General features: G+C 29.6%; 112 protein-coding genes, 2 tRNA genes, 3 pseudogenes and 3 other annotated features (1 of these 120 running past the window's edge). Of the genes and pseudogenes, 93 read left to right on the top strand and 24 right to left on the bottom strand.

Annotated features, from left to right (window positions below; translation table 11 throughout):
* The 3 genes from KIB46_RS01220 to KIB46_RS01210 all read left to right on the top strand — a co-directional run.
* Positions 1-227, top strand: partial view of a PH domain-containing protein gene (locus tag KIB46_RS01220; RefSeq protein WP_156559330.1) — the 3' portion only. The gene continues 181 nt to the left of window position 1, outside the view; 227 of the gene's 408 nt are visible here — the last part of the coding sequence; the start codon falls outside the window, past its left edge; the stop codon is at positions 225-227.
* Between the two features lie 80 nt (positions 228-307).
* Positions 308-730, top strand: a complete 423-nt coding sequence (locus KIB46_RS01215; RefSeq protein WP_156559328.1) for a PPC domain-containing DNA-binding protein — start codon at positions 308-310, stop codon at positions 728-730.
* 88 nt (positions 731-818) lie between these two features.
* The gene (locus KIB46_RS01210; protein ID WP_027097917.1) at positions 819-1049 is read left to right on the top strand and encodes a hypothetical protein; all 231 of its coding nucleotides are present in this window, start codon (positions 819-821) and stop codon (positions 1047-1049) included.
* Between the two features lie 43 nt (positions 1050-1092).
* On the opposite strand, the gene KIB46_RS01205 is transcribed toward KIB46_RS01210, so the two are convergent.
* Together KIB46_RS01205 and KIB46_RS01200 are read right to left on the bottom strand one after the other, a co-directional pair.
* A complete protein-coding gene (locus tag KIB46_RS01205) occupies positions 1093-1680 on the bottom strand; it encodes a hypothetical protein (protein ID WP_291670146.1) in 588 nt (195 codons plus the stop codon).
* Positions 1681-1740: 60 nt separating this feature from the next.
* Positions 1741-2019: a hypothetical protein gene (locus KIB46_RS01200; RefSeq protein ID WP_156559324.1), complete on the bottom strand. Its 279-nt coding sequence runs from the start codon at positions 2017-2019 to the stop codon at positions 1741-1743.
* Positions 2020-2192: 173 nt separating this feature from the next.
* Here KIB46_RS01200 and KIB46_RS01195 point away from each other — a divergent pair, with 173 nt between their 5' ends.
* From KIB46_RS01195 to KIB46_RS01150, 10 genes are all read left to right on the top strand, one after another.
* On the top strand, positions 2193-2423 hold the full coding sequence (locus tag KIB46_RS01195; RefSeq protein WP_156559322.1) for a DUF1653 domain-containing protein: 231 nt from the start codon (positions 2193-2195) through the stop codon (positions 2421-2423).
* Between the two features lie 3 nt (positions 2424-2426).
* Entirely contained in the window at positions 2427-2693 is a 267-nt protein-coding gene (locus tag KIB46_RS01190) for an iron-sulfur cluster biosynthesis family protein (RefSeq protein ID WP_156559320.1), read from the top strand.
* A 12-nt stretch (positions 2694-2705) separates the two neighbouring features.
* Positions 2706-3668: an aromatic acid exporter family protein gene (locus KIB46_RS01185; RefSeq protein ID WP_291670142.1), complete on the top strand. Its 963-nt coding sequence runs from the start codon at positions 2706-2708 to the stop codon at positions 3666-3668.
* A 126-nt stretch (positions 3669-3794) separates the two neighbouring features.
* Complete coding sequence (locus KIB46_RS01180; protein ID WP_291670140.1) at positions 3795-4934, top strand: hypothetical protein; 1140 nt, start codon at positions 3795-3797, stop codon at positions 4932-4934.
* Between the two features lie 39 nt (positions 4935-4973).
* Positions 4974-6446: a hypothetical protein gene (locus KIB46_RS01175; RefSeq protein WP_291670139.1), complete on the top strand. Its 1473-nt coding sequence runs from the start codon at positions 4974-4976 to the stop codon at positions 6444-6446.
* Entirely contained in the window at positions 6443-7291 is an 849-nt protein-coding gene (locus KIB46_RS01170) for a diguanylate cyclase (protein ID WP_156559312.1), read from the top strand. Before KIB46_RS01175 ends, KIB46_RS01170 begins: the two co-directional genes overlap by 4 nt.
* On the top strand, positions 7281-8573 hold the full coding sequence (locus KIB46_RS01165; RefSeq protein WP_291670133.1) for a hypothetical protein: 1293 nt from the start codon (positions 7281-7283) through the stop codon (positions 8571-8573). The genes KIB46_RS01170 and KIB46_RS01165 overlap by 11 nt, the downstream gene beginning before the upstream one ends.
* A 14-nt stretch (positions 8574-8587) precedes the next feature.
* Positions 8588-9841 carry a glycosyltransferase family 2 protein gene (locus KIB46_RS01160; RefSeq protein WP_156559308.1) on the top strand — a complete coding sequence of 418 codons (1254 nt, stop codon included), beginning with the start codon at positions 8588-8590 and terminating at the stop codon, positions 9839-9841.
* Positions 9842-9857: 16 nt separating this feature from the next.
* Positions 9858-11972, top strand: a complete 2115-nt coding sequence (locus KIB46_RS01155) for a cellulose biosynthesis cyclic di-GMP-binding regulatory protein BcsB (protein WP_291670130.1) — start codon at positions 9858-9860, stop codon at positions 11970-11972.
* A 123-nt stretch (positions 11973-12095) separates the two neighbouring features.
* Positions 12096-12971, top strand: coding sequence for a DMT family transporter (locus KIB46_RS01150; RefSeq protein WP_291670128.1), 876 nt, complete (start codon positions 12096-12098; stop codon positions 12969-12971).
* Positions 12972-13175: 204 nt separating this feature from the next.
* On the opposite strand, the gene KIB46_RS01145 is transcribed toward KIB46_RS01150, so the two are convergent.
* Positions 13176-14204 (bottom strand): glycoside hydrolase family 18 protein, encoded by a 1029-nt coding sequence (locus KIB46_RS01145; RefSeq protein WP_291670127.1) that lies wholly within the window; start codon positions 14202-14204, stop codon positions 13176-13178.
* A gap of 131 nt (positions 14205-14335) precedes the next feature.
* Positions 14336-14411: transfer RNA gene (locus KIB46_RS01140), tRNA-Met, on the bottom strand.
* Between the two features lie 279 nt (positions 14412-14690).
* On the opposite strand from KIB46_RS01140, the gene KIB46_RS01135 reads away from it, so the two are divergent.
* From KIB46_RS01135 to KIB46_RS01095, 10 genes are all read left to right on the top strand, one after another.
* On the top strand, positions 14691-14900 hold the full coding sequence (locus tag KIB46_RS01135; RefSeq protein WP_156559300.1) for a hypothetical protein: 210 nt from the start codon (positions 14691-14693) through the stop codon (positions 14898-14900).
* Between the two features lie 179 nt (positions 14901-15079).
* A complete protein-coding gene (locus KIB46_RS01130) occupies positions 15080-15886 on the top strand; it encodes a hypothetical protein (RefSeq protein ID WP_156559298.1) in 807 nt (268 codons plus the stop codon).
* A 52-nt stretch (positions 15887-15938) separates the two neighbouring features.
* Positions 15939-16847 carry a ribonuclease Z gene (locus KIB46_RS01125; protein WP_291670123.1) on the top strand — a complete coding sequence of 303 codons (909 nt, stop codon included), beginning with the start codon at positions 15939-15941 and terminating at the stop codon, positions 16845-16847.
* Positions 16848-16891: 44 nt separating this feature from the next.
* Positions 16892-17044 carry an ANTAR domain-containing protein gene (locus KIB46_RS16350; RefSeq protein WP_156559096.1) on the top strand — a complete coding sequence of 51 codons (153 nt, stop codon included), beginning with the start codon at positions 16892-16894 and terminating at the stop codon, positions 17042-17044.
* Positions 17045-17049: 5 nt separating this feature from the next.
* Positions 17050-17892, top strand: a complete 843-nt coding sequence (dapF, locus tag KIB46_RS01120) for a diaminopimelate epimerase (RefSeq protein WP_156559054.1) — start codon at positions 17050-17052, stop codon at positions 17890-17892.
* 185 nt (positions 17893-18077) lie between these two features.
* Positions 18078-19271 (top strand): LL-diaminopimelate aminotransferase, encoded by a 1194-nt coding sequence (locus tag KIB46_RS01115; RefSeq protein ID WP_291670119.1) that lies wholly within the window; start codon positions 18078-18080, stop codon positions 19269-19271.
* A gap of 212 nt (positions 19272-19483) precedes the next feature.
* Entirely contained in the window at positions 19484-19756 is a 273-nt protein-coding gene (locus KIB46_RS01110; protein ID WP_049179222.1) for a metal-sensitive transcriptional regulator, read from the top strand.
* Positions 19757-19974: 218 nt separating this feature from the next.
* Entirely contained in the window at positions 19975-20832 is an 858-nt protein-coding gene (locus KIB46_RS01105) for a hypothetical protein (RefSeq protein WP_291670116.1), read from the top strand.
* Complete coding sequence (locus KIB46_RS01100; protein WP_291670114.1) at positions 20832-21434, top strand: hypothetical protein; 603 nt, start codon at positions 20832-20834, stop codon at positions 21432-21434. Before KIB46_RS01105 ends, KIB46_RS01100 begins: the two co-directional genes overlap by 1 nt.
* A gap of 43 nt (positions 21435-21477) precedes the next feature.
* Positions 21478-22431: a calcium/sodium antiporter gene (locus KIB46_RS01095; protein ID WP_291670112.1), complete on the top strand. Its 954-nt coding sequence runs from the start codon at positions 21478-21480 to the stop codon at positions 22429-22431.
* A 78-nt stretch (positions 22432-22509) separates the two neighbouring features.
* Here KIB46_RS01095 and KIB46_RS01090 read toward each other — a convergent pair whose 3' ends face one another.
* Entirely contained in the window at positions 22510-22908 is a 399-nt protein-coding gene (locus tag KIB46_RS01090) for a DUF2871 domain-containing protein (protein ID WP_291670110.1), read from the bottom strand.
* Positions 22909-22993: 85 nt separating this feature from the next.
* Between KIB46_RS01090 and KIB46_RS01085 the strand changes: the two genes are divergently transcribed.
* Positions 22994-23395: a hypothetical protein gene (locus tag KIB46_RS01085; protein WP_291670108.1), complete on the top strand. Its 402-nt coding sequence runs from the start codon at positions 22994-22996 to the stop codon at positions 23393-23395.
* 49 nt (positions 23396-23444) lie between these two features.
* Here the strand turns inward: KIB46_RS01085 and KIB46_RS01080 are convergent.
* The 4 genes and pseudogenes from KIB46_RS01080 to KIB46_RS01065 all read right to left on the bottom strand — a co-directional run.
* Positions 23445-23768 (bottom strand): annotated as a pseudogene (locus KIB46_RS01080) (L,D-transpeptidase); the annotation flags it as partial.
* A 70-nt stretch (positions 23769-23838) separates the two neighbouring features.
* Positions 23839-24714, bottom strand: a complete 876-nt coding sequence (locus KIB46_RS01075) for a cation diffusion facilitator family transporter (protein WP_156559072.1) — start codon at positions 24712-24714, stop codon at positions 23839-23841.
* A 389-nt stretch (positions 24715-25103) separates the two neighbouring features.
* Entirely contained in the window at positions 25104-25568 is a 465-nt protein-coding gene (locus tag KIB46_RS01070; RefSeq protein WP_156559074.1) for a threonine/serine exporter family protein, read from the bottom strand.
* Positions 25568-26335: a threonine/serine exporter family protein gene (locus KIB46_RS01065; RefSeq protein ID WP_156559076.1), complete on the bottom strand. Its 768-nt coding sequence runs from the start codon at positions 26333-26335 to the stop codon at positions 25568-25570. The genes KIB46_RS01070 and KIB46_RS01065 overlap by 1 nt, the downstream gene beginning before the upstream one ends.
* A 129-nt stretch (positions 26336-26464) precedes the next feature.
* Between KIB46_RS01065 and glyA the strand changes: the two genes are divergently transcribed.
* The 11 genes and pseudogenes from glyA (at position 26465) to KIB46_RS01015 (ending at position 40562) form a co-directional block, all read left to right on the top strand.
* Positions 26465-27697: a serine hydroxymethyltransferase gene (glyA, locus tag KIB46_RS01060; protein WP_156559078.1), complete on the top strand. Its 1233-nt coding sequence runs from the start codon at positions 26465-26467 to the stop codon at positions 27695-27697.
* 237 nt (positions 27698-27934) lie between these two features.
* Complete coding sequence (locus KIB46_RS01055) at positions 27935-28060, top strand: CPC_1213 family protein (RefSeq protein ID WP_271805043.1); 126 nt, start codon at positions 27935-27937, stop codon at positions 28058-28060.
* Positions 28061-28090: 30 nt separating this feature from the next.
* Positions 28091-28336: a hypothetical protein gene (locus KIB46_RS01050; RefSeq protein ID WP_291670099.1), complete on the top strand. Its 246-nt coding sequence runs from the start codon at positions 28091-28093 to the stop codon at positions 28334-28336.
* Positions 28337-28432: 96 nt separating this feature from the next.
* On the top strand, positions 28433-28942 hold the full coding sequence (locus tag KIB46_RS01045; RefSeq protein WP_291670098.1) for a DUF1648 domain-containing protein: 510 nt from the start codon (positions 28433-28435) through the stop codon (positions 28940-28942).
* 50 nt (positions 28943-28992) lie between these two features.
* Positions 28993-29200: a binding site (T-box leader), on the top strand.
* 65 nt (positions 29201-29265) lie between these two features.
* Positions 29266-31908, top strand: a complete 2643-nt coding sequence (locus KIB46_RS01040; RefSeq protein ID WP_291670096.1) for a valine--tRNA ligase — start codon at positions 29266-29268, stop codon at positions 31906-31908.
* 204 nt (positions 31909-32112) lie between these two features.
* Positions 32113-33909, top strand: a pseudogene (locus KIB46_RS01035) (glycosyl hydrolase family 18 protein); the annotation flags it as partial.
* The gene (locus tag KIB46_RS16345; protein WP_363289997.1) at positions 33895-34542 is read left to right on the top strand and encodes an immunoglobulin-like domain-containing protein; all 648 of its coding nucleotides are present in this window, start codon (positions 33895-33897) and stop codon (positions 34540-34542) included. The pseudogene KIB46_RS01035 and the gene KIB46_RS16345, both read left to right, overlap by 15 nt.
* Before the next feature lie 17 nt (positions 34543-34559).
* Positions 34560-37055 carry a glycosyl hydrolase family 18 protein gene (locus KIB46_RS01030; RefSeq protein ID WP_291670092.1) on the top strand — a complete coding sequence of 832 codons (2496 nt, stop codon included), beginning with the start codon at positions 34560-34562 and terminating at the stop codon, positions 37053-37055.
* A 162-nt stretch (positions 37056-37217) separates the two neighbouring features.
* Positions 37218-38489, top strand: coding sequence for a dicarboxylate/amino acid:cation symporter (locus KIB46_RS01025; RefSeq protein WP_291670090.1), 1272 nt, complete (start codon positions 37218-37220; stop codon positions 38487-38489).
* Positions 38490-38647: 158 nt separating this feature from the next.
* Complete coding sequence (locus tag KIB46_RS01020) at positions 38648-39379, top strand: ATP-binding cassette domain-containing protein (protein ID WP_291670089.1); 732 nt, start codon at positions 38648-38650, stop codon at positions 39377-39379.
* Complete coding sequence (locus KIB46_RS01015; protein WP_291670088.1) at positions 39372-40562, top strand: ABC transporter permease; 1191 nt, start codon at positions 39372-39374, stop codon at positions 40560-40562. The genes KIB46_RS01020 and KIB46_RS01015 overlap by 8 nt, the downstream gene beginning before the upstream one ends.
* Positions 40563-40647: 85 nt before the next feature.
* Here KIB46_RS01015 and KIB46_RS01010 read toward each other — a convergent pair whose 3' ends face one another.
* The gene (locus tag KIB46_RS01010) at positions 40648-41130 is read right to left on the bottom strand and encodes a hypothetical protein (protein WP_156559034.1); all 483 of its coding nucleotides are present in this window, start codon (positions 41128-41130) and stop codon (positions 40648-40650) included.
* 52 nt (positions 41131-41182) lie between these two features.
* The gene (locus KIB46_RS01005; RefSeq protein ID WP_156559032.1) at positions 41183-41593 is read right to left on the bottom strand and encodes a DUF3944 domain-containing protein; all 411 of its coding nucleotides are present in this window, start codon (positions 41591-41593) and stop codon (positions 41183-41185) included.
* A gap of 126 nt (positions 41594-41719) precedes the next feature.
* On the opposite strand from KIB46_RS01005, the gene KIB46_RS01000 reads away from it, so the two are divergent.
* From KIB46_RS01000 to KIB46_RS00985, 4 genes are all read left to right on the top strand, one after another.
* Entirely contained in the window at positions 41720-43162 is a 1443-nt protein-coding gene (locus KIB46_RS01000) for a deoxyguanosinetriphosphate triphosphohydrolase (RefSeq protein ID WP_291670084.1), read from the top strand.
* Positions 43163-43309: 147 nt separating this feature from the next.
* Positions 43310-45082 carry a M3 family oligoendopeptidase gene (locus KIB46_RS00995; protein WP_156559028.1) on the top strand — a complete coding sequence of 591 codons (1773 nt, stop codon included), beginning with the start codon at positions 43310-43312 and terminating at the stop codon, positions 45080-45082.
* Between the two features lie 147 nt (positions 45083-45229).
* Entirely contained in the window at positions 45230-46537 is a 1308-nt protein-coding gene (locus KIB46_RS00990) for a folylpolyglutamate synthase/dihydrofolate synthase family protein (RefSeq protein WP_291670082.1), read from the top strand.
* Between the two features lie 25 nt (positions 46538-46562).
* Entirely contained in the window at positions 46563-48449 is a 1887-nt protein-coding gene (locus tag KIB46_RS00985; RefSeq protein WP_291670080.1) for a hypothetical protein, read from the top strand.
* 51 nt (positions 48450-48500) lie between these two features.
* On the opposite strand, the gene KIB46_RS00980 is transcribed toward KIB46_RS00985, so the two are convergent.
* A complete protein-coding gene (locus tag KIB46_RS00980; protein WP_156559022.1) occupies positions 48501-48749 on the bottom strand; it encodes a TIGR03905 family TSCPD domain-containing protein in 249 nt (82 codons plus the stop codon).
* A 154-nt stretch (positions 48750-48903) separates the two neighbouring features.
* On the opposite strand from KIB46_RS00980, the gene KIB46_RS00975 reads away from it, so the two are divergent.
* Positions 48904-49785 (top strand): YncE family protein, encoded by an 882-nt coding sequence (locus KIB46_RS00975; protein WP_291670077.1) that lies wholly within the window; start codon positions 48904-48906, stop codon positions 49783-49785.
* On the opposite strand, the gene KIB46_RS00970 is transcribed toward KIB46_RS00975, so the two are convergent.
* Positions 49778-50311 (bottom strand): DUF4364 family protein, encoded by a 534-nt coding sequence (locus KIB46_RS00970; protein WP_049177614.1) that lies wholly within the window; start codon positions 50309-50311, stop codon positions 49778-49780. The genes KIB46_RS00975 and KIB46_RS00970 overlap by 8 nt on opposite strands.
* Positions 50312-50411: 100 nt before the next feature.
* Here KIB46_RS00970 and pdaB point away from each other — a divergent pair, with 100 nt between their 5' ends.
* On the top strand, positions 50412-51170 hold the full coding sequence (gene pdaB, locus KIB46_RS00965; protein ID WP_156559036.1) for a polysaccharide deacetylase family sporulation protein PdaB: 759 nt from the start codon (positions 50412-50414) through the stop codon (positions 51168-51170).
* Positions 51171-51277: 107 nt separating this feature from the next.
* Positions 51278-51934 (top strand): single-stranded DNA-binding protein, encoded by a 657-nt coding sequence (locus tag KIB46_RS00960; protein WP_156559018.1) that lies wholly within the window; start codon positions 51278-51280, stop codon positions 51932-51934.
* A gap of 171 nt (positions 51935-52105) precedes the next feature.
* Here KIB46_RS00960 and dapD read toward each other — a convergent pair whose 3' ends face one another.
* Positions 52106-52816: a 2,3,4,5-tetrahydropyridine-2,6-dicarboxylate N-acetyltransferase gene (gene dapD / locus KIB46_RS00955; protein WP_291670071.1), complete on the bottom strand. Its 711-nt coding sequence runs from the start codon at positions 52814-52816 to the stop codon at positions 52106-52108.
* Between the two features lie 116 nt (positions 52817-52932).
* Here dapD and KIB46_RS00950 point away from each other — a divergent pair, with 116 nt between their 5' ends.
* Positions 52933-53448, top strand: a complete 516-nt coding sequence (locus KIB46_RS00950; protein WP_156562273.1) for a cob(I)yrinic acid a,c-diamide adenosyltransferase — start codon at positions 52933-52935, stop codon at positions 53446-53448.
* 112 nt (positions 53449-53560) lie between these two features.
* Here the strand turns inward: KIB46_RS00950 and KIB46_RS00945 are convergent, their stop codons facing one another.
* The 4 genes from KIB46_RS00945 to KIB46_RS00930 all read right to left on the bottom strand — a co-directional run bounded on the left by KIB46_RS00945 (position 53561) and on the right by KIB46_RS00930 (position 56513).
* Positions 53561-53716 carry a hypothetical protein gene (locus KIB46_RS00945; protein WP_165438808.1) on the bottom strand — a complete coding sequence of 52 codons (156 nt, stop codon included), beginning with the start codon at positions 53714-53716 and terminating at the stop codon, positions 53561-53563.
* A 145-nt stretch (positions 53717-53861) separates the two neighbouring features.
* Positions 53862-54617 carry a 4-hydroxy-tetrahydrodipicolinate reductase gene (gene dapB / locus KIB46_RS00940; protein ID WP_291670067.1) on the bottom strand — a complete coding sequence of 252 codons (756 nt, stop codon included), beginning with the start codon at positions 54615-54617 and terminating at the stop codon, positions 53862-53864.
* A gap of 11 nt (positions 54618-54628) precedes the next feature.
* The gene (gene dapA, locus KIB46_RS00935) at positions 54629-55507 is read right to left on the bottom strand and encodes a 4-hydroxy-tetrahydrodipicolinate synthase (RefSeq protein ID WP_156562277.1); all 879 of its coding nucleotides are present in this window, start codon (positions 55505-55507) and stop codon (positions 54629-54631) included.
* Between the two features lie 16 nt (positions 55508-55523).
* Entirely contained in the window at positions 55524-56513 is a 990-nt protein-coding gene (locus KIB46_RS00930) for an aspartate-semialdehyde dehydrogenase (protein WP_291670064.1), read from the bottom strand.
* 177 nt (positions 56514-56690) lie between these two features.
* On the opposite strand from KIB46_RS00930, the gene KIB46_RS00925 reads away from it, so the two are divergent.
* The 3 genes from KIB46_RS00925 (at position 56691) to hslO (ending at position 58647) form a co-directional block, all read left to right on the top strand.
* Complete coding sequence (locus KIB46_RS00925) at positions 56691-56942, top strand: small, acid-soluble spore protein, alpha/beta type (RefSeq protein ID WP_156562282.1); 252 nt, start codon at positions 56691-56693, stop codon at positions 56940-56942.
* A 66-nt stretch (positions 56943-57008) separates the two neighbouring features.
* Positions 57009-57758: a class I SAM-dependent methyltransferase gene (locus KIB46_RS00920; RefSeq protein ID WP_156562284.1), complete on the top strand. Its 750-nt coding sequence runs from the start codon at positions 57009-57011 to the stop codon at positions 57756-57758.
* A 1-nt stretch (position 57759) separates the two neighbouring features.
* Positions 57760-58647, top strand: a complete 888-nt coding sequence (hslO, locus tag KIB46_RS00915; RefSeq protein ID WP_291670062.1) for an Hsp33 family molecular chaperone HslO — start codon at positions 57760-57762, stop codon at positions 58645-58647.
* Between the two features lie 225 nt (positions 58648-58872).
* Here hslO and KIB46_RS00910 read toward each other — a convergent pair.
* Positions 58873-58947: transfer RNA gene (locus KIB46_RS00910), tRNA-Cys, on the bottom strand.
* A 115-nt stretch (positions 58948-59062) separates the two neighbouring features.
* On the opposite strand from KIB46_RS00910, the gene KIB46_RS00905 reads away from it, so the two are divergent.
* A complete protein-coding gene (locus KIB46_RS00905) occupies positions 59063-59677 on the top strand; it encodes an HD domain-containing protein (protein WP_291670061.1) in 615 nt (204 codons plus the stop codon).
* Between the two features lie 131 nt (positions 59678-59808).
* Here the strand turns inward: KIB46_RS00905 and KIB46_RS00900 are convergent, their stop codons facing one another.
* Positions 59809-60510: a DUF6873 family GME fold protein gene (locus KIB46_RS00900; protein WP_156562290.1), complete on the bottom strand. Its 702-nt coding sequence runs from the start codon at positions 60508-60510 to the stop codon at positions 59809-59811.
* A gap of 142 nt (positions 60511-60652) precedes the next feature.
* Here KIB46_RS00900 and ytxC point away from each other — a divergent pair, with 142 nt between their 5' ends.
* From ytxC to pheT, 9 genes are all read left to right on the top strand, one after another.
* Positions 60653-61543 (top strand): putative sporulation protein YtxC, encoded by an 891-nt coding sequence (gene ytxC / locus KIB46_RS00895; protein WP_156562292.1) that lies wholly within the window; start codon positions 60653-60655, stop codon positions 61541-61543.
* 40 nt (positions 61544-61583) lie between these two features.
* Positions 61584-61711, top strand: a sequence feature (ribosomal protein L20 leader region).
* A gap of 25 nt (positions 61712-61736) precedes the next feature.
* The gene (gene infC, locus KIB46_RS00890; RefSeq protein WP_291670339.1) at positions 61737-62258 is read left to right on the top strand and encodes a translation initiation factor IF-3; all 522 of its coding nucleotides are present in this window, start codon (positions 61737-61739) and stop codon (positions 62256-62258) included.
* A 21-nt stretch (positions 62259-62279) separates the two neighbouring features.
* The gene (rpmI, locus tag KIB46_RS00885) at positions 62280-62477 is read left to right on the top strand and encodes a 50S ribosomal protein L35 (RefSeq protein ID WP_027097618.1); all 198 of its coding nucleotides are present in this window, start codon (positions 62280-62282) and stop codon (positions 62475-62477) included.
* A 24-nt stretch (positions 62478-62501) separates the two neighbouring features.
* Positions 62502-62861 (top strand): 50S ribosomal protein L20, encoded by a 360-nt coding sequence (gene rplT / locus KIB46_RS00880; protein ID WP_027097619.1) that lies wholly within the window; start codon positions 62502-62504, stop codon positions 62859-62861.
* Between the two features lie 229 nt (positions 62862-63090).
* Entirely contained in the window at positions 63091-64446 is a 1356-nt protein-coding gene (locus tag KIB46_RS00875) for a TrkH family potassium uptake protein (RefSeq protein WP_291670060.1), read from the top strand.
* An 11-nt stretch (positions 64447-64457) separates the two neighbouring features.
* Complete coding sequence (locus tag KIB46_RS00870; RefSeq protein ID WP_156562297.1) at positions 64458-65126, top strand: TrkA family potassium uptake protein; 669 nt, start codon at positions 64458-64460, stop codon at positions 65124-65126.
* 14 nt (positions 65127-65140) lie between these two features.
* On the top strand, positions 65141-65932 hold the full coding sequence (locus tag KIB46_RS00865) for an RNA methyltransferase (protein ID WP_291670059.1): 792 nt from the start codon (positions 65141-65143) through the stop codon (positions 65930-65932).
* A 36-nt stretch (positions 65933-65968) separates the two neighbouring features.
* Positions 65969-66188, top strand: a binding site (T-box leader).
* Positions 66189-66272: 84 nt separating this feature from the next.
* A complete protein-coding gene (gene pheS / locus KIB46_RS00860) occupies positions 66273-67292 on the top strand; it encodes a phenylalanine--tRNA ligase subunit alpha (RefSeq protein ID WP_156562302.1) in 1020 nt (339 codons plus the stop codon).
* Positions 67293-67306: 14 nt separating this feature from the next.
* A complete protein-coding gene (gene pheT / locus KIB46_RS00855) occupies positions 67307-69682 on the top strand; it encodes a phenylalanine--tRNA ligase subunit beta (protein WP_291670058.1) in 2376 nt (791 codons plus the stop codon).
* Between the two features lie 80 nt (positions 69683-69762).
* On the opposite strand, the gene KIB46_RS00850 is transcribed toward pheT, so the two are convergent.
* Positions 69763-70956, bottom strand: a complete 1194-nt coding sequence (locus tag KIB46_RS00850; protein WP_291670057.1) for a CapA family protein — start codon at positions 70954-70956, stop codon at positions 69763-69765.
* A 253-nt stretch (positions 70957-71209) separates the two neighbouring features.
* Between KIB46_RS00850 and zapA the strand changes: the two genes are divergently transcribed.
* The 6 genes and pseudogenes from zapA to KIB46_RS00820 all read left to right on the top strand — a co-directional run bounded on the left by zapA (position 71210) and on the right by KIB46_RS00820 (position 80406).
* Positions 71210-72433 (top strand): cell division protein ZapA, encoded by a 1224-nt coding sequence (gene zapA, locus KIB46_RS00845; RefSeq protein ID WP_291670056.1) that lies wholly within the window; start codon positions 71210-71212, stop codon positions 72431-72433.
* A gap of 139 nt (positions 72434-72572) precedes the next feature.
* A complete protein-coding gene (locus tag KIB46_RS00840; protein ID WP_291670055.1) occupies positions 72573-74918 on the top strand; it encodes a U32 family peptidase in 2346 nt (781 codons plus the stop codon).
* A gap of 3 nt (positions 74919-74921) precedes the next feature.
* On the top strand, positions 74922-77279 hold the full coding sequence (locus KIB46_RS00835) for an endonuclease MutS2 (protein ID WP_156562314.1): 2358 nt from the start codon (positions 74922-74924) through the stop codon (positions 77277-77279).
* Between the two features lie 97 nt (positions 77280-77376).
* On the top strand, positions 77377-78327 hold the full coding sequence (locus KIB46_RS00830; protein WP_291670054.1) for a carbohydrate kinase family protein: 951 nt from the start codon (positions 77377-77379) through the stop codon (positions 78325-78327).
* A 126-nt stretch (positions 78328-78453) separates the two neighbouring features.
* Positions 78454-78891: pseudogene (locus tag KIB46_RS00825) on the top strand (DUF523 domain-containing protein); the annotation flags it as partial.
* A gap of 30 nt (positions 78892-78921) precedes the next feature.
* On the top strand, positions 78922-80406 hold the full coding sequence (locus KIB46_RS00820; protein WP_291670053.1) for a glycosyltransferase family 39 protein: 1485 nt from the start codon (positions 78922-78924) through the stop codon (positions 80404-80406).
* Between the two features lie 11 nt (positions 80407-80417).
* Here KIB46_RS00820 and KIB46_RS00815 read toward each other — a convergent pair whose 3' ends face one another.
* A complete protein-coding gene (locus KIB46_RS00815) occupies positions 80418-81881 on the bottom strand; it encodes an aminotransferase class I/II-fold pyridoxal phosphate-dependent enzyme (RefSeq protein WP_291670052.1) in 1464 nt (487 codons plus the stop codon).
* A 227-nt stretch (positions 81882-82108) separates the two neighbouring features.
* On the opposite strand from KIB46_RS00815, the gene KIB46_RS00810 reads away from it, so the two are divergent.
* The 9 genes from KIB46_RS00810 to KIB46_RS00770 all read left to right on the top strand — a co-directional run bounded on the left by KIB46_RS00810 (position 82109) and on the right by KIB46_RS00770 (position 91634).
* Positions 82109-82696 carry a 50S ribosomal protein L25 gene (locus tag KIB46_RS00810; protein ID WP_291670051.1) on the top strand — a complete coding sequence of 196 codons (588 nt, stop codon included), beginning with the start codon at positions 82109-82111 and terminating at the stop codon, positions 82694-82696.
* Positions 82697-82824: 128 nt separating this feature from the next.
* Positions 82825-84543, top strand: coding sequence for a phospho-sugar mutase (locus KIB46_RS00805; RefSeq protein ID WP_291670050.1), 1719 nt, complete (start codon positions 82825-82827; stop codon positions 84541-84543).
* A gap of 91 nt (positions 84544-84634) precedes the next feature.
* A complete protein-coding gene (locus KIB46_RS00800; RefSeq protein WP_156561179.1) occupies positions 84635-85723 on the top strand; it encodes a tetratricopeptide repeat protein in 1089 nt (362 codons plus the stop codon).
* Positions 85724-85734: 11 nt separating this feature from the next.
* Entirely contained in the window at positions 85735-86442 is a 708-nt protein-coding gene (locus KIB46_RS00795; RefSeq protein WP_156561180.1) for a WecB/TagA/CpsF family glycosyltransferase, read from the top strand.
* A gap of 22 nt (positions 86443-86464) precedes the next feature.
* Positions 86465-87682: an O-antigen ligase family protein gene (locus tag KIB46_RS00790; RefSeq protein ID WP_291670047.1), complete on the top strand. Its 1218-nt coding sequence runs from the start codon at positions 86465-86467 to the stop codon at positions 87680-87682.
* A gap of 63 nt (positions 87683-87745) precedes the next feature.
* Positions 87746-89152, top strand: a complete 1407-nt coding sequence (locus KIB46_RS00785) for a flippase (protein WP_291670045.1) — start codon at positions 87746-87748, stop codon at positions 89150-89152.
* Between the two features lie 5 nt (positions 89153-89157).
* Positions 89158-90276, top strand: coding sequence for a glycosyltransferase family 4 protein (locus tag KIB46_RS00780; RefSeq protein ID WP_291670043.1), 1119 nt, complete (start codon positions 89158-89160; stop codon positions 90274-90276).
* Between the two features lie 101 nt (positions 90277-90377).
* Complete coding sequence (locus KIB46_RS00775; protein ID WP_156561184.1) at positions 90378-90914, top strand: nitroreductase family protein; 537 nt, start codon at positions 90378-90380, stop codon at positions 90912-90914.
* Positions 90915-90986: 72 nt separating this feature from the next.
* Positions 90987-91634, top strand: a complete 648-nt coding sequence (locus KIB46_RS00770; RefSeq protein WP_291670041.1) for a cyclodeaminase/cyclohydrolase family protein — start codon at positions 90987-90989, stop codon at positions 91632-91634.
* A gap of 265 nt (positions 91635-91899) precedes the next feature.
* Here KIB46_RS00770 and pdaA read toward each other — a convergent pair whose 3' ends face one another.
* A complete protein-coding gene (pdaA, locus tag KIB46_RS00765; RefSeq protein ID WP_291670337.1) occupies positions 91900-92622 on the bottom strand; it encodes a delta-lactam-biosynthetic de-N-acetylase in 723 nt (240 codons plus the stop codon).
* Between the two features lie 485 nt (positions 92623-93107).
* On the opposite strand from pdaA, the gene ychF reads away from it, so the two are divergent.
* The 21 genes from ychF (at position 93108) to KIB46_RS00660 (ending at position 112200) form a co-directional block, all read left to right on the top strand.
* Complete coding sequence (gene ychF, locus KIB46_RS00760) at positions 93108-94205, top strand: redox-regulated ATPase YchF (protein WP_156561253.1); 1098 nt, start codon at positions 93108-93110, stop codon at positions 94203-94205.
* 196 nt (positions 94206-94401) lie between these two features.
* Entirely contained in the window at positions 94402-94830 is a 429-nt protein-coding gene (gene mraZ, locus KIB46_RS00755; RefSeq protein WP_027097648.1) for a division/cell wall cluster transcriptional repressor MraZ, read from the top strand.
* A 12-nt stretch (positions 94831-94842) separates the two neighbouring features.
* The gene (rsmH, locus tag KIB46_RS00750) at positions 94843-95775 is read left to right on the top strand and encodes a 16S rRNA (cytosine(1402)-N(4))-methyltransferase RsmH (RefSeq protein ID WP_156561187.1); all 933 of its coding nucleotides are present in this window, start codon (positions 94843-94845) and stop codon (positions 95773-95775) included.
* Between the two features lie 34 nt (positions 95776-95809).
* Positions 95810-96310 (top strand): cell division protein FtsL, encoded by a 501-nt coding sequence (locus KIB46_RS00745; RefSeq protein ID WP_156561188.1) that lies wholly within the window; start codon positions 95810-95812, stop codon positions 96308-96310.
* A gap of 64 nt (positions 96311-96374) precedes the next feature.
* Complete coding sequence (locus KIB46_RS00740; RefSeq protein ID WP_291670037.1) at positions 96375-98594, top strand: stage V sporulation protein D; 2220 nt, start codon at positions 96375-96377, stop codon at positions 98592-98594.
* A gap of 39 nt (positions 98595-98633) precedes the next feature.
* A complete protein-coding gene (locus tag KIB46_RS00735; protein ID WP_291670035.1) occupies positions 98634-100091 on the top strand; it encodes a UDP-N-acetylmuramoyl-L-alanyl-D-glutamate--2,6-diaminopimelate ligase in 1458 nt (485 codons plus the stop codon).
* A 92-nt stretch (positions 100092-100183) separates the two neighbouring features.
* Positions 100184-101548, top strand: coding sequence for a UDP-N-acetylmuramoyl-tripeptide--D-alanyl-D-alanine ligase (murF, locus tag KIB46_RS00730; RefSeq protein ID WP_156561191.1), 1365 nt, complete (start codon positions 100184-100186; stop codon positions 101546-101548).
* Between the two features lie 36 nt (positions 101549-101584).
* On the top strand, positions 101585-102559 hold the full coding sequence (gene mraY, locus KIB46_RS00725; RefSeq protein WP_156561192.1) for a phospho-N-acetylmuramoyl-pentapeptide-transferase: 975 nt from the start codon (positions 101585-101587) through the stop codon (positions 102557-102559).
* A gap of 25 nt (positions 102560-102584) precedes the next feature.
* Entirely contained in the window at positions 102585-103706 is a 1122-nt protein-coding gene (spoVE, locus tag KIB46_RS00720; RefSeq protein ID WP_291670031.1) for a stage V sporulation protein E, read from the top strand.
* A gap of 347 nt (positions 103707-104053) precedes the next feature.
* Entirely contained in the window at positions 104054-104719 is a 666-nt protein-coding gene (locus tag KIB46_RS00715; RefSeq protein WP_291670333.1) for an FtsQ-type POTRA domain-containing protein, read from the top strand.
* An 11-nt stretch (positions 104720-104730) separates the two neighbouring features.
* Positions 104731-105459 carry a DUF881 domain-containing protein gene (locus KIB46_RS00710; RefSeq protein ID WP_156561195.1) on the top strand — a complete coding sequence of 243 codons (729 nt, stop codon included), beginning with the start codon at positions 104731-104733 and terminating at the stop codon, positions 105457-105459.
* A 13-nt stretch (positions 105460-105472) separates the two neighbouring features.
* Positions 105473-105814: a DUF1290 domain-containing protein gene (locus tag KIB46_RS00705; protein ID WP_027097658.1), complete on the top strand. Its 342-nt coding sequence runs from the start codon at positions 105473-105475 to the stop codon at positions 105812-105814.
* Between the two features lie 9 nt (positions 105815-105823).
* Entirely contained in the window at positions 105824-106552 is a 729-nt protein-coding gene (locus KIB46_RS00700; protein ID WP_291670025.1) for a DUF881 domain-containing protein, read from the top strand.
* A gap of 91 nt (positions 106553-106643) precedes the next feature.
* Entirely contained in the window at positions 106644-107318 is a 675-nt protein-coding gene (locus tag KIB46_RS00695; protein ID WP_156561197.1) for a YggS family pyridoxal phosphate-dependent enzyme, read from the top strand.
* Positions 107319-107777, top strand: a complete 459-nt coding sequence (gene sepF / locus KIB46_RS00690; RefSeq protein WP_156561198.1) for a cell division protein SepF — start codon at positions 107319-107321, stop codon at positions 107775-107777.
* Positions 107778-107786: 9 nt separating this feature from the next.
* Positions 107787-108047: a YggT family protein gene (locus KIB46_RS00685; RefSeq protein WP_156561199.1), complete on the top strand. Its 261-nt coding sequence runs from the start codon at positions 107787-107789 to the stop codon at positions 108045-108047.
* A gap of 2 nt (positions 108048-108049) precedes the next feature.
* A complete protein-coding gene (locus KIB46_RS00680; RefSeq protein WP_156561200.1) occupies positions 108050-108817 on the top strand; it encodes a YlmH/Sll1252 family protein in 768 nt (255 codons plus the stop codon).
* A gap of 15 nt (positions 108818-108832) precedes the next feature.
* Complete coding sequence (locus KIB46_RS00675) at positions 108833-109438, top strand: DivIVA domain-containing protein (protein WP_156561201.1); 606 nt, start codon at positions 108833-108835, stop codon at positions 109436-109438.
* Positions 109439-109551: 113 nt separating this feature from the next.
* Complete coding sequence (locus KIB46_RS00670) at positions 109552-110469, top strand: RluA family pseudouridine synthase (RefSeq protein WP_156561202.1); 918 nt, start codon at positions 109552-109554, stop codon at positions 110467-110469.
* Positions 110470-110481: 12 nt separating this feature from the next.
* Positions 110482-111018, top strand: a complete 537-nt coding sequence (pyrR, locus tag KIB46_RS00665) for a bifunctional pyr operon transcriptional regulator/uracil phosphoribosyltransferase PyrR (protein ID WP_156561203.1) — start codon at positions 110482-110484, stop codon at positions 111016-111018.
* A 12-nt stretch (positions 111019-111030) separates the two neighbouring features.
* Positions 111031-112200, top strand: coding sequence for a class I SAM-dependent RNA methyltransferase (locus tag KIB46_RS00660; protein ID WP_291670016.1), 1170 nt, complete (start codon positions 111031-111033; stop codon positions 112198-112200).
* Positions 112201-112233: 33 nt separating this feature from the next.
* Here KIB46_RS00660 and KIB46_RS00655 read toward each other — a convergent pair whose 3' ends face one another.
* Positions 112234-113976, bottom strand: coding sequence for an NFACT RNA binding domain-containing protein (locus KIB46_RS00655; RefSeq protein ID WP_291670014.1), 1743 nt, complete (start codon positions 113974-113976; stop codon positions 112234-112236).
* Between the two features lie 247 nt (positions 113977-114223).
* Between KIB46_RS00655 and KIB46_RS00650 the strand changes: the two genes are divergently transcribed.
* Entirely contained in the window at positions 114224-115228 is a 1005-nt protein-coding gene (locus tag KIB46_RS00650; RefSeq protein ID WP_291670012.1) for a hypothetical protein, read from the top strand.
* The last annotated feature ends 115 nt before the right edge of the window (positions 115229-115343 follow it).

Here is a 115343-nt window from a genome sequence, read left to right as displayed (position 1 = left end):
TAGAGGTTAAATTTTTCCCAGGGAAGAATATAAAAAGTGTTACTTATGAAACAGCAGGTAATTTTGATCTTGATGTTGATGTTAAAATTGGTGTTGATGGAAATACAGTAATGGCTACAAGTGGAGCTTTTTATAGTGCGCCTATTTCTTTTAAAGTGCCTAAAAAGCAAGCAAATGAAGTTAAAGAAATAATTAAATTAATAAAAAAGCATTATTTATGTAAATAAAAATTAGAATCCTTTACCGTAATAGGCAGAGGATTCTTTTACATATTTATAACTTTATATCTAGAAAGGGAATGAGTATAATGATTTACAAAGTATTTGGAGACACAATTGTAATGAGATTAGAAAAGGGAGAAGAAATAATTTCAGCAGTTACAGAGTTATGCAAAGAAAAAGCTATAAGTGCAGGTTCTGTATCAGCTATAGGTGCAGTAGATAATGTGGTTTTAGGCTTGTATAAAGTAAAGGAAAAGAAATATTATTCTAGTGAGTATAAAGAGGAAATGGAAATGACAAGCCTTACAGGTAATATATCAGTAAAAGATAATGAGCCTTATTTACACTTTCATGCAAACTTTGGTAGGGAAGATGGAAGTGTAGTTGGTGGTCATTTAAATAAGGCTGTAATTAGTGCTACTTGTGAAATAATAATACATAGAATAAATGGAGTTATTGGTAGAAAATTTGATGATGAAATAGGATTAAATGTAATAGAGTTTAATTAGAAAGTGTGTGAAGAGCAAAAATTAAGAACCTTTAAAGTAAAAATGAATAAGATAAAATATGATTTAAATAATTTATGGGGGGATTAGGATGAATCCTTATGAACTAATAGTAAAGGTTCAACAAAGAATGCAGCAAGACCCTGCTTTCGCACAAAAATTTGCTCAACTTACTCAAGATCTAAATAACATACCTGGACTTCAACAGGAAGTTATGAGAATAATGCAATTAGATGAAAAGAAGAGAAAAAAGGCGTTAGATAAGTTACCTGATAATGTAAAGAGAACAGTAAAGGAAATGTTCGATCTTTTAAATAATTAATTGAAATAAAAATCACAGAGGGTTATGCTCTGTGATTTTTATTTTATTTTTTTAATTCTTGTACACCTGAAACTGAAGCATCTCCATCTAATTTAAATGTGTCTTTAGCTTCTTGGTTTTGGAAGTATATGTTTCCTTGTACCTTTGTATTTGAGATTTTAAAGTTCTTTCCTTGAACGTATATATCTCCAACAAAAGTACCACGTTTTAATTCAACATCATCAGCAGCAATTGTTAATCTAGGTGCAGTTAGTGTAAATTCTTTAACTACATTTTGATTTTCATCAGTTGCATAAAGTGAAATATTACGTCCTACTTTTCCTTCTGGAATAGTTGTAAGTTTTGAAACAACTATGTCCTTATCAGTTTTGATATCGTTTTGAGGTATTACTATCCAAGGACCAGTTTCATTTAAAGCTTCAACTAAAGTAACATCATCTGTAACCTTAGATGGGGAAGTAATTATATCAGGTTTTTCTGTACCTGTTGAATTCCCAGGATTTTGACTTTGTTCAGTAGTTGGTGGAGTGCTGTTATTACCGTTATTGGTGTCATTATTTTTATCATTACTACATCCAATTAGAAGTGTAGATCCCATAAGAACTGCTGCTAATATTTTTCCGTACTTCATTATATATTCCTCCTTGTTATAGAATTCACATCTAGTATGTGGAGAAACATATAGAATTATTTATAGTAAACCAAGTTTATATTTGCTAAATGAAATTCTGGCTGTTTCTATCATATCGTTCCAAGATCCAAACTTAGTATTTTTTTGCACATAGGTATTAAACTCATCAATATTAATATTTTTTAAATCTTCCTCTGTTGTAATTTTAAAATTACTAGAGTTAAAAAAATCATCTATAGAGTCAAATTTACTAAACTTACTCATGAAATCATCCGATAAGATGATTTTATATAAATCTATGTCTTCACTAAAGTCGTTATCACTACTGGATAATGTCATATCTTTCACCTCCTATATATTATAATACCATCAAGTAGGAATAGATAAATACTATAATAGTAAATATTAATAAATTTTTAAAAATTATAAATAATAGGGTCATGACTAAATAAAGCGAAAAAGGTATTTAATTATATTAAAAAGTTTGTATAATTGTATGTGAGGTGAAATAAATGAATAAAATAGTACCTGGAATCTACAGACACTTTAAGGGAAATGAATATAAAGTAATTGACATAGCAGAGCATACAGAAACTGGTGAAATGCTTGTTGTATATAAGGCTCTATATGGAGAGTTTAGAACCTTTGTAAGACCTTTAGATATGTTTTCAAGTGAAGTAGACCATGAAAAATATCCAGAAGTTAAACAAAAATATAGATTTGAATATGTAAGGGAGAGTTAAGATATGAATATAACATTCGATGAAAAAACTAAAGAAGCTTTAAAAGATATACTAAATAATAGTAGTGAAAATTACATAAGAATAAAGGTTTTTAGAGGCTGTGGAAGACCTGCATATGAAATTTATCCAAGTTATAAAGGTGAAGAGGATATGTTAGCAGAAATTAATGATATTCCTTTTGTATATAACAAGGAGGATGAAAAGATGGTGGATGGAATAGAAATAAAGTATGATAAAGAAACTTACATAAATGGATTTTATATAAAATAGGGGAAAAAGCTTATGAAGAAAACACTATACTCTAACACAGTGAAAATTGTACTATCAGCTACAATTTCAATTATAATAGCAACAAGGTTAGGTTTAGAATTTAGTGTTACTGCAGGAATTATATCAATATTAAGCATACAAAGTACTAGGGTTGAATCTATATCAGTTGCTATAAAAAGATTTACTGCAGTATCTATAGCAATATTATTATCTTATTTTCTATATTTACTTCTTGGTACTAATCCAATAGTTTTTGGACTATTTCTTTTAATATTTGTTCCAATAACAAAAAGATTTTCCCTGCAAGAGGGGATGGTAGTTGGCTCTGTTTTATCTACCCATTTACTAGTTAGTAATCCAATAGATATTTATTGGGTTATAAATGAGTTTGTACTAACCTTAATTGGCATAGGAGTAGCTCTTATATTTAATTTATTTACTGAGTCTTTAGATCATAAGTTTGAAGAGAATAAAGAAAATATTGAAGAGGTATATAGAAAAATACTTTATTCTATGGGGGAAACTTTAATTACTCATGCTGTACCAATAGATGAACAGAGGGTTTTAGAAGAGATAGAAGAAAATATTGCTTCTACAAAAGCATTAGCTTTAGAGATTAATAATAATTATCTATTTAAGGAAAAGACACAATTTATTAAGTACATAGATATGAGAATTATGCAGATGGACACAATAAAAAGAATGAAGAAGCATTTTCAAAGATTTTATATGAAGTATGAGCAAACTAAAATGCTTTCTGACTTAACTAAAGAGGTAGCAAATAATTTGTCTGAAGAAAATGACTGTCTTGAGCTAATTAATAAGGTTAATTTTTTAAGAGATATATACAAACAAATGGATTTGCCAAAGAGTAGGGATGAATTTGAAAATAGGGCATTATTATTTCAATTCCTAAATGATTTAGAGGAGTTTTTGCAAATTAAAAGAGAGTATTACCTATCAATGCACAAATAGCTACTCTAGTATAAGTATTTTATGGCTAGTTTTTACCATAATCGATATAAGTTTACAAAATATAGAAGAATGATGTAAAATAATACTTAATATGATATAAAATATTATGGGCTAAAAGGGGATGAGATGGTGCCAATAAATACTATGGATTTATTAGGAATTACTTTTAATGAAGAAATAATAGGCAATATGATTGTAGGGTTAATTAATAATTCTAATAATTTTAAAAATGCATTTGGTAAGCATATATTAGAGATACCAAATATATGTGATTTTGAAGTAAAAGCTTATACAAAAAATGCTACATCAAGAGGTATACCAGATATTATTGTAACTGCTGAAAATGCAGATGAAATTATTATATCTGTTGTTGAGGAAAAATTAAAAGCAAATAGTGGTCATAATCAAACCTTTATTTATACTGAAGATGTAGTTAAAGAAGAACTTATTCAAGGATATGATAATAAGGAAGTTAAATTCAAATGTATCTATTTAACGTTGATTGAAGACGAGCTTAAGGGAAATGGTGGGTATATTAGTAAAACTTTTAAGGATTTAATAAATGATGTATGGGTAGAAATAGAGGATGAAGGGCTAAATAGGTTATATAAAGATTTTGGTGCTAATATGATTAGATATTATAGTATTAAAGAGCTTCCAAGCAATACACAGTCTATAAATATTCTACTTGATAGTAATGAAAAGGAAAAGATGTTTATACACTTTAGGACAATGCTGCTTTCATTAGATTACCCAGATAATTTATTTGTAAAGTTCTTTGGAAAAGGATCAGGGGGAGATGAACTAAGCTTTATATCTAACTTTGTAAAGAATAGGTGGATAGGTGAAGAAGCAAAGTGGGAACATGGATTGTATGAAGTTGGAGAAGAAACTTATGAAATTCATATTGAAGCAAAATTCCATGTTACTAGTGAGAAATTGGTATTATATGTACATTATGAGCCTAATCCATATGTTACAAGATATAAACTTAAAAATGTTGCAAATAGTATAAATGTTGATGCCTTTGAAAAAAGAAGAAATTTAGTATTAGAAGCTGTACATAATGAAATTGATAAACTAGGAGATACTCACGTTAGAAAGTATAAAGGTATAAATACTATAGCTTATGTTGAATTCTATTTTAAACAAGATACAACTATTGGTGCTTTTAAAGAAGTATTTATGAAATATATATATATGCTGTCTCGTATTATTGATAAATCTTTAGATATTGTTGATGATAATAGGGCAAATATAAAATAAGATATAATTAAAGAACTAAAGATAAATAGGTGATTACAAATGAATAAAAGAATTAGAAGAGCTTTATTTCTTCTTAGGCAGAGAATAAGTCCGCAATTATTGACATTTTTTCTGATATTGATTATTGGAGGTATTACACTTTTTATTAGACCTATAATTGGTGTTGCCGATAATGGAGATTATTTTAGAATAATGAGTAGTAACGATTTATATCATTTGCCAGTAGAAGAAGAGGATAAGATTTTAGGATATTTTAATAAGGATTATGGCATTTATGAGTATCATAATGAATCAGAAACTTTATTGATATCTACTCAATCATTTTTTATAAAACTTGCTTTAGGAATAAATAAAATATTCTATAGTAATAAAATATTTGATATAAGATTTTTAGGGGGATTACTACTCTTTATACACTCCATAGCAGGATATTTATTAGTAAAAGTATTTACATCATATTTAAAAAAAGAAAGATTAAAATATCTAATTTCTTTATTATATGTTGTAATATTTTGTGATACTGGATATATATCCTACTTCAATTCTTTCTATGGAGAAGGAGTAGTAGTCCCTACGTTTTTATTAAGTGTAGGAATAATTCTATATATTATAAGATTTAATAAAATAAATCTGTTAAATATTATTTTATTTTCATGTATTTCATTATTGTTTTTTGGGGCTAAACAGCAATTAGCACCTATTGGTATATTAATAGCAATACTTATTTTAAAAGTAGCATTTTCTACTAAAGATAAAATCATAAGAACAGGTTCTATAGTATTATCCATTATATTTGTAGTATCTGCAGTGTTCTTTTACAAATCTATTAAGGGAGATTTTGATTATATAAATAGGTTTCATGCAATGAATAGAGGAGTATTATTATATGAGAATGATTCTGAAAAAATATTAGAGTACTTTGGAATAGAGGGAAGTTATTCCTTATTAGAGGGGGAAATATTTTATGAGGAAACACCATCAATCTCTCCATATGATGAAAGGTTATTAGAAAACTTCTATAATAAATACTCTATTGGATCAATTATAAAATATTACGTAACCCACCCATCTGCTTTTAAAAAAGTATTAGATATGGGATTTAGTAAGGCTTATGAAATAAGACCAGAGGCAATGGGAAACTTTGAAAAGATGGAAGGGAAAGAATTTGGAGCAAAAAGTAATTTCTTTGTATTATGGAGCACATTAAAGAAGTTTATAATGCCTAAAGGACTTTTATTTGCAATATTGTATTCAGGAGTATATTTTGTTTATTCTTTTAAAAGATATAAAAAAGCTCTTAATAACCTAGATAATAAATCAATTCTCATTGAAGATTGTTTTATATATGTATATTTGGCAGGATTATCTCAAATATTTATATCTGTAATAGGGGCAGGAGATGCAGATTTATCAAAGCATGAATTTCTATTTAATTTAAGCTTTGATTTGATTTTAATAAATTTTATTGTACAAATGATAAAAAATAGAGGAAAGGAAGTTAACAAAGGATGAATGATTATAAAGTAAGCAACAAAATAGATATATGTATGAGTTTACTTATAGCATATTTTTTAATATTGTCCATTTCTTTTAGTTACTTAAACTTAGGTTCTGAAATTGAGAATTATATAATGGTTACACTTGTAATGATTGTAGCTTTAGCAAGTTATTATTTAAGTAGAACTTTTGTTTTAGTGATAATCTTAATAATAGACTTTGTTTATACCTCATATAACTTTTTAATTTCAGTTGTTTCAGATGTAAAAATAGGAGAAGGAGTTTTTTTCTGGATAGTTATAATACCTGTAACTGCTCTGGTTGTATCTTTTTTATCAGAAGAAATTAAAAATCTTGAAAATAATTATACAAAGATAATTTCATATAATGAAAAGTATATAAAGGTAGATATATCAACTGGACTAAGAAATATAAGTGCTTTTATGGAAGAAATGCCTGTATATATTAATCTTTATAAAAGATATAATGTGCATGTAAGTTTAATTCTTGTGAGAATTAAGCATGGAAATAGGCTTGCAAAGATTGTAGGAAAAGAATATTTTAATAAGGTTTTAGTTAAGTGTTCAGAGGAATTAAGTGATTCTTTAAGATTTGAGGATAGAAAATATATTCTAGATGATGACACATTTGCTTTTATTATAATTTCAGATAAGGATGGAACTAGTATTGTAAAAAATAGATTGAAAAGGTCTATAGGTGAATTAAGTATAGGAAAAGAAGAATTATATAATGATTTAAATATAGAAGTTCAAGTAGGTTCTTACACTATAAATGAAACAATAGAAGATTCTATGGAATTTATTGAAAGAGCTGAGAAGGAATTAGAATATGATGTTTAAAAAAAAGAGTTTAGTATTCTTTTTAAGTATAATGCTATTTACTATTTTTTCTGTTAGAACTATAAAAGCAGATACTGAAAACAAATATTTTCTTATTATATTTGATAGTTACAAGGAGTTTACAGTTAATGATAATTTGTTAAATAAATTAGTAAGAGTGATGTTAACAAGTGGCTCTGACTTAAAAATAAAGAGGTGGGATGAATATACTAATGATGATGTGGCTAATGCCTCAGGGATTGTAGTTTTGGCCATTGAAGATGAGCTGAATAATAAGGTTAATAGTATAAAAGAGAATAATTCAAATGTAGTTACATTTAATAAAAGTAATTTTAACATGATACATAGTGGTAATGAGCTTATTTTAAAAAGATATATAGAGAGGGAATTTAATATAGATAATTCTAAAAAAGGTACTTATCTTGTTTTGAAAAATGTTTATCCATATGATAATTTAGAAGACCTGGTTAAAAAAGTAGAGTATTTAAAAGAAAGAGGAGTTAACTTTATTATAGATGCCATGCCAGTGTTTAATAATCAAAATTTTGATTCAATGAAAAGATACACTGAAGCCTTAAGGTTTTGTGCTGCAAATGGAGGAACAATATTTATATCATCCCCATTGATATATCAATCTAAATATATTAATGAAAATGAACTTATTAATAAAATGACCTTAGCATATGAAGGGTTTGTTAATTATTGGGTCTATCCAATGGGGCTTACAGTACCCAATGAGTGGATATATAGTTATGATAAAGAAAACTTTATAAACAGAAGCAATACAATTTTTCTTTGGAATAATAGAGATATAGGAAATTTAAATATAAGAAGTCATAATATTAAAGGAATAAAGAATGTTCTTGTAGAAGAGGAATGGAAAAAACTAAATAAGGAATATTACCATGGAGTAGCTTTATCTATTGATGGAAACACCGAAAATGATTTGTTTCAAAAAACAGTAGAAGAAATGTTATCATCAGGAATTGTTTTTTCAAATCCTACTAAAAGAATGGATACGGAGATTTCTTTTGGTAACTATAAAACTGAAGGGAATTATAAAGGGACATTTCTAAATGGAAAAAGTGTATGTACTGAAAGGTTTATATGTAATAAAGAATATAGTAAGGCCTTTATTAATGAAGAAATAGAAGAAAAAGATAAGGTGAGTTTAAGTGCCTTCAATAAAGGGATATTTGCTATTACATTAATAGCAATATGTATTTTTATAATTTTCTTTTTTAATAGCAGAAGAATTGATAAAAAGAAATATTTCAAGTAGGTGGGAAAAGGAATATGAATATTTTTGACTATCTTTTATTATACTCCCTAGGGACTATATGGATTGTTATAACTGTAAACATTGTCTTAGTAATTGGAGGGTATATTTACTATACAAAAACAAATGATAAAAAAATGAAAGAAGAATTGGAGCATTATCCATTTGTAAGTATTATGGTACCTGCGCATAATGAAGGAATTGTAATAGAGAAGACTGCAGTATCATTGTTGAATTTAGATTATCCAGAGGATAGATATGAAGTCATAATTATAAATGATAATTCATCAGATAATTCAGCTGAAATATTAGAAAACGTAAAAAAGAGGTATCCAAATAGAAACTTTATTGTAATAAATACAGATAATATAACAGGTGGTAAGGGAAAATCTAATGCATTAAATATTGCCTTAGATTTAAGTAAGGGTGAATATTTAGCTATATATGATGCTGATAATACGCCAGAGTCTAAAGCATTAAAATACCTAGTTCAAACCATAGAAGAAGATAAACAATTAGGTGCTGTTATAGGGAAGTTTAGATGTAGAAATAAGAAAGTAAATATGCTAACAGCTTTTATAAATATTGAAACCTTAGCTTTCCAGTGGATGTCACAGGCTGGAAGGTGGCAGTTCTTTAATTTATGCACCATTCCTGGCACAAACTTTATTATAAGAAGATCTTTAATAGAAGAAATGGGTGGCTGGGATACTAAAGCAGTTACAGAAGATACTGAAATAAGTTTTAGATTATATAGAATGGGGTATAAAATCAAATTTATGCCACTTGCTGTAACTTGGGAGCAAGAACCTCAAACCTTAAAGGTTTGGTTTAAGCAAAGGACAAGATGGGCAAAGGGAAACATATATGTGGTTTTAAAGAATGTTAAATATATTTTTGCAAGGGATTCAGGAGCAACACGATTTGATATTGGTTATTATGTTATGGTATATTTCTTCTTTTTAAGTGCAAATATTATTTCAGATTTATTATTTTTGTTATCTATGATGGAGCTTATTACATTAAATATTGAAGGGTATGGTATTACACTATGGGTTATGGCAGTATCTGTTTTTATATTATCATTGCTGGTGTGTATATCTACAGAAAAAGGAGAATTGACTTTAAAGAATTTCTTTACTATAGCCATAATGTATTTTACATATTGTAAGCTTTGGGGTATAGTAGCTGGATTTGGTTTTTATAGTTTTATGAAGGACACAATTTTAAAGCAAGAGGTTAAATGGTATAAAACTGAAAGGTTTGAATAAGGACTAGGAGGTACTAATGAAGAAGAAGATAAAAGAACTTTTAAAGATAATTAGTTTGATTTTAGTTGTAAGTTTTATTATACCAGTAAATATTGTTACAGCTTTTCCTAAAAATAGTTATACATATACAAATGAAACTTATATAAGTAAGATTGAGTTAAATAGTAATATTACCTTTCATGGAGTATTTGATAGTTATAGATGGATTTTTAATACTAAGAGTAAAGAAGGAACTGAAAGAGTAACTTTAAACTTAGAGATAGAATCAACAGATGTGTTAGCTGATAAAGTAAAGAGCTACTTAACATTTTCACTTAATGGTTCAGAATTTTATTCTATGGAAATAAATAAGAGAAATGGAGAGCCAGAAACTATCACTATAAATTTACCTGGCTATTTATTGAAAGATGGATCTAATGAAGTTAAAGTAGAAGGATATTTAAGATGCAGTGATGAACCCTGCACTGATGATTATAATACTGCAAACTGGTTAGTCTTGGGAGGAAAATCAAATATAGAATTAGTAGAAAAGGCTAAAGTATATGGAAATAAAATTATAGAATTCCCTTATGGATTATCAGAAAGCTATGATTCTAATAATAAAATAATAATTCCTGATAAGTATACAGATGGTGAATTATCATCTGCTCTAAAATTCCAAACTCTTTTAGGAGGGATTAATGGTAATGGGGAAATTGTAAAATGGAGCCATAGAGGGGATTTATCTAAAAGTAATGTTATATTTATAGGTTCTAAAGAAGAGGGGGAAAGTAATCTTCCAATAATAAGTAATGATATAAAAGATTTGCCCTTAGATAATGAAGCTTATATAGGAGTAAATAATTCACCTTTTTCTACAAGAAGTGATTTAAAGCTAATTTCTATAATTTCAAATAGTGAAACTGAATTAGAGAGTGCTATTAAGTTTTTGATGAATAAGGATATATATGGTCAAGTTTCATCAAGTTCAACCTTTGTAAATAGTAAGCTTGATTTAGATAAAGAGATAAAGCCAATTAGCTCTATAATTACCCTAGATGAATTAGGGATAAGTGAAATGAAAGTGGAAGGACTTTTTAGAAAAGAAGTTAATATTGGATATGCCTTACCTAAGAATAAAAAGTTATCTCCAGGAGATAAGCTTGAATTAAATTTAAGATATTCTGAAAATCTTGATTTTGATAGGTCTTTATTTACTGTATATATAAATTATACTCCAATAGGTAGTAAAAAGTTAGAGAGGGAAAAAGCTAATAATGATAATATATCAATAGTTATTCCTAAAGATGTTTTAAATACATCATACCTAGAAATAAAATTAGCCTATGATTTAAATTTAAAAGGTGTAGAGTGTGAGAAGAATCAGCATGAACAACCATGGGGATTAGTAACTGGAGATTCATATATACAAATTAATAGTAGAAATACAAATGAGTTTTATTTTAATAATTATCCTGCACCATTTGTTCAGGATTGGGATATAAATGATACCATGTTTATTGTTCCAGATAACCTTCCATCTAAGGATTTAACTGCTTTAGGAAATATGGCTAACCTTATGGGAAAAGGCATGAGATACAACCTTGGTAAAATAGGAGCTGTAAGTATAGGTAATTTAAAGGATGAACATAAGGATAATAATATTATAGTTTATGGTACCCCTAATAATAATAAACTTATAAAGGAACTAAATAATTCATTATGGTTTAAGTATGATAAGGATTGGAGTAAATTCTTATCTAATGAAAAATTATATTTAATGGATGACTATGCTAAAAACATTGCAACCTTTCAGTTAGATTACTCTAGCTATAGCAATGGAAAGTTTATGTTAGTTCTAACATCTCCAAATGAGGAACTATTAACTAAAAGTTTGGTGTATCTAGGAAAAGAAACAGAGGTATATAAGTTATATGGAGATGGAGTTGTTGTTGATATAGATGGTAATGTAAGAAACTTTAAGTATAAAGAGTCAGAAGAGTCACCTATATATGAACAATTAAAAGGGCTAGAAGATGGAGAAAAAACATTATTAATTATATTAGGATTAATCTTTGGTTTTATAATTGTAGCTACAGTATTGTACTTAAATAAGAACAGAGATACTTTAAAAGGTAAGAAGAATAAATAGATATATGAAAAAGTGCTTGGATTTCTCCAAGTGCTTTTTCTACTTTTAGTATGGTGCAGTGGGTAATATATAAGTATAATGTATATTGAATTTTAATTTGAAAAGTCATATGAGGAGGAGCAAATGAATTTTAATAATTTAAGTGATAGAACAAAAGGAATAATATTTATAATACTATCAGCCTTTGGCTTTGCTATGATGTCTGCCTTTGTTAAGTTAGCTGGGGATTTACCATCCTTCCAAAAAACCTTTTTTAGAAATCTAGTATCTGCAATAGTTGCTTTGATTTTAATCCTAAAACATAAGGAAAGTTTGTTTGGAAAAAAAGAAAACCAAAAGACTTTAATAATGAGATCAACCTTTGGTACATTAGGAATAGTTCTAAATTATTATGCTATAGATAGACTTATTCTATCAGATGCAAATATGTTAAACAAATTAAGTCCATTCTTTGTAATAATATTTTCTGCTTTGTTTTTAAAAGAGAAGATTAATTTTAAACAGGGGTTAGCCCTAGTTATAGCTTTCTCTGGAGCCTTATTTATTATAAAACCAAGTTTTAATTTTGAAATGATTCCTGCTTTAGCTGGTATTGGTGGAGCAATTTTTGCAGCAGCAGCTTACACTTGCCTTAGAGTATTGGGAGGAAAAGAAAAACATTACACAGTAGTATTTTATTTCTCTGCCTTTTCATTAGTGGCAATATTCCCATTTATGATGGCAGTATATAAATCTATGACAATGACTCAGCTTATATATTTATTATTGGCTGGTGTTTTTGCAAGCGTTGGACAGTTTGGAATAACATTAGCATATAAATATGCTCCTGCTAAAGAGATTTCTATTTTTGATTATTCAAATATAATTTTCTCAGCGCTAATTAGTTTTGTTATCTTTGGAGCATTACCAGATTACTTAAGTGTTATTGGATATTTAATAATCTTTGCATCATCATTGTTTATGTTTATCTATAATAAGAAACTAGATAAAAAGATATAAATATAAGAATATATAAATATGTATTTATATAAATATAAGAATTTTTAGTAGAAGTAGGGTAATTAGAAAAGAGAAAATCCTTTAGAATAAAAGAAAAAAACACTTTGGGTTATCAAAGTGTTTTTTTATTCTTTAGGAAATTATAGCTTCAATTAGCTATAAATCAAAGGTATTATTACACCCCCACCTTTTTTATGTATTAGTTTATTTTAATCCTTCATGAATTGCATTTAAAAGTTTACCAGTTTTATCAGCATCATAAAGCCAGAACATAATTCCTTTTAAATTGTTATCCTTAACATATTTGGATTTATGAGAAATAGATTCTTCATCATCATAGGATATAAAATTATCACCATTAAATAGGTAAGGAGCCTTTGCTTCATCATCCCAATATCTTGTGTAACCATTTTTATTAATATAATCTCTATCTAAATCAGTAAAGTCTTGAGATATACCACCTGTTGATTGAGCCATTTGAAGATATCCATTATTTACATTAGGAACTCCTGTCCAAGATCTAGAGTAGAAGGCAGAACCTATTAATAATTTTTCTGATGGTACCCCAGCATCTTTAAATAGTTTAACTGAATTCATAATACTGCTTGGGAATATATCTCCTGATGTTGGACCAAGGTTAGTATGATGACCAGTTAGTATTTGAAAACCTCCTCTAAAATCGTAAGTCATAAGCATAACGTAATCTAAGTATTTTTGAGCTTTTTTCATATTAGTAAATCTAATAAAATATTCATCAGCACCAGCTGCTATAGTTAACAGATAGTGTTTGTTATCTTTATTTCCCTCTTTATCTAAAGCTTCTCTTAAATCTTTTAGTAGAAGAGTGAAGTTCTCTTTATCTTTAGGACTAGATGTAATTCCAGAGATTGATGAAGTAGGATATTCCCAATCTATATCAATACCGTCTAACTTATGTTCTTTCATAAATTTTATAGCTTCTTCATTAAAGAATTTTCTACTTTCTTCTGTCATAGCAGCTTCAGAGAAACCACCATTTCCCCATCCTCCTAGAGAAATAAGAAATTTAATTTTAGGATTATATTTTCTTATTCTTTCTAATTCATTAAAGTTCTTTAATTTAGTATAAATTTTTCCTTCAGAATCAATTTTACCAAAGGCTAAATTAATATGAGTAAGTTTCTTAGCATCTTCTTCAGTAATTGTTTCAAGTCCACCATCTCTCATATAAGCTATTACATATTTTTTCTTCATATTGAATCCTCTCCCCATTTATAGAATATGTAATTATTATAACAGTTATGGAGAATAATAGGGAAGATTGTACATACATATTATGTATAAATGAAAAAAGAACTTCCAGATATTCTAGAAGTTCTTTTATATGGTTGCGGGAGCAGGACTTGAACCTACGACCTTTGGGTTATGAGCCCAACGAGCTACCAACTGCTCCATCCCGCGATATTAAGTATGTATTTATATTAATGCAATTATTTAAGTTAGTCAAATACAGCATTGCCTAGATATATTCAGTATATAAGAGGAAAGGGTGACTTTTATATATGAAATAGTTTAAAACCATATATTAGCAAGAAAAAAATATAGATTAACCTTTAAGAGGTACAAATTTATTGGAAAAAGTATAATTTATATAAAAAAATAAATGTTAAATATTTACAAATGTGTATGCTGGTGCGATAATGGTTCATATAAGTAAAGGGAAAAGGGGTAGAATAAAGGATGAGTTTATATTATGTCAGTAATAAGGTTAACATAGATGGTATGCATATAGTTCATGAAGAGGGATGCAAGAATATGGCTGAAGAAGTAAATATAACTTATATGGGTGAATATTATAGCGACATTGAAGCAGTAGAAGCCTGCAAAAAGAACTATTACCATAATAGTGATGGATGTTATATATGTTGTCCCGATGCAAACTGTAGATAGAAAAAATAAATATCCTCTCACTACATTTATCGCAAGAGGAACTTATATTTGTTTTTATGTGACTTGGAGCTTGCGACGGAACAATAAAAATAAATATAAGTTCCGATTTTCTTGGCTATTATTATATTATGTGGTAGAATTTATATTAAACAAAATATGAGATAAAGGGGAGTTTGCTTTTGAATTGGATAAATAAACTTGATAGAAAATTTGGAAGACATTATATTCATAATTTAATGGGAATAATTATAGCTGGTAGTGCAGCCTTATTTATAATAGATTATGTTTTAAAGACAAATATAAGAGGTATGCTTTATTTAGAACCAGATTTAGTATTACAAGGTCAAATATGGAGACTTGTAACCTTTGTTTTTGTAATGAATCCAGGAAGTATAGTATTTGCAGTTTTTGCTTTCTACTTTTATTATATAGCTGGGAACGCTTTAGAATATGAGTGGGGCGGGTTTAAATTTAACCTTTATTATTTGGTAGGTATGATATCAGCAATTGTTATATCTTTTATAACAATGAATTCTGTTACTGCTGATATAATAAATTTATCTTTATTTTTAGCTTATGCTAAGCTATATCCTAATGCAGAATTTTTACTATTTTTCATTTTGCCTATTAAAGCAAAGTATTTAGGATATTTTAACTGGGCAATAATAATATTAGGAGTTTTACAAAGCATTATTAATTTTAGTATACAAGGAATTTTAATTAATCTAGTTCCTGTGATTAATTACCTTTTATTCTTTGGAGCAAGTAATTATAGGGAAAAGAAAATGAGAAATAGTTCTGTTATAAGAATGAAGGACTACAAGAGAAAAATTAATTCTGTTAAAAAGTCATATACGCATAAGTGCACTGTTTGTGGAATTACTGATGTAGATGACCCAGATATGGAATTTAGATATTGTAGCAGATGTAATGGAAAGCACGCTTATTGTGAAAAGCACATTTTAGATCATGAACATATAAAATAATCTAAGGGGCAGCAAGTAAATGCTGTCCCTTTTTACATCTAGGAGTGATAATATGGTTGATTTATGTTTCTTAGGAACATTAGGAAATATACCTTTACCTAATAGGCATTTAGCAGCTTTAATGGTTGCTTATAATGGAAGAAAGATATTAGTTGATTGTGGAGAAGGAACACAAGTAGCTATTAGGAAGGGTGGATTAGGATTTAAGAATATTGATTGTATATGTATAACACATGTACATGGTGATCATATAATAGGTCTGCCAGGGTTATTATCTACCATGGGGAATAGTGATAGAAGAGAGAAGGTAAAGATAATAGGTCCTGAAGGGTTAAAAAAAGTAGTAGATGGATTAAATGTTATTAACCCCTATTTACCCTATGAATTAGAGGTGATTGAGGTAAAAACAGAAGAAATAGTGCTAAGTGATGAAATTATTATTTCTTCATTAGAATTAGAGCATTCAACTAATTGTGTTGGATATAGCTTCTATTTTAAGAGAAGAAGAAAGTTTGATAGGGAAAAGGCAGAAGGAAATAATGTCCCTAAGATTTTATGGTCAAAGCTTCAAAAGAATGAAGAGGAAATTGAATATGAGGGGAATACATATACAAAAGAAATGGTGTTAGGTGATGAAAGAAGGGGAATAAAATTATCCTATATTACAGACACAAGGCCTATAGAAGAAATACCTGAATTTATTAAAGATAGTGATCTGTTTATTTGTGAGGGCAACTATGGTGATGATAATGATTTGGATAAAGCTTTAAAAAATAAGCATATGACCTTTAGGGAAAGTGCAACTCTTGCAAAGCTAGGGGAATGTATGGAGCTTAAAATAACTCATTTTAGTCCATCACTTCCTAATCCTGAGGATTTTATCCATAATGCTAAAGAGGTTTTTGAAAATTCATCTATTGCTTATGATGGTGAATTAAAAAGTATTAGTTATAGAGAATAATAAAGGCGTAATTCTGTTTAGAATTACGCCTTTATTAAAAAGATATAAATAGAATAGATAGAGCAAAATCCTTACTAATTAAATATAATAACATAACGGAGGAAGAATATCATAGGATTATAGAGAAGGATGCTATGAACAAAAGAGTAACTTCTAGAGAGGTGGTAGATAAAATTATTGAAAGATATGGGGTATAGATATTATGAAATTTACAAAGATGCATGGTATAGGAAATGATTATATATATTTTAATTGCTTTGAAGAAACAATTAAAAATCCAGGGAAATTATCAGTTAAGTTAAGTGATAGACACTTTGGAGTTGGTGGGGATGGTATTGTACTAATATTACCATCAGATAGGGCAGATTTTAGAATGAGAATGTTTAATGCAGATGGATCAGAAGGAAAGATGTGTGGTAATGCATCAAGATGTGTTGGGAAATATCTATATGAGAAGGGGCTAACTAAAAAAAGAAGTATTAAACTAGAAACCCTATCAGGAATTAAGAGATTAGATTTAAATGTAGTAAATGAAAAAGTAGTATCTGTAAAAGTAAACATGGACAAACCTATTTGGGAGGCAAAAAAGATTCCAGTTATATCAGATAAAGAAGAGGTTATAGATAGAGAGTTAATTATTAATAAAGAGAAATATAATATTACATGCATATCAATGGGAAATCCTCATTGTGTAGTATTTATGGACAATATTCATAAATTAGACTTAGAAAAATTAGGACCATACTTTGAGAATAATGAAATTTTTCCAGATAGAATTAATACAGAATTTGTGGAAATTATTAATGACAATCATATAAAAATGAGGGTTTGGGAAAGAGGAAGTGGTGAAACTCTTGCCTGTGGTACAGGGGCCTGTGCTTCTGTTGTAGCTTCTGTTATAAACGGATATTGTAAGAGGGATAGTGATATAAAGGTTCAGCTTTTAGGTGGAGAATTAATTATAAATTACACTTCACAGGGAGATGTATATATGGAGGGCCCTGCAAAATTTGTATACCAGGGAATGATAGAAGAGAATGAGTAAGATGTATATTTTTTTGCAGAAAGGGATTTAGGCTTAGTTAACTATGAAATCTTTATTGATGAAAGGATAAAGTAAAAATAAAGATAAAAACTTAATTTATTTTCTGGGAAATAATGTAAATAAGATATGGTTATTACTGAGGTTAAAGCATGCTAGATTAGCAAAAGCATCCAAGGAGGGGGAATATGGTAAAAATAAATAGTAACTATTTAAATTTAAAAGAGGGCTATTTATTTTCAACAATAGCTAAAAAGGTTAAAGGGTATAAAGAAAGTCATCCAGAAAAAAGGGTTATATCTCTTGGAATAGGAGATGTAGTTTTGCCCTTGTCAGAGCCAGTAATTAATTCATTAAAAGCTGGTGTTGAAGAAATGGCAAACAAGGATTCCTTTAAAGGATATGGTCCAGAACAAGGTTATGATTTTCTAAGAGAAGGTATTAGGGAATATTACAGTGAATTTGGTGTTCAACTAGATGAGAAAGCCATATTTGTAAGTGATGGAGCTAAAAGTGATTTGGGAAATTTATTAGATATTTTCTCAAAGGAAAATACAGTTTTAATACCAGATCCAGTGTATCCTGTGTATGTAGATACTAATATTATGGATGGAAGAAAAATAGAATATATGAACTGTACTGCAGAAAATAACTATCTTCCATTACCAGATTTTAATGTTAAAGGAGATATAATATATTTATGTTCACCTAATAATCCAACAGGTGCAGCATACAATAGGGAACAATTAGAAAAGTGGGTTCAATATGCAAAGGAAGTTGGAGCAATAATTCTTTTTGATGCAGCATATGAAGCCTTTATATCTGATTTGGAAATTCCAAGAAGCATATATGAAATAGAAGGGGCAAAAGAATGTGCAATTGAAGTATGTTCCCTTTCTAAAACAGCTGGTTTTACAGGAATGAGATGTGGCTATACAATAGTTCCTTTAGAATTAGAATATGAAGGAGTTAAGTTAAATAAGTTATGGCTTAGAAGACAAACTACTAAATTTAATGGAGTATCTTATGTTGTTCAAAGGGCAGCTTCAGGAGTATTCTCTAAAGAGGGAAGAGAGAAGGTAAAGGAAGCAATAGATTATTATAAAGAAAATGCTAAGATAATATCTAAAGTCTTTGATGAATTAGGAATTTCTTATACTGGAGGAGTAAACTCACCATATATATGGATTGAATGTCCAAACAAAATGTCATCTTGGGAGTTTTTTGATTATCTCTTAACAGAAGCAAATGTTGTTGGAACTCCAGGAGCAGGCTTTGGTAAAAATGGTGAAGGGCGTTTTAGATTTAGTTGCTTTGGAGATAGAGAAGATATAAAAGAAGCTTCACAAAGGGTACTTAAGGCGGTAGATAATTTAAATTAGTATCTAAAGAGAAAAAGGTTATGAACATAGTAATAAAAGTAAAGAGAAAAATTAATTATTATATATTAAAGATTTTTAAGTAAACTTAGAAACTATATTTTTAGCTAATACTATGAAAGCTAAGAATTAAAAAATCTAGTTAGGTATTTATCATTTTTTAATTTTAGGTTAAACTATAAATATACCGATATAGGGTATAAGGAGGAATAATAATGAGTGACGACAAAGATAAATTAAATAAGGATATTTTAAATAGATTAAAAAGAATAGAAGGTCAAGTAAAAGGGATTCAAGGAATGGTGGATAAGAATGTTTGCTGTAAGGATGTTCTTATACAAATTTCTGCCATTAGATCAGCTATTAATAAAGTGGGAGCATTAATGCTAGAAAACTATGCAATGAATTGCTTGTCTCTTGATGAAAACTCTGAGGATAAAGAAAAATTACAAGAGTTAATTAAAACAATGAATACATTTATGAAATAATATAATCTAAGATATAAAAGAGAAGTTCTAATAGAGCTTCTCTTTTACTGTCTAGGAAATTAGAAAATTTTAATTTCCTTACCTTTAGTATGTGGGGGAATAGATATCCACTCCATCTTTTTTAAAGAAATATTTAAATATTGTTATAAATATATAAACATACAAATATGTGGTAAAAGAAAGTTGGATAAGTTAAAATTATACTAGGGGTGATAATAATGAAGTTTAATAAAAAAATACTTTTTGGAGTAATAGCTTTAATTATTTTTGCATGGGGAGCAAATATGATTTATTTTATGAATACTCGTATCAATGAACCTTTGTTTGGTTATACCTATGGAGATAATGAACTAGCTCTTATTTCTTATTTTATAAGTGATGAAGAAGATAATATAGAAAGAGTTGTATTTCCTGAATTAGGAGAGGAAGAATTTAATATTCTTAATATGCACAGTTATCCTGGAATTTCAACTAGTCTTTTTTATAATGAATTAAATCATGAGATAGGTGAGAAGTATAAAGTAAATTATTTTTATATTCCAATAAGGGAATTTTCTCATGAGTATAAAAAGAAATTATTTGGTGGTACCAAAGTAACAAACTTAAATTATACTACAGCTAAAGGAAAAGAAGGTACCATAGAATTTGGTGAAATTAAGTTTAAAAATAAAGATTTAACTTTAGTAGATAATAATATACTTAGTTTTAGTGGTTCATTTTATGATAGTGGATACCAGCACACTGATTTTATAGTAGAAGATGATATTGAAGTTACAGGAACTGAAGATGAGTTATTTAACTTGTATTTAGAAAATGGTTTAATTCAAATTAATAATAAGAAAATAGATAGCAAAAGCTTTCCTATTAAATTGAAAAAGGGTGAGATACTGCAAGTTCAAGTAGACCTTGATAATAATATTCCTCCTTATTATATGATTAATGGAAGTATAACATTTATAGCTAAAAATAAAGAAGGTAAGGAAGAAAAATTAAACATAGCTGTTATGGATGCTACCAATAAAGAGTTTACTAAAAAACAAGTTGGAGACTTGAAAAAATTAAGGGGGATAAAATAATGACTAGAGATGGATTTAAAAAGATATTTATTGGGTTAATATTTGTTTTCCTTGATATTTTTATATTTATAAATTGGTTACCTGATTTTATAGGATATATTTTAATCCTTGAAGGATGTGTCATACTATCATCAAAAGAGAAATCATTTCAAAAAACAATAAAGCCTTTGATGATTCTTACTGGAATATCAATTATAAAATTATTAATATTTATCTTTCCGCACCTTATAATGAATCTTTCTGATGCTGTAATGATGGAAGATAGTATTTATTTTTTTATTGCAAAAGAAAGTCTTAATATTGTTTCTGTTGTACTTTGGATTTATGTAGTTTTTTACTTGTTAAAAGGGGTTTATGCAATGGTGGCAGAAAGGGGAGATAATGTAATTTTAAGGCATATTAAATTTACTATGGTGTGTTATTTAACACTATTTGCCATAGATCACATTATGACCCCTCTTTTATATAACATAGATTTTGCAGGAGTAATAAGAACAATTGCTATATTTGTTGTAGGGGCACAAGCGGTATGTAATATATTGATTTTGGTTATTATAAATAGAAGTAAAAAACTTCTTGAGGATAAGAGTGATTTAGTATAAAATTTAGAAGGAAATTTACAAAGGAAAGTAGAGGAATTAACTCATGGACTTTATTATTTTAATTATAGGATTCTTTTTACTAATTAAGGGGGCCGATATATTTGTAGATGGGGCTTCTTCAATAGCTAAAAAGATAGGAATCCCTTCTGTAATAGTTGGACTAACGATTGTATCATTAGGAACAAGTGCACCTGAGCTTGCAGTAAGTTTAATTTCTTCTTTTAATGGAAACAACGGAATTGCAGTAGGAAATGTTTTAGGATCTAATTTGTTTAATACACTAGTAGTTTTAGGGGGAACAGCTATAGTAGCGCCACTTATAATAAAAAAATGTACTATAAAAAGAGATTACGTAACTACATTATTAGTAACTATTTTAACTTGTTTTCTTATTTTTGGATTAGTACCTAAGAGTGAAAATATGCTTTCACGTATAAGTGGTATTATTTTATTAGTAGTATGCATTATTTATATGTTTATATTAGTTAAGGCTGCTAAAAAAGATAGTGTTAAAGATGAAGAGAGTACATCTGAAATAAAAATGTCAAAGAATATATTATTATCACTAATAGGTGTTGTAGGAATAGTCTTTGGAGGAAATTTAGTTGTAGATTCAGCTACAAATATTGCTTATGCTCTAGGAATGAGTGAAAAGCTAGTTGGATTAACTATAGTGGCTGTTGGAACTTCATTGCCAGAATTGGTAACATCAATTGTTGCTGCTTTAAAGGGTGAAAATGATATTGCGTTAGGGAATGTTTTAGGTTCTAATATATTCAATTTAGTACTTATACTTGGAGCCTCAGCAGCTATTAGTCCTATTACAGTTTCAGGAGTAATGGTAATAGACTTTATAATTTTAATTGCAGTAACATTATTTATTGGAGCTTTAATATTATTTAATAAAAAGGAAGAGAAAAGGCTTGGCAGACTAGAAGGAATAATCCTAGTTGGAATGTATGTAGCATATTTAGTTTATATAATTTTTAGAAACTAAAAGAAGAGAGCTATAGATTATATTATCTGTAGCTCTCTTCTTTATTAGAAAAAAATTTGATATACTAAAATTAAAGATTTATTTCTTAATTTTTTTGTTTAATATAATCATAAACCAAACTAGTGAAGCACCTAATATAGCATGTCCTAAGCCTGCCATATGAGGAAGCCCAGCAAAATCTTTAGAAAGTACTTCAAGTACTCCACGGAATACTATTGTTCCAATTAATGATAATAAACCTATGTTGTATGATATTAACCATTTGTTAAAGTGCTTGTAAGATGAAATATCAAAGTTTTTATCAAGTAATAATATTATTAGGAAAAATAAAAATCCTAATACTAAAGTATGTGTGTGTGCAGTTCCAAGAACTGTTTCACCAGAGAAATTATTGAACTTAGTAAATTCTCTGTGGAAAACACCAAGGATTAGTCCAAGTCCAAGATAGATAAATGATAAATTAAATAACTTTTTCATTTGTTTAACTCCTTAAAATAATAAGTATTAATTAAGATTAATTATACATTAAATAATAAAAAAGTAAAGAGGGGGGAATTAATATATGGGTACAATAATAGCTTTACTTATGTTAGCAGCAGCTTTGTTTGTAATAGGCTTTGTAGCATATAAAACAGCCATAGGTATAGGAGGTAGTACAGCATTAATAGGTGTTGCAGTTAAGAAGGAAAATAAGGGCTCAATATTCTTTAAGGAATGTAGGGATCTAACTGGAGAAAAAAACAAAAGCTTTTTACTTGAACCAAATAAAAAAGTGAAGGTATCACTTAATGTAGAAGAAGAAAAGGGAGAGGTACTTGTAACTATTAAAGATAAGAGTGGCAATTTAATTCTTAATGATAGAAAAAGTGAAGAGTTTGAATATACTGCTGATGTAAAAACTAGAATAAATGCAAGCATTAAATTTACTAACTTTTATGGAGAAGTAAAATTAGATATTATATAAAAAAGTTGTACTGTAGAGAATAAAAAATATTTTCTACAGTACAACTTTTTTAGCTTATTATAACCTTTGTTTTTTCTGGAATATTGTCATATATCCATTTAGCGTTTACTTTTGTAAGTCTTACACATCCATCTGAAAGAGCCATTCCTAATCTTCCATCTCTTATTGAACCATCTAAATTATAAATTATTGAATGAAATAGATAGTTTCCTTTAAATTGAGTATAGTACCAGCATTTATAGCCTTTTTCTACTCCAAAATATAACCCTTTAATACCAACTGTATATGTTCCTTTAGGTGTTGGAGTAGAGGCTTTACCTATTGTACATAAATAACTGTGTACTAGTGTCCAGCTATTAGTTTTGCCTTTAAATCAGTATAATTTGGAGAAGCTCTATAAAACTTTTTTGATATATAATTAATTATTTTCAATTTACACCTCATTAATTGTTTTTATAGTAAGGATTTACATGAACCATACAATGCTTTATTCTTGAATCTTCTTCTATTAAGTTATGAACATGTGAAGCAATGTTATGACCTTCCTCAACAGTTAGTGTAGCATCCACAGATATATCAACATCAACATAAAGTTTATTGCTATGCTGTCTTGTTTTTAAATTTTTTATTTCATAAATTCCATCTATTGAGTTGATTTTATCAATTATAGCTTGGACATCTTCTTCAGAAGCAGCTTCGTCTATTAATTGTGCAATGCTTTGTTTACAAATATCAAAAGCAACTTTAATTATTACTAAGGCTATAATTATTGCAACTAGGGGATCTAAAAAAGGATAACCTATTCTAGCGCCCAATATACCTATTAAAGCTCCAACTGATGATAATGCATCAGATCTATGATGCCATGCATCAGCCTTTAAAGAAGGACTATTTATTTTATTAGCATATTTTATTGTATACCAATACATTAATTCCTTTACAATAATTGAAGTAATAGCTGCAATTATAGCTGAAAATCCAGGAGTAACATAGCTATGGTTAATTATTTTGATTATTCCAGAATATCCTATGCTAATTGCTACAAGAAAGAGAACTGTAGCGAGAAATAATGAAGTTATACTTTCTATTTTTTCATGACCATAAGGGTGAGTCTTATCAGCTTCCTTATGAGATAGCTTTAAACCAATAATAACTCCTATTGTTGTTACTACATCAGAAAGAGAGTGCATTCCATCTGCAACCATAGCAGTGCTTCTAGCTATAAAACCTATTAGTATTTTTATAAATGCTAAGATAAAGTTTCCTATAATAGTGTTTTTACTTACACGTACCCCAATATTTAATCCTTCATCTTTCATAAATTCATCTCCTAGTTCTCAATTGATAAGTAAAAAATATTTATCTTTATATAATATTAATAAATATAGTGAGTGTTACAAAAGTAGAGTGTGATAGTAGTTATCAATTGAAAAAATGGAAGTAGATATTTATTTTTCTCGTTCCGTCGCAAGCTCCAAGTCACAGAAAAATAAATATCTATTTCCTTGGTACTAAAGGTAAGGAAACTATAAAATTATTATCTTTGACCTTATAATTTTTTTTATTTCAAAATGTCATTATAATTCTCAACTGAAATATATAAGAATTTTACATTTTCCTTTTTTATAGTAAGCTCCAAGTCACAGAAAAATAAATATGGATTTCCTAGACGTAAAAATAGAAGAGAAATTTTTATGAAATTTCTCTTCTATTGGTTGTTCTTATTTAATAAATTTTTTTTACTCTTCCTTCTATTTATTAACCTTGTAATTGTAGAAACAAAAATAATACCAAGAACTAGAGTGCCTGATGAGGCTAGTGTATTTAATCCAAGTTCTAAAGAGCCAGTTACATTTCCAGTAATTGCTTCATACATTGTGTAATACATTCCTGCTCCAGGAACAAGTGGAATAAGACAACATATTACTAAGGTGGTAACTGGAGTTTTTAATATTCTAGCAAATATTTCTGAATATATGCTAAAGCATATAGATGAAATAAATAAAGAGCTAATAGTAGAAATATTTAAATGAAGACCTAATGCATATACAAACCAACTAAGACCTCCACCAATAGCTGCAAAAAACAGCTTTTTCCCCTTTATATTAAATATAATTCCAAAACCACAGGAAGCAATAAAGGATGCCATAGTTTGAATAAAAACCATTGTCATTATATACTACCTCCTAAAGTATTAATCCAGAAACTTAATATTGCACCTGAGCCAACAGCAATTGATATAGCTATAAGAAAAGCTTCAGCTGCTTTAGTTAACCCTGCTAAGAAATCACCAGCTATGGTATCTCTAATTGCATTTGTAATTGCAAGTCCAGGTACAAGAAGCATTATAGCGCCAATTATGGTTTTATCTATATTAATGTTAAATCCTAGTATAACTAAAAGTAATGTAAGTGAAGCAGCAATAGCCCCTCCAATACAATTAATAAAGAATTCATTTATAGATAGTTTTTGGAACTTTATAGCCACTATTTTTATTATTAAACCTATAAAAGTAGCAGCTAAAAGGTCATTAAAGCCTCCTCCAAAAAGAATGGAGAATGTACCTGCTGCAAGTGCAGAAAAGGCTAAAGTAAGAGGGACAGAATATCTTTCACCATTATCTATTTCTTTTAGTAGTTTTAAAATATGGCTTAAATCCATAGGTTCACTTTGTAAAGCTCTTGAAAGTTCATTAATTCTATCTATTTTATTTAAGTCTACGCTTCTTGATTTAACTCTATTTATTAAAGAATATGTTTTATTGTCATGGCAAATTGAAACCATTATTCCAGTAGGAGTTACAAAACTATCAGCTTCATCAACCCCAAAGGAATAGCATATTCTACATACTGTTTCTTCAACTCTATATGTTTCAGCACCGCTTTCAAGCATTATTCTACCAGCATATGTAGAAACATGTAGGAGCTTGTTCATATCCATATATATCACTCCTAAAGTAAAAATTACTTAAGTATTATAGCATATAAGAAGAAAATATTATATAAATTTTGGTTGATAATTGCTATAATAAAGACTATAATTTATTAAAAACTAGATTGGGGTGGAAAAATGAATTTTGATAATGTAAAAAAGGTAGATGAAGAAGTTTACGCTCTTATGGAAAAAGAGTTAAACAGACAACAAAAAGGTATAGAGCTTATTGCATCTGAAAACTTTGCTAGTGAAGCTGTTATGGAAGCAATGGGGTCATACTTAACAAATAAGTATGCAGAAGGATATCCAGGAAAGAGATATTATGGGGGCTGCTACGTTGTTGATGAAATTGAAGATATAGCTAGAAATAGAGCTAAGGAACTTTTTGGTGCTGAGCATGCAAATGTTCAACCTCATGCAGGTTCACAAGCTAATATGGCTGTATATTTCACAATTTTAAAACCAGGGGACACTGTTTTAGGGATGGACTTAAGTCATGGTGGACATTTAACTCATGGATCACCAGTTAATTTTTCAGGAAGATTATTTAACTTTGTATCATATGGAGTTGATAAAGAAACTGAAAGAATTAATTATGATGAAGTAAGAAAAATTGCATTAGAATGTAAGCCAAAGCTAATTGTAGCTGGTGCAAGTGCTTATGCAAGAATAATTGATTTTAAAAAGTTTAGAGAAATTGCAGATGAAGTTGGTGCATATTTCATGGTTGATATGGCTCATATTGCAGGGCTAGTTGCTGCTGGGTTACATCCATCACCAGTACCATATGCTGACTTTGTAACATCTACAACTCATAAAACTTTAAGAGGACCAAGGGGAGGATTAATCCTTTGCAAAGAAAAGTATGCTAAGGATTTAGATAAAAATATATTCCCAGGTATGCAAGGTGGCCCTTTAATGCATGTTATTGCTGGTAAAGCAGTATGCTTTAAGGAAGCCTTAGATCCTAGCTTTAAGGAATATATGACAAAGGTAGTAAATAACTGTAGAGTTTTAGGGGAAGAACTTGTAAATAGAGGATTTAAATTAGTTTCTGATGGAACTGACAACCACTTAATCCTTGTTGATTTAAATAATAAGGATGTAACAGGAAAAGAAGTTGAAAATCTTTTAGATACAATTGGAGTTACTGTTAATAAAAATACAGTGCCAAATGAAACTAGAAGCCCATTTGTAACATCAGGTATTAGAATTGGTACTGCAGCAGTTACTACTAGAGGCTTTGAAGAAGAAGATATGAAAGTTATTGCTGAAATAATAGATGAAGCAATACAAAATAGAGAAGGAGATCTGTCTACTTTAAGAGAAAAGGTTGAAGCTCTTTGTGACAAACATCCATTGTACTAGAATAGAGGAGGTTCATATATATATGAGCCTCTTTTATGATTTCCTTACCTTTAGTACGCGTGGGGTGGATATTTGTTTTGATGTGACTTGGAGCGTAGCGACGGAACAAACAAAATAAATATCTACTCTACCTTTTTTGTTCATAAAATAAAATTATGAGAGGTAATAAAATAGTTATTCATAATTTAAGTAGAATAAATCTTACTAAAAAGAACAACCTATAATTGAGGTGATATTATGGGAAAAAAGAAAACAAATAATAAAGTACACATAAATCATGATCCACAAGCAGAAAGCTCTAGAGCTGTTTTTGGAGAACCTAAAGCTAAAGGTGATGAATTTACTCCAAGAACTTTTAAGTAATATCTACATTTAAGTATAAGGAGATATAAAATGACTAAGGAAGAAAGAATTAATAAATTACTTGAATGGATGAAAACTGCCACAAAGAGTGAAAGGCATATACCTGAAATAGAGGAATTTGCAAAGAATAATTCTAAAGTTTTTGGTGAATTTCACAGACTTGCTGGAGGAATAATAAGTGGTGAAGATTTAAGTGCAAAAGAAAAGTTAGTTGAATTAATAAATAATAATGAAGAAGAATTTAATGCCATATTTAATGCATTAAATATAAAGTGATTTTAGTATGAAGGAGTGTATATTTGTTCTACCTAGAACCAATATACACTCCCTTTTCTTTTTAGTTAGTAATATAATAATTATAGGGGTGATGGAATGAAGGATTATGATTCAATAAGACCTGAGATAAAAGTTGAATATAAGTTATGGGAAAAGGTTGTTATAGCCATAGGAGTACTGGGAATTTTATTTTCAATTGTATACTTAGTTATCACTTGGGGAGACTTACCAAAAGAAATTCCAGTTCATTTTAATGGAACAGGTGAAGTAGATAATTGGGGAAATAAAGGAGCACTTATGATATTTCCTATATTATGTACCATAACTTATGGATTAATGATGGTGTTTACTTTATTTCCTAATGGATATAATTATATCGTTAAGATTACAAGAGAAAATGCAGAAAATCAGTATAGAAATGCTAGGGAATTAATAAATTATATGAATACAGAAATGGTATTATTTTTTGCATTTTTAGAGTGGAGTTGTATTCAAGTAGCATTAGGACAAGCTAAAGGACTAGCAGTATGGTCTGCTATAGTATTTGTTGTAGTTTTACTTATAACTTTAGGATATAAAATATATAAAATGTATAAGTTAAAGTAAACATTGACAAAAAAAGTGGAATAATATATTATGAAATAAATTAATAATTTTTAATGGCAGTGATAAAGAGGAGTAAAAACTGAAAGTATCAAAGAGAGAGGGAAAAGGTGTAAGCCCTTATATGGAAGGTTTTGAAGGTAGCTTTTGAGCTTCTTTAGTGAAATTTAAGTAGCTAAAGACGGTTTTTCTAAATCGTTATTTAATTAAGAGCCCATGAAAGTGGGAATAAAGGTGGTACCGCGAGTCTTCGTCCTTTTTTGGATTGAAGGCTCTTTTTTATTTTATAAAATAAAGAAAGCAATTAACTTAAAGGAGGAATTAATATGTTAGAAAACAAAGAATTATCTACAACTTATAATCCTAAAGAGTTTGAAGATAGAATTTATAAGACTTGGGAAGAAAATAAGTATTTTACACCTGTAATAGACAAGAGTAAAAAGCCTTATTCAATAGTAATGCCGCCACCAAATATAACTGGTAAGCTTCATTTAGGGCATGCACTTGATAATACACTTCAAGATATGCTTATAAGATTTAAGAGAATGCAAGGTTACTGTACTTTATGGTTACCAGGTGAAGACCATGCTTCAATTGCAACAGAAGTTAAAGTTGCTAATGAACTTGCAAAGCAAGGTTTAGATAAGAAGGAAATGGGAAGAGAAGCTTTCCTTGAAGAAGTATGGAAGTGGACTGAAGAATATAGAGAAAAGATAAGACAACAATTAAAGAAAATGGGTGTTTCTGCTGACTTTACAAGAGAAGCATTTACTATGGATGAACACCTAGATAAGGCTGTAAAGCATGTTTTCGTTAAATTATATAATGAAGGTTTAATCTACAGAGGAAACAGAATAACAAATTGGTGTCCTAAGTGCCAAACTGCACTATCTGATGCAGAAATTGAATATGAAGAACAAGATGGATTCTTCTGGCACATTAACTATCCATTAGTTGATGGATCAGGTTCACTTGAAATAGCTACAACTAGACCTGAAACATTACTAGGAGATACAGCTGTTGCAGTTAATCCTAATGATGAAAGATTTAAGGATTTAGTAGGTAAGATGTTAATCCTACCTTTAACAAATAGAGAAATTCCTATAATAGCAGATGATTATGTTGATATGGAATTTGGTACTGGTGCAGTTAAAATAACTCCTGCTCATGACCCTAATGACTATCAAGTTGGTTTAAGACATGACCTTCCACAAATTAAGGTTATGGATGATAAGGGAATTATAAATGAACTAGGTGGAAAGTACCAAGGCATGGATAGATATGAAGCTAGAAAAGCTATGGTTAAAGACCTAGAAGAGCAAGGATTACTTGTAAAAGTTAAGCCTCACACTCATAATGTAGGAACTCATGATAGATGTGGAACTACAGTTGAGCCAATGATATCAAATCAATGGTATGTAAAAATGGAATCTTTAGCTAAGCCAGCTATAGATGTAGTTAGAGAAAAGAAGACTAAGTTTGTACCAGAAAGATTTGAAAAGACTTACTTCAACTGGATGGAAAACATTCAAGATTGGTGTATTTCAAGACAATTATGGTGGGGACACAGAATACCAGTATGGTACTGTGGAGACTGTGGAGAAATAAACGTTGCAGAAGTTGCTCCATGTAAGTGTTCTAAGTGTGGATCAGAAAACTTAACTCAAGAAAATGATGTTTTAGATACATGGTTCTCATCAGCACTTTGGCCTTTCTCAACTTTAGGATGGCCAGAAAAAACAGAAGATCTAGAATACTTCTATCCAACAAGTACATTAGTTACTGGATATGATATCATATTCTTCTGGGTTGCTAGAATGATATTCTCAGGTCTTCATAACATGAAAGAAACTCCATTTGATACTGTATTAATCCACGGTATTATAAGAGATTCAGAAGGAAGAAAGATGAGTAAGTCCCTAGGTAATGGTGTTGACCCACTTGAAGTAATAGACACTTATGGTGCAGATGCTTTAAGATTCATGCTAGTTACTGGTAATGCTCCAGGAAATGATATAAGATACTATCCAGAAAGAGTTGAATCTGCAAGAAACTTTGCTAATAAGATTTGGAATGCATCTAGATTTGTTATGATGAATCTTGATAAGGAAGTTATGAATAAGTATGCAGATTGCAAGGAATATTCATTAGCTGACAAGTGGATATTATCTAAGATGAATACATTAGTTAAAGAAGTTACTGAAAACATGGATAAGTTTGAACTTGGTATCGCATTACAAAAGGTATATGACTTCATGTGGACAGAATTCTGTGACTGGTATATAGAACTTGTTAAGCCTGTATTCTACGGAGATGATGAAAAGGCTAAGGGAGTAACTTATAACGTATTAAATACTGTTCTTATTACAGGATTAAAATTATTACACCCAGTAATGCCATTTATCACAGAAGAAATTTACACTCACTTAACTGGTGAAGAAACTATAACAACTTCAGTATGGCCAGAATATTCAGAAGAGCTAAATAATGCTGATGCTGAAACTGAAATGGGATATGTAATAGAAGGTGTTAAGGCTTTAAGAAATGTAAGAGCTGAAATGAATGTTCCACCTTCAAGAAAAGCAAAGGTTATTTGCTATATTGGAGAAGAAGCTAAGAATGCATTTATGGCAGGAACAGCTTATATTGAAAAGCTTGCATCAGCTTCAGAAGTTGAATTTATAGCTAATAAGTCAGAAGTTCCAGCAAACGCTGTATCTGTTGTTGTTAAGGGTGGAGAATTATTTATGCCACTTCTTGATTTAGTAGATAAGGAAAAGGAACTTGAAAGATTAAATAAAGAAGTTAAGAAGCTTGAAGGTGAAATTGAAAGAATTGACAAGAAGCTTAATAACCAAGGATTTGTAGCTAAGGCTCCACAAGCAGTTGTAGATGGAGAAAAAGCTAAAAGAGAAAAGTATGTTGAGATGTTAGAGGCTGTAAAAGGAAGAATAGATGCTTTAAACTAAAAAATATGCTTTATTTAGGTGCTATAAGATATAATCTTATAGCACCTTTTTAAGTTTCGAAATACATACCTTGTATTTTAAGGGAAAAATTAACAAAAAGTAATTGAATAAATATTCTGAATATTCTACAATAAAAATAGAACGTTAAGTTCAAAAAACTATTAAAGGAGGAGAAGGATGAAAACTAGAAGGTTTAAACAGTTTTTGTCTACACTTTTAGTAGTTGCGCTAACGTCAGCAGGAATTACAGTTAGTACTAGTGCAACGGAAGCAGAAGATAATAAACAGCTTAACGTTACAAATGAAAAAAAATCAGATGACCTTAAGAGAAAAATAGTGGGATACTTTCCAGAATGGGCTTATTCAAGTGAAGCTCAAGGATACTTTAATGCAACAGATCTGCAGTGGGACTCTCTAACTCATATCCAATATTCCTTTGCAATGGTTGATCCATCAACTAATAAAATTACATTAGGAGATAAACATGCTGCTATTGAAGAGGATTTTGCAGGATATGACCTGAGTTATAAGGGAAAGAAAGTAGAATTAGACCCTTCTTTACCTTATAAAGGACATTTTAATGTTCTACAGACTATGAAGAAAAGTTACCCAGATGTAGATTTGTTAATTTCTGTTGGTGGTTGGGCAGGATCAAGAGGTTTTTATACTATGCTAGATACAGATGCAGGAATAAATACCTTTGCTGATTCATGTGTTGATTTCATTAGACAATATGGATTTGATGGAGTAGATATTGATTTTGAATATCCTTCAGCTACAAGCCAATCAGGAAATCCAGATGATTTTGATCTTTCAGAACCAAGAAGATCAAAGCTTAACGAAAGATATAATATCTTAATAAAAACTTTAAGAGAAAAGATAGATGAAGCAGCTAAAGAAGATGGAAAAGATTATTTGTTAACTGCTGCTGTTACTGCATCTCCTTGGGTGTTAGGTGGTGTAAGTGATAATTCTTACGCTAAATACCTAGATTTCTTAAGTGTAATGTCTTATGACTACCATGGTGGTTGGAATGAGTATGTTGAACATTTAGCTGGTATATATCCAAATGCAGAAGATAGAGAAACAGCAACTCAAATAATGCCAACCTTATGTATGGATTGGGCATACAGATATTACAGAGGTGTTTTACCTTCTGAAAAAATCTTAATGGGTATTCCTTACTATACAAGAGGATGGGAGAATGTTCAAGGTGGTACTAATGGACTTCATGGAACAAGTAAAACTCCAGCATCAGGAAAATACAATATATGGGGAGATGACCTTGATGGTGATGGCAATTTAGAACCAGCAGGAGCAAACCCTTTGTGGCACGTATTAAACCTTATGGAGAATGATCCTAATTTGAAAGTATATTGGGATGATACTTCTAAGGTTCCATATGTTTGGCAAAACAATGAAAAGGTATTCTTATCCTTTGAAAACGAAAAATCTATAGATGCAAGATTAGATTATATTAAAGACAAAAATCTTGGAGGAGCATTAATTTGGGTAATGAATGGTGACTATGGCTTAAATCCAAATTATGTAGAAGGCTCAACAGATGTTAATGAAGGAAAGTATACATTTGGTGATACCTTAACAAAGAGATTAAGTGAAGGATTAACAAAGATGGGTGACTGCACAAAATCACCTGAAGATTCTAATTCATCTCTAGAACCTATTAATGTAGATGTTAATCTTACAGGTAATTATGATCATCCAAACTACACCTATTACTTAAATATAACTAATCATACTGGTGAAGAAATTAAGGGAGGATGGACTGTATCATTTGATTTACCAAAGTCTGCTTTATATAAGTCTTCATGGGGAGGCACTTATAGTGTAGAAGATAAGGGTGACTTTGCAAGAGTAACACTAACCTCAGGAGGATGGCAAAATATTGCTTCAGGGGCTACAGTTACAATACAAGGTATGATTGGGTTGTGTTTCTCAGGAGTAAGAAATATTACATTTAATGGAATGAACCCAATAGGTAGTAATGAAGCACCAGTTATTTCAGGTGCTGATGATATTACTATTAACTTAGGAGATACCTTTAATCCTTTAAATGGAGTTAAAGCATCAGATAGTGAAGATGGTGATTTAACAAGTAAAATTTCCATTAATGGTAAAGTAGATAGTACTAAGGCAGGAGAATATACTTTAACTTACACAGTTTCAGATAGTAAAGGTGCAGTAACTACAGTTACAAGAGTTGTTACTGTTTTTGATAAGGATGCACCTATAATAAACACAAATCCTGAAATTACTGGAGTTAAGGATCAAACCATAACAGTTGGAAGTACATTTAATCCATTAAGTGGGGTTAAAGCAACAGACAAGGAAGATGGAGACTTAACTAGTGAAATTAAAGTAACAGGAACTGTAGATACTTCTAAAGCAGGAGTATATAAATTAACTTACTCTGTTGTAGACAAAGATAGTGGCAAGGCAGAAGTCTCATGCAATATAACTGTTGAAGAACAAAAATATCCAACTTACGACCCTAAGACAATTTATACTGGTGGCGATATAGTTATTTATAATGGAGAAACTTATAAATGTAAGTGGTGGACTCAAGGACAAGCGCCTGGTTCTCAATGGGGACCATGGGAAAAAATATCCTAATATAGGAGGATGATAATATGGCAAAAAGAAAGTTAAAAAAGAATTTAAAAACTTTTGTTGCATTCAGTGCTATTACTGCTTTATTGTTAACTAATGGCATTCCAATTAATGCTTTAACTCAGTCTTCCAATAAAACTGAGGTTACTTCACAAGCTACTACAGGGTTACGAAATGTAATGTATTATGGTGACTGGTCTATTTGGGGAGGACAAGGGAATTTCTATCCAAAGGATATACCAGCAGATAAATTAACACATTTAAATTTTGCTTTTATGGATTTTAACGCTTCAGGTGAGTTAATTTATTGTGATAAAGATGCAGCTACAGGACATCCATTAGGAAATGCAGGTGTAACTTATGGTGATGTTAATGGTGGTATCTTAAATGCATTCCAAGTGTTAAGAGCAGAAAATCCTAACTTAAAGATAGGTGTATCTTTAGGTGGATGGTCTAAGTCTGGAGACTTCTCAACAATAGCTGCAAATGCTTCAACAAGAGCTAAATTTGTAGAAAATGTTATGAAGTTTATTAAATATACAAATATGGATTTTGTTGATATAGACTGGGAGTATCCTGGTGACTATAGAGAGCCTGATAAGACTGATAATACAAACGATGAAGGAACACCAAATGCAAGTCCACAAGACAAGGAGAATTACATCTTGTTATTACAAGATTTAAAGAATGCTTTAAATAAGCAAGGTAAAGAGCTAGGAAAAACTTATGAATTATCTGTAGCATTGCCAGCAGGAGTGTCTAAAATAGAGGCTGGTATAGATGTTGATAGGCTATTTGATATAGTAGATTTTGCTAATATAATGACTTATGATATGGCAGGAGCTTGGAGTACAACAAGTGGTCATCAAACTGCATTATATACAAATCCTAATGCTCCAGAGGAATATAAGGGGCTTTCAGTAGATGAAAGTATTAAGTATTATATATCTCAAGGTGCAGAAAGAGAAAAAATAGTTGTTGGTGCAGCATACTATACACGTGGATGGGAACAAGTTTCAGATAAGGGCGTTGATCCAAAAAATCCAGGGCTTTTTGGAGAAGCTGCTGTAGTTAATAAGAATGCAGACCTTACACCAACACCAGGTGCACTTAATGAAGCTCCATTGAAGAATGGTGAAGGTGGAAAAGCTGGTGGAGTATGGGGATATAATGCTCTAGATAAGTTAAAGGCTAAGTATACTGGATTAAAAGAGTACTGGGATGATAGTGCTAAGGCTCCATATTTATATAACCCAGAAACAGGTGCCTTCTTTACTTACGATAATGTAAGGTCAATTCAAGAAAAAGCTAAATATGTTAAAGAAAATAATCTTGGTGGTATGATTGCTTGGATGGCATCACAAGATGCTACTACAACATCTACTAAGAGAGATGAGTTAACAAATGCTACTAAGGAAGCCTTATTTGGTTCTGGTGAGTTACCTAAGTATGATGTAAAATATACAAATCCTGATATAAGTTGTACAGTAACTCCAGTAACTCAATCATGGGGAACTGGCGGAGTACTAAATATGTCAATAAAAAATAATGAAAAGTTAAGTGAGTCTGGTGAAGTATTATCAAGTGTTGAAACTGCAGCTAAAACAGTTAAGAATATGAAGGTTTATATTAAGACTGATGGGGTAGAAATTACAGGTTCACAATATCCAGCAGGACCAGTTTCAAAAGAAGGAGATTACTACGTTATAGACTTTAGTGCAATGTCAGATGGTAAGTTAATGAAACCAGGAACAACATTTACTTTTGATTTGAATTTAGATAAAGCTATAGAAGATACTAGTAGTATTATAAGTGTTGAAGTATCACAAAGAATGTATCAAACATCTCCTGAAATTATGAGGCAAACAATTTGGGGGGATACAAACTCAGCACCAGTTATATCTGGAGCAGGAAATATTACTATAAACTTAGGAGATAAGTTTAATGCATTAAGTGGTGTTACAGCTACTGATAAGGAAGATGGAGATTTAACTAGTGCAATTAAAGTAGCAGGAACTGTAGATACCTTAAAGGCAGGAGAATATACTTTAACTTATTCTGTTAAAGATAGTAGTGGCAAAGAAACAAAAGTTACAAGAGTTGTTACTGTTTTTGATAAGGATGCTCCTGTAGTAAATACAAATCCTGAAATTACTGGAGTTAAAGATCAAACTGTAAAGGTTGGATCAACTTTCAATCCATTAAGTGGGGTAAAGGCAACAGATAAGGAAGATGGAGATTTAACTAATGCCATTAAAGTATCAGGAACTGTAGATACTTCTAAAGCAGGAGTATATAAATTAGTTTACACTGTTGTAGACAAAGATGGTGGTAAGGCAGAAGTTTCATGTAATATAACCGTTGAAGATCAAAAATATCCAACCTACGACTCTAAGACAATTTATACTGGTGGAGATATAGTTGTTTATAACGGAGAAACTTATAAATGTAAATGGTGGACTCAAGGTGAAATACCAGGAGCATCAGAATGGGGAGCATGGGAAAAAATTAGTTAGTATTTTATTAAGGGGTAAATCAATTTGATTTACCCTTTTCTGATGTATAAAAATTTATTAATTAAGTATTTGACATGAAATAAGTTATCTAATATAATCTATTCATAGTAAAATAGTATGAATTAAATTATTAGTTACAAAAGATAAGTGGAGGAAGTTTAAATGACGTTTAATATTGAATTAGTAGCAGCTATTGTATTTGCTATATTAGCCTTAGTTTTACTTTGGTACCTTAATAAAAGAAAAGTTTCATTTTCAGTAAGAACTTTAATTGGGTTAGGATTAGGGCTGATTTTTGGGTTAACTTTAAAGGAGAATTCACTAATTGTAGAACCTATAGGAAAGGTATATATTTCATTAATTAGAATGGTTGTAATTCCTTTAGTTATGGTATCTATAATTAACAGTATATCTAATTTTGAGGATAGCAGTAAACTAAAATCCTTAGGAATTAAATCTATGGGGATGCTTTTAGGAACAACAGCTATAGCCGGAATTGTTGGTATTATATTTGGAAACATTTTTTCTGTTGGAAAAGGTATAGTATTTGAAGGAGGAGAAAATTTTGTTCCTAAGGAAATTCCAAGCTTTATGGAGGTATTTAATGATATGCTTCCAACAAACCCTATAAAATCAATGGCTGAAGGACAAATTATACCAGTTATAATTTTTGCATTATTTATAGCTTTTGCAATTATTATGGAAGAGAAAAAGAATAAGGAAAAGGTAGCACCTTTTAAGGCTTTCATAAATTCATTTAGTACAATATTAATGAGAATAACTAGAATTGTACTAAGATTAACACCATTTGGAGTATTTGGTCTTATGACAGCTGTAGGAGCAAAGAATGGTGTAAGTACATTAATGCCACTTTTAACTTTTGTAGTAGCAATATATTTAGCTTTAGCTTTTCAAATTCTTATTGTACATAGTTTGTTTATATTGATTTTTAAAAGAAGAAGTCCAATTAAATTCTTTAAAGGAATATGGCCAGCACAAGTGGTTGCATTTACAACTCAAAGTAGCTTTGGAACATTACCAGTAACTATAGAATCATTAGAAGATAATATTGGTGTATCAAGTAGTACAGCAAGTTTTGTTGCTTCATTAGGTTCCACAGTTGGTATGAATGGATGTGGAGGGGTCTTCCCAGCTGTAGTAGCTATATTTGTTGCAAATGTATTTGGAATTGAGCTTACATTAACTCACTATATTTTAATGATTTTAACTATAGTTGTTGGCTCTGTAGGAATAGCTGGAGTTCCAGGTGCTGCTACAATGTCAACAACACTTATTTTAACAACATTAGGACTTCCAATAGAAGGTATGGCTATTATTTTAGGTGTGGATGCAATAATAGACATGGCAAGAACCCTTACTAATGTAACAGGAGCTGGACTTGCAGCTTACATAGTGGATAAAGAATGTAAATAACATAACTTTAAGAACTATAACCAAAGTTTATAAATTGGTTGTAGTTCTTTTTTTTATATACTGAAGAATAAAGTATTAAGACATATTACTATGAAGCTATAAGTTTGATGAAATAAATAGAGTATAGTAAAATATTACTAATAAGAGGAGGGAAGAGTATGCTAGAGGTAAAGGAATTAAGTAAAAAATTTAAAGATAACGTAGTTGTAGACAGGCTTTCTTTTAAGGTAAATAAAGGGGAGATAGTTGGTCTTCTTGGGGAGAATGGAGCAGGAAAGACAACTACCCTTAGAATGATATCAACAATGCTAAAAATTACTTCTGGGGAAGTTAAAGTAAATGACTACGATGCTTCAAAGGAACCTGAAAAGGTAAGAAGAGAAATTGGAATACTTTTTGGCGGAGATATTGGGCTTTATGATAGACTTACAGGAAGAGAGAACATAAGATATTTTGCTAACCTTTTTGGAATTAAAGATCATGAGGCAAACAAAAGGATAGATGAGCTTTCTAAGGATTTTGGTATGGAAGATTATATTGATAAAAAGGTTGGTAAATTTTCAAGAGGGATGAAGCAAAAGGTATCTATATCTCGTTCAATAGTTCATAATCCATCAGTTATGTTATTTGATGAACCAAGTACAGGTTTAGATGTAAGAGCTACTAGGGTTGTTCACCAATTTATAAAGAAGTGTAAAGAAGAAAATAAAACTATTTTATTTTCTAGCCACTCCATGGCTGAGGTAGAGAAACTATGTGATAGAGTTATTATTATTCATAAGGGTAAACTTGTAGAGCAGGGGAGAATAAGTGAACTTAAGGAAAAGTATAATACAGAAGATTTAGAAGAGGTATTTGTATCTTTGATTGGGGGGGATAAGGATGAGTAATTTCTTAACAGTTTTAAAGAAAGAATTAACTGACATAATTAGAGATAGAAAAACCTTAGCTTTTACAATAATTCTACCTATTCTTATATATCCTTTAATGTTTAAGGTTATGTCAACAGCTATGACTAGCTCAACAACTGAAGCACAGAAGGAAAGTAGAATTGTACTTCAAGGTGATAAGAACTCAAGTATAGCAGCCCTATTAAAAAGTCAAGAGGGTATAATAATTGAAGATGTAGAAAATCCATCAGAAGCCTTAAAAAATGGAGATATACAGTTAATAATTAATATACCTAATAACTTTGATGCAAACATAGCTAGTGGAAAAGTTACTGATGTAGAAATGTTAATGGATGATGAATCTAATAAGTCAACAGCTGCAGCAGGAATTGTATCTTCTATTTATGAGGCATATAGCAAACAAATAGTAACTTCAAGATTACAAGAACAAGGTATAGAAGAAGAAATTTTAACCCCTTTTAATCTTGATATAAAATCTGGAGTAAGTAAAGATGGTAATATTAATCAATTGGGAAATTATATGACAGGAATGTTACCAAGCATGGTTGTATTACTTCTTTTATCTTTAACACTTGGACTTGCATCTGAACTAGGAGCAGGAGAAAAGGAGAAAAATACATTTGAACCTCTTTTATCTACATCGGGAAACAGAAGTTCAATACTTTGGGGTAAAATAGGTAGCCTTTGTATAATGGGAGCAATTACATTATGCTTTAGCATGATATCTTTGTGGATTTCATTTAAACAATATATTTCTGAATTGTCAGGAGGAGGAGAAATAGCCTTTTCACTAAGTGGAAAGTCTATAGCCTTAACAGTAGTTTTTTCATTACTACTTATAGTTATAATTTGTGCACTACAAATATGTATAAGTTTATTTGCTAGAAGTACAAAGGAAGCTAATACTTATCTTTCTGGATTAATGATGCCTATGATGATACTTTCATTTATTCCAATGTTTTTAGATGCAAAAAGTATTAATGAATTTTTCTTCCACATACCAATAATTAATTCTGTATGTGTTATAAAGGAAGCTATGGTTGGAATTTTTAATTCTCAGCATATTCTTTTTGTATTAGGATGGCAAATAGTATATGTTGTTTGTGCTGTTGTAGTTGCTAAAATAATGTTCTCAAGGGAAGAAGTTGTCTTTAGAAGTTAAGATAAATATAAAAACATATAAATATAAGAATATATAAATATTTAGTTATAAGAAAAACAGGAGGGCAGGGCCTTCCTGTTTTAAATTATTTACAGTAAATTTTCTTTAAGTAGCCATCTAGCTCTTTCTTTTCATCATCCTTCAAGCAATCTTTTTTGGATTTCTTTAGTAGCTCTTTAAATTTTGCGTAATCTTTATCACCTAACTTACATTTGGCTACCTTATCTTTTATTGATATTAATTTCTTAATTTGATCTTTAGAAAGATCATTATTTTCTTGTAAACATTTATTGATTTCTCCAAGTGTTTTTTTATCATCATCAGATAATAATTTTAAATTTTCAGCTTTGGAAAGCATCTTAATATCTTCAGCAGCACGTTCTTTTCCACACTTATGCTTATGATGTCTGCTCTTATCTTCCTTATTTTCAGCATCTTTTTTTTCAGATTCTGGAGCTGTAACAGTTGTAGTTTCCTTTGGAGATTCTACAGCACTTGCTATTATGGCAGAAGATCCACTAACTAAAGCAAGAGATAATGCTATAGCACTTACATATTTTTTTATCATTTGTATTCACCTCTATATATAATTTTGAACAAAATTAGTATGTGACAAACAATTAATGAGTATTCACAGAGTTGTTGTACTTATTTCGTATATAAGCAATTTGAATACAAGAAGGCATTATTTGTTTATATATTTCAGATTGAAAATCTGAGTATACTATTGAGTTTTCCTTAATTTCATTTAATAAACAGTTTTCTATTTTTTCTGTTGGGTAATTGGAATTAAAATTTATCTTAAGTTTCTTACATATATCAATAAGCATATCTTTATAATAAACAGAGCCATTTAAGAAGTAATCTTGCAGCGAAGTTTCCCCTAACTTTTGTATATCTTCAGCTATATAGGTCCAAGGGGTATTCTTATTGTTGTAATCTTTTAAGTTAAGATAGTTAGCTAGCTTTTCTAAGTCATCATTAGAACAATTTTGTAAAAATTCTAAATCAGGATCATATCTATAACTCATTTATATCCTCCTAAAAATACTTATAGTAATGTCTATAATATTATTTCCATTTTTATGATAAGTATAACTTTAGTTATATTGTAAAAAATATAATAAATAATTGAAAAATGAGGAAAGATGATATTTATGACTAGATTTAAGTGGAATGATATTTTAAATAAAAATAGAATTAAAGAATATAAATCTGCCAAAAAGAATTTTGATGGTAGAGATGAGTTTGAAAATGACTATGATAGGATTCTTTTTAGTGCATCCTTTAGAAGACTTCAAGATAAAGCTCAAGTATTTCCTCTTGAGAAGTTAGATTTTGTTAGAACTAGGTTAACTCACTCTTTAGAGGTATCTTCAATTGGAAAATCTTTGGGGATGATTATAGGGTTACAGTTAATTCCTTTAACTAAAGGAACAGATGACGAAATAGACTTTCAAATGGTAGAAGAAATAGGAAATGTGTTATCTTGTGCAGGACTTATACATGATTTGGGAAATCCACCCTTTGGACATTTTGGGGAGGTTGCCATTAGAGAATGGTTTGCTTCTAAGTTAAAAGAAAATAGAGATGGAAGCTTCTGTTTTAAATTTGAGGAATATGAATTTAAATTAGAAAGGCAAGAAGCATTAGATCTTTTGAATTTTGAGGGGAATGCTCAAGGTCTTAGAATTTTGACTAAGTTACATTTTGTTATAGATAGATATGGAATGAATCTTACAACTGGAGTGTTAAATTCAATTATAAAGTATCCTATATCATCTTTAGAACTTGGAAACAAGAAATTTGGTGGAAAGAAGATTGGATATTTTAAAGCAGAGGAGAATACCTTTAATTATATAATTAATAGTACAAAGATAGGTAAAAACAGAAATCCATTAGTGTATATATTAGAAGCGGCTGATGATATTGCATATCTTTTAGGGGATTTAGAAGATGCGTTTAGCAAGAAAATATTCTCACATGAATTATTTAAAAATAAATATAGGGAATTTATAAAGGAAGAAGGATATGAAGAGAAAACCCTTGAGGAAAGCTTATCTTTCTATCTTTCTAAGAACTATGATATTGCAAAAGAGGAATATGGATATGAAGATCCAGGAGAGTATGCCCTAAAGTCATTTATAATAAAGCTAAATAGATACTTTAAGGATTGTGTTTCGGAAGAATTTATATCCTCCTATGATGAGATTATGAGGGGAGAATATAAGGGGAATCTTATAGAAAACTCTAAAGCAAATAAGGTATCATCCTTTTTAAGAAGGATATCTAATGAATATGTATATAATAATGATAGAATTGTATCTAATGAAATTGTAGGGTATAAAATAATAGAATTTTTGCTTAATACATTTATACCTGTTGTATTAAATAAGGATGTAAAGCCCTATGATGGCTATGATGGAAAGTTATATTCCCTTATTTCTAAAAATTATAGATTTGTATGTGAACATAGTATTGAGCAAAAGGATTGTAGCGAAGAATATTGTAGATTATTATTAGTTACTGATTTTATATGTGGTATGACAGATTCATATGCTGCTTATATTTATCATGAATTGTTGGGTATGAGGATTTAAAATATTAAATTTTCATTATTATTATAAGAAAATACAAAATACATGAAAAAATGCAGATAAAATTAAGTATATGATATAAAAAAATAAAAAGGAATGGTAATTTAATAATGAATTGTGGTATTATATTATTTGTTAAGGAGGGATAATATGGAATTAAATTGGAGCTTGAAGGAAATATATCCTTCATTTGAAAGTGAAGAATTCAAAAATGATTTAGATAAGTTAGACCAAAGTATAAAGTCTTTAAATACTTGGGCTGATGAAGTGGTTTGTGAGGAAGGTAATGTAAGGCCAAAGCTTGAAGAATATATAAAAAGATCTTCAAAATTATCTGAGCTAATTGGTAGGCTTGAGGCTTTTGTTTCTCTTACATTAAGTGCAGATACTAAAAATTCAGAAGGACTAAGATATTCTGATATACTAGATAGTAAACTTACTGAGATTGTTGAAGCAACTACAAAGCTTGAAAGATGGATTAGTAATATAAAAGATATTGATACTGTTATTAAGGGATCAGAAATTTTAAAAGAACATGAATTTTACATTAAAGAAATAATAGAAAAGAGCAAATACCTTCTTTCAGATAGGGAAGAATCTATAATTTCTAAAATGAAGAATACAGGATCAAATGCTTGGCTAAAATTAAAGGATAATTTAATATCTAACTTAAAGGTGGACATAGAAATAGATGGTGAAATGAAAGAGTTACCTTTAACAGTGGTATTAAATATGGCTTATGATCCAAATGGAGAATTAAGAAGAAAAGCTTATTTTGCTGAAATTGAATCATATAAAAAAGTTGAAGAGGGTGTAGCAGCAGCCTTAAATGGAATTAAAGGTGAGGTTTTAACAGTATGTGATTTAAGAGGATATAAATCACCTCTTGATATGACACTTGTTAATTCTAGAATGGATGAAGAATCATTAGATGCAATGCTTGAAGCTATGAAGGAAAGTATGCCTTTATTTAGAAAGTATTTAAGAAGAAAAGGTGAACTTTTAGGATACAAAAATGGATTACCATTCTATGAAATGTATGCACCTGTTTCAGAAGCTGAAATGAAATTCACCTATGAAGAAGCTGCAAAGTATGTAGAAAAGAACTTTAGAACTTTCAGTGACCATTTAGCTGATTTTGCTAAAACTGCAGTTGAAAAAAGCTGGATAGATGTATTACCTAAAGAAGGTAAGGTAGGGGGAGCGTTCTGTCATAACCTTCATTTCTTAGGTGAAAGTAGATTTTTACTAAACTATGGAGAACAATTTGGTGATGTTGTAACAATGGCACATGAGCTTGGACATGGATTCCATGGAGAGTGTTTAAAGAATGAAAAGATATTAAACTCTGATTACCCAATGCCAATTGCAGAAACAGCCTCTACATTCTGCGAAACTATTATTAAAAAAGCTGCTATAAAAGATGCTACTAAGGAAGAAGCATTAGCTATTCTAGAAAATGAAATATCAGATTGTACACAAGTTATTGTAGATATATATTCTAGATTTTTATTTGAGAAGGCTTTCTTTGAAAAGAGAAGAGAAAGTGCTTTATCAGTAGAAGAAATAAAAGAATTAATGTTAAATGCTCAAAGAGAAGCATATGGTGATGGATTAGATCCAGAATACTTACATCCATATATGTGGACATGGAAGCCACATTACTATTATGCAGACTCTAACTTCTATAACTTCCCATATGCATTTGGATTATTATTTGCTAAGGGATTATATGCTGAGTATTTAAAGAAGGGTAAGGAATTTACTACTGAATATGAAAATCTTCTTTCAATTACAGGTAAAAATGCCATAGCTGATATAACTAAAGTTGTAGGAATTGATATTCATAATAAGGAATTCTGGAAAAATTCTCTAAAGACTATAGAAGAAGATATAGAACAATTTATAGAGTTAACTAAATAGATAGAAAAGGGATGTATCAAAAAATACTTAAGATACATCTCTTTCTTTTTAATGTCTAGGAAAGTATTATAACTTGTTAGTTATAACTATTTGACTTATAATACTTAGATAAAGGATAGATTTTACAATATAGATAGGATGATATAAATGAAGTATGATGAAGCAATGGATTATATACATAAGGTAGGTAATTTTGGCTCTAATTATGGCCTTGAAAGAACCTATAGATTATTAGAAATCCTTGGTAATCCACAAGAAGGATTAAAGTTAATACATATAGCAGGAACAAATGGTAAAGGATCAACCACATCTATAATAACTTCTTTACTTATGGAGAAGGGATTCAAGGTTGGTATGTATACATCTCCTTTTTTAGAGGAGTTTGAAGAAAGAATACAAATTAATAGAAATAATATTCCTAAGGATGCTTTAGGTAGACTAATGGATGTTTTAAAAGTTTCTGTTGACCAGGTTATTTTAGAGGGATATAATCATCCAACAGAGTTTGAAATAATTACTTGTTTAATGCTTTTATATTTTAAAGAGGAAAATATAGATTATGGAGTTATTGAAGTAGGTTTAGGTGGAAGGCTTGATTCTACCAATGTTATAACTCCAATACTTAGCATAATTACCTCTATAAGCTTAGATCATACTAACCTTTTAGGAAGTACCTTAGAGGAAATTGCAGGTGAAAAGGCTGGTATTATAAAAAAAGCTATACCTGTAATAAGTTATCCTCAGGAAGAGGAAGCAAAGGTGGTTATTGAAAGGGTATGTAAGGAAAATAACTCTTCTTTATATATAGTAGATAAAAGTAAAGGACATTTTGTAAGTGTTGTTAATAAGGATAAAATATATCAAAAAGTAGAAGTAGAATTTAAGAATAAAAAAATAGAATTAGATTTTGCTCTTCTTGGAGAACATCAAATTACTAATTTATTAGTAGCCTTAAAGGGTATAAGTGTACTTGAGGAAATTGAAAATATTAAGTTTACTCTAGAGGATATAAAAGAGGGGGTAAAAAAGGTACAATGGAAAGGTAGACTAGAGGTTATGAAAAATAACCCTTTAGTTGTTATTGATGGGGCTCATAATATTCAAGGTATAAAAACATTAAATGAAAATGTACATAAGTATTTTACTTATAAGAATATATATTTATTATTAGGGATATTAGCTGATAAACAAGTTGAAGATATGGTGAAAGTTATTACTCCAGAGGCTAAAAAGGTGTATGCGCTAACACCTCATAGCAATAGAGCAGAATTATCAAAGGATTTAAAGAAGGTTATAGACAAGTACAATTCAAATTGTATTGCTCTAGATAGTTACGAAGAAGGACTAGATTTAGCTTTATCAGAGGCAAATGAAGAAGACTTGATTTTAATAAGTGGATCATTATATATGATAGGTGACATGAGAGGTATTATTAGAAGGAAATTCAATAAATAAAATATGCTAGAGGGTGGGGGATTTTATGACCTGTGAAGAAAAGGATATATGCTATAAGGACTTAAAATTATTTTATGAGGAAAATAAGGGGAAGATATACACATACCAAAACTTTGAAGAAGCAGGAAAAGACGAGGTAAATTCAATATTTATGGGCAATGATTTACCTACCTTTGATATGATTGGAAATTCTAAGAAGTTATTAAGAATTATTGATTTAATAATTGAAGATGAATCTAATATTAGTAAAGTAATATCTTTCATAGAAGAACATCCTTTAATAAAGTTTTATGGAGAGTTTATAGAATTAATTAATGGAAGAATTGAATCTAATATTATTAATAAAAAGGATATAATAAAAGTTGGAAGGTCAATGGCTTTTAAAGGGAGTTCAAAAGAAGAAATAAAGCTTGGATTAACCCTTTTGTATTTTGATGAAATTGAAGAAATAAAGGAAAAACTTTTTGTTTTAGCTTTATGTAATGATTATTCTTTTTATGTTGCTAAATTACTTTTAAAGTTAAAAGATTCTGATGAGATATTATTTAATTTAGCTAAAGTATCTCAAGCAGCAGGAAGGGTAATGTATACAAATTACATAGATGTACTCAATAAAAATATGAAAGAGTGGATGGTATGTGAAGGCTGGAAAGGGAAGCATTTCAAGAATTTTCTTTGGAATACCACTATAATTAAGGTGGGGTATGATTACTTCCTAAATAATGATAATATTAATAAAAAGACTTTCAGGGCTTTTGGAGAAGTATTAAGTAATATATTTGTATACTATAATTATGAAAAGTTATCTATATTTAATAGGTTAGTAAAAAGATATATTGATTTATTTGAGGAGTATGGTAAAGATACTAAAAGTTGTTTAACCTTAGGAAATGTGTATAGATATATACTTGATGAATCAATCAGGGAAGATGAATATTATAAAAAAAGTCAAAAGTACTATTTAAAAATAGATTGGACAAGAGTATTTAATGATGCTATAAAAGACGAAAGTGTTGATTCACCACTATTATTTCAATTAGCTGTTGAAATGGATGAGGACTTGTCTGTAGAGGAATTAAACATGCTCTTAAAAAGGAATCCTAAGAATTATGTTTGGTATAAGTATATAGAAATGTTAAATGAAACTTCGTATTCAAATTTATTAATAACTACAGTTAAGAAAGCTCTAAATTTAAAGGAAATATTTATAGGTCCAAAGGATTTCACAAAGGAATTTTTTGTTGAGGATAGCAGTGATTATTCATTGCTTTTAATAGCTTTAGAATCACTAACAAGAGAGAGCACAATTAGAAATCAAGATTTTCTTATAGAATGCTTAAATGCTGATTTAATAGATATAAGGTTATCAGCAATTGAAAAGTTATGGTCTATAGAAGATCGATGGACAAGAAAAACTCTATCTTCACTTGAGGATGCAATTGAAAATGAAGTTGTTGATTGGATAAGAAAAAAGTTAATTTTCATTGTATATGAAAATAACAACAATTTTATAATTACTGATATTAACAATCCAGAAGAGGAAATTGAGGGAGAAGATATATTTTTAACTAAAATAATTATCCCTACAGTTACTGTTAACAAGCTTAGATATAATAATGAGTTAGTAAAAGAAGGAGATGTATTGACTCTTTTAAATGGTCTAGATGGCTACAAGGAGGATAGAATCTTCATTACTACTAGCTTTGGCTTAGTTATTGGAGAGTTAAGTAGCAGAGAAGGAGAAACCATTAAGAATCTTATTATGGCAGGAGAAAGGATTGCAGGTAAGATTGAAAAGTATGATGATAATATAGATTTTATGTATATAAGCCTATATAAAAAGGGTGATTACTTAATTAAAGAGTTAACTAATATGATAAATGAAAAGTTCAAATTTTTTGTAGAAGATTAAAAACTTAAGTATCTGAACAGCCCCCTGTTAAGTAGACAGGGGGATTTCTTTCTATTTATTTTCTTTCCAGTTAATAAGAGCCTTAGCAAGTTGGTCTGGGCAAGAAGTACCTTTCCCTCTGCAGTCTATACCTTGTAATTTATTTATTGCATCATCAACATTCATGCCTTCTACTAATCTAGATATACCTTGAAGATTACCTTCACAACCTCTTAGGAAGTTAACCTCTTTAATAATATCATTTTCTATTGAAAAAGTAATCTCTGTAGAACATGTCCCCTTTGTCTTGTATGAATACATGAACATACCTCCCTGTAAATATATTTATAACAAATTATATTATATATGTTAAGGAGATATAAATAAAGTAAAAAATATGGTGAAAGTTGTCCCATTAGAGATAAAAAAACATATATTATAAGTACAATAAGGTTTCCTAAAGGGGTTGATTTTAATGAATTCTATAGCAATTTGTAATACATCAAGTGACAATTTAAGCTTAATAGATATAGAGAGTTATTCAGTAGACCATATCCCCTTAGATTTAGGAGAAAAACCTGTTGGACCTCATGGGATAGTATATGAAAATAACACCATAATCACATCAAATAATTATAGTAATAGCATATCTTTAATAGATATACATTCAAAGAAAGAGGTAAACAATCTGTATGTTGGAGCACATCCTAATGATGTTAAGCTTTATGAAAATAAGGCTTATATTGCCTGTGGAGAAAGTAACTCATTATTAGTAATGGATATGGCAAGTGGTAAAACAACATTTGATATAAAACTTGAATCATATCCCCATAGCATTGCATTAGATAAAGAGAATGGGATAATGTACATTAGTAATATGGATGGACACTCTGTATCTATTATAGATTGTTTAAATAACAAGGTCATTGGAAGAATTAAAGCACCAGAGTATCCAACAAAGATTTTACTATCTAAGGATAAGAAAAAGATTTACCTATGTGAAAGTTATTTAGGTTATGACATTGAAGGTTATATAGACATAATTTCTACAGAAAATTATAAAAGCATTGGAAGAGTAAAGGTAGGTATTACACCAGTTGATATGTATGAAGATGGAGAAGATTTATATGTATCTAATTTTACTGAGGGTTCTATTAGTGTTGTAGATATAAAAAGATTAAGGGAGACTAGAAAAATATACGTAGGTGGAATGCCAAGAGGAATTATAAAGCAAAAAGATACTATATATATAGGAGATTATATGGGGGGAAAATTAAGAGTTATAGATTTTAGTAAAGAAAAAATAAAGACCATACCTATAGGTAATGAACCTAATGGTATGATCCTTATTAATTAGTTTCTTCAAATAAAATATTAATTATTTTATTATAAATTTCAGAAGGGTTTTCTTGCCACTTACTACAAAGCAAGGAAGCTTGTTTTTTAGTAGGAACAGATACTTTTAAATCAATTAAAGGTAAATTATCTTCAATTGCAGTTAGTTCTACTAAGAAGTTATCATTTTTAGCTAAAGTGTAGTCACTTTGAATAGTTAATTCTTTTTTTATTAACTCTATTTTTTCGTTAATATAATTGTTTATTATAGATATTTTTGAAGGGGAAATTCTGTCCTTAAAAAAGGATAGAACATTTTCTCCTTTTTTTGTTAGTACTATTAACTTTTTTTCATTTATGTCTTCATATCTTATAAACTCACTAGAATCAAGTTCACTTATATATTGTTGAAGTGTAAAGTAGTTAATAAGATTGTTTTCTAGCACTATTTCTGTAAGCTGAGTATTTGATATAGGCCTGTTTAATTCCTTTAAAATATGTAAAAGTAATAGCTTATTTTCAGCTAATTCTGCTGTGTTTTCAAACATAATAAAACCTCCATCTCCACTGAAAGTATAGATTTATTATATCATAAATTATTATTAAGTGAATATAAATTTAGAGATAGAAATGATAGGGGTAAGAAGTTTGGAGTGGAAAAAGGTTAGAATTGGTTTATCCTTGTTACTAATAGTTATTTTAATAGGTGGATCTTTTTTGATTAATGGAAAGACTAAAAGTACCTTTGGGGAAGTTGCAGAAGTACCAATTTATTCAGTAGATAAGGAAGAAAAAGAAATAGCGCTAACTTTCGATATAAATTGGGCGGAAAATGATTATATCTATAGCATATTAGATACCTTGGATAAATATAATGTAAAGGGAACATTCTTCGTAATGGGAGGATGGGTAAATTATAGTGATGAAAATGTGGTGAAGTTAAAGAAGATTAGCGAGAGGGGGCATGAGATAGGGAATCATAGTTATAAGCACCCTATCTTTAGCAAGATAGGAGAAGAAAGGATTAAAGAGGAACTTAGAAAAACAGATGAAGTTATTGAAAAATACACAGGAAAAAAGCCAAGTGTTTTTAGATTTCCAAGTGGAGATTATAATACACAATCATATAGAACTGTAAGCTCTTTAGGATATAAATGTATTCAATGGGATACAGATTCTGTAGATTGGAAGGAACAAGGTGAAGAAGTAGAATATAACAAAGTCATGAAGAAGGTAAAAGCAGGGTCTATTCTTTTATATCACAATAATGCAAAATATACTCCAAGTAATTTAAATAGAATAATACCTGAGCTACAAAAGCAAGGGTATAAATTTGTTACTGTAGGAGAATTAATCTATACAGAAGATGCTTATGTTGACAAAGATGGAGTACAACATAGAAAATAATTCTATTTAATATTGAAAATGGAATGGTGAATGTATTATAATGGAAATAGGTGCTTGTGGGGGCTTCTTTATTTACAATCTTATTACTAAGGGAGAGAGGGGTTACAATGGATAATTTAATGTTAAATAACAAAATCTATCTTGAAGGTAAGATAGTATCTGAGCTAGAATTCAGTCATGAAATGTATGGGGAAGGGTTCTATAGTTTTAATTTGGAGGTTATGAGACTTAGTGACTCAGTAGACATGTTAAATATTACTGTATCAGAAAGACTTTTAACTGGTATAGATATTACTATAGGAAAAAATATAATTGTTGAAGGTCAACTAAGATCTTATAATAAATTTATGGATGGTACAAATAAATTAATCTTAACTGTTTTTGCTAGAAATATAGAGCCTTGCATAGAAAGAAGTAAGAATCCAAATGAAATTTTCTTAGATGGATATATTTGCAAGGAGCCTGTATATAGAACAACTCCATTTGGAAGAGAAATAGCTGATGTTTTATTAGCTGTAAATAGAGCTTATAATAAGTCAGATTACATTCCAACTATAGCTTGGGGAAGAAACTCTAGATTCTGTCAAACTTTAAGTGTTGGTGACAATATTAGAGTGTGGGGAAGATTGCAAAGTAGAGAATATCAAAAGAAGATAACAGAAACAGAGTCAGTAAAGAAAATAGCATATGAAGTTTCTATTTCTAAGATGGAGAAGGTAAGTAAAGAGGAAAGTGCTTCACAAGATGAAGAAGGAGCAGTGTAGATTAAATTAAATTTCAAACATATTTAGATAAAGATAAGAAAAACCACAAGAAAATTATAAAGTAAGATATAAAGCAGTCTTTGAAAGACTGCTTTTTGTTTTGATGTGACTTGGAGATTTGTGACGAAACAAGCAAAATAAATATTCACCACACCTTTTTTATTATATGTATCACTTTCTTAAATCATCAAGTAACTTAGTTTTATACTTTGTTTGTTCATCAACATTTTTTATAATCTTAGCAGGAGAACCAGCTACAACAACACCTTCTGGAACATCTTTTGTAACTACTGAACCAGCTGCTACAACAGATCCAGATCCTATCTTTACTCCTTCTAAAATAACCGAATTAGCTCCAATCATTACATCATCCTCTATAACACAAGGAGACATGCTAGGTGGTTCTAAAACACCAGCAATAATTGCACCTGCACCTACATGGACCCTTTTGCCAATCTTTCCCCGTGCACCAATAACTGAGTTCATATCTATCATAGAGGATTCTCCTATTTCAGCACCTATATTTATAACAGCCCCCATCATTATAATAGCATTTCTACCTATTTTAACCCGGCTTCTAATTATAGCTCCTGGTTCAATTCTCGCATCTTGTTCTAGTAAATTTAGCATAGGTACTGCAGAATTTCTTCTATCATTTTCGATTCTAAAATGTTTAATTATATCTTTGTTATCAAGAATTATATTAGTAATTATATTTGATTCTCCAAATAATATATAAAAATTATTAAATCCATACCATTCGGTTTGTTCAAGGTCCACCTTTGAAAGGTCACCATTAACATATACTTGTACAGGTGTGGATTTTTTTGATTGTTTAATAAACCTAGCTAATTCATAGGGATCAGTAAAATTATATTCCATATTTAAGCTCCTAAAATTACTCTTAGTATTATAATTATGATTAAGATTAGTAATATTTGCAGAAATTATAAAAATTTTTGGTTATAATATATATAAACTAGAAATGAGGTGAATGTATGATACAAATATATACAGGTAATGGAAAGGGAAAAACAACTGCTTCTATAGGCCAAGGTGTTAGAGCAGCTGGTAGAGGATTTAAAGTATATATGGTTCAATTTCTTAAGGGTACTCCTACAGGAGAGTTGGAATCTTTAAAAAAAATAGATAACTTTAAGGTTTTTAGATTTGAAGAGAAAAGAGACTTTGTTTGGAACTTGAATGCAGAAGAAATTGAAGAGCTAAAAAAAGAAGTTATAAATGCATATAATTTTATTTTAGAAGTTGTGGAAAATAAAGAATGTGATCTTTTAATAATGGATGAAATCATGGGAGTATTAAAGAATGGTTTTTTATCAGTAGAAGATATAATAGAAATAATTAATAGAAACAAACATGATATAGAAATTATAATGACAGGAAGAGATGTGCCTAAAGAACTAGCAGATAGGGCAGATTTAATTACAGAGATGAAGATGATAAAACATTATTATGAAAAAGGTGTACCTGCTAGAGAAGGAATAGAGTATTAAAAAAAACATGTGGCTAATAATAGTCACATGTTTTTCTATGTCAAAAATGCGTAAGGAGATATATTTAATATCACAAATATATCTTTTGTAAAAACAAAGAAAATATACTTGCTTAATTTATATGATCGCTTTGGAAGCCTTCTCTTTTTACGGAATGTTTCTTTCTGGTTCTATTATTGTTTTTTCCTTCTTCACTAGTTATTGGAGTTTGGTAATTACATTTTTCCATTCTAGCGTGCTTATTATCAGGTTGGCTATCTTTTGTCAAGTTAATCACTCCTTGTTACTTTTATCTACTAATTTAGTATGTATAACTAATATTACTCTTATACTGTGAAATTAAATAATTATTAAAAATATAAAAGAAGCTATTATAGATAGAAATTTTCTGCCTATAATAGCTTAATTTACTGTTATTTATTTTCTATAACATTTTCCATATTATATAAGCCTGCCTCAGTTATTTTGCTCATATATTGGCAAGCCTTTAAAGCACCAACAGCAAAAACTTCTCTAGAGATTGCTTTGTGAGTTAATTCTATAACTTCGCCACTTCCAGCAAAAATTACATCATGATCCCCAACAATGGAGCCACCTCTAACAGCATGTATACCTATTTCATTATCTTTTCTCTTTAAATTACCTTCTCTTCCATAAATATATTCTGTTTCATATGGAATAGAATCTTTTATTGTATCTGCTAATAGAATAGCTGTTCCACTAGGAGCATCTACTTTTTGATTATGATGTTTTTCTATAATTTCAATATCATAGTTTTCATATAATAATGGAACTACTTTCTTTAATAGAGAATTTATTAGGTTAATCCCAAGAGACATATTAGCTGATTTAAATAATGGAAGAGTTTTACTCTTTTCATTTATTAAGTTTAAATCCTCTTTAGAATATCCAGTTGAACATAAAACCAAAGGTTTTTTGGTTTTTTCTGTTAATTCAAGAAGATTTGACAAAGCATCAGCTCTTGAGAAATCTAAAAGTACATCATAATCTATATTTACATCATGAACATCCTGGAAAATAGGAAAGTTAGTTTCAGAAGGAAATTTATCTATTCCAGCTATAATTTCAATATCATCGAAATTTTTAGCAGATTCAATAACCATTTTTCCCATTTTTCCTGAGCATCCATTTAAAATTATTTTTGTCATATGGTCACTCCCTAAAGTAAATTATATTCTTTTAATGTGTCCTTTAACTTCTCTAAGTTACTATCACTCATTTCATAAAGTGGAAGTCTTAAAGGACCAACATCCTTACCAATTAAATTTAAGGCGGTTTTAATAGGTATAGGATTTGTTTCTATAAATAAGGTATTAGATAGTTTTAGATTTTCTAATTGAAGGTCTAAAGCTTTTTTTACATCTCCATTTAAATAAGACTTTATCATGGTGTGCACAGCATTAGGAATAATATTAGCTAGCACTGATATAACTCCCTTGCCACCTAAAGATAATATAGGTATAGCTTGGTCATCATTTCCTGAATAAATATCTATTTTATCACCACATAAAGCTTTCATTTGTACTACTTGACTAATATTTCCGCTAGCTTCTTTAATAGCAACTACATTTGAAAGGGTAGATAGTTCCTTTAAGTTTTCAGGAGTAATGTTAACTCCAGTTCTACTAGGAACGTTATATAAAATAATTGGTGTATTTACAGAATTATTTATTGCCTCAAAATGTTTTATTAAACCTCTTGAATTTGTTTTATTGTAATAAGGAGTAATTACTAAAAGGCCATCTACACCAACACTTTCAGCATATTTACTCATTTCTATAGATGATAGAGTGTTATTTGAGCCTGTACCTGCTATAACTGGGATTCTTTTATTTACAACATCAACGGTAAATTTTATTGTAAGTCTTTTTTCTTCTTCACTCATAGTTGTAGCTTCACCGGTTGTCCCACAAATAATAATGGCATCAGTACCTTCTTTGATGTGCCACTCTAATAATTCTTTAAGCTTTTCATAATTTACTCCCTTATCATTAAAAGGAGTAACTATAGCAACACCAGAACCTTCAAAAATTGACATTAGAAATCCTCCAATCTTACTTTTTATCAATCATAAGCTCTGCAATTTGAATTGCATTTAATGCAGCACCCTTTCTAATGTTATCAGCAACCACCCATAAATTTAAACCGTTGTCCACACTAAAGTCTCTTCTAATTCTTCCTACATATATATCATCTTTTCCTGTTACATATAAAGGTGTAGGGTACTTCAATTCTTTAGTATTATCATATACAACTACACCTTCACTGTTGCTTAATAAGTTAACTATATCAGCTAATTCAAATTCATTTTGAAGCTCTAAGTTAATGCTTTCACTATGAGAATTTAAAACAGCAACTCTAGCAGTTGTAGCGGTTATTTTTAATGTGTCATAATGAAGGATTTTTCTTGTTTCATTAATCATCTTCATTTCTTCTTTTGTGTATCCATTTTCTTCGAATACATCAATGTGTGGTAATACATTACCTGTTATTGGATAAGGGAATTTCTTAGGCTCAATCCCTTTATAACCATCCTCTAAGTCTTTTATTCCTTGAATTCCAGCCCCTGATACCGCTTGGTAAGTTGAATATACAATTCTCTTGATTCCATACTTCTTATGAATAGCGTTTAGTACAGGCATAGCTTGAATAGTAGAACAATTTGGATTAGCTATTATTCCGTTATGCCACTTTATATCTTCAGGATTAACTTCAGGTACTACTAGTGGTACCTTTGGGTCCATTCTCCAAGCACTACTATTATCAATAGCAACAGCACCGATTTTAGCAAACTTAGGTGCAAATTCTAAACTTACACTTCCCCCTGCTGAAAATAAAGCAAAATCAATTTTCTTATTTACTATATTTTCATCGCAAGTCTCCTCCACAATGAAGTCCTTTCCTTTAAATTGTAATGTTGTACCTGCGGATCTTTTAGATGCGAAAAGATACAAATTTTTTACTGGAAAATCTCTTTGCTCCAATATTTCTAAAAATTTTCTACCTACATTTCCAGTAGCCCCAACAATTGCAACGTTATACAAAAGTATCCCTCCTAAATATTATTAATATAATTTCTTATATACAATTAATATAGTTAAAGTGTTGGTAAATATCAATAGTATTGGTAAAAATAATACAAATTTCTTGTATTTACAAGAAGGAATAAATATAAGCTATGGGGGAATAATAAGCTTGAAATTTAAGAGGGAGTGAAAGTTTTGAGTAAGACGCCATTAAAAAAAGTAATAAAAGCTAAATTAAAAGGAAATAAAGAATTAACACCTCAAGAAGAGTTGAGGGAAAAGATAAAATATGAAATAGCAGAGGAACTGGGGTTAAAGGATAAGGTGGACGCTTTTGGTTGGGGTGGACTAACAGCAGAAGAAACAGGTAGAATTGGAGGAATTATGACAAAAAGAAAAAAAGATCTTCATATACCTACTAACAATGAAATTCTTGGTAGAAAATAAATTGACTTAATTAAGGAATAGCTTTAATATATTTGTAGTAATTATAAAACTACTGGGGGAAAAGTTATGGCCTATGGCGAATTTGCAAAGATTTATGATGAGTTAATAAATGAAGATATTAACTATGATTCAATGGTAGTACGATTGAAAGAATTAATTGATAAATATCAAAGTAATCCAGTTGATTATTTAGATTTAGCCTGCGGAACAGGTAATATTGGTGTAAGAATGGCTAAATATTTTAAGTCTACATATGCAGTTGATTTATCTGAGGATATGTTAAGAGAGGCTTTTGATAAATTTAAAGCTGAGAGGATTAAAGCTAAGATTATATGTCAAGATATGAGAGAGCTTTCCTTAAATCATAAATTTGATGTAATAACATGTGTATTAGATTCAACTAATTATCTTATAGAAGATGGTGATTTAGAAAAGTACTTTTCAGGAGTATATGAACATCTTAAAGATGGAGGATTATTTATTTTTGATATCAATTCTTTTTATAAATTAACAAATATTTTAGGAAACAATATTTACACATACAGCTCTGAGGATGTTTTTTATACTTGGGAAAATACAATTGAAGATAATGTTGTAAATATGTTTTTAACTTTCTTTGTTAAAGAGAAAAATGAACTCTATGAAAGATTTGAAGAAGAGCACTTTGAGAGAGCTTATGAAGAAAGTGAAATAGAAGAAGTTTTAAAGCAAGTAGGATTTACTTTGTTAGGTAAATTTGATGGATACAATATAGATGAAGTACAACAAGAAAGTGAAAGAATTTTATATGTTGTAGGAAAGAATATGGAGGTATAGTATGAAAGATAAAATTATAAGAGCAACTGCTAAGGATGGTATGGTTAGAATAATTGGTGGTATCACAACTACTATGGTTAATGATGGAACTAGTGTCCATGAATGTACACCTTTAGCATCTGCAGCATTAGGAAGAATGTTAACAGCAGCAGCTTTAATGGGAAGAACATTAAAATCAGATGATGAAGTTGTAACTATAAAGATAAATGGCGGAGGAATAGCTAAGGGAGTAACAGTTACAGGATATCAAAATGCATCAGTTAAAGGATTTATAGGTAATCCATATATAGAACTGCCATTAAACTCTAAGGGTAAATTAGATGTAGGTGGAGCAATAGGTAAGGATGGTTTATTATATGTAATAAAGGACTTAGGGTTAAAAGAACCATATGTAGGTCAAGTTCCAATACAAACTGGAGAAATAGCTGAAGATTTAACATATTATTTTACTGTTTCTGAGCAAACTCCTTCAGCAGTATCATTAGGGGTACTTGTAGATAAGGATCATTCAATAAAAGCTGCAGGGGGATTTGTAATTCAAATGATGCCAGGTGCAGATCCATTATTAGCAGATTTATTAATGTATAGATTAGAAGAAATACCTTCAATAACAACAATGATAAATGAAGGTAAAACAATTGAAGAAATATTAGAGTTCATTTTTGATGGAATGGATTTAAAGATATTAGACGAAGTTGAACCTAAGTATGTTTGTGATTGTTCAAGAGAAAGAATAGAAAAAGCCCTAATTAGTATAGGTGAAAAAGATTTAAGAGAAATATATGAAGAGGGAAAAGAAGAAGAAGTTGTTTGTCATTTCTGTAATAGAAAATATAAGTTTACTAATGAGGATATAAAAGATTTATTAGAAAAAGCTACGAATAAATAAGGAGACTGTGGCAATAGAGAAAATTTATTTTCTATTGCCAAGGCTAAATTATATATAAAAAATATAGCTTCTTAAGTTTTTAAGAACTTAAGAAGTTAAGAACTTAAGAACTTAAGAAGTTATAGTAAAAATGCCATGTTAAATGGATTTTGGTGAGATAATATGCTAATATTATAGCTCAAAAAAACTGCTACAGAATAAAAATATTTTGTAGCAGTTTTTTTATGGAGGCGCCGCCCAGATTTGAACTGGGGAATAAAGGTTTTGCAGACCTCTGCCTTACCTCTTGGCTACAGCGCCAAAGCTTATATTAATAATGTATACATTAACTTTAAATTTGACACTACTTTTATAAAGATTTATTTATAATGAAGTGGACAAAAGGAAATACTAGTTGTAATAGGAGGTGATACTTGTGAAATTACAAGACAAATTTAATGAAATTGAAAAACATTTATTAGAAGATGATAAGCCTTCGTCATATTTAAATGAATTAAAAACTTCAGGGGAACTATCTGTAGAACCTTTTAATTGGTTAATAAGTCTAGAAAAAATAGAACAATCACCTAAACATCATCCAGAAGGAGATGTATGGGTTCATACTATGATGGTTGTTGATAAAGGGAGTTCTTATAGAGATTACGTAGAAGATAAAAAGGTATTTATGTGGGCACTATTATTGCATGACTTAGGGAAGAGAAGTACAACTAAGCTAAGAAATGGAAGGTGGACTTCCTATGATCATGATAAGGTTGGAAGAAAAGATGCCTATGATTTTTTGAGTTATTTCAATTTAAGTGAAGAATTTAAAGGGAAGGTTTCTATATTAGTGAGATATCATATGCATTTATTATTTATAATGAATAAATTGCCTTATGGAGATATAAAGGGAATGAAGACAGAAGCTAATCTACATGATTTATCATATGTATTTCTAAGTGATAGGTTAGGTAGAGGAGGAATGAATAAAGAAGAAATAGAGAAGGTAGAAAATGAAGTAGATTTATTTAGAAAGAAGTTTTTGAAATAATAAAAAAGGGGAGTGGATATTTATTTTTTTCGTTCCGTGGCAAGCTCCAAGTCACAGAAAAATAAATATCTATTCCCTTTGTACTTTTCATAGAAACATTTTTATAACTTCTACGTAATATATATGGAAAGCTAGATGCATAAGAGACTTCCACGGTCTATTAGCTTTCCTTTTTTTAACGCTATTGGCTCTATATCATACTTGTAAAGAAAATTATAAACTTCTTTGCCATAAGCGTAAGAAGTTAATTCGCCAAATAAGGCCAACCTATTTTCAGATATCATTCCGCCAACTCCTCCTATGAAGCCATAATTCAAAGAGGGTAATAGTATGTCCCCAGGGGGAATAAGAAGTACGTCTAAGTCTTCTTGAATTAATTTTTTATAGATTCCTTTATCACTTGTAATGAAGGCATCTTTTTTTAGTGGTAATACGGAACATTTGCAATATCCTTGCTTAACGTTAATTACCTTTTTACTATCCTGAAGTTTAAGAAGTTTTGGGTCTGTGTAATTTAAATTGTGAACAAAAAGATTATCAGTAATTAGTGCATTTATAATTATATTTTCTGGATAATTAGTTCCTAAGGAATTTTCAGAGAGTATATAACTAATTCCTTTAGATGATAGTAAGTTTAAAAAATCCTTAGGAATATCCTTTTGCACAATGACTTTTTTATTCTTTTTATCAAGGATGTTAAGTTGGATATCAACATGGCCATTTATAGCTTCATAAACTTTTGGGCACTTTGGTATTAAAATAGGTTCTATATTTAAATTTATTAAATTATTTAATTCTTCATTACTAATTCTATAGTCTAAAAAACAATACATGATAAAAACTCCTAATTATTTATATAAGAATACATTACTATATCATGTAAATAAAAATCAATATGTACAAAGGGTTAAAAATAAATTCCGTATATTGAAGAGATTTTAATACATACTATTACTATGGAAGGGAGTGAAACCCATGCTTGTACTACAGTTAGCTTATTCGGGTGAATTAGACTTTGTTGAAGAACTTCAAGAGCTAAAGGAACTATTGAAAAAGAAGCACATAATAATAGGTGTGGTTGAAAGTTTAGAGGGGAAGACACATATTATAAAAATTATGTGTGATGATTTGAATTATAGTGATAGAATAGGTAATATAATTAATTTATATATTAGTAATATCCTTTATAAAATTGTTATTACAAAGTACAAAGAAAAAGAACTTTTTGAGTATTTGACAGACACATACTTTTTCTTGAAGCAAGATGAAATATTAGAAGTAGAGGAAGACATAATGAATGTCCTATATTGTGAGGAAGGTGTTCATGACTCTAATTTTATATTTTATTGTAATAAAACAAATGCAATTATAGATAAGATAAAAGAATGCATTGAAGAAAATAATGAGATTAATATTAATGGATTCATTACCTTTAGGATGCGAGAGTTAAGAAAAGATATTGAAGATGTTATAGATAAAGTTGTTGAAAAGTATATGGTTGAAAAGGAATATAGAGAATTTATACGCTTGTTAAAGTACTTTGTTGAAATTCAAGAGTGTAGAGTTGAGGAAATTAACTTAACAGTCTTGCCCTCAGGAGGATATATAGTGACAGATGGATATGGGGAGGATATATTTCCTGCGTTTTTAAACGAATTATCGGACTGTAAAATAGGAATTGATGCAAATGTTGAAGATATAGTTATAAGTGGGCTAATAACCAATGCACCTCAAAAGATAGTAATACACAAAAGAGAAGAATGTAAAAATAAAGAGTTTATAGAAACTATAATAAATGTCTTTGGAGAAAGAGTAGTATTTTGTGATGGATGTAAATTGTGTTCAAAAACTAATATAAAAATGTAAAAAGTTGTTGACAATGTATGTGAACAATGATAGAATAACATTTGTTAAGAAGAAACAGCCGTTTCTCACCATGCAACTTTGAGTTAGCTTGGTTATTTATCTAGATTATTTATGTAGAGTAATTACGATAATAGAAAACGGCGTTTTACGCCGTTTTTTTTATATTATAAAGTTTGCTTTAATTTTTTCGGAGGTGAAAACTATTAATAAAAATTATATAGTTAATGAGGATATTAGAGAAAAGGAAATCAGGGCTATTGGTGCTGATGGTTCTCAATTAGGTATCTTACAAACAAAGGAAGTCCTTAAGATGGCTGAAGAAGCGGAGTTAGATTTAGTGATGATATCACCAAATGCTAAGCCTCCAGTTTGTAAAATAATGGACTTAGGAAAGTTCATTTATGAGCAATCAAAAAAGGAAAAAGAAGCTAGAAAGAAGCAAAAAGTTGTTAGTCTTAAAGAGGTAAGAGTTAGTCTTACAATAGAAGAGCACGATATCGAAATTAAAGCTAAAAATGCTAGAAAGTTCTTATTAGATGGAGACAAAGTTAAAATCACTGTTAGATTCAGAGGAAGAGAAATGGAACTTAGTCACTTAGGTGTAAAGATCCTTGAAAACTTCGCTAACAAATTGGCTGATGTAGGTAATATAGAAAAGCCAATCAAAAAAGAAGGAAGAAATATGACAGTGGTTATTGGCCCTAAAAAGGCATAAACTGAGAGGAGGAAATTTATCATGCCAAAAATGAAAACTCATAGAGGTGCAGCAAAAAGATTCAAGAAGACAGGTACAGGAAAGCTAAAGAGAGCTAAGGCTTTCAAGAGCCATATCTTAACTAAGAAGAGCTCAAAAAGAAAGAGAAATCTTAGAAAGACAGGATATGTTTCAACTACTCAAGAAAAAGCAATGAAGAAATTATTACCATATCTATAAGAATTGGTACAGGAGGTTTAAAGAATGGCAAGAGTAAAAAGAGCGGTTAATTCTCGTAAGAATCATAAAAAAGTTTTAAAGCTTGCAAAAGGATACTACGGTGGAAAGAGCAAGTTATTCAAGACTGCTAACGAATCAGTTATTAGAGCATTAAGAAATGCTTATGTTGGAAGAAGATTAAAGAAGAGAGATTTCAGAAGATTATGGATAGCTAGAATAAATGCTGCTACAAGAATGAATGGTCTTTCTTATTCAAAGTTCATGAATGGAATCAAATTAGCTGGAGTTGACATAAACAGAAAGATGTTATCTGAAATAGCTATCAACGATCCAAAAGCATTTGCAGACTTAGTTGAATTAGCTAAGAAGCAATTAAACGCTTAATATAAGAATGCGGCCTAAGGTCGCATTTTCTTTTAATATATAATAAAGTGGTAAATTGCTTTATTATTTAAAGAAAAAAGTTACTTAGGGTATATTATATCTTGCTCAGTATGATAATACTATTGGTAGGATATTATATACTCTTACTTTTATATAAATATAGAAACAAAAGAAAATTAATTTGGTTTATAAAGAGATATAATAAAGCATGAACTTTTGGAGTGATTTTATGCAAAAAATAAAGAGGATTAATAAATATAAATTAAATGGTGTGCAGACGCTAGCCCTTGGTTTCATTGCTGTAATTATTATTGGAGGGTTGATACTTAGTTTACCTATATCTTCTGCAAGTGGAGAGGGTACCAACTTACTAGATGCTTTATTTACTTCTACTTCTGCTGTATGTGTTACTGGTTTAGTAACATTAGACACAGGGACTTATTGGAATGCATTTGGGCAAACAGTAATTATACTATTAATAGAAATTGGTGGCCTAGGTTTCATGTCATTTACTACTTTTGTAGCAATATTATTAGGTAAAAAAATAACCCTTAGAGATAGATTAATGGTACAAGAAGCTTTGAATACATTTAGTATACAAGGTCTTGTAAGAATGGTTAAATATGTACTTGGGTTCACTTTTGCAGTTCAATTCTTTGGAGCATTGCTGCTATCAACACAGTTTATACCTGAGTTTGGACTGAAAAAGGGATTTTTCTACAGTATATTTCATTCAATATCTGCTTTTTGCAATGCTGGTTTTGATTTGTTTGGTAACTTTTCAAGTCTTACTGGATTTTCAAGTAATGTAGCGGTAATTTTAACAATAAGTGCACTTATTGTTATTGGAGGTTTAGGTTTTACAGTATGGCTTGAAATATATAACTATAAATATAAAGGAATAAAAAAGTTATCAGTACATGCTAAAATAGTTATATTGATAACAGCTGTATTATTAATAGGTGGATTTATAGCTATGTTTTTTATAGAGTATAGCAATCCAGAAACTATTGGTGGTATGGGGGTAAAGGATAAGTTGTTGAATTCATTCTTTGCATCTGTTAGCCCAAGAACAGCAGGGTTTAATAGTATATCTACAGATGGAATGACAACAGCAGGTAAGTTCTTGACAATTATATTAATGTTTATTGGAGGGTCACCAGGATCAACAGCTGGAGGTCTTAAAACAGCAACTTTTGGTTTGGTAATACTTACAGTTATAAGTGTAATTAAAGGTAGAGAAGATACAGAAGCTTTTGGGAAAAGATTTGCCAAAGAATTAGTATATAAGGCTTTTGCATTATTGATGATAGCAATGGGATTAATAATAGTAGTTACAATGTTATTATCAGTAACTGAAAAAGGAATAGAATTTATAGATTTACTATATGAATCAACTTCAGCCTTTGCTACAGTAGGATTAACTACAGGTGTTACACAAAAATTAAGTACAGTAGGTAAAATTATTATAATGATAATGATGTACTTTGGTAGAGTTGGTCCACTAACTGTTGCTCTTGCACTTACTAATAGAAAGAAAAAAGTTGATTATAGATATCCAGAAGGAAAGATATTGATAGGTTAGGGGATGATTTTATGGCTAATAAACAATTTGTTGTAATAGGACTTGGAAGATTTGGTGCATCAGTAGCGAAAACATTATATTCTTTAGGAAATGATGTTTTGGTTATAGATAAAGATGAGGATTTAATTCAAGATATATCAGATAGTGTTACTCATGCAGTACAAATGGATGCAACTGATGAAAATGCATTAAGAACATTAGGCCTTAGAAATTTTGATGTTGCAGTAGTTACAATAGGTGCTAATATACAAGCAAGTGTAATGGTAACACTACTAGTGAAAGAATTAGGTGTAAAATATATAATTGCTAAAGGAAATAGTGATTTACATGCAAAAGTATTATATAAAATTGGTGCTGATAGAGTAATTCTACCAGAAAAAGATATGGGAGTTAGAGTTGCTCATAATTTAGTTTCATCAAGTATACTTGATTATATAGAATTATCACCTGATTACAGTATAATGGAAATTGAGGCTTTAGATGAATGGCAAGATAAAACATTAAGAGATCTTAAGCTTAGAAGTAAGTACGGAATAAATGTAATGGCCATTAAGAAAGGTGACGAAATTAATCTTACGCCTTCAGCAGATGACACTGTTGAATCAAAAGATATTATTGTTGCTATAGGGTCAGCTCAAGATTTAGCAAATCTTGAAGGTGTAATAGTTAAATTTAAATAATTGAGGTGTAAACTTTGGTTCTTATAGAAAGTAAAGATAACAATTTATTTAAAGAAACCAAAAAGCTTAAAGAGAGAAAAGGAAGAAATAAGAGCTCTAAGTATTTAATAGAGGGATTTAGGTTAATAGAAGAAGCTTGTAAAGCAAATCTGCCTATAGAATGTATTTTTATAAGTCATAGGTTAGAGGAAAACAAGTTTGAAGAATATTTAGGGAAATATATAACAAATAGTATGAAACTTTATACATTGAAAGATAGCTTATTAAGAGAGTTATGCTCAACTGAAGAGCCTCAAGGGGTTGTTGCAGTTGTTAAGATGAATGAAGTTGACTTAAATAAAGAAGGTAGTTTTTATATTCTATGTGATAAGGTTCAAGACCCGGGTAATTTGGGTACTATTATTAGAACTGCTCATGCAGCAGGTGTTGATGGAGTAATTCTAACTAAGGGAACTGTTGATATATATAATGAAAAGACTATACGTTCTACAATGGGATCTATGTTTTATATTCCAATAATATTAGAGGATAGTGATTTTACTATTACTAAATCCTTAATAAATAATGGATTTTCTCTTTTAGCTACATCCTTAGAGGGGGATAAGGATTTCTTTAAAGAAGATTTAAGCGGGAAGATTATTATCTCCGTAGGTAACGAAGGTAATGGGGTAAGTGAAGAAGTATATAACCTTTCTAATAAAAAGGTGAAAATACCTATGCCAGGAGGAGCTGAGTCACTAAATGTAGCAATAGCTACATCTATAGTGATTTATGAAAAAGTTAGGCAGAATCAGTTGAATTTTTAGAAAAACATTTGTATAATAGGAAAGTAATAGAATATTAAATAAACTATGATTGAGAGAGTAAATATAAGGAACTTTTTCAGGGAGAAGAGGTCGTAGACTGAAAGCCTCTTTATAGAGAATTATATTGAAGTTCGCTCAGGAGTTCTAACTATGAAATAATAGTAGTAGTTAGCGGGGAACCGTTAAATTAACTAGAGTTGGGTATCTATTTTTATAGAACCAATTAGGGTGGTAACGCGGATATTCCGTCCCTTTTTTAGGGACGGTTTTTTTTATTTTATAGAGAATTTTCTATGAAGTATTCAATGGCCCTAGAGGTAAAGAAGAAAGGAGAATAAAAATGCAAGAAAAGTTAATGCAAATTCAAGAAGTTGCTTTAAAAGAAATTGAAGAAGCAAGTAACAGTGCAGCTCTTAGTGATATAAGAGTTAAGTATTTAGGTAAAAAAGGTGAACTTACAACTATTTTAAAAAGTATGGGTGGGTTATCAAAAGAAGAAAGACCTATAGTTGGTAAGATGGTTAATGATGTTAAGAAGGTTGTTGAGGAAAAACTAGATGCAGCTATTAACGCTATAAAAGAAAAGGAAAAGAATGAAAAACTTCAAAATGAAATTATAGATATTACTCTTCCAGGAAAGAAGAATGAATTAGGAAAGAGACACCCATTAGAATTAACTCTTGAAAGAATAAAGGATATATTTATATCAATGGGATTCTCAATTGAAGATGGTCCAGAAGTAGAATTAGATCACTATAACTTCGAAGCTTTAAATATTCCTAAAAACCATCCAGCTAGAAGTGAACAAGATACATTCTACATTAATGATAATATAGTTTTAAGAACTCAAACTTCACCAGTTCAAATAAGAACTATGGAGAATCAAGAACCACCAATAAAAATGATATCTCCAGGTAAGGTTTATAGATCAGATGCAGTAGACCCTACGCACTCACCAATATTCTATCAAATGGAAGGGTTAGTTGTAGCTAAAGGAGTAACATTTGCAGATCTTAAGGGGACTTTAGAACTATTTGCAAAGAAGATGTTTGGAGATAAGGTTCAAACTAAGTTTAGACCTCACCATTTCCCATTTACAGAACCATCAGCTGAAATGGATGCTTCATGTTATGTATGTGGAGGAAAAGGATGTAATGTATGTAAGGGATCAGGTTGGATAGAATTACTTGGTTGTGGAATGGTTCATCCAAATGTATTAAGAAACTGTGGTATAGATCCAGAAGTATATAGCGGATTTGCTTTTGGCTTTGGTATAGATAGAATGGTAATGCTTAGCTATGGCTTAGATGATATTAGATTATTATATGAAAGTGATATGAGATTCTTAAATCAATTCTAGAGGAGGATAAGGGAATGAAAGTACCATATAATTGGCTAAATGATTATGTTGATATAAATGTAGATGCAAAAGAATTAGGTGATATTCTTACTTTAACAGGTTCTCAACTTGAAGAAGTAGAAATACAAGGTGACAATATAAAGAATGTAGTTGTATGTCATATTTTAAAGATAGAAAAGCATCCTGATGCTGATAGATTAAATGTTTGTCAAGTAAATATAGGAACAGAAGAAATTCAAATAGTTACAGCTGCTACAAACATGGAGGAAGGGGATAAGGTTCCAGTTGCTCTTCATAAATCTATTTTAGCAGATGGAACTGAAATTAAGAAAGGTAAGATGAGAGGAGTAGTGTCTAACGGTATGTTCTGCTCAGAAGAAGAGCTTGGAATTGCTGGAGATGAACCTGTTCATGGATTAATGATTTTACCTGAAGATGCTCCTATAGGAATGGATATTAAAGAGTATCTTAAGCTTAATAAAGCAATATTAGATTTTGATATAACTTCTAATAGACCAGATTGTTTAAGCATGGTTGGTATGGCTAGAGAAACAGCAGCAGCTTTAGGAACTAGTTATAAAATGCCAAACATGAGTTTTGAAACAAAATCTGCAAAGAATATAAATGATGAGTTAGAAGTAGAGATAAAGAATAGCCTTTGTAACAGATATATGGCAAGAGGAGTAAAAAACGTAAAGGTAGCTCCTTCTCCAGGTTGGATGCAAGAAAGACTTCTTGAAGCTGGTATTAGACCTATAAATAATATTGTAGATATTACTAACTTTGTTATGCTTGAAATTGGAGAACCAATGCATGCATTTGATGCTAGACAAATAACATCAAAGAAGATTGTTGTAGATACTGCTAAGGATGGAGAAAAATTCACCACTTTAGATGAGCAAGAGAGAGAGTTAAATTCAACTGTTCTTTGCATTAAGGATGGAGATAGAACAATAGGTCTTGCAGGTATAATGGGAGGATTAAACTCTGAAATAGAAGAGGATACTACAGAAGTAGTATTTGAATGTGCTAATTTTGATGGAACTAATATAAGAGTTAACTCAAAATCACTAGGAATAAGAACTGAAAGCTCAGCAAGATTTGAAAAGGATATAGATCCAAACCTAGCTGAATTAGCTATTAATAGAGCGTGTGCCCTTGTATGTGAATTAGGTGCAGGTGAAGTAATAGAAGGAACTATAGACCTTTATCCAAATAAGAAAGAAGAAGGTCATTTAACTGTTTCTGCTAGTTGGATTAATAAGTTCTTAGGTACAGAAATACCTGTAGAGGATATGAAGAAATACTTAGATTCTTTAGATATGCCTACAACAATAAATGGGGATGATTTAGAAATTACAGCTCCTACATTTAGAGTTGATATAGCTATAAAAGAAGATATAGCTGAAGAGGTAGCAAGAATCTACGGATACGATAAAATACCTACTACTGTATTTGATGAGACACCAACTAGAGAAAACAAACACAGAAATGAAGTATTAAGAGGGGTTGTAGTTGATGCTTTAATAGCTTCAGGAATAAATCAATCTATATCTTATTCATTTGTATCACCAAAGGTATTTGATAAAATAAGATTACCAGAAGATTCACCATTAAGAGATGTAGTTAAAATTAAGAATCCTTTAGGAGAAGATTACTCTGTAATGAGAACTTCAACTATACCATCAATGATGGATTCATTAGGAAGAAATTATTCTAGAAGCAATGAATATGCTAGATTATTTGAAATAGGAAAAGTATATCTTAAGAATGAAGATGACAACAAGCTACCAACAGAAAAGAATGTTTTAACAATTGGTATGTATGGAAACTGCGATTTCTTAGATCTTAAGGGTGTTGTAGAAAATGTACTTGATAGATTAGGAATAACTAAGGCAAGATTTGTACGTGAAAGTGAAAATCCAAGCTTCCATCCAGGTAAAACTGCTGGAATTCAACTAAGAGGTAAGTCTGCAGGTGTGTTTGGAGAAGTACATCCAGATGTACAAGAAGCTTATGGACTAGATGTTGCAGGCTACATTGCTGAGTTAGATTTAGATTTATTATATGAAGCTTCTGAAACAGTTAAGAAGTATACACCTATTCCTAAGTTCCCAGCAGCAACAAGAGATATAGCTATATTAGTAGATGATGCTGTTCTTGTTGGGGATATTGAAGAGGCTATAAGAAAAGCAGGAGGTCCTTTAGTAGAGAAAATAACTTTATTTGATATATATAAGGGAGCTCAAATTGAAGCAGGAAAGAAGAGCATAGCATATGCAATAGTTTATAGAGATCCTAAGAAATCATTAACTGATAATGATGTAAATAAGGTTCATGATAAGATACTAAAAGCATTAGAGCATAAATTAGGAGCTCAATTAAGATAATTAAAAGGTTAGATGGATATTTATTTTCCTAGAGGTTTAAAAAGCAGTATATTTGTTTAGAGCAAATATACTGCTTTAATTTAACTATTTATAATTTCGTTAGTAGACTTATTTGAATTTTTAACTCTGTTAAACACATCTTCACTAAGACCTTCTATATCATTTGATTCTAGAATTTTATTTGTAGGTAATATGTTATAGACAGTTTTTCCAGAAGCATTAACATATTTATATACCCAAGTTGGTTCTGTCTCATAAGAAGTTAATTTTACCTTGTTATTAGAATCTTTAGTAATAAAAAGTTTAACCATTAACCCATCTTCAGATTTTAAATTTCCCATTGTTTCAAATCTTTGATTAGATACAAAATTTCCTAGAGAATAGCAAACTAATGTTTCGTTTCCAGTAGTATCATTTTTTATCCTTCTTATAGGTTGCACCACATGAGGGTGACTTCCAAAGATAACATTTACCCCAATTGAATTTAGCATATTTGCCAATTTTTCTTGTTGAGCACTTGGTTGTAGCTGATATTCATTTCCCCAGTGTATATAGAAAATAGTAAAGTCAGCTCCATCTTTAAGCATATTATCATAAGTAGACTTCATATTATTTATGTCATTTTCTATATTAGAATCACTAAATAAGTTTATCTTAGGCTCCATTTCCTTAGATAAAGGAAGTCCATTTATATATCTATAGCCATTTTTATCTATTGTTGAATAAGTATAATTAGTTATTCCAATCTTTATACCTTTTATATCCTTAACTATATAATTTTTATCCTTAACATCATTCTTTACTCCAAGGAGATCTAAACCAGCTTCTTTTATTAATTTAGCAGTACTTTCAATACCTTTATCTCCCATATCATTAATGTGATTATGACTAGAACATGCCATATCAAAACCTGCATTTTTTATGGAATCCAATATCTCTTTAGGGCTATTAAACTTTGGATATCCACTAAAATTATGTCCATTACCTAGATAAGTTGTTTCAGAGTTACATATTGCTAAATCAGAAGTGGATATATAATCTTTTACATAAGCGAAAAAGTTATCATAATTATAAGTATTTGTTTTTGAATCGTATCCTGAATAAACTTGTTCCATATGCATAAGAACATCTCCTGCACCAAGTACAGAGATAGTTGTATCTTCTTTTTCAGCTATGGTAGGAGTGGTTGGTTCATCATAGCCATTACAAGATATAATTATAAATGATAAAATTAAAGTTAATATTATTGAAAAAATTTTTTTCTTATTTTTCATATAAGCACCTCGCTAAAGAAATAATATCATAAAGTGAATGTTATGTAAAATTTTAACAATAAAAAACTTTAAAACATATTGTAGAAGAGTGGATATTTGCTTTCTTTAACTTAGAGTTTTGCAATGTAAGAAGGAAAATAAATATTTACTTCACTTTTTTGTAAATAAGTAAGGTACTTTTTGTAAAACATAATTGTTTTATGTAATAGTTTCACCTATAATTAAATATATAAGGTTTCGTGAGGTGTTTAATATGATAAAGGTTACCGTTAAAATAAATGGAATTGAATATAGTTTAAAGGGTAGGGAAGATGAAAACTATCTAAAGGAAGTTGCTGAATATGTAAATAGTAAAATGCATGAGATAAAAACTAAAAATCCATTATTAAGTACTGTTGATTCAGGTGTACTTGCAGCTTTAAATATTGCAGATGAATTATATAAAGCTGATATTGAGATAGAAGAGTTTAAAAAGAAAAAGGAATCTTTAGAAGAAAGAAATTCAGGACTTAGAGATGGCATAAAGGAACTAAGAGAAGAAAATGATAGGGTAAAGGCAGATAAAGAAAAAGCTGTAAAAGATCTAGAAGGTAAGCTTAAGGTGCTACAAGATGAAATAAAAGTGCTTATGGAAGAAAAGAATGTTTTAGCCATAGAAAATAATGATATAAAGAAAGAAAATAACATTCTAACAAACCTTAATAACAAGCTTAATGAAGAAATTGTACAAGTTAATAATTTAAGTGAAATACTTAATAAAGAAATAGTTGAAATAAAAGAGAAGAATTCAGCCCTAAAGAATAATATAGATAAATATGTAGAGGGTGAAAAGGGTTATAAATCTCAAATAGAAAAGTTAAATAATGAAATTAAAAACTTAAATGATAAGATTAATGGAAATAAAACGAAGGAAGATGTTTTAAAAGAAGAAATTAGTAATCTTAAAAAACAAAATTCTAAGTTAGATGAAGATGTGAATAGAGCTTTAAATTCTAAATCTTTATTGGAAGAGGAGTTAGATCTAACTAAGAATAAGAACTTAGAAATTAAAGAACAACTAAATTCATTAAATTATAACTTAAGTGATTTAGAATATAAGTATGAAGATAATAAGAAAGAGTTAGTAAAAGAAAAAGAGTTGAATAGATCTTTAGTAGAAGAGTTAAATTCAATTCATAAGAACATAAAATCTCTAGAAGATGATAATTTACAAAATAACGAAAGTATTGAATTATTAAATAAGGAAATTATTGAATTAAAAGATGAACTTGAAGTGAAAAATAATGAATTAATTGAAGCTAGAGATAAGGCTGAAAAGCTATCATATGAAAAGCAAAAAATAATGGAAAATGGTAAAGATTCTAGACAAGAGTTAAAGACTAGCAAATATAAAGTTTTAGATCTAGAAAAGAAGTTAATGGATGCTCAAATAGAAATAGCAAAATTAAAAAAGGAAAGAAATCCTTTAATGAAATAAGTTGTTAAGAGACAAGCGAGTAACATCATTGTCTCTTTAATTTTGTATAAAATTATAAATTAGCATAAAAAGATGTTTTATGATATAACTTTATATAGCATACTAAAGATATAGTTAAATTAATTAGGAGAGAATTAAGATGGAAAAGATAGAATTATTAGCACCAGTTGGTAGCATGGAAAGTCTTTATGCTGCTGTAAATAATGGTGCAGATGCAATATATTTAGGTGGACCTAAGTTTTCAGCTAGAGCTAAGGCTATAGAATTTGATAATGAAAAAATGAAAGTAGCAGCTGACTATTGTCATAGCTATGGAGTAAAAATATATGTAACTATGAATACAATTCTAAAAGAAAAGGAATTAAAGGATGCCATTAAATATGCTGGGTACCTTTATGAGATAGGAATTGATGCTTTAATTATTCAAGATTTAGGATTTTTAAAATTAATAAAAGAAAAATATCCTGATTTTGAGGTTCATGCTTCAACTCAAATGACAATCCATAATGGAGAAGGAGCAGTTTATTTTACTGAAAAGGGATTTAAAAGAGTTGTTTTATCTAGGGAGTTAAGCTTAGAAGAAATTGAATATATATCTAAGGACTTAGGAATAGAAACAGAAATATTTGTGCATGGAGCTTTATGTGTTTCATATTCAGGACAATGTTTAATGAGTTCCATGATTGGCGGAAGAAGTGGTAATAGAGGAAAGTGTGCTCAACCATGTAGGCAAGAATATAAGTTGGTTTCTGCCTCAGGGGGAGAGAAGAAGGGGCACCTTTTAAGTACTAAAGATACATGTACTATTGATGATATGAAAGATATTATAGAGAGTGGTGCATTGTCTTTAAAGGTTGAAGGAAGAATGAAAAGACCAGAATATGTAGCTGGAGTTATAGATACATATAGGAAGGCAATAGATAAAGAGTTAGAAAACAGGGAATTTAATGTTGAAGAAGGAAAGAAAACTTTACTTCAATTATTTAATAGAGGTGGATTTGCTAATGCTTATCTAAAAAAGGATTCTGGTAAAGATATGATGAGCTTTGTAATTCCTAAGAATACTGGTTTAGAACTTGGAAAATCAGATGAAAAGGGAGAGATTATTCTACAAGAAGATATAGCAATAGGTGATGGTGTAGGATATGGAAGTAAAGGCTTTACTGTAAGTAAGATACTTCTAAATGGAAAAGAAGTATTAGAAGCTGATAAGGGGGATAAGGTAAAGCTATTCCCAAAAGGATATAAAAAGGGAGATTTATTATATAAAACTTCTAGCAAAACATTATTTGATGAGCTGTCAGAGAAAATAAAGCCTTATTATAGAAAGATATCCTTAATTGGTGAAGTTAGATTTAAGGTTGGAGAAGAAATGGTTCTTAAGTCATCTTATAAAGGCATTGATTATGTAGTTAAAGGTGATATGGTAGAAAAAGCTGAGAAGAGGCCATTAGATAAAGAAAGAGTTATTGAAGCATTAACTAAGTCAGGGGGATATCCATATAAGTTAGATGAAGTTATTTTTGAAGACTTCCAGGATGGATTTATTAGAGTAGCTTCATTAAATAATTTAAGAAGAGAATTATTTGAAAAAATAATGAAAAGTGAAACATCAAAATATAGAAGAAGAAGAGATTTAATTAATGAAGTACATGATTTTAAAGTTCCTAAAAAACCTTTGGATTTAGAATTATTAGTAACATGTACAACTAAGGAACAACTTAACACCCTTATTGAACTTGGAATTAAGAATATTGGGGTTGATATATATAGTAGAGAAAAAGACTCAATAGCAATAAGTGATATAAAATCTATAAGTGGTATTAATTTCTTTATACTAACACCAGAAATTATTAAAAGTGAATTTAAAGGTGTTATAAATGTTATTGAAAAGGCAAAGGATAATGTAAAAGGATTAATAACTGCAAATGCAGGTATAATTAACATCTATAAAGATAAAATGCATATAATAGGTGATTATAAGTTAAATGTATTTAATAGTTATGCCATAGATTTTTATAGAGAAGATATAGGAAATATTTCATTAAGTCTTGAATTAAATAAAAGAGAAATTAAAGAGGTAATGAAGAATACGCCATCAGGAGTTGCATACCAATTGTATGGAAAAACAGAACTTATGGTTAGTGAGTATTGTCCTATAGGAAGTACATATGGTGGTAAGAACAAAGATAAGAAGTGTAACTTAGCATGTACAAGAGATAGGTTTACTTTAGTTGATGAAGTTAATGAAAGATTTAGAGTTATGACAGATGTATTTTGTAGAAGCCATATTTTAAATAGTGTTGCTTTAAATCTTATAGGAGAAAAGGATGAGTTAAAAGCAATGGGGATAGAGTCCTTTAGAATAGATTTTAAAGATGAATCTAGGGAAGATGTTATAAAAGTATTTAAAATGTTAAATGGAGAATTAGATATAGAAAGCAAGTATTATACAAAGGGATGTTATAGAAGAGGTGTAGATTAAACAATGAATGAAAGATCGCTTAGAGTATTAGAGTTTAATAAAATAAAAGAAAAGCTAAGGAAATATGCTGTAACAAGTGGGGGCAAGGAGCTTATAGATAACTTAGCTCCTTACTCTTCAGCTTATGAAGTTAGGGAAGCTCTAGAAGAAAGTAGGGAAGCCTTAGAGTTATTAATAAAAAAGGGGAATCCACCTTTTGAGGGACTTCATGATGTTAGAGAAGGAATCGAAAGAGCTAAAAAAGGTGGCTGTTTAAATCCAGCGCAATTACTTTATATAGGTAATATGCTTAGATGTACTAGTAGAATTCAAGAGTATTTAACTAGAAAAGAAGAAGAGGAAAGTTTTCCAAAGTTAGAGGATTTAGCTTATATACTTACTCCTATAAAAAATCTGGAAAATGAAATAGAGAATTCAATTGTTTCTGAAGAGGAAATTAGTGATAGAGCTAGTTCTACCCTTCACAATATTAGAAGAAGTTTAAAAGAAAAGAATTCTTCTGTTAGGGAGAAGATAAACTCTATTGTTAGAAGTAATGCTAAATATTTACAAGATGCTATTTATACAATGAGAGGAGATAGATATGTTTTACCTGTAAAAGCTGAATATAAAGGAGCTGTTCCAGGTTTAGTACATGATCAAAGTTCCACAGGGGCTACATTGTTTATTGAACCTATGAGCCTTGTAAATTTAAATAATGAGATAAAAGAACTTAAGCTAAAAGAACAAGCTGAAATTGAAAGAATTCTTTGGGCCTTATCAAAAAAGGTTAAAGACAATTCAGATGTATGTAGTAGTAATATGAAAATTCTTTTACAAATAGATTTTATCTTTGCTAAAGGTAAATATGCATCTTCAATTGATGGAATGATGCCAAAGGTAAATGAAGATGGTTCATTTAACCTTATAGGTGCAAAGCATCCTTTAATTGATAGAGATAAGGTGGTTCCTTCAGATATATATTTAGGAAAGAACTTCTCAGTACTTATGGTTACTGGTCCTAATACAGGAGGAAAAACTGTTACTATTAAAACAGTAGGTTTATTACACTTAATGGGGATGAGTGGACTGTTAATTCCAACTAGGGATGATTCTTCAATAAGTTTCTATAGAGAAGTATTTGCAGATATCGGTGATGAACAAAGTATAGAGCAAAGCTTATCAACATTCTCATCTCATTTAACTAATATTGTTGGAATAATGAGGGAAGCTGATAGAGATTCCTTAGTTTTATTTGATGAATTAGGAGCAGGAACTGACCCTACAGAAGGAGCAGCCCTTGCTACAGCTATTATAGAAACCCTAAAAGAAAGAGGTACTAAGATAATTGGTACAACTCACTATAGTGAATTAAAGGGATATGCACTAAAGACTCCTGGAGTAGAAAATGCATCAGTTGAGTTTGATGTTGAAACACTAAGACCTACTTATAGGCTACTTATAGGGGTACCAGGTAAATCAAATGCCTTTGAGATTAGTAGAAGGTTAGGTTTAGATGATTTTGTAATAGAGAAAGCTAAAGGATTTGTATCTGAAGAGAATATGCAATTTGAAGATTTAATTAGGGATCTTCAAGAAAAGAGTATTATTGCTAATAGAGATGCAAGAGAAGCAGAAAGAATAAAAGTTGAGACTGAAAAAATAAAGAGAACATATGAAGAAAAGCTAAAGAGATTAGAGAATACTAGGGATAAGGCTTATAATGAAGCAAGAAGAGAAGCTAAGGAAATAATATCAGCTGCAAAAGATGAGGCTGATGAAATTCTTAAGGCAATGAGAGAACTTGAGAAGCTTGGTATATCAGGCGGAGGAAGAAAACGCCTTGAAGAGGAAAGAAAAAAATTAAAGGATTCTTTAGAGGACAGAGAAAAGGCTCTAATAAAAGAAAGAGAAAATGCTGGAGAAGCAATAGAAAAGGTTACATTAGGAATGGATGCTTTCTTACCTTCTTTAAATCAGAAAGTAATTATAATATCAATGCCTGATAATAAAGGAGAAGTTCAAGTTGAAGCGGGTATTATGAAAATAAGTGTAAAACTAAAAGATTTGAGAAAAGCTGAAAAGACTAAGGAAGAAAAGGTTAGAAAGAAGAGAGAAGTAAAATTAAATTTAAGATCAGTAGAAAGTAGATTGGATCTAAGAGGACTTGATGCCGAAGAAGCTTGCTATAGAACTGATAAATATTTAGATGAAGCTTACATGTCAAACTTAGGAGAGGTTACTATAGTACATGGAAAAGGAACTGGTATTTTAAGAAAAGCAATAAACGATATGTTAAAGAGACATCCTCACGTAAAAAGCTATAGGTTAGGTGCTTATGGCGAAGGTGGAGATGGAGTAACAATGGTAGAATTAAAATAATGAACAAAATTCGACAAAGTGACTTTATTTTTTGAGTCAATTCTAATATAATAAGTTTATTGTTATGTACAAAAGAGTAGGGAGCTGGAAAAGTAATATGAAAAGTGATAATGCATATGTATTAGTGTTAGGGGCGTCTATAGTAGATATTTTGGGATTTAGTCAAAATACTTATAAGCAAAAAGATTCAATACCAGGAAAGATAAAGATATCTTTAGGTGGTGTTTGTAGAAATATTGCTGAAAATATGGCAAGAGTTGGAGTTAATACAAAATTCATTTCAATACTTGGTGATGATGAGCAGGGAAGAAATATTTTAGAACACTCTAAAATAATGGGCTATAATATGGAGCATTCTTTACTTCTTGAAAATAGAAGAACACCAACATACATGGCAGTATTGGATGAAAATGGAGAAATGGTATCTGCTATTGTAGATATGCACTGTTTAGATGAAATGGATGAGGATTTTATAGATTCTAAGAAAGAAATTATATGCAATGCAGAGTATACATTTTTAGATGCAGATAATCCTAAACTAATGGAGCACATATTAACTACTTATAGTGAAAAAACTAAATTTGTTTTAGATCCTGTTTCTGCTGTAAAAGCTGAAAAAATAAAACATTTAATAAAGTATTTCCATACTATAAAGCCTAATAGATATGAAACAGAAATTCTTTGTGGTTTTAAAATAAACAACGATGATGATTTAATAAGAGCTGGGGAATATTTTTTATCACTAGGAATTAAAAATCTATTTATAAGTTTAGATGAAGATGGTATATTCTATACAAATGGAACTGAGCAGGGAAGAGTTAAGGCTAATGCTGTAAAAGTTAAAAATACTACTGGAGCTGGAGATTCATTTGTTGCTGGTGTAGGATATGGATATATGAATAACCTTTCTCTAAAGGATACAGCTAAATATGCTATTGCTATGTCAGTTATAACTATATCTCATGAAGATACAATTAATCCAAAGATGAATAAGGATTATGTTGAATACTATATGGATAAAATTCAATGGGATGAAAAAGAAATATAAATTAATAATTATATCTTTATAAGAAAAATAAGAATCTTAGTAAAAACTAAGGTTCTTATTTTTGCAAAGAAATTTCAAAATGTGGTATAATCTAGAAGCAAATCATATATAAGGAGCAACAGTGTTATGTATTTAATAAGTGCATGTTTATGTGGAGTAAATTGTAAATATAATGGTAAAAACAATTTGAATGATAGATGTGTGGAGTTATTAAGGGAGGGAAAAGCTATATTAGTTTGCCCAGAACAATTAGGAGGACTTTCTACCCCAAGAGAACCTGCAGAATTAAAAGGAAATCCTAAGGAAATTTTAGAAGGAACAGATGGGAAGATTTTAAGTATATCTGGTAAAGATGTAACAGAAGAATTTTTAAAAGGTGCAAAAGAAACATTGAAAATTGCTAAAGCTATAGATGCAAAAAAGGCCATATTAAAAGAAGGAAGTCCATCATGTGGATGTAATTTTATCTATGATGGGAGTTTTTTTGGTAATAAAATAAGAGGAAAAGGTCTTACAGCCTATATGTTAGAAATGGAAGGAATAAAAGTAATTTCAGAAAAGGAAGAATTTTAACTATAAGAGGAAATGAGACATATGAGAGAGGACATAAGAGATAAATTACTAAATATTTTTTATATACTGTTTATAAGTATATTTATTTTTGTTGTATGGACTGCAATATTTAATAGTGTTGATTTATTCTATAGAATGAGTCCAATAATTAATATTATATTATCTCTGATATTTTTTATATTTCTTTATTTAGCCTATGTTACTTTAAAGAAATTAGCTAAAGATAAACTTAAAAGAGTTAAAATTATAAGTTTTGGTGCATTGATAAGTTTACAAATAATTTTTTTATTTTTCTTTTTAGTGAATCCTGGTTGGGATTTTGGGATTGTGACACGTAATGCAAAACAGTTAGCACTATATGGAGAAAAATTACCTGTTTATTTTTATAATAGTTACCCTAATAATATTCCAATTACACTAGTTCTTTCATATATATTTAAAGCAGTAGCTTTATTTACAAAGAATAATAATATATTAATGGAAGTTGGATATATAATTAATTTACTTTTAATAAATTTAGCTGTGTATATTCTTTATAAATTGGTAAAAGAAACAATTAGTGAAGTTATGGCAGCACTAACTATAATATTTTGTATATTTGTAACCCCGTTATATACATATTCTCAAATTATATATACAGATACTTTTTCTATGATTTTTCCAATTGGAATGTTTTATTATTTTTATAAATATTTAAATTCTGATGATGAAAAAAGAAGTGTATATTTAGTCTTAGTTTCTGTTTTTGGGGGAATAGGTACTATAATAAAAGCCAATGTAATAATTACTTTTCTTGCAATTATTATATTTCAGTTTATTAGTTCATCTAAAACAAGCAAAATAAAAGTTTTTACTTTGTTATTAATTCCTTTTCTTATTATAACAACTATAAATAGGGTCATTGTTTCTAGAAATATACCAATCCCCTATAATGAAGCTGGGTTGCCAGCAACTCATTGGATTATGATGGGACTTAAAGGAAATGGTGGCTATAATGAAGAAGATGTTACTTTTACAAAAAGTATAAGGGTTAGTGATGGGAAAGAAGCAGCAGAAAAGGCTAATTTGAAAGAAATAAAAAATAGGTTAAAAAACTATGGACTAAAAGGATATTGTAAATTTTTAATAGGTAAGATTTCATTCACCTGGGGTGATGGTTCATATTATGCCCCTGCAATATTATCTGATAAACCTATCAGTCATAATAAATTGCAAGAGTATGTTATTGGAAATAAAAATGAAGGCTTTATATATTTTAGCCAAGTATCTCATATTGTAATATTAGTATCTATACTTATAAGTGGAATTTTTGCATTTAAAAAAAGAGAAGTGCTAATTAATTCAGTTCATATATGTATATTGGGATTAATATTATTTCTTATTTTATGGGAAACAAGGTCTAGGTATTTAATTTGTATGCTTCCTGAAATGATTTATTCTGCAATTTATGGAATGGAAAAGTTATTTAAATTAATAGATAAAAAAAGATGTGCCTTAAAAAAGTAGGCACATCTTTTTTATTCTTTAACAATTTTTATATATTTAACTTCTGAATCTTCAGTTCCTTGTACATAAAGATTAGCTCTTTTTAAATCATGTACATATTCTATTATTTCTTTTGTTATAACTTCACCAGGACATAATATTGGAATACCTGGAGGATATGCTAATAGGAACTCAGCAGATATCTTTCCTTCACTTTTTTCTAATAAAACATCTTCTTTCTTAGAGTTAAATGCTTCCCTTGGATTTAATATTCTATTAGGAACTTGAGGTATATCTAAGAAATCTTTAGTAGCAGGTCTTTTTCCATAATACTCATTAGAGATTTCTTTTAATGCAGATAGAAGTTTATCCATTCCTTCTTTTGTATCACCAAAAGAACCAACTGCTAATACATTATAAAAATCTGATAATTCCATTTGAATATGATATTTATCAGCAAGAATAGTGTCAAGCTCATAGCCAGTTATTCCTAAATCTCTACAAGAGATTGTAAGTTTTGTAGGATCAAAAGCAAAGGAACCTGGAACACCTAGTACTTCACTTCCAAAGCAATGGAAACCAGGAATTTTATTTATTTCACTTCTAGTATAATCACATAAATCTATAGTTTTAGCTAATAGTTCTTTTCCCTCTAAGGCAATTTGTCTTCTAGCACAATCTAGAGACGCCATTAAAATATATGATGGCGATGTTGTTTGCATTAAATTAAGTACTTGTTGTACTCTTTTTGGATTAACTAAATTACTTTTTACATGTAATAAAGAACCTTGAGTTAAAGCTCCTATTATTTTATGAGTACTTTGAGCACAAATATCAGCACCAGCTTCTAAAGCAGAAGTTGGTAATTTTTCAGAAAAAGCTAGATGTGGGCCGTGGGCTTCATCTACTATAAGGGGAATATTGTATTCATGAACTATATCAGCAATTTTTTTTATGTCTGTAGCAACCCCATAATAAGTAGGATTTATTATTAAAACTGCTTTAGCATCTGGATTTAGTTCTAATGTTTGTTTAACTGTTTCTGGAGAAACACCATGGGCAATTCCTAGTTTTTTATCTAATTCCGGCTCCATATATACTGGAACAGCACCACTTAAGATTATTCCAGCAGTAACAGATTTGTGAACATTTCTTGGAACTATTATTTTATCACCATCAGATACAACAGACATTATCATAGCTTGGATAGCACCTGATGTACCATGTATTGAAAAGAAAGTTGCATCTGCGCCATAGGCGTCAGCAGCTAATTCTTGGGCTTCTTTTATAGGTCCTTTAGGGTGATGAAGACTATCTACTAACTTAAATACTGTTACATCTATTTTAAAAGGATTATCACCTATAAAGTCTTTAAATTCAGTATCCATTCCAATTCCTTTTTTATGACCTGGAACATGGAAAGGTAGAGTATCTCTGTTAACATATTCTTTAAGTGCATCAAATAAAGGAGTTCTAGTTTGATCTAAATGATTCATTAAAGCACCTTCTTTCATTATCTAGTGTTTGATTTTTTTATAATTTTATAAGTTTAAATAATATTAAATTAAGACAAATCTACTATATTATATTGGATAAGTTCTATATATTCAATAATTTATTCTTATAGAAACAAAAAAATAATAATTTTGAATATTTTGGACGTATATAAGGAATAATGTAAAAGGAGTTTGAGAATTTACTTGATAAGAAGGGTGGTAGAACTTTGAATAATTTAAATTTAGTAAAAAGAGAAAATAAAACATCTCACTGGGCAAAAAAAGAAAGAAGAGCAGGAAAAGTTCCAGGAGTATTATATGGAAAAGGTGTTTCAAACCTTTTATTTGAAATTGGAGAATTAGAATTAAGTAGGGAAATTTCATCAACTGGTGAACATGGAATAATAAATTATAGTATTGAAGGGGAAGGACATAAAGCTTTATTAAGGGAAATACAAAGAGATCCTGTTACACATAAGATTATTCATGTTGACTTAGAAGAAATTGCAGGGAATGATACAATTCAATCTGAAGTGCCAATTCAATTTGTTGGTGAAGAGTGGATAAGTAAAAGAGGTGCAATACTTCAAAAGGAACAAGAATTAGTTAGGGTATCATGTAAGGCAGATGAGTTACCTAAATCTATAAAATTTGATGTATCTAAAGGTGGATTAGGTTCAGTATTTAGATATTCTGATTTAGAAGTAGGAGAAGAAATTTCTATCCTAGATGATATAAAAGGAGTAATTGCATCTATTAGCAATGAAAAGAAATTAACTTCTGAATTAGGAGAAGAAGAGAAGGAAGATAATTAAAAGACATGTTTTCATGTCTTTTTTTCTTATAATAGATTAGTAGAATAAACTAAATTTGTTATAATTCGTTGTAAACTTAATCATATATTTGTATAATATACCTGTACAGAATTTAAGGAGGGATAGCTTTGTATAAAGAAAAATACAATGAATGGATTAACTCAGATATAATTAGTGAAGAAATAAAAAATGAACTTAAGAATATTAAGGATGAAAAAGAAATCGAAGATAGATTTTATAAGGATTTAGATTTTGGTACAGGTGGTTTAAGAGGAATTATAGGTGCTGGAAGTAATAGAATGAATATATATACAGTGTCAAAGGCTACACAAGGATTTGCTAATTACTTAAATGAAAGTTTTGAAAATCCATCAGTTGCAGTTGCTTATGATTCAAGAAATATGTCAAAGGAATTTGCTACAGCAGCTGCATTAACTTTATGTGCAAATGGTGTTAAGGTATTTTTATATGAAAGTTTAAGACCCACACCTGTATTGTCTTTTGCAGTTAGACATTTAAATTGTAAAGGTGGAATTGTTGTTACTGCTTCTCATAATCCAAAGCAATATAATGGATATAAGGTTTATGATGAATTTGGTGGGCAAGTAACAGATGAAAAGGCTAATAAAATAATCTCACTAGTAAATGATGTTAAAGATTTTTCAATGATAAAGAATATGTCAGAAGAAGAGGCTTTAAACAAAGGATTACTAGTATATATTGGAGAAGATGTTGATAAGGCATATATTGATGAAGTTAAGAACCTAACAATAAGAAAAGAGTTAGTTAAAGAAAACGCAAAAGATTTAAAAATAATATATACTCCAATTCACGGAAGTGGAAATATTCCTGTAAGAAGAGTATTATCTGAACTTGGATATTCAAACGTAAAGGTTGTTAAAGAACAAGAAGAGCCAAATGGAAACTTCCCAACAGCACCATATCCAAATCCAGAAATGCCGCAAGTATTTGAATTAGCATTAGAAATGGCAAAACAAGAATCACCTGATATTATTTTTGGAACAGATCCAGATTGCGATAGAATAGGTGTAGTTGTTAAGGAAAGCAATGGAGAGTTTAAAGTATTAACTGGTAACCAAACAGGATTACTATTAACTCATTATGTGTTAAGCGCATTAAAAGAAACTAATAGTCTTCCAGAGAATGGAGTTGTAATAAAGACTATTGTTACAACAGAAGGAGCTAGAAAGATAGCAGAAGACTTTGGAATAGAACTTATGGATGTACTTACTGGGTTTAAGTATATAGGTGAAAAGATTCGTGAATTCAGAGAAAGTGGAGATAAAAAGTACTTATTTGGATTTGAAGAAAGCTATGGATATTTAGCTGGTGAATTTGTAAGAGATAAGGATGCTGTTATTGCTTCAATGTTAATAGCAGAAATGACTTTATATTATAAAGAACAAGGCATGAGTTTATATGAAGCTTTAATAAAGCTATATGAGAAGTATGGTTTCTATAAAGAAACATTAATATCTATAGAATTAGAAGGTAAAGAAGGACAAGAAAAGATTGCTTCTTGCATTGATGCATTAAGAAATTCTTCTATAGAATCAGTAGATGGAGTTAAAATTTCTACTAAATTAGATTATAAGTTAAGCGTAGAAGAATCTAATGGGGTAAAATCAGAAATAAAACTTCCAAAGTCTAACGTATTAAAATATATATTAGAAGATGGATCATCTTTCGTAGTAAGACCTTCAGGTACAGAACCAAAGATGAAAATCTATTTAGCAGTTAAGGGAAGCAGTTTAGAAAATGCTGAATCAGAAATTGAAAGATTTAAATCAAAAGTTATGGATATAATAAACGAAAAGTTAAAATAGTGAGGAAAATGCTATCATTTATTAAATGATAGCATTTTTTTTGTTTTGGGGTATAATTATAAGAGACATAATGTGTTTAATGGAGGAAGAGATGGATTACAAATCAGTATTTAAAGAAAAATTAGGAAAATTATTATTTTTAGAATTGAATTGGGATGGTTTTAAAAAAAGTGTCGGTATTCCAGAGGGGGTATCCCTAAAGACTAAAGATTTATATATGCCAATAAGCTCAAGTTATGTAGCTAGTCATGCAAATGACACATATAAAATAAGCAATTTACCTATTTATTATTTTATTGAAGGAATGCTTTTATCATTAGGAGCAGATGAGAATCTTAGATATTGCGAAGACTATATAATTATTTTTAATAATTTAAAGGATAGCGAAGAGTGTGGTAAGGCATTAGTAGCAAATAAGATTAAAAGTGATGAGTTAATTGACGCTTATTTATTACTTAAGGGGCTTTATTTAGCAACAGGAAATGAAGAGTATTATAAGAGACTTTTATTAGTTGGAGAAGCTCAAAGAGAGAAGGATAGCGCATTTTCTGAGATTATTTTAGTCGATATAGAAGAAGGTAAGAGTGAATTTATTGATTTACCAGATCCTTATCTTTATAAGGCTATAATATTAAAGTCTAAAGGTGACTTTAAGGGAGCTAAGGTAGAGATAAATGAATATGTAAATAAAGGGGGAGAAGTAACTTCTGAAATAAAAACTATAATTAATGATATAGACAATGTTTCTTCTTATGAAAAAGCTATAGAGTTATTGGATGAAAGTCCTGAAAAATCAATAGGGTTACTACTTTCTTTAGTTGATGTTTTTGATAGTAATCCACTATTGTATTATTATTTAGGAGTAGCCTATAGAAAGCTTGATAACTTTGAAAAAGCTATTTATTACTTAAATGAAAGCTTGAATATTGAATCAGGAATATTAGAAGTAATTAATGAATTAGGTGTAAACTATGCTTGTTTAGGAGACTTTGAAACTGCAATTAAATACTTTAAGAAGGGATTTGAAGCTTCTAAAGATGTTGAGATATGTACTAATATAGTAATGTGTTATCTAAATTTAGGAGATAAGGAAAATGCAAAACTACATTTAGATATAGCTAAAAAGTTAAATCCAGAGGATGAGGTTGTTGTAGACCTTGATAGAATGCTAGCTAAGTAGAGGAGCTATTTATGTATACAAATATTTTAGGATATAAGGTGTTTAATAAAAGTAAAAGTGAACTATTAAAAAAAATAGATGGTATGGATAAGGTTAATATTGTTTCTGGAAACCCAGAAGTTCTATATAGTGGCTTAAATAATGAAATGCTTAATAATAGCTTTAATTCGGAGTATTCTATAATTATTCCAGATGGAGTAGGAACGGTTATAGCATCTAAAATAGTTAAAGAACCAGTAGAAGAAAAAATAGCTGGAATTGAGGTTATGCATGAAATGCTTCTTAAGTGTGCAAGGGAAGGAAAAGGAGTTTATCTTTTAGGTGCACAAGAGGAAGTGTTACAGGAATGTAGAAAAAATCTTGAAAAAACTATTGAAGGATTAAAAATAGTAGGACTTCATAATGGATTTTTTGATTTAGATAATTGTAAGGACATAGTAGATGATATAAAGAAAAGTAATCCATGGGCTTTATTTGTTGCAATGGGATGTCCAAGGCAAGAAAAGTTTATAGAGGAACATATGGATGAATTACCTTGTACATTTTACATGGGGGTTGGAGGTAGCTTTGATGTATTTGCAGGAAATACTACTAGAGCCCCTAAATGGATGATATCTCTAGGACTTGAATGGTTACATAGAGTATTAAAAGAGCCATGGAGAATTAAAAGACTTATCTCTATACCAAAGTTTTTATGGAGAGTAGTAATAAAGAGATAGATATTTTGAGAGGAGATTATTAATGGTAAATGAATTAATAAAGTGGGGATTTCTTATATACTTAGGTATAACTCCATTAATACCGGATACTATAAATTCAAAATATAGAATAATGGATATATATCTTGTTTTACTAGTATGTGTTTATCTTATAAATATGTTAGTAAACTATGAGAGAAGAAATAAGTTATGCAATGACTTAAAAAGTTTTTTTAAGGACTCAATAGTAATATTTATGTTATTACTTATTGCTATCATGGGAGTTTCTACTATATATTCTACAGATAAAAGTTTGGCAATACAAGAAACTATTAGATTTGGTACTTATATAGCAATATTATATTACTTTATAAGTGAAATTGATATAAAAAAGGATTTGGAAAAAGTAGTTAAGTTTATTTATTATCCTGCCTTTATTATTGGGGTATTAGGAGTAATTCAATTTATTACAGGTAAAGGAATAACAAGGTATGCTAATGGAGTTGCAAGAATTATAGTCACATTAGACAATCCTAACACATTAGGAATGTACTTTGCTGTACTATTATTTCCTTTAGTAATGATTGCATTTTATGAAAAGCGTACAGTAAAAAAAGTGATAATAGGGTTAGTATGTCTTATATTTGTATTAAATATTGCCTTTAGTTTTTCGAGAAATGCTTGGTTTGCATTAGTTGTTGGAATATGTATTTTAACAATTATATATAATTGGAAATTTATCATTGGATTATTTATAGCAGGGGCTGGAGTTTTATTATATCCACCATTAAGTGTAAGAATAGTAGGACTAGGTAAGGCTGTAATGAATGATGGAAGATTAAAGCATTGGGGAATAGCTTTAGAAATGTTTAAGGATAAACCATTAATAGGGGTTGGAAATGGAAACTATGTTACATTACATCCGGAATACGTGAAGCTTTTTCCTAAATTTATTGTTCCAGGGGAAGAAAATTATCCTACACATAATTCTTATTTTAAAATATTATCTGAACTTGGAATTTTAGGTTTTATTCCATTTATGCTTTTACATACTACCATATTTATAAGATCTATAAAGGTATGTAAATTATATTCTGAAAAGTATAAAGGACTTATAAAAGGATTAATAGTAGCATTGTTAATTTTCTTCCAAGCAAATTTATTGGATAATATGTGGTTTGTGCCTAAAGTAACATTTTTATATTGGATTATAGTTGGTATCTTAATTTTATTATATAGAAATAAAAAGGCAGCAAAATAATATGAGAAGACAGTGTTTCTACACATTATTTTAATTTAAATCGAGACATTGTATAGGTGATTTATGAATAAGATTTTAAAAAACTTTTTAAGTACGTCAGTAGCTAATATAATAGGACAATTGATAGGCTTTGTTAGTATAGCATATTATTCTAATATTTTACTTGAATATAACTATGGGATGATAACTTATGCTCAACAATTTATATTATATTTTACTATGATAGTTCTATTTGGGGTACAAACCTTTGGGACTAGATTAGTTGTACAAAATGATAAGGACTATGAGGATTTAGTTAGTGAACTATTTACATTTAGATTTGTTATAGCAGTTGTATGTTGTGTTATTTGCTTAATTATGTCATCATTTTTATCTAATGATTCAAAGTTTCCATTAATAATAATATTGTGGAGCATTATATTAATACCAACTTCAATGAATTTTGACTGGTTCTTTTCTGGAATTCAGGACATGAAGCATAATGCTGTATATAATTTGTTAAAAACAATTGTGCCAGCAGTAATAATATTTATTTCAGTTAAATCTAGTAATGATATTTATATTATACCTATAGCTATGGTTATTGGAGTTTTAAGTGGTGCACTTTATTATTATGTTATTTTAAGAAGGTACAATATAAAAGTACATTTTAAGTTTAGTAATAAAATATTTAAAAGGTATTTTGTTATAGGAATTCCGTTTTTATTATCTGGGTTATTAGCTATGGTAAATGGAAATATAGATAAGATAATTTTAGGTGCTAGTAATTCAAGATTTGGAGATTTAGGTATATATCAAGCAGCATATAATTTTATTAATTTTATCATAACATTCATAGGAGTTTTATTTTTGCCTCTATTTCCATATTTGGTTAGATCATATAGTGAGGGAAAAGAAAAAATAAAGCGAACTATTAAATTAGTTATGAAGGTTGTATTGATGATAACAATACCTATTTCTTTTGGTGGTTTTATTTTAGCAGATAAGATAATTTTACTATTTTATAACGAGCAATATTCACCAGCAATTGAGCCGTTGAAAATATTAATGATATATATTTTTATAATATCAATAAGAGAAGTATATGCATATTCCTTAAATGCCTTTGGATTGGAAAAGAAATATCTAAAGGTTGTAGGAATATCAGCAACTATTAACCTTTTATTAAATTTAGTTTTGATTCCTAATTATGGATATATGGCTGCAGCTTTAGTTACAACACTAACTGAGGTTATAAACTTAATTTTAATGAGAGCTTATATAAGAAAAATAGTAAAGTTCAATGACATAAAGCAAGTTATTGTACTACTGATCCCGTCTATAGTAATGGGATTAGTACTTAGTATTACAAGAATATTTATAAGCAATATATTTGTTCTTATATTAATATCTATAGTTATATATTTTATTACATTGTTTACATTAAAAATAGTAACTATTAATGAACTTAAGGAAGGGTTTAAGGATTAAATACTATGAGAAAAAGATATGGAATGATATATTTGAAATCTACCAATGTCCATTTGGTAAAAGATATGGGAATGATTCCGTTTAAGTTATATGAAAAGTATGGATATGATTCATCATTAATAACTTTCAAAAATGGAGAATATACTTTTCAAAATGATGTAGTAAAAGGCTTGAAATTAGAGTTTGTTAAAAATAGATTTAATAGCTATGCTTTAGATGGAAGTATATATTTGTTAAAGAATAGTAAAAACTATGATATTCTTCAAATGTTTCACGTTACTTTATCTTCTTTTTGCTATGCATATATTTATAAGTTTTTAAATAAAGAAGGAAAGCTATACTTGAAATTAGATTGTAGTCACTTATTACCGGAAAGAATAAGTAACTTGAACAAAATAGGTAAAGTTTTTTTGAAAAAATTCTTTAATAAGTTTGATTTAATTACAGTTGAGCAAGAAAAGATATATAAAGATTTAATTAATCAGCTACCTTATTTAAAGGATAAGCTTAAAATATTACCTAATGGTGTGGATTTCAAATTATTAGATTCTTTAAATATACGTTATGATTATTCAGCTAAAGAAAATATAATTTTAAGTATAGCTAGAATTGGGGCTGAAGAAAAAAATACTATGATGCTGTTAGAAGCATTTAAAAATATTCCCTTAGAAATAAGAAAAGGGTGGAAGTTAAGGTTAGTTGGCCCTATAGAGGATGGATTTTTAGAGGTATATGAAAAATTTTTAAATGAAAATTCTGGGTTAGAAGATTCTATAGAACTTATTGGGAATGTTGATGATAGGTCAGCGTTATTTAATGAATATAAAAAAGCAAAGATATTTTCTTTAACATCTGATTTTGAAAGTTTTGGAATTAGCTTTATAGAAGCAGCTGCTTTAGGTGATATAATCGTTTCAACAGATGTAGGAATTGCTTATGAAATAGTAAATAAAAGTGGTGGAATCTTAGTTAAGCCTGGAGATGAAAAGGACTTGACTGAAGGTCTGATTAATTATATGACCTGTGGTGATTTGAAAAAGACTTCGGATAAGACATATAGTGAAGCAGTTAATAAATTTGATTGGGATAATATAATTGATAGACTAAATAAATATTTAATATAGCTTTGTATGCTTTATTATAGCTATACCTTTAGTTATATAGTATAAAAATATGAAAGAGAGAAATTCTAATACTGAATAATTTTATAGGATGGTGTTTAGTAATGGAATTTTTCGATGTTATAAAAAAGAGGACTAGTATTTCTAAATACAAGGATAGTAAAATTTCAAAAGAATCAATAGATAAAATGATAGAAGCAGCTATGAGAGCTCCATCATGGAAAAATAGGAGCGCATTTAGAATTATAATAGTTGATGACAAAGATAAGAAGGATGAGATTGCAGAAACCATAAGAAATAAAGATGATAAGGCATGTAATGCTGTAAAAGAGGCATCAATAACTATGGTTATTATTGCAAAACCTGATGATTCTGGTGAGGTTGAAGGGAAGGATTTTTATCTAGTAGATGGTGCTATTGCTATGGAACATATAATTCTTGCAGCAACAGCAGAAGGATATGGAACATTATGGATTGGTGCTGTGGATGAAGGTGAGGTAAAAGATATACTTAAGATACCTGATGAATATAAGATTATTGGTATAACTCCAGTAGGTGAGATAGCAGAAGAAAAAGAACATCATAAAGCAAAGGATCGTAAAGAGTTTGCTTTTAAAAATGAATACAATAATCCATATTAAAATCTAAGGGTAACTTGTAAAAAGTTACTCTTTTTTTTATAATTAGATAAAAACTAGAAGGTAGGTAATAGTATGAGGTTTAAGGATTATAAAATAGATGAATTTTTGGTAGATTTATCATCTTCATCACCATCTCCAGGTGGAGGAAGTGTAGCAGGTCTTGTAGCTGCTCTTTCTGGAAGTTTAAACTCAATGGTGTATTCATTGACTGTAAATAAAAAGTCTTTTGAAAGTTTGGATGGAGAAACAAAAAAGACAGTACTAGACTTTAAAGAAGCAAGTGGTAAGTTTATAAAGAAGTCAATGGAATTAATGGAACAGGATAGAGAATATTTTAATAAACTTATGGATTGTTATAAACTTCCTAAAGCTTCTGATGAAGAAAAGAAAATGAGGAGTGCAGCTATAGTTCAAGGAACAGTTAAAGCTATGAAGGCTCCTTTAGAACTTGCTAAGGAGTGTTACAATTTTTATGACAATATAGATGTAGCTGTAAAGTACGGAAATAGAATGCTTATATCAGATGCAGGATGTGCAGCTATTCTTTTACATGCAGCTATTGAAAGTGCAATTGTAAATGTTAAAGTTAATTTAAATTCACTAAGAGATAAGCCTTTTGCAAAAAGTGTTGAGTCAGAGTTAGTTGAATTAGAAGAGAAATCAATTAAGAGAAAAGACAGTATTGTAAAGAAAATGAATAATGAAATATATCCATTTTAGTATTTTAGCAATAAAGTAGTTAAAGTTTGATCAGAACATAGAAGCCTTTGAAGCTTTGAAAGATGGAAGAGAAGATGCCTTAGCTTATAATAAAACTTTGAGGCCAGCTTATGGAGATACAGTTGATAAAAAGGATATAATTATAGAATAAAGCCTTTCATTAATTCTTATAAATATAACAATATAAGAATATATATTTATAAAAATATATAAATACTAGAAAAAAGTATAGGGAAAAATTCCTATACTTTTTGTTTGTGAAATTTTATTCAGGCAGCTCATCAAGAGATTTAAATACATAGCCTTCAGCTTGTAGATCACTTAATACTTGCTTCATAATTTTTGTGTTTGTATTTGAAACTGCGTGAAGCAATAAAATTCCTCCAGGATGAGCACCTTTTTTTATTTTTTCTATAGCAAAACTTTCACTAGGTTGATCATCAACTAACCAATCTTTATAAGCAAAGCTCCAGAAGATAGATTTATATCCTAAAGCTTTTGTCATCTCTAAAGATTTCTTTGAATATTTTCCCATTGGAGGTCTAAAGTATTTTGGCATATCTTTTCCTGTTAGCTCTTTAAATGCATCCTCAACATCAGTTAATTCCTTTTTAAATTTTTCAGCATCAGTAATTGAAGCCATAGATGGATGATGATTAGAATGATTACAAACTAAGTGACCTTCATCAACCATTCTCTTTATTAATTCAGGTTCGCTATCTATGTATGGCTTGACAACAAAAAAGGCAGCTGGTATTTTAAGTTCCTTAAGAGTATCAAGTATTGCTCCAGTGTAACCTTTCTCATACCCTTCATCAAAAGTTAAATATAAAACTTTTTGAGAAGTGTCACCTACATAATATCCTCCACATTCTTTTAAAAATGATACAGATTCTTTTGCAGGTTCAGGTGTTTCCCCTTTTACTCTTGCAACGTAATACCAATTAAGTTCTGTAGTGTCACTAGCTGTAAGAGCCATAACATTCATAGGAATTATAGAAACAATTAAAGCTATTAAAAGAGCAAATACAAATAAATTTTTCTTCATATAATCACCTAATTTCTTTTTGAATTTCAAGGTTATTATTTGTATTATGTCCACCTAAAATACTGGAATAATATGCAACAACTTATTTATGCTATTTGGAAAAGTGTGTTGGAGTATTAACTATATATAACGAATGTTTTGCCTAACAGTATTATTTAAATTGAGAATAAAAAGGACTTAATTCCTCCTTTTTATTTTATTTGATATAAAGGAAATCTAAAACATGGTGAAAGGTATTGAAAAAAATCAAATAAATACATATAATTAGACTTATGATGTAAACAGTGGATGCATTTAAGTTAAGTAACATTGCATATTTAGGAAAAGCAATGGTTTAAAAGTTTGAAGTTTAAACACTAATAGCTTTTAAACCATTTTTTACGACATTAGGTGGAATGTTTTTAGGAAGAAAGGAATGTAAGAATATGAAATTAGGAATAGTAGGTTTACCAAACGTAGGGAAAAGTACCTTATTTAACGCAATTACAAAGGCAGGAGCAGAATCAGCTAACTATCCATTCTGTACTATAGAACCAAACGTTGGTGTTGTATCAGTACCAGATAAGAGACTAGATGTACTAGAAAAAATGTATAATACTAAAAGAAAAGTTTATACAGCAATAGAATTCTATGATATTGCAGGACTAGTTAAAGGAGCTTCTAAAGGAGAAGGTTTAGGAAATAAGTTCCTTTCTCATATAAGAGAAGTAGCTTCAATAGTACATGTTGTTAGATGTTTTGATGATGAAAATGTTGTTCACGTAGAAGGAAGCGTTGATCCAATAAGAGATATAGAAACTATCAACTTAGAGCTTATATTTTCAGATTTAGAAATTCTAGAAAGAAGAATGGAAAAATCATTAAAGCTTGTTAGATCTGGTGACAAAACAGCTAAGGCAGAATATGCAATAATGGAAAAAATAAAGGCTCAATTAGAAAAGAATTTACCAGCTAGATCATTAGATTTTACTGAAGAAGAAATGGTATTTGTAAAAAGTTTATTCTTAATAACTTCAAAGCCAGTTTTATATGCATGTAACATATCTGAAGATGATTTAATGAGTGGAAACTTAGAAAATGATTATGTAAAGAAAGTTCAAGAATATGCTAAGGCTGAAAAAGCAGAAGTTATGATAGTATGTGCTAGCCTTGAAGAACAATTATCAGGTCTTGATGAAGAAGAAAAGGCAGAAATGCTTTCAGAATATGGATTAGATGAATCAGGATTAGATAAGCTTATAAGAGCTTCTTATAAATTATTAGGACTTATGAGTTTCTTAACAGCTGGTGTTCAAGAAGTAAGAGCTTGGACAATTAAAGCTGGAACAAAAGCTCCACAAGCAGCAGGAAAGATTCACTCAGATATTGAAAGAGGATTTATTAGAGCTGAAGTTGTTGCTTACAACGATTTAGTTGAATGTGGTTCAGAAGCAAAAGCTAAAGAAAAAGGTCTTTATAGATTAGAAGGAAAAGACTATATAATGGAAGATGGAGATGTAGTTAACTTTAGATTTAATGTATAAAGTAAACTGCGGTTTTAAAGAAGAGATATCTTTTTAGATGTCTCTTCTATTTTTTTTGAAAAAATGCAAATTATTTCGCAATTATAGAAGGGATTTATAAAGTTTTCTCGAATATTTATAAAAAAGTGGGTAAAAGTGGTGTAAAGTGGTTGAAAGTAGAGCAAAATCACTATAAAGTATATAGAGGAGTACAAAAATGTTTATTGGTGAATATCAACATGCCTTAGATAGTAAAAACAGAATGATTGTACCCTCCAAGTTAAGGGAGGAGCTAGGTAATAAGTTTGTTATTACAAAGGGGCTAGATGGATGCCTATATGCTTACCCACAAGATGAATGGAAAAATTTAGAAGAAAAGATGAAAACTCTACCTCTTACCAATAGAGATGCTCGATCTTTTGTAAGGTTTTTCTTTGCAGGAGCATGTGAAATAGAGATGGACAAGCAAGGAAGAGGATTGATTCCACAAAATCTTAAAGAATATGCAGGAATAGAAAAGGAAATAGTAAGTATAGGAGTATTAACTAGAGTAGAAATATGGAGTAAAGAAAAGTGGCAAGAATACAATGATTCTAATGTTGATTTTGAATCAATTGCAGAAAAAATGAGTGACTTAGGAATATAAGGAGTTTTGACAATGGAATTTAAACACGTTTCAGTTTTATTAAATGAATGTCTTGATGCCTTAAATATAAAAGATGATGGAATTTATGTAGACTGTACCCTAGGGGGAGCAGGTCATTCATCTCATATATTACAAAGGTTATCAAAGGATGGTTTATTGGTAGGAATAGATCAGGATACAGATGCTTTAAAAGCAGCTGGTGAAAGATTAAAGGAATATGAAAATAAGAAGTTAGTCCATAATAATTTTCATAATATAGATAGTATTTTAGAAGAATTAGAAATACCAAAAGTTGATGGAATATTAATGGATCTTGGGGTGTCCTCTTATCAATTAGATGAAGGAGAAAGAGGCTTTAGTTATATGAAAGATGCTCCTTTAGATATGAGAATGAACAGAGAAAGAGAGTTCTCTGCTTATGACATAGTTAATAGTTACTCCATGGAGGATCTTTGGAGAATTATAAGAGATTATGGTGAGGAAAAGTTTGCAAAAAGGATAGCGGAATTTATAGTTAATAGAAGAGAAGAAAAGCCAATAGAAACTACTCTAGAGCTTGTTGACATAATAAAGGCAGCAATACCTGCAAAAGCTAGAAGAGAAGGTCCTCATCCTGCTAAAAGAACCTTTCAAGCTATTAGAATTGAAGTGAATGGGGAGCTGGAAATTTTAAATAAAGCTATTGAAGATGGGGTAAATAGGTTAAATAAAGGTGGAAGAATGGCAATTATAACCTTCCATTCCTTAGAAGATAGGATTGTAAAGTTAAAGTTTAGAGATCTTGCAAATCCGTGTACTTGTCCAAAGGAATTCCCAATCTGTGTATGTGGGAAGAAACCTTTAGTTAAGCTTATATCAAGAAAAGCTATTGAACCATCAAAAGAAGAAGTAGAAGAAAATCCAAGAAGTAGAAGTGCTAAGTTAAGAGTTATAGAGAGATTTTAGAGATTAGTTATAAAAAAATGGGGATGTGAATAAAATGAAAGTAAAAGAGTATGAATATATAAGAGGGAATACAGCAGCTCAGCCAAGAAGAAGTAGTGAAACTGACAGAAAAAGATATGAGGAACTACAAAAGGCAAAGAGAGAAAGAAAGAGAAGAAAACGTGAAGAGGAAAGACGTAAGAGAAGGGGTGCACGTCAAATAGCCGCTGCAATTGCAATATTAGGATTTATAACAATAGCAAGAGATACTAAGGTATATTCAATGCAAAATGATTTAGCAAAACTTAACAGCGAAATTAAAAGCGTTGATGATGAAAATGAAGCATTAAGAGTTGAACTCCTAAAAGTAGCATCATTAGATAATATCAAAACTAATGCTGAGGAGAAATTAGGGATGGTAGTAGCTACAAAGGATGAAATGTTACAGATGGATTTATCAGGAAACTATTTTGAAGATTTAGAAAATGATGAAACTAATGCAAAAGATAATAATAAGAGTGGATTGTTTGCTAAAATAATGGATGCACTAGATTAATAGTAGCATCCCTTATATTTTATATGACTTAGCTACTGGAACAATGATAGATGGAGGAATATGAGTGAAGAATAGTAGATTCAGAGACAAAGCTTCAATGAAGAAGAGAATGAGTTTGGCTCTAGTAGGGTTGACGTTTCTATTCTTTGTTTTAAGTGTAAGACTAGCTTACATAATGATTGGAAAACATGCTGAATATTCTGCAATGGCCAAGGAGCAGTGGACAAGCGAAGTAAAAATTGATGCTAGAAGAGGGAGAATATTAGATAGAAATGGTGTGGAACTAGCTGTTTCTGCTAATGTTTATAGAGTTGATTTTGACTTAAATGCAATTAGATCATACTATAAAAACAGCATAGAAAATAATAATGGATATAAGTCTAGTGCAGAGCTTGCACCTTTAATTGCTGAAGCAGTAGGTATGGAAACTAAAGATGTTCAGAAAAAGTTGGAAACAAAACTTCCAAGTGGTAAAGATGCAGGTGCAGCTACTTTAATAAGAAGGATAGAAAAAGAACAAGCTGATAATTTAAAGAAACTAATAAAGGATAAAAAATTGTCTGGAATAATTGTTTCGCCAGATACTAAAAGATATTATCCTAATGGGTCTTTTTTGTCCCACGTTTTAGGATCAACAAATAGTGATGGTGAAGGTCTTACAGGGATAGAGTTACAATATAATAGTGTACTTTCTGGTGTTCCAGGAAGAAAGATAACTGAGCTAGAAAGTCAAAGTGGAGGATTCCCTTACACAATTTCACAATTTACTAATCCCGTTGATGGAAAAGATGTAACTTTAACCATAGATGAAAATATACAATTTTTTGCTGAAAATGTAGCCTCTCAAGCATTAATTGATCATAAGGCTAAGGCAGTTTCTGTTTTAGTAATGGACCCTAAGACAGGAGAAATACTTGCTATGGTAAATAAACCTGATTTTGATCCTAATAATCCTTATGATGGAATAGAGAATTTTACAGGAGAAACTGACGGAGAAAAACTTCAAAAAATGTGGAGAAATAGGTTAGTAAATGATACCTTTGAGCCAGGATCTATATTTAAGGTAATTACTGCTATTACTGCTATGGAGGAAGGTTTGGTTTCAGAAAATGATACATTCACCTGTAATGGAAGTCTAACATATGGTAATAGAAGAATAAAGTGTTGGAAGTCTGGAGGACATGGTACTCAAACATTTGGAGAAATAATTCAGAATTCATGTAACGTTGGATTTATGCAGCTTGGTGAAAAGATTGGTAGTGAAACCTTAGTTGAGTATATTAAGAAATTTGGTTTTGGACAAATTTCTGGTGTGGATTTACCAGGTGAAGCAAAGGGAATTATAAAGAAGGCTGCAGATATGTCAATTACAGACTTAGTTACAATATCTTTTGGACAAACTAACACAGTAAATTCTGTTCAATATATGGCTGCATTTAATACTGTAGCTAATGGAGGTACATGGATTCAACCTCATATAATGAAAGAAATTACTCATAAAGATGACAATGGAACAAGAGTAATTGATGAATCCTTTGAAGCTACAACTAAGAGATTAGCATCTGAAGAAAATACAGCTCAATTAAGAAAATACCTTGAAAGAGTTGTTACTTCAGGATCAGGAAAAGGTACTTTCATGGAAGGATATCATATTGGTGGTAAAACAGGTACTGCACAAAAAGTTGAAAATGGTACTTATTCATCTTCCAAGTATTTATCAACTTTTGTGGGTATGGCCCCTGTAGATGATCCAAAGGTAACTGTCATGATATCTGTAGATGAACCAGGAACTGGAGTGTATTATGCAGGTCCTGTATGTACACCATATGCTAAAACTTTATTTACAAATATATTCAATTACTTGGAAGGTAAGTTCTCATCAGAAAATGCTGTTTCAATAGTAAAAGAAGTTACAGTTCCAGAAGTAAGAGGAAAGAATATAGAAGAAGCTAAAAAGATTATAAAAGAACAAAAGTTAGAGTGTGAAGTTGTTGGAAATGGATCCTATGTAAAATCAATGACACCATTCCCAGGATATGCAGTAAAAGAAGGATCGAAAATAACACTTTATACTGAGGGCGAATCAGAAAACTTAACAAGAGTTATAATGCCTGATATTAGAGGATATTCTTTAGAGAAAGCATCAGCGCTATTAGGCTCACTAGGACTTAAGTATTCGGTAGATGGTGAAGGAATGGTTCAAAGTCAAAGTATTCCTTATGGTGAATTAATTGAAAAAGGAACAACAGTTAAACTTGAATTAAATAATGACTATGGAGATTAATGAGTAAGAACTTCTTTTAATAATTAATAGAGGTAAAAAATGATTCTTCAAAAGCTTTTAGAAAAAAGCAATTATACAATAATTCAAGGTGATTTAAGTGTAGATATAAATGGTATTAGTTATGATAGCAGACATGTAAAGAGTGGAGATATCTTCTTTTGTATAAAAGGTTTAAAAAAAGAAGGCCATAAGTATGCTAAGGAAGCTGTTAAAAAAGGTGCAAAAGTGATTGTATGTGAAGAAGATATACAATTAGATAATAAAGAAACAACTATAGTAAAGGTGGAGGAGACTAGGAAAGCATTAGCTATAGTCTCTGCCACCTTCTATAATAATCCTCACAAAAAAATGAAAATGATTGGGGTTACAGGAACCAACGGGAAAACAACAACAACCTTTATGATAAAAAGCATTTTAGAAAAAGAAGGACATAAGGTAGGACTTGTAGGAACAATTTCAAATCATATAGGAAATATAATAATACCTTCAGAAAGAACAACACCAGAATCTCTAGAACTATACAAGTTATTTAATGAAATGGTAGAGAGAAAATGTGAGTATTGCGTAATGGAAGTGTCATCACATTCTCTAGCCCTTGATAGGGTATATGGAATTAATTTTGATGTTGGTATATTTACAAATCTTACTCGCGACCATCTTGATTTTCATAAAACCTTTGAAAATTATTATGAGGCTAAATTAAAGCTTTTTAAAGAAAGTAGTATAAGTATTGTAAATGTTGACGATAATTATGGAAAGAGAATAATAGATGAAATATCTGGGGAATCAGTATCCTATTCTATAAAAAGAGAATCAGATTATAAAGCCTTTAATGAAAAGTGTGAAAGTGAATTATCAACTTATGATATTAATATTAAAGGGAAAAAAGAAACTATAAAGGTTGGGTTACCAGGTGAATTTAATATTTATAATTCTCTTGGTGCTATAGGGGCTTCCCTAGCCCTTAAGGTATCTATTGAATCAATAAAAAATGGCATAAGAGATGTTGTTGTTACTGGAAGGTGTGAAAAAGTAGGAAAAAAATATAAGTTACCTTATACAATAATAATCGATTATGCACATACACCAGACGGATTACAAAATATTTTAACCACAGTAAATGGATTTAAAATAAATAGACTTATATCTGTATTTGGTTGTGGAGGAGACAGGGATAAAGTTAAAAGGCCTCAAATGGGGAAAATAGGAACAGAACTCTCTGAAATTGCAATAATAACCTCTGACAATCCAAGAACAGAAGATCCTATGAGCATTATAGGTGATATTATTAAAGGTATAAATAAAAATAACTATGAAGTTATAGAAAATAGAAAAGAGGCAATTAAAAGAGCAATTGATTTAGCACAAGCTGGAGATGTAATTGTTATTGCTGGCAAAGGTCATGAAACCTATCAAGAATTAAAAAGTGGTAAAATACACTTTGACGAAAGAGAAATTGTTGATAAAATATTAAAGGAAAAAGAAAAGGAATATTAGTTTAATATTTATATTATAATTAATTATGTGGAATATTGCATAGGCAGTATTCCACATATTGTTGAATGTTATAGGAAGAAGAGGTAGATAACGTGGAATTAAGCTTTGATGAATTAGTACTAGCAGTAAAGGGTGAAATTCTAGTAGATAATGAAAATAGAAATTTCAATAATGTAAATACTGACACTAGAAAAATTGAAAAAGATAATGTTTTTATAGCATTAAAAGGTGAAAACTTTAATGGTAATATCTATGTAAAGGATGCATTAGAAAAAGGTGCCTCTATAGCTATAATTGATGAAGTTGTAGGTGATTTAGAAGATATTAAAGGTTTAGGAATAATTATTAAAGTCAAAAATACATATGATGCTTTATTAGACCTTGCCCATTATTATAGAAATAAACTAGGAATAAAGGTAGTTGGAGTTACTGGATCTACAGGAAAGACTTCTACAAAAGATTTAGTTGCAGCCTTTTTAAGCAATAAGTATAAAGTATTTAAAACTAAAGGAAACTTTAATAATGAAGTTGGTTTGCCTCTTATGGTATTTCAATTAGATTCTACATATGATGTAGCTGTTCTAGAATTGGGAATGAGTGATTTAGGAGAGATACATAAGCTTGCAGAATGTTCAAGACCTAATATTGGACTTATAACAAATATTGGGTTATCACATTTAGAAAATTTGAAAACAAGAGAAAATATTTTAAAAGCAAAAATGGAAATTACTGATTTCTTTACAAAGGATAATGTTTTAATAGTTAATGGGGAAGATGAATATCTTCCAAATGTAAAAAGTGATTTCTATAAACTTATAAAAACAGGATATGATGAAAGCTTTAACTTTAAAGCAAAAGACATTGAATTAACAGATAAAGAAACATCATTTACTGTAGTAAGCCAAGAAGGCGAATATAGGTTTAATCTTCCTATGGTAGGAGCACATAACGTATTAAATGCTTTGCTTGGTATAGCTGCTTGTAGAGAACTTAATGTAAGCTATGAAGATATGATAAAGGGATTAGACAACTTAGAAGCTACTTCTATGAGATTACAATTTATAAATAAAGATAAGTTTACAATTATTAATGATTGTTATAATGCTAGTCCTGATTCAATGAAAGCTGCTTTAGATGTATTAGGAAATACAAAGGGTAAAAGAAAGATAGCTATTTTAGGAAATATGAATGAACTTGGTAATGAGTCAGAGAAGGCACATAAAGAAGTTGGGGAGTATGCTACTAATAAGGCAGACCTACTAATTTCAACAGGTGAAGAAAAAGAAAACTATAGAATAGGGTTTAAAAAAGATAGTGTTAAGCTTTATAGCACAAAAGAAGACTTAATAGAAGACTTAAGAAATGTAATAAAAGAAGGAGATGCTATAATAATTAAGGCATCTAGAGGAGTTAAGTTTGAAGAAATAGTAAAAGCCCTAGAAAATTTAGATATATAACGAAGGAGGTGAGCTGCTTATAAAGCAGCAGAAAAGATGGGGGAATTATTTAGTGGATTTTTTAATAGAACAGTATTAATAGCATTTGGGTTAGGACTAGTTTTTTCATTAATACTAGGACCTATAATAATTCCAATGCTTCATAAGCTTAAGTTTGGTCAAAATATAAGAAAAGATGGACCACAAAGCCATATGAAAAAAGCTGGAACACCTACTATTGGAGGATTAATATTTCTAATTTCTATTACGCTGGTAATGATTGTAATGAGATATAAGTTTACTAGTGAAGGTATGATAGTTTTATATGGAACTCTAGCTTTTGGACTTATAGGTTTTTTAGATGATATTTTAAAGATTATTCATAAAGATAATGAGGGGTTAAAATCAGGACAAAAGTTTATACTTCAAATAGTATTTTCTATAGCTTTAGCTTACTATGGATATAAGTTTGTAGGAACATCAATATCAATACCATTTGCAGACTTTGCTATAGATTTGAAGTGGATATACATACCTTTTGTAATTTTTTATTACGCTGCTATTACAAATGCAGTTAACTTAACTGATGGATTAGATGGTTTAGCTACTTCTGTAAGTGCGTTAGTTTTTACTTTCTTTAGTATTTTAGCCTTTAATATGGGGCATTATAGCGTAGCAGTGTTTGCTATAGCCCTAGTTGGAGCATTAATAGGATTTTTAAAATTCAATGCATATAAAGCAAGTGTGTTTATGGGTGATACAGGATCATTAGCATTAGGTGGAGCATTAGCCACAATTATGATGGTATTAAAGACTCCATTAGTAGTTTTAATAGTTGGAGGAATTTATGTTGCTGAGACACTTTCAGTAGTTATTCAGGTTACTTCATTTAAGTTGACTGGAAAGAGAGTGTTTAAGATGGCTCCATTACATCACCATTTTGAACAATGTGGATGGTCAGAAGTAAAGATAGTAACAGTATTTTCTATAATAACTTTAATATTATGCATTATAGGTTTTGTTTCACTTTAGTAATAGATAGGTGGAGGATTTATGTATGATGAAAAGTAGACCCAAAAAAAGAAAAATGGGGACTATAGATTATGGCATTTTTTACACAGTGCTTATTTTAGTAGCTATAGGAACTGTAATGATATATTCAGCAAGTTCTTATTTTGCAATGTTTAAGAACAATGATAGTACTGCCTTCTTAAAAAAACAGTTAATTGCTTGTGCTTTAGGAGCAGTAGCCTTATTTATTTTTATGGCTATTGACTATCATAAGTTAAAGAGAGTAACAGGAATATTAATGGTAGTTACTGTTCCATTACTTTTTGCTGTTTATTTATTTGAACCAACAAATGGTGCATATAGATGGATAAAGCTAGGACCATTATCCTTTCAACCCTCTGAGTTGGCCAAATATGTAGTTGTCCTCTTTTTAGCGTGGCATTTAACTAAAAAGGGTGATGGAATAAAAGACTTTTGGCATGGAGTTATTCCACCTTTATGTGTAGGGGGACTGTACGCAGGTATGGTTCTTGCACAAAAGAATCTTAGTGTAGCAGCTCTTATTATGATAGTAACTTTTGTGCTACTATTTGTAGCAGGTGGTCAGAATAAGCATATGTTTGGAGTTGTAGCTCCAACTCTTGTTGCAGCTGCCTTGGTTTTTGCTTTAGGAGAGCCATATAGAAGAGATAGAATGTTAAATTTCTTAGATCCTTGGAAAGATGCAGCAGATAAAGGATATCAGCTTATTCAGTCTTTTTATGCACTAGGAGCAGGGGGACTTACAGGATTAGGCTTAGGTCAATCAAGACAAAAGACAATATATATGCCAGAACCACATAATGATTTTATATTCGCTATAATTGGTGAAGAATTAGGTTTAATAGGGTGTTTAGTGATAATATCTCTATTTGTATTTCTAATATGGAGAGGTATTAAGGTGGCAATGGAAGCAAGAGATACTTATGGTTCATTATTAGCTATGGGAATTACAAGTATAATTGGATTCCAAGCAATAATAAATATAGCTGTTGTAACAGGTTCAATGCCTGTAACTGGAGTTCCGCTTCCTTTTATAAGTTATGGGGGAACATCATTAGCAATAACCATGACGGCAATGGGCGTGCTATTAAATATATCTAGACAACGTGTAGGTAAAGAAGATTAATAAGATACTACTGTACAAAATGTGCAGTAGTATTTTTTATCTTTAGGAAAATATATAAAATCAAGGATAATAATTTTATAAATATAAACCCCACCTTTTTTATACAATTATTTATGAAAAAATAAAGATAGATTAAATAGATAATTATAAAAAATATCTTAATTATGATATTTTTTTAATGAAATAGGTAATATAAAGTGGTATGATATAAGGAGGAAAAGTGTATATTATGTTAATTTATAAAAAGTTTGGAATAGGGATGGATCATGGTAAAAAGCAACAATATTTATATAAGAAAAAAGAGGAAAAAAAGATTAATTAAGAGATGTATATTACTCCTTATATTATTGTTAGGAATACTAACTTTTGTAGCTTACAAAACAGAATTCTTTAGTGTAGAAAAAATAGTGTATAAAGGAGATTCTTTAATAACGGGAGAGTTTATTAAAACAAATGTAGAAGAAGCTAAAGGTAGCAATATAATTATTTTTAATACAGATGAGTTAATAAAAAAGTTAATGCAAAATCCATATGTAGCTACAGTTACAATATCTAAGAAATTACCTAAAACTTTGGAAGTTAATGTGGATGAAAAGAAAGGAATATATTATCAAAAGAATGGAAATAGCTTTGATATAATTTCCGAAGATTTGCATTTATTAGAGAGAACAAATTCATTAGAGGGTAAAAATTTAATTGAAATAAAAGGTCTAAATACTAAAGATAAAGAAGTGGGTATGAAAATAGAGGAAAATACAAGGTTGGAAAAAGTATTAAATTTACTTTATAAAGCTGAAGAGAAAATGCAAAAAGATAATAAGGGGGTTAGTATTACATCATTAGATGTTAATGATATGTCAAATATGAAAATTTATTTTGGTGATATACAAGTATTATTAGGAAATGATGAAAACTTAACTAAAAAGTTAAGTGATGCTATGAATATATACATTCAGGCAAAGCCAAAAGAATATATAAAGGTTAGCCATGAAGGTTCACCAGATTATAAATAAGGAGGAGTAAGATGAAAAAGCAAACATCACAAATATTTGTTGCAGTAGTATGTGCATTATTAGGATTCTTACTTGCATATCAGTTTAAAATGCTTGCAAAAAAAGATGGTACTGATGGCAATATAAATAATACTGATATAATAAGTGAAGTTGAAAGTTTAAAGAAAGAGAAAGAAGAACTATCAGCTACAAACTCAAAACTTACTGAGGAAATAAAAAAGTTAGAAGAAAGTGCTGCTGAAAGTGGTAAGGTTGACTTAGAAGTGAAGAAAGCACTTGATAACGCAAGAATACAGCTTGGAACAGTAGATGTTAAAGGGCCAGGAATTATAGTTACTATAAAGCCTAAGACACCAATATTTAGTAATGCTACTGATACAAGTGTAGATTTAGGAAGTGCTGAACTTGTACATTTAGTAAATACTTTATGGTATGCTAGGGCAGAGGCTATATCAATTAATGATTATAGAATAACTGCTCAAACTGGTATAATGAACTCTTCTGGAACTAGTATAATATGGTTAGGAACATCAGGAAGAAAAGTAAGTCCTAAAGAAACAATTGTAATAAAAGCTATAGGAGACAAAACTAAGCTAAATGTAGCATTAGATTTCCCTGGAGCTTTAAAGTTTGGTGCTTTGGATAATTATGATGTTACTTATAAGGTTGTAGATGATATATTTATTGAAAAAACTACAGAATCATATAGAACCGATTTTATTACACCAGTAAAGGAGTAGGGAGGAAGAATTGATGATAGCAATCATAGGACTTTTATTTGGAATTATATTAGGAGTTGTTTTTGATGTAAATATACCAGAAAGATTTTCGCCATATATGTCAGTAGCTATTCTTGCCTGCTTAGATTCAGTTTTTGGTGCAGTAAGAGCAAATTTATCAAAGAACTTTCAAGCTGATATATTTATATCTGGCTTTTTTGGAAACGCAGTGTTAGCAGCAGCTTTAGCTTATTTAGGGGATAAATTGGGAATTCCTATATATATAGCAGCAGTTATTGTCTTTGGTGGAAGAATATTTGATAACTTTGCTATTATAAGAAGATTGATCATAGAAAAATATAAAAGTAGGCAATGAGGTGATTAAATGAAAAATAAGAGCGCAAAGATTGCTCTTTTCATTGGAACACTGATAGTAGGGATATTAATTGCAATTAACTTCAATTTTGATGGAATAACTTCAAGGCAATTAACAGCAAAGGAATATCAAGATGCTATTGAAGAGAGGACACAACTATATAAACAAATAAGCTTGCTTGAAAAAAGTAATAAGGAATTTAAAGAAAAAATAGAAAAGTATAATAATGATGATAAAGTTAATGGAAAAGTATTAGAAGATATGAGGAATCAGTTGGGTGATTATGGAATGTTAACAGGGCTAAATGAAGTAAAAGGTCCTGGACTTATAATTACAATTAATGATGCCATTATTAACTTTGATGAAGATACAGATTATGAAGTAATGAATAAGATACTTCATGATAGTGATATGGCTTTATTAATAAATGAGTTAAGAGGTAGTGGTGCAGAGGCTATTTCCGTAAATAACCATAGGGTCACTCCAAATACTGCTGTTGTATGTAATAGTGCTTTTATAGGATTTGATGATGGAGATAGAGAAGCAGCGCCTTTTAAAATATATGTAATAGGAAATGCTGAGTTAATGGAAGAATCCCTAAATTCAGAAGGAAGTCATTTAAGAATACTAAAGCAAATTAGAGGGTTAGACGTTACAATTGAAAAAAGTGATGAAATTATAATGCCAGCAGCTAGCAATCATGATGTAGAATATGCTGAAGAAGATATTAATAAATAATATTTTTATAATATTATGAAGGATATTTAACTTTTATGCAGAATTACTTTATAGTAAAGGATTAGTTGCTCTTATTAGGAGGGAAACGGCTATGGATATAAAGAATAATATAAAAAGTTTAAGAAGTAATATACCAAATGAAGTTACATTATTAGCGGTTTCTAAGACTAAACCTCTAAATGAACTAGAGGAAGCATATAATGCAGGAATTAGGGATTTTGGAGAAAATAAAGTCCAAGAACTCAAAGATAAGTTTGAGAACTTTCATAAAGATGTAAGATGGCATTTTATTGGGAACCTTCAAACTAATAAAGTGAAATATTTGGTGGGTAAAACTTTTCTTATTCATTCCCTTTCTAGTATTAAGTTATTAGAAGTTATAGAAAAAGAATTTGGTAAAAAGAATATTATAGCTGATACTTTAATTCAGATAAATATTGGTCGTGAAGAAAGTAAAGGTGGTTTACTTGAAGAAGACTTAGATACTTTAATAGAAGCCATTGAAAAATGTAAATTTGTTAAAGTAAAAGGGATAATGGCTGTTATACCAAAGGGAAATGAAGAAAGTAATAGGTATTATTTTAAAAAGGTAAAGGATATTTTTGATTCATTAAAAATTAAGGAATTTAAAAATATAAAAATGGAAATTTTATCTATGGGCATGACACATGATTATCATATTGCTATAGAAGAAGGATCAAATTTCATTAGAATTGGAGAGGGAATCTTCGGAAAGAGAAATTATAATTTACAGGAGGAAAAGTAAATGAGTGACATGAAAACAAAATTAAAATCTTTTTTAGGATTTGGAGAATACGATGAGTATGATGAGGAGTTTGACGATTTAGACGAATTAGAAGGTGAAGATGGATTAGAAGAAGCTATTGAACCTGTTATTCAAAATAAGAAAAACAATAAGGTTGTAAATATTCACACTTCATCATCTGCAAAAGTAACTATAACTAAGCCAGTAGCATATGAAGAAGCTACAGAAATATGTGATGCATTAAAAAATAGAAGAATAGTTCTTGTAAATACAACAGCTCTTGAAATTAGAATAGCTCAAAGATTATTAGATTTCATTAGTGGATCTTGTTATGCTTTAGGTGGAGAACTTCAACAAATTGAAAAGGGTGTATATATACTTTCACCATCAAATGTAGAAGTAACTAATGAATTAAAGAATGAATTAAGCTCAAAAGCATTATTTAGTTGGACAAAGTAGGTGAATATAATGGGAATGTTACTAAATCTAGTTTCTACTTTTTTTAGAGTATTAGAAGTAATAATAGTTGTAGAATGCCTAGGGTCATGGATAATTCAAGATAGAGGCAATGAAATAATGAGATTTTTAAATAGTATAACTTCCCCATTGTTAGAACCTTTTAGGCAAATCCAATATAAGTTCTTAGGAAACTTACCTATTGACTTATCACCAATATTTGCAATATTTGCGATTCAAATAGTTGAAAGACTATTGTATATGATATTTTAACAATGGATAAGAAGACTCTATTACAAAGTTTCAATGAAGAGGATAGGTTAGAAGTTTTAAACTTATATGAAAAATACGAGTTATCCTATGAAAAGGACATATCCTTGTTTGGTAATAACTTTTATCCGCCTAACATATGGAAGTTTTTTGAGAAGTTTACAAGCACTAATGATTTTAAAGTAACATCATCTGGTTTTTTTGAAGACGCAGAGAGAAGAATGATATCTTTCAATAATATTTATGAAATTCCATTTCCTATGAAGATATTAAAAATAGTAAATACATCTAAGTTTACCATACCTAGTCATAGAGATTATTTAGGATCAATTTTAGGTCTAGGGATAAAGAGAAATAAACTTGGAGATTTAATTATAAAAAATGGAGAATGCTATTTACCTGTATGTGAAGAAATTGCTGATTATATAATAAGTAATTTAGAAACAGTAGGCAAATCACCCTGTAAGGTTATTCTCTTAGAAGAGGATTTTATACCTTTTACACCTGAATTTAAAGAAGAGATTATTTTAATACCATCTTTAAGGCTAGATTCTATAGTATCTAAGGTAATGAAATTATCTAGAAGTAAGGCTCAAGATGTAATAGAAGCGGGTAAAGTTTTAGTTGATTATAATACCATTAGAGATAAAAGCAAAGAAGTATTAAGTGGTGAGAGAATAACTATAAGAGGAGTGGGAAAGTTTATTTTGGGAGATATAGTTGGGAATAGTAAAAGCGGTAAATATAAAGTAATTATAAAAAAATATACATAATAGAGGTGGGATTTTATGAAACTTACGCCAATGGACATTAATAATAAGGAATTTAAAAGAGGATTAAGAGGGTATAATCCAGAGGAAGTTGATGAATTTTTAGATGAAGTCGTAGAAAACTATGAAGAATTATATAAAGATAATTCTAAATTAAGAGAGAAGGTTGCTTCATTAACAGAACAAATAGAACATTACTCTAAAATAGAAAGTACTATTCAAAATACTTTAGTTTTAGCACAAAATGCTGCAGATCAAGCAAAGAGTTCAGCAGAAAAAGAAGCAGAACTAGTAGTTAAAAATGCAAATGAAACTGCACAAAGAATAGTTGATAAAGCTCATGCAGATGTTATTCAAATAAATGATGAATATGATAGAGTAAAACAAGAATTTATTAAATTTAGAGCTAAGTTTAGAAACTTTATAAATACTCAGTTAGAAACTTTTGATGATTTAGAAAAGGATGTAACTAAGAATTATAATATTTCAACTCCTGTAGAGGATGAAGCTGCAATTGATAGTGAAGTTCAATTTAATGAAGAATCATTTAAAACAATAGAAGAAGATATTCTAACTGATAACATAGACGAAATAAAGAGTTTCTTTGCTTCTAAAGAAGATTAGTATTATACATATAACACCACAACAAATGTTGTGGTGTTTTTAATGTCATAAGTTGACCGGCTAAACATAGGTATATTATAATGTTATGGAATAGAAACAGAGGAGTTTAACGAATGGAAGAAACTATTTTTAATATTAGTGCTGACTTTGAAGGAGAAAGAATTGATAAGTACTTATCACAAATTTTTGATGATAAGTCAAGATCTTTTATACAAGGGTTAATTGAAAAAGGAAATATTTTAGTTAATGACAATAATATAAAAAGTAATTATAAATTAAAGTCTTTTGATGAAGTGAAAGTTGTTATGCCAGAACCTGTACACTTAAAAGTAGAAGCGGAAAACATACCATTAGATATACTATATGAAGATAAGGATGTAATAGTTGTTAATAAACCTCAAGGAATGGTTGTACATCCTGCTCCAGGTAATTATAATGGAACTTTAGTAAATGCTTTGTTATATCATTGTAATGATTTATCTTCTATAAACGGAGTTATAAGACCTGGTATTGTTCATAGAATTGATAAGGATACCACAGGAGTTTTAGTTGTGGCTAAGAATGATGAGGCTCATAACTTTTTATCAGATCAATTAAGAGATCATTCTATGAAAAGAGAGTATTATGCCTTAGTTGAGGGCAGAATTAAAGAGGATGAAGGTACTATTGATAAGCCTTTAGCAAGAAGTAAGAAAGATAGATTAAAAATTGGAATTGTAGAAGGTGGAAGAAGAGCTGTAACTCATTATACAGTAGTAGAAAGATATAAGAATACTACATTAGTAAAATGTGTTTTAGAAACAGGAAGAACTCATCAAATTAGAGTTCATATGTCTTCTATAGGTCATCCTTTAGTTGGAGATCCATTATATGGATTTAAGAAGAGTAAATATAGACAGGATGGTCAGATGCTACATGCTAAAACGTTAGGATTTATTCATCCAAGAACGAAAGAATATATGGAATTCTCATCTGAATTACCATTATATTTTGAAAAAATGTTGGAAAAACTAAGAAGTGAAGTTGTATAGGGAGGGTAAGCTATGAACTTAAAAGCTAACTTGCTTGATGATAAAGCTATAAAAAGAAGTTTAATAAGAATATCTCATGAAATTATTGAAAGAAATAAAGGTGTCGAAGACATAGTTTTGGTAGGGATAAAAAGAAGGGGATATCCTTTAGCTCAAAGAATTGCAGCAGAAATTAATAATATTGAAGGAATAAATGTACCGGTAGGAAGTGTAGACATAACTTTCTACAGAGATGATTTAACATTAACGGGAGAGTCTCCAAAAGTAAAAAACATAGACCTAGGTGTAAATATTCATAACAAGAAAGTAGTATTAGTAGATGATGTGTTATATACATGTAGAACAGTTAGAGCCGCAATTGATGCAGTTATTGATACAGGTAGACCTAAAGGAATACAATTAGCAGTATTAATAGATAGAGGTCATAAGGAACTTCCAATAAGAGCTGACTATGTTGGTAAAAATATTCCTACGTCAAAGAATGAAAAAATTGCAGTAAGTATAAAAGAAATAGACAACGAAGATTCAGTAAAGATTTATGAAGACTAAGGAGAATAACATATGGATTTTGATTTAATTGCTACCACTACTTTTGGTATAGAGGGTATAACAGCTAAAGAATTAAGAGCTTTAGGCTATGATGATGTTAAAGTTGATACAAGTAAAGTACACTTTAAGGGAGATGAAATGGATATTGCTATTGCTAATATCCATTTAAGAACTGCTGATAGAGTTTTAATTAAAATGGCAGAGTTTGAAGCTAGAAGCTTTGAAGAATTATTCCAAGGAACAAAGAAGGTAAATTGGAGTAAATTAATACCTAAGAACGGTAAGATGCATGTTGTAGGAAAGTCAGTGAAATCAACTTTATACAGTGTTCCTGATTGTCAATCCATTGTTAAAAAAGCTATTATAACTAGCATGAGTGAAGCTTATGGTACAACAGAATTTAGGGAAGATGGGCCTGTATATAAAATAGAGGTTGCTATATTAAAAGATAAGGTAACTTTAACAATAGATACATCTGGGCAAGGGCTACATAAGAGAGGATATAGAGAAAATTCAGGAGCTGCACCTTTAAAAGAAACTTTAGCAGCAGCTATGGTACTTCAATCAAGATGGCAAGATTCTTATGAGCTTATAGATCCTTTCTGTGGTTCAGGGACAATTTTAATTGAGGCTGCTATGATTGCTCAAAATATAGCACCAGGATTAAATAGAGAATTTGTATGTGAAACATGGCCAACTATGCCTCTTTATATTTTTAATGGAGTTAGAGATGGTGCAAGAAAATCTATAAAAAATAAAGATATTAAACTTGTTGGATATGATATAGATACATGGGTTTTAAGAACAGCAGAGAATAATGCAGCTAAAGCAGGTGTAAGTCAGTGGATAGAATTCCATAAGAGAGATTTTAGAGAGTTTTCTAATAAGAGAAAATATGGATTTATAATTTCTAATCCACCATATGGTGAAAGATTAAGTGATAAGAGAGAAGTTGAAGAGCTTTATAGAAAGTTTGGAAAGTATAAGGAAGACTATAAAAATTGGGAATTTAATATTCTTACATCATATGAAGGTTTTGAAAAGCCATTTGGAAGAAAGGCAACAAAAAACAGAAAATTATTTAATGGTAAATTAAAATGTTATTACTACCAATACTTTGATAATGATTTAATTAAGAATGAAGGTAGTACTGTAATACAAGAAATGATTAGAAATAGCTAAAAAAGAACCAGAGGATTTTCTCTGGTTCTTTTATTATAGTTTTTGTATTTTTAAGCTTTCATAGTCCTTAGGGTCTACAAACATAGTTTTATTAGTATAATATATAACCATACCTGGTTTAGCTCCATTTGGTTTTTTTAAGTTTTTAACTTCTGTATAATCAACTGATACTTTAGAATCATTTTTACCTTTACTATAATATGCAGCTATAATTCCAGCTTCCTCTAAAGTAATTTCATCTACAGGATTTGCTTGTATAATTACATGTGATCCAGGGATGTTTTTAGTGTGAAGCCACATATCATTTCTATTTGCAAATTTAAGACTTAGGTAGTCATTTTGTAAGTTATTCTTACCTACATAAATATCTATGCCTTGAGATGATAAAAAGTGTAGAGGCTTGCTTTCCTTTAATTTTTTATTACCTTTAGATGTATTTTTAAATTTAATATATCCTGTTTCAATTAATTCTTTTTTAATTTGTTCAATTTCATCATAGGATTCTACATTTAATATATTGGTTAAAACAGAATTTAAATAATTTAATTCATCCTCATTTTTTTCAAGTTGTTCTAAGGCCCATTCCTCAGATTTTTTTAATTTATTATACTTTTTATAGTACTTTTGAATGTTTTCAGAAGGACTTTTATTGGGATCAAGAGATATAGTTAAATATTCTTCTTCATTATCGTTATAAAAGTTTAATAAAGAGATTTTATCATCTCCAGGCTTTATCATGTAAATATAAGAAGTAAGTAAATCACCCTTTATTTTATAGCCCTCTTTCTTTGCACCTTCTTTAATATTTCCATTTAATATTTTAGACTTTTTATTACATCTATCTATATTAGTGTGTATTAATTTTTGAAGAGAAATGGATCTATTATTTAATCTATCTTGTTTATCTTTAGTTCTAAAGAAATCATCAAGTATAAGAGATGGATTTTCATATTTTATATTTTTATAACCACTATAATAAGAATTTAAATTAGCACAATAAAAGTCCTTATATATACCATCGGAATCCGTAATAATATTAAAGGAAGGATGGTTACAAATATCATTTATTGAACTTGTTGTATACTTATATAATGATGAAAAATTACTAGGAGATATATTCTCCTTTAAGGAATTTTCATAAAGTTCTTTTGAAAGTGGTTTTGAAACTCCTGTTAAAAGATTAGAGAAAAATAAATCATTATATTCTAAGTTGTTTTCCTTAATATAATCAGTCATTTCATTAATATCTAATCTAAAAGGATTTAGTTTTGTAGACTTAGGTGGTTCAACATAAGTAGCTCCAGGATATAATACTCTATAACTATTAATATCTGGTGTTATATGCTTTATAGATTCCATTATTTTATTATCTCTATTTCTAACTAAAGTAATGTTAGAGTGTCTACCCATTATTTCAACTATAAGAGAATATTCACTATCAAATCCAAGTTCATCCCTTGATTCTACTTTAATGATTACAACTCTATCTCCATCTTTTTGGTATACATCGACAATTCTACCAGAGGTAAGATACTTTCTTAAAACCATAAGATACATTGGTGCTTTAAGAGGATTTTCCTTAGAAGTTTCAGTAAAATGAATCCTTGGAAATTTTGAAGAAGCAGATATAAGAAGCTTATAGTTCTTTCTATCTTTTCTAATAGTTAATATTACTTCATCTTTTTCTGGTTGATTAATTTTATCTATTTTACTATCTATTAATACATCTTTAAGATTATTAATTAAACTGTTTAAAAATATTCCATCTAGTGCCATATTATTCTTCCTTTCAATATAATAAACTTAGTATACCATTAAACATATGGTAAGTTAAGTGTAATGAATTTGTAATATTTTTATTCACAAAATAAGAAGGAATTATTAGTGAAAAGATAGAAGTAAATATATTAATAAAATATATTGTAATTGGTCATATTAAAGAGTATTATGTAATACGGAAATAGTGCTTTTATATATAGAAATGTATAGAATATAATACTGAATGTGATTTGAGGGAGAAGAGATGAAGATTAGTAGAAGTAGGAGAATTAGGGCAATAGGTATTTTATTCTGTTCTTTATTTTTAATGTCATGTAGTAAACCTACTGATGATGTTGAAATTGTAGAAGGGATTAAGTTAAATAAGGGAGCAATTATAGAAAATGACGGAGGAAATTATTCAAATTATAACTATATAAAGGGAAAGTATGAGAAGGTTAATAATAATGAAGTAATAGGATTATATGAGCATAATAGCGATAATTATATTGCACAAAAAGATGGTAAGTATATTGTTTTTTATAGTGGTAAAATAATTGAGCTTTCAAATATTGAAATTGGAGATGATGGATTAAAAATGTCGCCAAGTGGTGAATATCTATCATTATATAGAAATGTAGATGGAGTTACTACCTATAAGATAATTAAGTTGTCAAATGGTGAATATGTAGATTTTAATACTGATACAGGTATATCAGGGCATTATTTAGATTGGATAGATTCTAATACTTTAGTTTACTATGGAGTGAATAATGAAGGAGTTAATGGTATTTTTACATATAATCTAGAAAATGGTGAAGAAAAGTTACTTTATAAGCTTGATGGTGGTATAGTTCAGTATTTAAGTACAGACTCTGAAGGTATAGTTATATTACAGGAAACTATTAATGATGAGAAAGTCCTTCAAGTTATTAATAGTAAAACTAGTGAAGTGAAAACTATATCTAAAGATATAACTAGATTATATGATATAGTTAATGTTGATGGAGTTTATTATGCTTTAGGAGAATTTAATGATGGAATACTATCTATATATAAATTACAAGATGGTAAGCATTATAGGCTACTCTTTGATTTTCCTAGTAGTATTAAAGCAACTAGATATGGATTATCAGTAGATGAAGAGGGGAATATTTTATTCATTGGAAGTAATTCAGACCCTGAGTTAGAAGAAGTATATAGTATAAGTAAAGATGGGACAATAAGAAAAGTTTCACAATCAAAAAATGAATATACTTTTGTAAAATAGGTAAGAGAAATCTTACCTCAGGGTGTCGACAAAGTCGACACCCTTTCGTTTTTTTGATAAAATATCACAGGTGATATTTTATGATGACAAGAAGAAATATAGATAATAGATTGCA

It is taken from the genome of Clostridium sp., assembly GCF_018372875.1.
Taxonomy (GTDB): domain Bacteria; phylum Bacillota; class Clostridia; order Clostridiales; family Clostridiaceae; genus Clostridium.
Note: the sequence above shows the minus strand (reverse complement) of the source record. Positions and strands in the feature narration are given on the sequence as shown.

Excerpts from the sequence above, each read along its gene's own strand:
- KIB46_RS01215 (WP_156559328.1), top strand. The coding sequence starts at position 308 with ATGATTTACAAAGTATTTGGAGACACAATTGTAATGAGATTAGAAAAG.
- KIB46_RS01210 (WP_027097917.1), top strand. The coding sequence starts at position 819 with ATGAATCCTTATGAACTAATAGTAAAGGTTCAACAAAGAATGCAGCAA.
- KIB46_RS01205 (WP_291670146.1), bottom strand. The coding sequence starts at position 1,680 with ATGAAGTACGGAAAAATATTAGCAGCAGTTCTTATGGGATCTACACTT.
- KIB46_RS01200 (WP_156559324.1), bottom strand. The coding sequence starts at position 2,019 with ATGACATTATCCAGTAGTGATAACGACTTTAGTGAAGACATAGATTTA.
- KIB46_RS01195 (WP_156559322.1), top strand. The coding sequence starts at position 2,193 with ATGAATAAAATAGTACCTGGAATCTACAGACACTTTAAGGGAAATGAA.
- KIB46_RS01190 (WP_156559320.1), top strand. The coding sequence starts at position 2,427 with ATGAATATAACATTCGATGAAAAAACTAAAGAAGCTTTAAAAGATATA.
- KIB46_RS01185 (WP_291670142.1), top strand. The coding sequence starts at position 2,706 with ATGAAGAAAACACTATACTCTAACACAGTGAAAATTGTACTATCAGCT.
- KIB46_RS01180 (WP_291670140.1), top strand. The coding sequence starts at position 3,795 with ATGGTGCCAATAAATACTATGGATTTATTAGGAATTACTTTTAATGAA.
- KIB46_RS01175 (WP_291670139.1), top strand. The coding sequence starts at position 4,974 with ATGAATAAAAGAATTAGAAGAGCTTTATTTCTTCTTAGGCAGAGAATA.
- KIB46_RS01170 (WP_156559312.1), top strand. The coding sequence starts at position 6,443 with ATGAATGATTATAAAGTAAGCAACAAAATAGATATATGTATGAGTTTA.
- KIB46_RS01165 (WP_291670133.1), top strand. The coding sequence starts at position 7,281 with ATGATGTTTAAAAAAAAGAGTTTAGTATTCTTTTTAAGTATAATGCTA.
- KIB46_RS01160 (WP_156559308.1), top strand. The coding sequence starts at position 8,588 with ATGAATATTTTTGACTATCTTTTATTATACTCCCTAGGGACTATATGG.
- KIB46_RS01155 (WP_291670130.1), top strand. The coding sequence starts at position 9,858 with ATGAAGAAGAAGATAAAAGAACTTTTAAAGATAATTAGTTTGATTTTA.
- KIB46_RS01150 (WP_291670128.1), top strand. The coding sequence starts at position 12,096 with ATGAATTTTAATAATTTAAGTGATAGAACAAAAGGAATAATATTTATA.
- KIB46_RS01145 (WP_291670127.1), bottom strand. The coding sequence starts at position 14,204 with ATGAAGAAAAAATATGTAATAGCTTATATGAGAGATGGTGGACTTGAA.
- KIB46_RS01135 (WP_156559300.1), top strand. The coding sequence starts at position 14,691 with ATGAGTTTATATTATGTCAGTAATAAGGTTAACATAGATGGTATGCAT.
- KIB46_RS01125 (WP_291670123.1), top strand. The coding sequence starts at position 15,939 with ATGGTTGATTTATGTTTCTTAGGAACATTAGGAAATATACCTTTACCT.
- dapF (WP_156559054.1), top strand. The coding sequence starts at position 17,050 with ATGAAATTTACAAAGATGCATGGTATAGGAAATGATTATATATATTTT.
- KIB46_RS01115 (WP_291670119.1), top strand. The coding sequence starts at position 18,078 with ATGGTAAAAATAAATAGTAACTATTTAAATTTAAAAGAGGGCTATTTA.
- KIB46_RS01110 (WP_049179222.1), top strand. The coding sequence starts at position 19,484 with ATGAGTGACGACAAAGATAAATTAAATAAGGATATTTTAAATAGATTA.
- KIB46_RS01105 (WP_291670116.1), top strand. The coding sequence starts at position 19,975 with ATGAAGTTTAATAAAAAAATACTTTTTGGAGTAATAGCTTTAATTATT.
- KIB46_RS01100 (WP_291670114.1), top strand. The coding sequence starts at position 20,832 with ATGACTAGAGATGGATTTAAAAAGATATTTATTGGGTTAATATTTGTT.
- KIB46_RS01095 (WP_291670112.1), top strand. The coding sequence starts at position 21,478 with ATGGACTTTATTATTTTAATTATAGGATTCTTTTTACTAATTAAGGGG.
- KIB46_RS01090 (WP_291670110.1), bottom strand. The coding sequence starts at position 22,908 with ATGAAAAAGTTATTTAATTTATCATTTATCTATCTTGGACTTGGACTA.
- KIB46_RS01085 (WP_291670108.1), top strand. The coding sequence starts at position 22,994 with ATGGGTACAATAATAGCTTTACTTATGTTAGCAGCAGCTTTGTTTGTA.
- KIB46_RS01075 (WP_156559072.1), bottom strand. The coding sequence starts at position 24,714 with ATGAAAGATGAAGGATTAAATATTGGGGTACGTGTAAGTAAAAACACT.
- KIB46_RS01070 (WP_156559074.1), bottom strand. The coding sequence starts at position 25,568 with ATGACAATGGTTTTTATTCAAACTATGGCATCCTTTATTGCTTCCTGT.
- KIB46_RS01065 (WP_156559076.1), bottom strand. The coding sequence starts at position 26,335 with ATGGATATGAACAAGCTCCTACATGTTTCTACATATGCTGGTAGAATA.
- glyA (WP_156559078.1), top strand. The coding sequence starts at position 26,465 with ATGAATTTTGATAATGTAAAAAAGGTAGATGAAGAAGTTTACGCTCTT.
- KIB46_RS01055 (WP_271805043.1), top strand. The coding sequence starts at position 27,935 with ATGGGAAAAAAGAAAACAAATAATAAAGTACACATAAATCATGATCCA.
- KIB46_RS01050 (WP_291670099.1), top strand. The coding sequence starts at position 28,091 with ATGACTAAGGAAGAAAGAATTAATAAATTACTTGAATGGATGAAAACT.
- KIB46_RS01045 (WP_291670098.1), top strand. The coding sequence starts at position 28,433 with ATGAAGGATTATGATTCAATAAGACCTGAGATAAAAGTTGAATATAAG.
- KIB46_RS01040 (WP_291670096.1), top strand. The coding sequence starts at position 29,266 with ATGTTAGAAAACAAAGAATTATCTACAACTTATAATCCTAAAGAGTTT.
- KIB46_RS16345 (WP_363289997.1), top strand. The coding sequence starts at position 33,895 with ATGAACCCAATAGGTAGTAATGAAGCACCAGTTATTTCAGGTGCTGAT.
- KIB46_RS01030 (WP_291670092.1), top strand. The coding sequence starts at position 34,560 with ATGGCAAAAAGAAAGTTAAAAAAGAATTTAAAAACTTTTGTTGCATTC.
- KIB46_RS01025 (WP_291670090.1), top strand. The coding sequence starts at position 37,218 with ATGACGTTTAATATTGAATTAGTAGCAGCTATTGTATTTGCTATATTA.
- KIB46_RS01020 (WP_291670089.1), top strand. The coding sequence starts at position 38,648 with ATGCTAGAGGTAAAGGAATTAAGTAAAAAATTTAAAGATAACGTAGTT.
- KIB46_RS01015 (WP_291670088.1), top strand. The coding sequence starts at position 39,372 with ATGAGTAATTTCTTAACAGTTTTAAAGAAAGAATTAACTGACATAATT.
- KIB46_RS01010 (WP_156559034.1), bottom strand. The coding sequence starts at position 41,130 with ATGATAAAAAAATATGTAAGTGCTATAGCATTATCTCTTGCTTTAGTT.
- KIB46_RS01005 (WP_156559032.1), bottom strand. The coding sequence starts at position 41,593 with ATGAGTTATAGATATGATCCTGATTTAGAATTTTTACAAAATTGTTCT.
- KIB46_RS01000 (WP_291670084.1), top strand. The coding sequence starts at position 41,720 with ATGACTAGATTTAAGTGGAATGATATTTTAAATAAAAATAGAATTAAA.
- KIB46_RS00995 (WP_156559028.1), top strand. The coding sequence starts at position 43,310 with ATGGAATTAAATTGGAGCTTGAAGGAAATATATCCTTCATTTGAAAGT.
- KIB46_RS00990 (WP_291670082.1), top strand. The coding sequence starts at position 45,230 with ATGAAGTATGATGAAGCAATGGATTATATACATAAGGTAGGTAATTTT.
- KIB46_RS00985 (WP_291670080.1), top strand. The coding sequence starts at position 46,563 with ATGACCTGTGAAGAAAAGGATATATGCTATAAGGACTTAAAATTATTT.
- KIB46_RS00980 (WP_156559022.1), bottom strand. The coding sequence starts at position 48,749 with ATGTATTCATACAAGACAAAGGGGACATGTTCTACAGAGATTACTTTT.
- KIB46_RS00975 (WP_291670077.1), top strand. The coding sequence starts at position 48,904 with ATGAATTCTATAGCAATTTGTAATACATCAAGTGACAATTTAAGCTTA.
- KIB46_RS00970 (WP_049177614.1), bottom strand. The coding sequence starts at position 50,311 with ATGTTTGAAAACACAGCAGAATTAGCTGAAAATAAGCTATTACTTTTA.
- KIB46_RS00960 (WP_156559018.1), top strand. The coding sequence starts at position 51,278 with ATGGATAATTTAATGTTAAATAACAAAATCTATCTTGAAGGTAAGATA.
- dapD (WP_291670071.1), bottom strand. The coding sequence starts at position 52,816 with ATGGAATATAATTTTACTGATCCCTATGAATTAGCTAGGTTTATTAAA.
- KIB46_RS00950 (WP_156562273.1), top strand. The coding sequence starts at position 52,933 with ATGATACAAATATATACAGGTAATGGAAAGGGAAAAACAACTGCTTCT.
- dapB (WP_291670067.1), bottom strand. The coding sequence starts at position 54,617 with ATGACAAAAATAATTTTAAATGGATGCTCAGGAAAAATGGGAAAAATG.
- dapA (WP_156562277.1), bottom strand. The coding sequence starts at position 55,507 with ATGTCAATTTTTGAAGGTTCTGGTGTTGCTATAGTTACTCCTTTTAAT.
- KIB46_RS00920 (WP_156562284.1), top strand. The coding sequence starts at position 57,009 with ATGGCCTATGGCGAATTTGCAAAGATTTATGATGAGTTAATAAATGAA.
- hslO (WP_291670062.1), top strand. The coding sequence starts at position 57,760 with ATGAAAGATAAAATTATAAGAGCAACTGCTAAGGATGGTATGGTTAGA.
- KIB46_RS00900 (WP_156562290.1), bottom strand. The coding sequence starts at position 60,510 with ATGTATTGTTTTTTAGACTATAGAATTAGTAATGAAGAATTAAATAAT.
- ytxC (WP_156562292.1), top strand. The coding sequence starts at position 60,653 with ATGCTTGTACTACAGTTAGCTTATTCGGGTGAATTAGACTTTGTTGAA.
- rpmI (WP_027097618.1), top strand. The coding sequence starts at position 62,280 with ATGCCAAAAATGAAAACTCATAGAGGTGCAGCAAAAAGATTCAAGAAG.
- rplT (WP_027097619.1), top strand. The coding sequence starts at position 62,502 with ATGGCAAGAGTAAAAAGAGCGGTTAATTCTCGTAAGAATCATAAAAAA.
- KIB46_RS00875 (WP_291670060.1), top strand. The coding sequence starts at position 63,091 with ATGCAAAAAATAAAGAGGATTAATAAATATAAATTAAATGGTGTGCAG.
- KIB46_RS00870 (WP_156562297.1), top strand. The coding sequence starts at position 64,458 with ATGGCTAATAAACAATTTGTTGTAATAGGACTTGGAAGATTTGGTGCA.
- pheS (WP_156562302.1), top strand. The coding sequence starts at position 66,273 with ATGCAAGAAAAGTTAATGCAAATTCAAGAAGTTGCTTTAAAAGAAATT.
- pheT (WP_291670058.1), top strand. The coding sequence starts at position 67,307 with ATGAAAGTACCATATAATTGGCTAAATGATTATGTTGATATAAATGTA.
- KIB46_RS00850 (WP_291670057.1), bottom strand. The coding sequence starts at position 70,956 with ATGAAAAATAAGAAAAAAATTTTTTCAATAATATTAACTTTAATTTTA.
- zapA (WP_291670056.1), top strand. The coding sequence starts at position 71,210 with ATGATAAAGGTTACCGTTAAAATAAATGGAATTGAATATAGTTTAAAG.
- KIB46_RS00840 (WP_291670055.1), top strand. The coding sequence starts at position 72,573 with ATGGAAAAGATAGAATTATTAGCACCAGTTGGTAGCATGGAAAGTCTT.
- KIB46_RS00835 (WP_156562314.1), top strand. The coding sequence starts at position 74,922 with ATGAATGAAAGATCGCTTAGAGTATTAGAGTTTAATAAAATAAAAGAA.
- KIB46_RS00830 (WP_291670054.1), top strand. The coding sequence starts at position 77,377 with ATGAAAAGTGATAATGCATATGTATTAGTGTTAGGGGCGTCTATAGTA.
- KIB46_RS00820 (WP_291670053.1), top strand. The coding sequence starts at position 78,922 with ATGAGAGAGGACATAAGAGATAAATTACTAAATATTTTTTATATACTG.
- KIB46_RS00815 (WP_291670052.1), bottom strand. The coding sequence starts at position 81,881 with ATGAATCATTTAGATCAAACTAGAACTCCTTTATTTGATGCACTTAAA.
- KIB46_RS00800 (WP_156561179.1), top strand. The coding sequence starts at position 84,635 with ATGGATTACAAATCAGTATTTAAAGAAAAATTAGGAAAATTATTATTT.
- KIB46_RS00795 (WP_156561180.1), top strand. The coding sequence starts at position 85,735 with ATGTATACAAATATTTTAGGATATAAGGTGTTTAATAAAAGTAAAAGT.
- KIB46_RS00790 (WP_291670047.1), top strand. The coding sequence starts at position 86,465 with ATGGTAAATGAATTAATAAAGTGGGGATTTCTTATATACTTAGGTATA.
- KIB46_RS00785 (WP_291670045.1), top strand. The coding sequence starts at position 87,746 with ATGAATAAGATTTTAAAAAACTTTTTAAGTACGTCAGTAGCTAATATA.
- KIB46_RS00780 (WP_291670043.1), top strand. The coding sequence starts at position 89,158 with ATGAGAAAAAGATATGGAATGATATATTTGAAATCTACCAATGTCCAT.
- KIB46_RS00775 (WP_156561184.1), top strand. The coding sequence starts at position 90,378 with ATGGAATTTTTCGATGTTATAAAAAAGAGGACTAGTATTTCTAAATAC.
- KIB46_RS00770 (WP_291670041.1), top strand. The coding sequence starts at position 90,987 with ATGAGGTTTAAGGATTATAAAATAGATGAATTTTTGGTAGATTTATCA.
- pdaA (WP_291670337.1), bottom strand. The coding sequence starts at position 92,622 with ATGAATGTTATGGCTCTTACAGCTAGTGACACTACAGAACTTAATTGG.
- ychF (WP_156561253.1), top strand. The coding sequence starts at position 93,108 with ATGAAATTAGGAATAGTAGGTTTACCAAACGTAGGGAAAAGTACCTTA.
- mraZ (WP_027097648.1), top strand. The coding sequence starts at position 94,402 with ATGTTTATTGGTGAATATCAACATGCCTTAGATAGTAAAAACAGAATG.
- rsmH (WP_156561187.1), top strand. The coding sequence starts at position 94,843 with ATGGAATTTAAACACGTTTCAGTTTTATTAAATGAATGTCTTGATGCC.
- KIB46_RS00745 (WP_156561188.1), top strand. The coding sequence starts at position 95,810 with ATGAAAGTAAAAGAGTATGAATATATAAGAGGGAATACAGCAGCTCAG.
- KIB46_RS00735 (WP_291670035.1), top strand. The coding sequence starts at position 98,634 with ATGATTCTTCAAAAGCTTTTAGAAAAAAGCAATTATACAATAATTCAA.
- mraY (WP_156561192.1), top strand. The coding sequence starts at position 101,585 with ATGGGGGAATTATTTAGTGGATTTTTTAATAGAACAGTATTAATAGCA.
- spoVE (WP_291670031.1), top strand. The coding sequence starts at position 102,585 with ATGATGAAAAGTAGACCCAAAAAAAGAAAAATGGGGACTATAGATTAT.
- KIB46_RS00710 (WP_156561195.1), top strand. The coding sequence starts at position 104,731 with ATGAAAAAGCAAACATCACAAATATTTGTTGCAGTAGTATGTGCATTA.
- KIB46_RS00705 (WP_027097658.1), top strand. The coding sequence starts at position 105,473 with ATGATAGCAATCATAGGACTTTTATTTGGAATTATATTAGGAGTTGTT.
- KIB46_RS00700 (WP_291670025.1), top strand. The coding sequence starts at position 105,824 with ATGAAAAATAAGAGCGCAAAGATTGCTCTTTTCATTGGAACACTGATA.
- KIB46_RS00695 (WP_156561197.1), top strand. The coding sequence starts at position 106,644 with ATGGATATAAAGAATAATATAAAAAGTTTAAGAAGTAATATACCAAAT.
- sepF (WP_156561198.1), top strand. The coding sequence starts at position 107,319 with ATGAGTGACATGAAAACAAAATTAAAATCTTTTTTAGGATTTGGAGAA.
- KIB46_RS00685 (WP_156561199.1), top strand. The coding sequence starts at position 107,787 with ATGGGAATGTTACTAAATCTAGTTTCTACTTTTTTTAGAGTATTAGAA.
- KIB46_RS00680 (WP_156561200.1), top strand. The coding sequence starts at position 108,050 with ATGGATAAGAAGACTCTATTACAAAGTTTCAATGAAGAGGATAGGTTA.
- KIB46_RS00675 (WP_156561201.1), top strand. The coding sequence starts at position 108,833 with ATGAAACTTACGCCAATGGACATTAATAATAAGGAATTTAAAAGAGGA.
- KIB46_RS00670 (WP_156561202.1), top strand. The coding sequence starts at position 109,552 with ATGGAAGAAACTATTTTTAATATTAGTGCTGACTTTGAAGGAGAAAGA.
- pyrR (WP_156561203.1), top strand. The coding sequence starts at position 110,482 with ATGAACTTAAAAGCTAACTTGCTTGATGATAAAGCTATAAAAAGAAGT.
- KIB46_RS00660 (WP_291670016.1), top strand. The coding sequence starts at position 111,031 with ATGGATTTTGATTTAATTGCTACCACTACTTTTGGTATAGAGGGTATA.
- KIB46_RS00655 (WP_291670014.1), bottom strand. The coding sequence starts at position 113,976 with ATGGCACTAGATGGAATATTTTTAAACAGTTTAATTAATAATCTTAAA.
- KIB46_RS00650 (WP_291670012.1), top strand. The coding sequence starts at position 114,224 with ATGAAGATTAGTAGAAGTAGGAGAATTAGGGCAATAGGTATTTTATTC.